Annotated in this window: 111 protein-coding genes (2 of these 111 running past the window's edge); 53 read left to right on the top strand and 58 right to left on the bottom strand. The window is 63.0% G+C overall.

The window, feature by feature from the left end; genetic code table 11:
• The 3 genes in view from AC1RL5_RS13580 to AC1RL5_RS13570 are tightly spaced (at most 1 nt apart) and all read left to right on the top strand, a layout consistent with a single transcriptional unit that may run on beyond the window.
• Window positions 1-553: the 3' portion of an ABC transporter ATP-binding protein gene (locus AC1RL5_RS13580; protein ID WP_011058486.1), read on the top strand. 251 nt of this gene lie to the left of the window's left edge; the window shows 553 of its 804 coding nt (coding positions 252-804); the start codon falls outside the window, past its left edge; it ends in the stop codon at window positions 551-553.
• Between the two features lies 1 nt (window position 554).
• Window positions 555-1,493 carry an MlaD family protein gene (locus tag AC1RL5_RS13575; protein WP_011058485.1) on the top strand — a complete coding sequence of 313 codons (939 nt, stop codon included), beginning with the start codon at window positions 555-557 and terminating at the stop codon, window positions 1,491-1,493.
• A complete protein-coding gene (locus AC1RL5_RS13570; protein WP_072451954.1) occupies window positions 1,490-2,119 on the top strand; it encodes an ABC-type transport auxiliary lipoprotein family protein in 630 nt (209 codons plus the stop codon). Before AC1RL5_RS13575 ends, AC1RL5_RS13570 begins: the two co-directional genes overlap by 4 nt.
• Window positions 2,120-2,191: 72 nt before the next feature.
• On the opposite strand, the gene AC1RL5_RS13565 is transcribed toward AC1RL5_RS13570, so the two are convergent.
• From AC1RL5_RS13565 to AC1RL5_RS13545, 5 genes are all read right to left on the bottom strand, one after another.
• On the bottom strand, window positions 2,192-3,421 hold the full coding sequence (locus AC1RL5_RS13565; RefSeq protein WP_019095624.1) for a nucleoside recognition domain-containing protein: 1,230 nt from the start codon (window positions 3,419-3,421) through the stop codon (window positions 2,192-2,194).
• Between the two features lie 176 nt (window positions 3,422-3,597).
• Window positions 3,598-4,929, bottom strand: a complete 1,332-nt coding sequence (gene gltP, locus AC1RL5_RS13560; RefSeq protein ID WP_011058482.1) for a glutamate/aspartate:proton symporter GltP — start codon at window positions 4,927-4,929, stop codon at window positions 3,598-3,600.
• A 745-nt stretch (window positions 4,930-5,674) separates the two neighbouring features.
• Window positions 5,675-6,142: an inhibitor of vertebrate lysozyme family protein gene (locus AC1RL5_RS13555; RefSeq protein WP_492589282.1), complete on the bottom strand. Its 468-nt coding sequence runs from the start codon at window positions 6,140-6,142 to the stop codon at window positions 5,675-5,677.
• A gap of 2 nt (window positions 6,143-6,144) precedes the next feature.
• Complete coding sequence (locus AC1RL5_RS13550) at window positions 6,145-6,309, bottom strand: DUF1328 domain-containing protein (RefSeq protein ID WP_003170804.1); 165 nt, start codon at window positions 6,307-6,309, stop codon at window positions 6,145-6,147.
• A gap of 81 nt (window positions 6,310-6,390) precedes the next feature.
• A complete protein-coding gene (locus AC1RL5_RS13545) occupies window positions 6,391-6,675 on the bottom strand; it encodes a hypothetical protein (protein WP_015633659.1) in 285 nt (94 codons plus the stop codon).
• A gap of 441 nt (window positions 6,676-7,116) precedes the next feature.
• Here AC1RL5_RS13545 and algB point away from each other — a divergent pair, with 441 nt between their 5' ends.
• Together algB and AC1RL5_RS13535 are read left to right on the top strand one after the other, a co-directional pair.
• Window positions 7,117-8,463, top strand: a complete 1,347-nt coding sequence (gene algB, locus AC1RL5_RS13540) for a sigma-54-dependent response regulator transcription factor AlgB (RefSeq protein ID WP_011058479.1) — start codon at window positions 7,117-7,119, stop codon at window positions 8,461-8,463.
• Window positions 8,464-8,473: 10 nt separating this feature from the next.
• Window positions 8,474-10,258: a KinB sensor domain-containing domain gene (locus AC1RL5_RS13535; RefSeq protein ID WP_492589283.1), complete on the top strand. Its 1,785-nt coding sequence runs from the start codon at window positions 8,474-8,476 to the stop codon at window positions 10,256-10,258.
• Window positions 10,259-10,262: 4 nt separating this feature from the next.
• Here the strand turns inward: AC1RL5_RS13535 and AC1RL5_RS13530 are convergent, their stop codons facing one another.
• From AC1RL5_RS13530 to AC1RL5_RS13500, 7 genes are all read right to left on the bottom strand, one after another.
• Window positions 10,263-11,882: an EAL domain-containing protein gene (locus AC1RL5_RS13530; protein WP_145713543.1), complete on the bottom strand. Its 1,620-nt coding sequence runs from the start codon at window positions 11,880-11,882 to the stop codon at window positions 10,263-10,265.
• A gap of 76 nt (window positions 11,883-11,958) precedes the next feature.
• Window positions 11,959-12,738: an N-acetylmuramoyl-L-alanine amidase gene (locus tag AC1RL5_RS13525; RefSeq protein ID WP_011058476.1), complete on the bottom strand. Its 780-nt coding sequence runs from the start codon at window positions 12,736-12,738 to the stop codon at window positions 11,959-11,961.
• Window positions 12,739-12,839: 101 nt separating this feature from the next.
• A complete protein-coding gene (locus AC1RL5_RS13520; RefSeq protein WP_492589284.1) occupies window positions 12,840-15,023 on the bottom strand; it encodes a GGDEF domain-containing protein in 2,184 nt (727 codons plus the stop codon).
• Window positions 15,020-15,898, bottom strand: coding sequence for an endonuclease/exonuclease/phosphatase family protein (locus tag AC1RL5_RS13515; protein ID WP_011058474.1), 879 nt, complete (start codon window positions 15,896-15,898; stop codon window positions 15,020-15,022). Before AC1RL5_RS13515 ends, AC1RL5_RS13520 begins: the two co-directional genes overlap by 4 nt.
• Window positions 15,899-15,910: 12 nt before the next feature.
• The gene (locus AC1RL5_RS13510; RefSeq protein ID WP_047290219.1) at window positions 15,911-16,540 is read right to left on the bottom strand and encodes a thiol:disulfide interchange protein DsbA/DsbL; all 630 of its coding nucleotides are present in this window, start codon (window positions 16,538-16,540) and stop codon (window positions 15,911-15,913) included.
• Window positions 16,541-16,737: 197 nt separating this feature from the next.
• Window positions 16,738-17,343 (bottom strand): c-type cytochrome, encoded by a 606-nt coding sequence (locus AC1RL5_RS13505; RefSeq protein WP_011058472.1) that lies wholly within the window; start codon window positions 17,341-17,343, stop codon window positions 16,738-16,740.
• Between the two features lie 45 nt (window positions 17,344-17,388).
• Window positions 17,389-17,679, bottom strand: a complete 291-nt coding sequence (locus AC1RL5_RS13500; protein ID WP_015633654.1) for a c-type cytochrome — start codon at window positions 17,677-17,679, stop codon at window positions 17,389-17,391.
• A 191-nt stretch (window positions 17,680-17,870) separates the two neighbouring features.
• On the opposite strand from AC1RL5_RS13500, the gene yihA reads away from it, so the two are divergent.
• Complete coding sequence (gene yihA, locus AC1RL5_RS13495; RefSeq protein ID WP_011058471.1) at window positions 17,871-18,512, top strand: ribosome biogenesis GTP-binding protein YihA/YsxC; 642 nt, start codon at window positions 17,871-17,873, stop codon at window positions 18,510-18,512.
• 415 nt (window positions 18,513-18,927) lie between these two features.
• Here yihA and polA read toward each other — a convergent pair whose 3' ends face one another.
• Window positions 18,928-21,717 carry a DNA polymerase I gene (gene polA, locus AC1RL5_RS13490; protein ID WP_492589285.1) on the bottom strand — a complete coding sequence of 930 codons (2,790 nt, stop codon included), beginning with the start codon at window positions 21,715-21,717 and terminating at the stop codon, window positions 18,928-18,930.
• Between the two features lie 74 nt (window positions 21,718-21,791).
• Between polA and AC1RL5_RS13485 the strand changes: the two genes are divergently transcribed.
• A complete protein-coding gene (locus AC1RL5_RS13485; RefSeq protein ID WP_011058469.1) occupies window positions 21,792-22,079 on the top strand; it encodes a DUF2782 domain-containing protein in 288 nt (95 codons plus the stop codon).
• Window positions 22,080-22,144: 65 nt separating this feature from the next.
• Window positions 22,145-23,095, top strand: coding sequence for a homoserine kinase (locus tag AC1RL5_RS13480; protein WP_011058468.1), 951 nt, complete (start codon window positions 22,145-22,147; stop codon window positions 23,093-23,095).
• A 91-nt stretch (window positions 23,096-23,186) separates the two neighbouring features.
• Here the strand turns inward: AC1RL5_RS13480 and AC1RL5_RS13475 are convergent, their stop codons facing one another.
• Window positions 23,187-24,107, bottom strand: a complete 921-nt coding sequence (locus AC1RL5_RS13475) for a zinc ABC transporter substrate-binding protein (RefSeq protein WP_204378529.1) — start codon at window positions 24,105-24,107, stop codon at window positions 23,187-23,189.
• A 66-nt stretch (window positions 24,108-24,173) separates the two neighbouring features.
• On the opposite strand from AC1RL5_RS13475, the gene zur reads away from it, so the two are divergent.
• From zur to AC1RL5_RS13455, 4 genes are read left to right on the top strand one after another with little or no spacing between them, the layout of a single operon-like run.
• Window positions 24,174-24,656, top strand: coding sequence for a zinc uptake transcriptional repressor Zur (zur, locus tag AC1RL5_RS13470; protein ID WP_011058466.1), 483 nt, complete (start codon window positions 24,174-24,176; stop codon window positions 24,654-24,656).
• Window positions 24,656-25,441, top strand: coding sequence for a zinc ABC transporter ATP-binding protein ZnuC (znuC, locus tag AC1RL5_RS13465; RefSeq protein ID WP_011058465.1), 786 nt, complete (start codon window positions 24,656-24,658; stop codon window positions 25,439-25,441). Before zur ends, znuC begins: the two co-directional genes overlap by 1 nt.
• A complete protein-coding gene (gene znuB / locus AC1RL5_RS13460) occupies window positions 25,434-26,222 on the top strand; it encodes a zinc ABC transporter permease subunit ZnuB (RefSeq protein WP_011058464.1) in 789 nt (262 codons plus the stop codon). Before znuC ends, znuB begins: the two co-directional genes overlap by 8 nt.
• A 37-nt stretch (window positions 26,223-26,259) precedes the next feature.
• Window positions 26,260-26,979 carry a PA5502 family lipoprotein gene (locus AC1RL5_RS13455; RefSeq protein ID WP_019095618.1) on the top strand — a complete coding sequence of 240 codons (720 nt, stop codon included), beginning with the start codon at window positions 26,260-26,262 and terminating at the stop codon, window positions 26,977-26,979.
• 56 nt (window positions 26,980-27,035) lie between these two features.
• On the opposite strand, the gene katE is transcribed toward AC1RL5_RS13455, so the two are convergent.
• Complete coding sequence (gene katE, locus AC1RL5_RS13450) at window positions 27,036-29,228, bottom strand: catalase HPII (protein ID WP_258028896.1); 2,193 nt, start codon at window positions 29,226-29,228, stop codon at window positions 27,036-27,038.
• Between the two features lie 215 nt (window positions 29,229-29,443).
• Between katE and AC1RL5_RS13445 the strand changes: the two genes are divergently transcribed.
• The 3 genes from AC1RL5_RS13445 to AC1RL5_RS13435 are packed head-to-tail and all read left to right on the top strand — an operon-like array spanning window position 29,444 to window position 31,949.
• Window positions 29,444-30,451 (top strand): methionine ABC transporter ATP-binding protein, encoded by a 1,008-nt coding sequence (locus tag AC1RL5_RS13445; RefSeq protein ID WP_011058461.1) that lies wholly within the window; start codon window positions 29,444-29,446, stop codon window positions 30,449-30,451.
• Complete coding sequence (locus AC1RL5_RS13440; RefSeq protein WP_011058460.1) at window positions 30,451-31,116, top strand: methionine ABC transporter permease; 666 nt, start codon at window positions 30,451-30,453, stop codon at window positions 31,114-31,116. The genes AC1RL5_RS13445 and AC1RL5_RS13440 overlap by 1 nt, the downstream gene beginning before the upstream one ends.
• A 59-nt stretch (window positions 31,117-31,175) precedes the next feature.
• A complete protein-coding gene (locus AC1RL5_RS13435; protein ID WP_015633648.1) occupies window positions 31,176-31,949 on the top strand; it encodes a MetQ/NlpA family ABC transporter substrate-binding protein in 774 nt (257 codons plus the stop codon).
• Between the two features lie 199 nt (window positions 31,950-32,148).
• Here the strand turns inward: AC1RL5_RS13435 and AC1RL5_RS13430 are convergent, their stop codons facing one another.
• From AC1RL5_RS13430 to AC1RL5_RS13410, 5 genes are read right to left on the bottom strand one after another with little or no spacing between them, the layout of a single operon-like run.
• Complete coding sequence (locus tag AC1RL5_RS13430; protein WP_015633647.1) at window positions 32,149-32,784, bottom strand: SCO family protein; 636 nt, start codon at window positions 32,782-32,784, stop codon at window positions 32,149-32,151.
• Window positions 32,781-33,683 (bottom strand): heme o synthase, encoded by a 903-nt coding sequence (cyoE, locus tag AC1RL5_RS13425; protein WP_011058457.1) that lies wholly within the window; start codon window positions 33,681-33,683, stop codon window positions 32,781-32,783. The genes AC1RL5_RS13430 and cyoE overlap by 4 nt, the downstream gene beginning before the upstream one ends.
• Complete coding sequence (locus AC1RL5_RS13420) at window positions 33,671-34,750, bottom strand: COX15/CtaA family protein (protein WP_210457812.1); 1,080 nt, start codon at window positions 34,748-34,750, stop codon at window positions 33,671-33,673. The genes cyoE and AC1RL5_RS13420 overlap by 13 nt, the downstream gene beginning before the upstream one ends.
• Before the next feature lie 10 nt (window positions 34,751-34,760).
• The gene (locus AC1RL5_RS13415) at window positions 34,761-35,351 is read right to left on the bottom strand and encodes a PA_0111/PP_0108 family redox-active disulfide protein (RefSeq protein WP_015633644.1); all 591 of its coding nucleotides are present in this window, start codon (window positions 35,349-35,351) and stop codon (window positions 34,761-34,763) included.
• Window positions 35,317-36,057: an SURF1 family protein gene (locus AC1RL5_RS13410; RefSeq protein WP_492589286.1), complete on the bottom strand. Its 741-nt coding sequence runs from the start codon at window positions 36,055-36,057 to the stop codon at window positions 35,317-35,319. Before AC1RL5_RS13410 ends, AC1RL5_RS13415 begins: the two co-directional genes overlap by 35 nt.
• 70 nt (window positions 36,058-36,127) lie before the next feature.
• Between AC1RL5_RS13410 and AC1RL5_RS13405 the strand changes: the two genes are divergently transcribed.
• Entirely contained in the window at window positions 36,128-36,331 is a 204-nt protein-coding gene (locus AC1RL5_RS13405; protein WP_011058453.1) for a twin transmembrane helix small protein, read from the top strand.
• Window positions 36,332-36,337: 6 nt separating this feature from the next.
• Here AC1RL5_RS13405 and AC1RL5_RS13400 read toward each other — a convergent pair whose 3' ends face one another.
• The 4 genes from AC1RL5_RS13400 to coxB form a co-directional block, all read right to left on the bottom strand.
• Window positions 36,338-37,225 (bottom strand): cytochrome c oxidase subunit 3, encoded by an 888-nt coding sequence (locus tag AC1RL5_RS13400; protein WP_019095612.1) that lies wholly within the window; start codon window positions 37,223-37,225, stop codon window positions 36,338-36,340.
• 33 nt (window positions 37,226-37,258) lie between these two features.
• Window positions 37,259-37,816 carry a cytochrome c oxidase assembly protein gene (locus AC1RL5_RS13395; protein WP_011058451.1) on the bottom strand — a complete coding sequence of 186 codons (558 nt, stop codon included), beginning with the start codon at window positions 37,814-37,816 and terminating at the stop codon, window positions 37,259-37,261.
• A 99-nt stretch (window positions 37,817-37,915) separates the two neighbouring features.
• Window positions 37,916-39,511: a cytochrome c oxidase subunit I gene (gene ctaD / locus AC1RL5_RS13390; RefSeq protein ID WP_041114980.1), complete on the bottom strand. Its 1,596-nt coding sequence runs from the start codon at window positions 39,509-39,511 to the stop codon at window positions 37,916-37,918.
• Window positions 39,512-39,593: 82 nt separating this feature from the next.
• Window positions 39,594-40,721: a cytochrome c oxidase subunit II gene (gene coxB, locus AC1RL5_RS13385; RefSeq protein ID WP_011058449.1), complete on the bottom strand. Its 1,128-nt coding sequence runs from the start codon at window positions 40,719-40,721 to the stop codon at window positions 39,594-39,596.
• Window positions 40,722-41,094: 373 nt separating this feature from the next.
• Here coxB and AC1RL5_RS13380 point away from each other — a divergent pair, with 373 nt between their 5' ends.
• Window positions 41,095-41,745, top strand: coding sequence for a hypothetical protein (locus AC1RL5_RS13380; protein ID WP_015633641.1), 651 nt, complete (start codon window positions 41,095-41,097; stop codon window positions 41,743-41,745).
• 83 nt (window positions 41,746-41,828) lie between these two features.
• Here AC1RL5_RS13380 and AC1RL5_RS13375 read toward each other — a convergent pair whose 3' ends face one another.
• From AC1RL5_RS13375 to AC1RL5_RS13365, 3 genes are all read right to left on the bottom strand, one after another.
• Complete coding sequence (locus AC1RL5_RS13375) at window positions 41,829-43,364, bottom strand: SulP family inorganic anion transporter (protein WP_207239480.1); 1,536 nt, start codon at window positions 43,362-43,364, stop codon at window positions 41,829-41,831.
• A 91-nt stretch (window positions 43,365-43,455) separates the two neighbouring features.
• Window positions 43,456-44,190: a carbonic anhydrase gene (locus tag AC1RL5_RS13370; protein ID WP_011058446.1), complete on the bottom strand. Its 735-nt coding sequence runs from the start codon at window positions 44,188-44,190 to the stop codon at window positions 43,456-43,458.
• Window positions 44,191-44,433: 243 nt separating this feature from the next.
• Window positions 44,434-45,492, bottom strand: a complete 1,059-nt coding sequence (locus AC1RL5_RS13365; protein WP_011058445.1) for a PA0069 family radical SAM protein — start codon at window positions 45,490-45,492, stop codon at window positions 44,434-44,436.
• A 199-nt stretch (window positions 45,493-45,691) separates the two neighbouring features.
• On the opposite strand from AC1RL5_RS13365, the gene AC1RL5_RS13360 reads away from it, so the two are divergent.
• The gene (locus tag AC1RL5_RS13360) at window positions 45,692-46,048 is read left to right on the top strand and encodes a hypothetical protein (RefSeq protein ID WP_065364963.1); all 357 of its coding nucleotides are present in this window, start codon (window positions 45,692-45,694) and stop codon (window positions 46,046-46,048) included.
• Window positions 46,049-46,093: 45 nt separating this feature from the next.
• Here AC1RL5_RS13360 and AC1RL5_RS13355 read toward each other — a convergent pair whose 3' ends face one another.
• From AC1RL5_RS13355 to AC1RL5_RS13345, 3 genes are read right to left on the bottom strand one after another with little or no spacing between them, the layout of a single operon-like run.
• Window positions 46,094-47,398 carry a cytochrome c gene (locus tag AC1RL5_RS13355; protein WP_072451943.1) on the bottom strand — a complete coding sequence of 435 codons (1,305 nt, stop codon included), beginning with the start codon at window positions 47,396-47,398 and terminating at the stop codon, window positions 46,094-46,096.
• Window positions 47,399-47,410: 12 nt separating this feature from the next.
• Window positions 47,411-49,195 (bottom strand): GMC family oxidoreductase, encoded by a 1,785-nt coding sequence (locus AC1RL5_RS13350; RefSeq protein ID WP_019095987.1) that lies wholly within the window; start codon window positions 49,193-49,195, stop codon window positions 47,411-47,413.
• A 2-nt stretch (window positions 49,196-49,197) separates the two neighbouring features.
• Entirely contained in the window at window positions 49,198-49,953 is a 756-nt protein-coding gene (locus tag AC1RL5_RS13345) for a gluconate 2-dehydrogenase subunit 3 family protein (protein WP_072451942.1), read from the bottom strand.
• Between the two features lie 293 nt (window positions 49,954-50,246).
• On the opposite strand from AC1RL5_RS13345, the gene AC1RL5_RS13340 reads away from it, so the two are divergent.
• Window positions 50,247-50,906, top strand: coding sequence for a phosphatase domain-containing protein (locus AC1RL5_RS13340; protein WP_207239481.1), 660 nt, complete (start codon window positions 50,247-50,249; stop codon window positions 50,904-50,906).
• 119 nt (window positions 50,907-51,025) lie between these two features.
• Here AC1RL5_RS13340 and AC1RL5_RS13335 read toward each other — a convergent pair whose 3' ends face one another.
• Window positions 51,026-51,304 carry a YheV family putative zinc ribbon protein gene (locus AC1RL5_RS13335; protein ID WP_011058440.1) on the bottom strand — a complete coding sequence of 93 codons (279 nt, stop codon included), beginning with the start codon at window positions 51,302-51,304 and terminating at the stop codon, window positions 51,026-51,028.
• Window positions 51,301-53,379 (bottom strand): oligopeptidase A, encoded by a 2,079-nt coding sequence (gene prlC / locus AC1RL5_RS13330; RefSeq protein ID WP_019095604.1) that lies wholly within the window; start codon window positions 53,377-53,379, stop codon window positions 51,301-51,303. Before prlC ends, AC1RL5_RS13335 begins: the two co-directional genes overlap by 4 nt.
• 75 nt (window positions 53,380-53,454) lie before the next feature.
• On the opposite strand from prlC, the gene AC1RL5_RS13325 reads away from it, so the two are divergent.
• Both AC1RL5_RS13325 and AC1RL5_RS13320 read left to right on the top strand, forming a co-directional pair.
• Window positions 53,455-54,000 carry a gamma carbonic anhydrase family protein gene (locus tag AC1RL5_RS13325; RefSeq protein ID WP_011058438.1) on the top strand — a complete coding sequence of 182 codons (546 nt, stop codon included), beginning with the start codon at window positions 53,455-53,457 and terminating at the stop codon, window positions 53,998-54,000.
• A 28-nt stretch (window positions 54,001-54,028) separates the two neighbouring features.
• Window positions 54,029-54,679 carry an HAD family hydrolase gene (locus AC1RL5_RS13320; RefSeq protein WP_011058437.1) on the top strand — a complete coding sequence of 217 codons (651 nt, stop codon included), beginning with the start codon at window positions 54,029-54,031 and terminating at the stop codon, window positions 54,677-54,679.
• A 28-nt stretch (window positions 54,680-54,707) separates the two neighbouring features.
• Here the strand turns inward: AC1RL5_RS13320 and AC1RL5_RS13315 are convergent, their stop codons facing one another.
• Window positions 54,708-55,817, bottom strand: coding sequence for an aminopeptidase (locus tag AC1RL5_RS13315; RefSeq protein WP_103407967.1), 1,110 nt, complete (start codon window positions 55,815-55,817; stop codon window positions 54,708-54,710).
• A 59-nt stretch (window positions 55,818-55,876) separates the two neighbouring features.
• On the opposite strand from AC1RL5_RS13315, the gene AC1RL5_RS13310 reads away from it, so the two are divergent.
• Both AC1RL5_RS13310 and AC1RL5_RS13305 read left to right on the top strand, forming a co-directional pair.
• On the top strand, window positions 55,877-56,290 hold the full coding sequence (locus tag AC1RL5_RS13310; RefSeq protein WP_011058435.1) for a PA0061/PA0062 family lipoprotein: 414 nt from the start codon (window positions 55,877-55,879) through the stop codon (window positions 56,288-56,290).
• Between the two features lie 42 nt (window positions 56,291-56,332).
• The gene (locus tag AC1RL5_RS13305) at window positions 56,333-56,752 is read left to right on the top strand and encodes a PA0061/PA0062 family lipoprotein (RefSeq protein ID WP_011058434.1); all 420 of its coding nucleotides are present in this window, start codon (window positions 56,333-56,335) and stop codon (window positions 56,750-56,752) included.
• A gap of 6 nt (window positions 56,753-56,758) precedes the next feature.
• Here AC1RL5_RS13305 and AC1RL5_RS13300 read toward each other — a convergent pair whose 3' ends face one another.
• A complete protein-coding gene (locus tag AC1RL5_RS13300; protein ID WP_011058433.1) occupies window positions 56,759-56,992 on the bottom strand; it encodes a DUF1161 domain-containing protein in 234 nt (77 codons plus the stop codon).
• A gap of 156 nt (window positions 56,993-57,148) precedes the next feature.
• Window positions 57,149-57,580, bottom strand: coding sequence for an OsmC family protein (locus AC1RL5_RS13295; RefSeq protein ID WP_011058432.1), 432 nt, complete (start codon window positions 57,578-57,580; stop codon window positions 57,149-57,151).
• Between the two features lie 240 nt (window positions 57,581-57,820).
• Here AC1RL5_RS13295 and AC1RL5_RS13290 point away from each other — a divergent pair, with 240 nt between their 5' ends.
• A complete protein-coding gene (locus AC1RL5_RS13290; RefSeq protein WP_015633630.1) occupies window positions 57,821-58,822 on the top strand; it encodes an LLM class flavin-dependent oxidoreductase in 1,002 nt (333 codons plus the stop codon).
• A gap of 60 nt (window positions 58,823-58,882) precedes the next feature.
• Here AC1RL5_RS13290 and AC1RL5_RS13285 read toward each other — a convergent pair whose 3' ends face one another.
• Both AC1RL5_RS13285 and AC1RL5_RS13280 read right to left on the bottom strand, forming a co-directional pair.
• On the bottom strand, window positions 58,883-59,107 hold the full coding sequence (locus tag AC1RL5_RS13285) for a DUF1161 domain-containing protein (protein ID WP_011058430.1): 225 nt from the start codon (window positions 59,105-59,107) through the stop codon (window positions 58,883-58,885).
• A gap of 134 nt (window positions 59,108-59,241) precedes the next feature.
• Entirely contained in the window at window positions 59,242-59,457 is a 216-nt protein-coding gene (locus tag AC1RL5_RS13280) for a dodecin (protein ID WP_011058429.1), read from the bottom strand.
• A gap of 158 nt (window positions 59,458-59,615) precedes the next feature.
• On the opposite strand from AC1RL5_RS13280, the gene AC1RL5_RS13275 reads away from it, so the two are divergent.
• Entirely contained in the window at window positions 59,616-59,942 is a 327-nt protein-coding gene (locus AC1RL5_RS13275; protein ID WP_011058428.1) for an ElaB/YgaM/YqjD family protein, read from the top strand.
• Here the strand turns inward: AC1RL5_RS13275 and AC1RL5_RS13270 are convergent.
• On the bottom strand, window positions 59,939-60,832 hold the full coding sequence (locus AC1RL5_RS13270; protein ID WP_072451939.1) for a LysR family transcriptional regulator: 894 nt from the start codon (window positions 60,830-60,832) through the stop codon (window positions 59,939-59,941). The two genes, AC1RL5_RS13275 and AC1RL5_RS13270, sit on opposite strands and share 4 nt — an antisense overlap.
• Window positions 60,833-60,979: 147 nt before the next feature.
• Here AC1RL5_RS13270 and trpB point away from each other — a divergent pair, with 147 nt between their 5' ends.
• The 3 genes from trpB (at window position 60,980) to AC1RL5_RS13255 (ending at window position 63,577) form a co-directional block, all read left to right on the top strand.
• Window positions 60,980-62,200 (top strand): tryptophan synthase subunit beta, encoded by a 1,221-nt coding sequence (gene trpB, locus AC1RL5_RS13265; protein WP_072451938.1) that lies wholly within the window; start codon window positions 60,980-60,982, stop codon window positions 62,198-62,200.
• A complete protein-coding gene (gene trpA, locus AC1RL5_RS13260; protein WP_072451937.1) occupies window positions 62,200-63,012 on the top strand; it encodes a tryptophan synthase subunit alpha in 813 nt (270 codons plus the stop codon). Before trpB ends, trpA begins: the two co-directional genes overlap by 1 nt.
• 121 nt (window positions 63,013-63,133) lie before the next feature.
• Entirely contained in the window at window positions 63,134-63,577 is a 444-nt protein-coding gene (locus AC1RL5_RS13255) for an anti-virulence regulator CigR family protein (RefSeq protein WP_072451936.1), read from the top strand.
• Window positions 63,578-63,632: 55 nt separating this feature from the next.
• Here the strand turns inward: AC1RL5_RS13255 and AC1RL5_RS13250 are convergent, their stop codons facing one another.
• Window positions 63,633-63,959, bottom strand: a complete 327-nt coding sequence (locus AC1RL5_RS13250; RefSeq protein WP_011058423.1) for a DOPA 4,5-dioxygenase family protein — start codon at window positions 63,957-63,959, stop codon at window positions 63,633-63,635.
• Window positions 63,960-64,041: 82 nt separating this feature from the next.
• On the opposite strand from AC1RL5_RS13250, the gene AC1RL5_RS13245 reads away from it, so the two are divergent.
• The gene (locus tag AC1RL5_RS13245; protein WP_072451935.1) at window positions 64,042-64,707 is read left to right on the top strand and encodes an NAD(P)-dependent oxidoreductase; all 666 of its coding nucleotides are present in this window, start codon (window positions 64,042-64,044) and stop codon (window positions 64,705-64,707) included.
• On the opposite strand, the gene AC1RL5_RS13240 is transcribed toward AC1RL5_RS13245, so the two are convergent.
• Window positions 64,704-65,654: a choline sulfate utilization transcriptional regulator gene (locus tag AC1RL5_RS13240; RefSeq protein WP_103407965.1), complete on the bottom strand. Its 951-nt coding sequence runs from the start codon at window positions 65,652-65,654 to the stop codon at window positions 64,704-64,706. The genes AC1RL5_RS13245 and AC1RL5_RS13240 overlap by 4 nt on opposite strands.
• Before the next feature lie 114 nt (window positions 65,655-65,768).
• On the opposite strand from AC1RL5_RS13240, the gene betC reads away from it, so the two are divergent.
• From betC to AC1RL5_RS13225, 3 genes are all read left to right on the top strand, one after another.
• The gene (gene betC / locus AC1RL5_RS13235) at window positions 65,769-67,283 is read left to right on the top strand and encodes a choline-sulfatase (protein ID WP_492589288.1); all 1,515 of its coding nucleotides are present in this window, start codon (window positions 65,769-65,771) and stop codon (window positions 67,281-67,283) included.
• A 17-nt stretch (window positions 67,284-67,300) separates the two neighbouring features.
• On the top strand, window positions 67,301-68,218 hold the full coding sequence (choX, locus tag AC1RL5_RS13230) for a choline ABC transporter substrate-binding protein (protein WP_011058419.1): 918 nt from the start codon (window positions 67,301-67,303) through the stop codon (window positions 68,216-68,218).
• 100 nt (window positions 68,219-68,318) lie between these two features.
• Window positions 68,319-69,887 (top strand): SulP family inorganic anion transporter, encoded by a 1,569-nt coding sequence (locus AC1RL5_RS13225; RefSeq protein ID WP_103290872.1) that lies wholly within the window; start codon window positions 68,319-68,321, stop codon window positions 69,885-69,887.
• A gap of 115 nt (window positions 69,888-70,002) precedes the next feature.
• Here the strand turns inward: AC1RL5_RS13225 and aroE are convergent, their stop codons facing one another.
• Window positions 70,003-70,824: a shikimate dehydrogenase gene (gene aroE, locus AC1RL5_RS13220; RefSeq protein WP_093405792.1), complete on the bottom strand. Its 822-nt coding sequence runs from the start codon at window positions 70,822-70,824 to the stop codon at window positions 70,003-70,005.
• A 92-nt stretch (window positions 70,825-70,916) separates the two neighbouring features.
• A complete protein-coding gene (hemF, locus tag AC1RL5_RS13215; RefSeq protein ID WP_011058416.1) occupies window positions 70,917-71,834 on the bottom strand; it encodes an oxygen-dependent coproporphyrinogen oxidase in 918 nt (305 codons plus the stop codon).
• A gap of 167 nt (window positions 71,835-72,001) precedes the next feature.
• On the opposite strand from hemF, the gene AC1RL5_RS13210 reads away from it, so the two are divergent.
• On the top strand, window positions 72,002-72,979 hold the full coding sequence (locus AC1RL5_RS13210) for an NADPH:quinone reductase (RefSeq protein WP_011058415.1): 978 nt from the start codon (window positions 72,002-72,004) through the stop codon (window positions 72,977-72,979).
• A 64-nt stretch (window positions 72,980-73,043) separates the two neighbouring features.
• Here AC1RL5_RS13210 and tsaC read toward each other — a convergent pair whose 3' ends face one another.
• The 3 genes from tsaC to AC1RL5_RS13195 all read right to left on the bottom strand — a co-directional run bounded on the left by tsaC (window position 73,044) and on the right by AC1RL5_RS13195 (window position 75,860).
• Window positions 73,044-73,601, bottom strand: coding sequence for an L-threonylcarbamoyladenylate synthase type 1 TsaC (gene tsaC / locus AC1RL5_RS13205; RefSeq protein WP_011058414.1), 558 nt, complete (start codon window positions 73,599-73,601; stop codon window positions 73,044-73,046).
• 54 nt (window positions 73,602-73,655) lie between these two features.
• Window positions 73,656-74,762: a DNA-processing protein DprA gene (dprA, locus tag AC1RL5_RS13200; RefSeq protein WP_103290868.1), complete on the bottom strand. Its 1,107-nt coding sequence runs from the start codon at window positions 74,760-74,762 to the stop codon at window positions 73,656-73,658.
• An 87-nt stretch (window positions 74,763-74,849) separates the two neighbouring features.
• Entirely contained in the window at window positions 74,850-75,860 is a 1,011-nt protein-coding gene (locus AC1RL5_RS13195; protein WP_207239486.1) for a LysM peptidoglycan-binding domain-containing protein, read from the bottom strand.
• A 153-nt stretch (window positions 75,861-76,013) separates the two neighbouring features.
• Between AC1RL5_RS13195 and def the strand changes: the two genes are divergently transcribed.
• The 5 genes from def (at window position 76,014) to AC1RL5_RS13170 (ending at window position 80,700) form a co-directional block, all read left to right on the top strand.
• Window positions 76,014-76,520 carry a peptide deformylase gene (gene def, locus AC1RL5_RS13190; RefSeq protein ID WP_011058411.1) on the top strand — a complete coding sequence of 169 codons (507 nt, stop codon included), beginning with the start codon at window positions 76,014-76,016 and terminating at the stop codon, window positions 76,518-76,520.
• Window positions 76,521-76,589: 69 nt separating this feature from the next.
• The gene (gene fmt / locus AC1RL5_RS13185; protein ID WP_015633615.1) at window positions 76,590-77,549 is read left to right on the top strand and encodes a methionyl-tRNA formyltransferase; all 960 of its coding nucleotides are present in this window, start codon (window positions 76,590-76,592) and stop codon (window positions 77,547-77,549) included.
• On the top strand, window positions 77,546-78,871 hold the full coding sequence (gene rsmB / locus AC1RL5_RS13180) for a 16S rRNA (cytosine(967)-C(5))-methyltransferase RsmB (protein WP_072443358.1): 1,326 nt from the start codon (window positions 77,546-77,548) through the stop codon (window positions 78,869-78,871). Before fmt ends, rsmB begins: the two co-directional genes overlap by 4 nt.
• A 22-nt stretch (window positions 78,872-78,893) precedes the next feature.
• A complete protein-coding gene (gene trkA / locus AC1RL5_RS13175; RefSeq protein ID WP_011058408.1) occupies window positions 78,894-80,267 on the top strand; it encodes a Trk system potassium transporter TrkA in 1,374 nt (457 codons plus the stop codon).
• 115 nt (window positions 80,268-80,382) lie between these two features.
• Complete coding sequence (locus tag AC1RL5_RS13170) at window positions 80,383-80,700, top strand: tetratricopeptide repeat protein (RefSeq protein WP_011058407.1); 318 nt, start codon at window positions 80,383-80,385, stop codon at window positions 80,698-80,700.
• A gap of 169 nt (window positions 80,701-80,869) precedes the next feature.
• On the opposite strand, the gene AC1RL5_RS13165 is transcribed toward AC1RL5_RS13170, so the two are convergent.
• The 3 genes from AC1RL5_RS13165 to AC1RL5_RS13155 form a co-directional block, all read right to left on the bottom strand.
• Entirely contained in the window at window positions 80,870-81,109 is a 240-nt protein-coding gene (locus tag AC1RL5_RS13165; protein WP_011058406.1) for a PilZ domain-containing protein, read from the bottom strand.
• Between the two features lie 72 nt (window positions 81,110-81,181).
• Complete coding sequence (locus tag AC1RL5_RS13160; protein ID WP_011058405.1) at window positions 81,182-82,069, bottom strand: lysophospholipid acyltransferase; 888 nt, start codon at window positions 82,067-82,069, stop codon at window positions 81,182-81,184.
• 42 nt (window positions 82,070-82,111) lie between these two features.
• Window positions 82,112-82,675, bottom strand: a complete 564-nt coding sequence (locus tag AC1RL5_RS13155; RefSeq protein ID WP_072451928.1) for a DNA-3-methyladenine glycosylase I — start codon at window positions 82,673-82,675, stop codon at window positions 82,112-82,114.
• Window positions 82,676-82,756: 81 nt separating this feature from the next.
• Between AC1RL5_RS13155 and glyQ the strand changes: the two genes are divergently transcribed.
• From glyQ to AC1RL5_RS13135, 4 genes are all read left to right on the top strand, one after another.
• The gene (gene glyQ, locus AC1RL5_RS13150) at window positions 82,757-83,710 is read left to right on the top strand and encodes a glycine--tRNA ligase subunit alpha (RefSeq protein ID WP_003177094.1); all 954 of its coding nucleotides are present in this window, start codon (window positions 82,757-82,759) and stop codon (window positions 83,708-83,710) included.
• The gene (gene glyS, locus AC1RL5_RS13145; RefSeq protein WP_015633612.1) at window positions 83,707-85,761 is read left to right on the top strand and encodes a glycine--tRNA ligase subunit beta; all 2,055 of its coding nucleotides are present in this window, start codon (window positions 83,707-83,709) and stop codon (window positions 85,759-85,761) included. The genes glyQ and glyS overlap by 4 nt, the downstream gene beginning before the upstream one ends.
• A gap of 17 nt (window positions 85,762-85,778) precedes the next feature.
• Complete coding sequence (gene gmhB, locus AC1RL5_RS13140; protein ID WP_265577685.1) at window positions 85,779-86,312, top strand: D-glycero-beta-D-manno-heptose 1,7-bisphosphate 7-phosphatase; 534 nt, start codon at window positions 85,779-85,781, stop codon at window positions 86,310-86,312.
• An 83-nt stretch (window positions 86,313-86,395) separates the two neighbouring features.
• Entirely contained in the window at window positions 86,396-87,166 is a 771-nt protein-coding gene (locus AC1RL5_RS13135; RefSeq protein ID WP_041114926.1) for a lysophospholipid acyltransferase family protein, read from the top strand.
• A gap of 180 nt (window positions 87,167-87,346) precedes the next feature.
• Here the strand turns inward: AC1RL5_RS13135 and AC1RL5_RS13130 are convergent, their stop codons facing one another.
• The 3 genes from AC1RL5_RS13130 to AC1RL5_RS13120 all read right to left on the bottom strand — a co-directional run bounded on the left by AC1RL5_RS13130 (window position 87,347) and on the right by AC1RL5_RS13120 (window position 91,369).
• A complete protein-coding gene (locus tag AC1RL5_RS13130) occupies window positions 87,347-89,665 on the bottom strand; it encodes a CHASE2 domain-containing protein (RefSeq protein WP_492589290.1) in 2,319 nt (772 codons plus the stop codon).
• Between the two features lie 18 nt (window positions 89,666-89,683).
• Complete coding sequence (locus AC1RL5_RS13125; RefSeq protein WP_492589291.1) at window positions 89,684-90,682, bottom strand: FecR family protein; 999 nt, start codon at window positions 90,680-90,682, stop codon at window positions 89,684-89,686.
• 399 nt (window positions 90,683-91,081) lie between these two features.
• Window positions 91,082-91,369 (bottom strand): hypothetical protein, encoded by a 288-nt coding sequence (locus tag AC1RL5_RS13120; RefSeq protein ID WP_019095588.1) that lies wholly within the window; start codon window positions 91,367-91,369, stop codon window positions 91,082-91,084.
• 228 nt (window positions 91,370-91,597) lie between these two features.
• Between AC1RL5_RS13120 and AC1RL5_RS13115 the strand changes: the two genes are divergently transcribed.
• Window positions 91,598-92,326, top strand: coding sequence for a response regulator transcription factor (locus tag AC1RL5_RS13115; protein ID WP_011058398.1), 729 nt, complete (start codon window positions 91,598-91,600; stop codon window positions 92,324-92,326).
• A 27-nt stretch (window positions 92,327-92,353) separates the two neighbouring features.
• Here AC1RL5_RS13115 and AC1RL5_RS13110 read toward each other — a convergent pair whose 3' ends face one another.
• The 7 genes from AC1RL5_RS13110 to dnaA all read right to left on the bottom strand — a co-directional run bounded on the left by AC1RL5_RS13110 (window position 92,354) and on the right by dnaA (window position 100,400).
• A complete protein-coding gene (locus tag AC1RL5_RS13110) occupies window positions 92,354-92,674 on the bottom strand; it encodes an immunity protein Imm33 domain-containing protein (RefSeq protein WP_169892327.1) in 321 nt (106 codons plus the stop codon).
• Window positions 92,671-93,156, bottom strand: coding sequence for a DUF4265 domain-containing protein (locus AC1RL5_RS13105; protein ID WP_011058396.1), 486 nt, complete (start codon window positions 93,154-93,156; stop codon window positions 92,671-92,673). Before AC1RL5_RS13105 ends, AC1RL5_RS13110 begins: the two co-directional genes overlap by 4 nt.
• A 151-nt stretch (window positions 93,157-93,307) precedes the next feature.
• Window positions 93,308-93,832: a DUF4265 domain-containing protein gene (locus tag AC1RL5_RS13100; protein ID WP_072451924.1), complete on the bottom strand. Its 525-nt coding sequence runs from the start codon at window positions 93,830-93,832 to the stop codon at window positions 93,308-93,310.
• A 338-nt stretch (window positions 93,833-94,170) separates the two neighbouring features.
• On the bottom strand, window positions 94,171-96,588 hold the full coding sequence (gene gyrB, locus AC1RL5_RS13095; protein WP_011058394.1) for a DNA topoisomerase (ATP-hydrolyzing) subunit B: 2,418 nt from the start codon (window positions 96,586-96,588) through the stop codon (window positions 94,171-94,173).
• A gap of 4 nt (window positions 96,589-96,592) precedes the next feature.
• Window positions 96,593-97,696: a DNA replication/repair protein RecF gene (gene recF / locus AC1RL5_RS13090; protein ID WP_011058393.1), complete on the bottom strand. Its 1,104-nt coding sequence runs from the start codon at window positions 97,694-97,696 to the stop codon at window positions 96,593-96,595.
• 20 nt (window positions 97,697-97,716) lie between these two features.
• The gene (gene dnaN / locus AC1RL5_RS13085; RefSeq protein WP_011058392.1) at window positions 97,717-98,820 is read right to left on the bottom strand and encodes a DNA polymerase III subunit beta; all 1,104 of its coding nucleotides are present in this window, start codon (window positions 98,818-98,820) and stop codon (window positions 97,717-97,719) included.
• A 38-nt stretch (window positions 98,821-98,858) separates the two neighbouring features.
• Window positions 98,859-100,400, bottom strand: a complete 1,542-nt coding sequence (gene dnaA / locus AC1RL5_RS13080; RefSeq protein ID WP_072451923.1) for a chromosomal replication initiator protein DnaA — start codon at window positions 100,398-100,400, stop codon at window positions 98,859-98,861.
• Between the two features lie 566 nt (window positions 100,401-100,966).
• Here dnaA and rpmH point away from each other — a divergent pair.
• From rpmH to AC1RL5_RS13030, 10 genes are all read left to right on the top strand, one after another.
• The gene (gene rpmH / locus AC1RL5_RS13075) at window positions 100,967-101,101 is read left to right on the top strand and encodes a 50S ribosomal protein L34 (protein ID WP_003213577.1); all 135 of its coding nucleotides are present in this window, start codon (window positions 100,967-100,969) and stop codon (window positions 101,099-101,101) included.
• Window positions 101,102-101,117: 16 nt separating this feature from the next.
• A complete protein-coding gene (gene rnpA, locus AC1RL5_RS13070) occupies window positions 101,118-101,519 on the top strand; it encodes a ribonuclease P protein component (protein WP_026020269.1) in 402 nt (133 codons plus the stop codon).
• Window positions 101,512-101,757, top strand: coding sequence for a membrane protein insertion efficiency factor YidD (yidD, locus tag AC1RL5_RS13065; RefSeq protein WP_003213574.1), 246 nt, complete (start codon window positions 101,512-101,514; stop codon window positions 101,755-101,757). Before rnpA ends, yidD begins: the two co-directional genes overlap by 8 nt.
• A gap of 2 nt (window positions 101,758-101,759) precedes the next feature.
• A complete protein-coding gene (gene yidC / locus AC1RL5_RS13060) occupies window positions 101,760-103,460 on the top strand; it encodes a membrane protein insertase YidC (RefSeq protein WP_011064394.1) in 1,701 nt (566 codons plus the stop codon).
• 79 nt (window positions 103,461-103,539) lie between these two features.
• Complete coding sequence (gene mnmE, locus AC1RL5_RS13055) at window positions 103,540-104,910, top strand: tRNA uridine-5-carboxymethylaminomethyl(34) synthesis GTPase MnmE (RefSeq protein WP_093405774.1); 1,371 nt, start codon at window positions 103,540-103,542, stop codon at window positions 104,908-104,910.
• A 311-nt stretch (window positions 104,911-105,221) separates the two neighbouring features.
• Entirely contained in the window at window positions 105,222-106,634 is a 1,413-nt protein-coding gene (locus AC1RL5_RS13050) for an amino acid permease (RefSeq protein WP_103407645.1), read from the top strand.
• A 3-nt stretch (window positions 106,635-106,637) separates the two neighbouring features.
• Complete coding sequence (locus tag AC1RL5_RS13045; protein ID WP_015637576.1) at window positions 106,638-107,459, top strand: phytanoyl-CoA dioxygenase family protein; 822 nt, start codon at window positions 106,638-106,640, stop codon at window positions 107,457-107,459.
• 546 nt (window positions 107,460-108,005) lie between these two features.
• Complete coding sequence (gene mnmG, locus AC1RL5_RS13040) at window positions 108,006-109,898, top strand: tRNA uridine-5-carboxymethylaminomethyl(34) synthesis enzyme MnmG (protein WP_011064390.1); 1,893 nt, start codon at window positions 108,006-108,008, stop codon at window positions 109,896-109,898.
• A 5-nt stretch (window positions 109,899-109,903) separates the two neighbouring features.
• A complete protein-coding gene (gene rsmG / locus AC1RL5_RS13035; protein WP_015637574.1) occupies window positions 109,904-110,539 on the top strand; it encodes a 16S rRNA (guanine(527)-N(7))-methyltransferase RsmG in 636 nt (211 codons plus the stop codon).
• An 18-nt stretch (window positions 110,540-110,557) separates the two neighbouring features.
• Window positions 110,558-110,765, top strand: the 5' end (the start) of a protein-coding gene (locus tag AC1RL5_RS13030) for a ParA family protein (RefSeq protein WP_011064388.1). It continues 590 nt past the right edge of the window; the window shows 208 of its 798 coding nt (coding positions 1-208); the start codon lies at window positions 110,558-110,560; the stop codon falls past the right edge of the window.

Below are 110,765 nucleotides of genomic sequence, written 5' to 3'. Positions count from 1 at the left end.
TTCGCTGATCGAACGACGCTTCGGCGTACTGTTCCAGAAGGGCGCGCTGTTCACCTCGCTGACCGTGACCGAGAACGTCGCCCTGCCATTGATCGAGCATGCCGGCCTGTCCCGTGCCGATGCCGAACACCTGGCGGCGGTCAAGCTGGCCCTGGCCGGCCTGCCGCTATCGGCGGCCGACAAGTACCCGGCCTCGCTCTCTGGCGGGATGATCAAGCGCGCTGCCCTGGCTCGGGCGCTGGCCCTGGACCCGGACATCCTGTTTCTCGACGAACCCACCGCCGGCCTCGACCCGGTGGGCGCCGCCGCCTTTGACCAGTTGATCCTGACCCTGCGCGATGCCTTGGGGCTCAGTGTGTTCCTGGTCACCCACGACCTGGACACCCTCTACACCATCACCGACCGTGTGGCGGTGCTGGCGCAGAAAAAGGTACTGGTGGCGGATGCCATCGATATCGTCGCCGAGACCGACGACGAATGGATTCACCAATACTTCCATGGCCCTCGCGGCCGCGCGGCCTACCAGGCCGCTACACAGACCAACGAGGGATGACATGGAAACCCGAGCCCATCATGTACTGATCGGCCTGTTCACCGTGATCGTGGTGGCCGGCGCCTTGCTGTTCGGCCTGTGGCTAGCCAAGTCCAGCGTCGACAGCGCCTTCCAGGACTACCAGATCGTCTTCAACGAGGCGGTCAGTGGCCTGTCCAAGGGCAGCTCCGTGCAATACAGCGGGATCAAGGTCGGTGATGTGGTCAACCTGCGCCTGGACCCCAAGGACCCGCGCCGGGTGCTGGCACAGATCCGCCTGGGCAGCGAGACGCCGATCAAGGAGGACACCCAGGCCAAGCTGGCCCTGACCGGCATCACCGGCACCTCGATCATCCAGCTCAGCGGCGGCACGCCGCAAAGCCCGACCCTCAAGGGCAAGGACGGCGAACTGCCCACCATCATCGCCTCACCGTCGCCCATCGCCCGCCTGCTGAACAACAGCAACGACCTGATGACCGGGGTCAACCTGCTGCTGCACAACGCCAACCGCATGTTCTCCCCGGACAACGTGGCCCGGGTCAGCAGCACCCTGGACAACCTGCAGAAGACCTCCGCCAGCATCGCCGAGCAGCGCGACGACCTGCGCCAGCTGATGCAGCAACTGGGCTCCATCAGCAAGCAGACCGGCGCCATGCTGGAACAGACCACCGCGCTGATGCGCAATGCCAACGGCCTGCTCAACGACCAGGGCAAGCAGATGTTCGGCAGCGCCGAGCACGCCATGCGCTCCCTGGAGCAAAGCAGCGCCACCCTGAACAAACTGCTGAGCGACAACCAGGACTCGCTGAACAACGGCATGCAGGGCCTCAACGGCCTGGCGCCAGCGGTCCGCGAGCTGCGCGAGACCCTGAGCTCGCTGCGGGCCATCACCCGGCGCCTGGAAGCCAACCCCGGCGGTTACCTGCTGGGTAACGAGAAGAACAAGGAGTTCACGCCATGAAGCGTGCCTATCGCCTGCTTGCCCCCATGGGCCTGAGCGCCGCCCTGGCCCTGACCGGAGCCTGCTCGATACTGCCCAAGGGCGAGCCGCTGGACATCTATCGGCTGCCGGTGGGCCAGGCCGGCGCCACGGCGCCGAACCAGGCCCTGCCGTGGTCCTTGCAGTTGCTCAAGCCCCAGGCCGGGGATGCGCTGAACAGCGCACGGATCGCGGTGATTCCCCAGGGCAACCTGATCAGCAGCTACAAGGCCTCGCGCTGGAGCGACCCGGCACCGATCCTGCTGCGCAACCGCCTGCTGGACGGCTTCCAACGCGATGGCCGGGTCCAGCTATTGAGCACCGATGACAGCAACCTGCAGACCGACCTGGCCCTGGGCGGCGACCTGCAAGCCTTCCAGACCGAATACCAGGGCAACGCCGCCCAGGTGGTGATCCGCCTGGATGCGCGGCTGATTCGTGGCTATGACCAGAAGATCCTCGCCAGCCGGCGCTTCGAAGTGCGCCAAGCGCTGGCTGAAACCGGGGTGCCGGCGGTGGTCACAGGATTTGGCCAGGCCGGCGATGCGCTGACCCGGCAAGTGGTGGATTGGGCAGTGGGGCAGGGCAATCGGGCGCTGAAACATTGAAAGCCCTTTCGCCGGCAAGCCGGCTCCTACAGAGGGAGTAGGAGCCGGCTTGCCGGCGAAGGCTCGCTCAACTCATCCAAAGAACCAGTAGCAAACCGCAATCGCCGCCACCACACCGGCGAATTCCGCCAGCAAGGCACAGCCCACGGCGTGCCGCACCCGCTGGATGCCTACCGCGCCGAAGTACACCGCCAGCACATAGAAGGTGGTTTCGGTACTGCCCTGGATGGTGGCCGCCACCAGGGCCGGGAAGCTGTCCACGCCCTGGGTCTGCATGGTCTCGATGAGCATGGCCCGTGCCGCACTGCCCGAGAACGGCTTGACCAGGGCAGTGGGCAAGGCGTCGACGAAACGTGTGTCCCAACCGGCCCACTCCACCAGATGACGAATGCCGTCGAGGCCGAAATCCAGGGCCCCGGACGCCCGCAGCACGCCGATGGCGCAGAGCATCGCGACCAGGTATGGCAAGAGGCTCTTGGCGACGTCGAAGCCCTCCTTGGCGCCCTCGACAAAGGCCTCGTAGACCTTGACCTTGCGCAGCGCGCCGACCACCAGGAACAGCATGATCAGCCCAAACAGCGTGAGGTTGCCGAGAATCGACGACAGGGACGCCAGGGCCGTGGCCGACAGGGTGGCCAGCAAGGCCATGAAGGCGCCCAGGGCCAGGGCCCCGGGAACCAGGTAGGCCAGTACCACCGGGTCCCACAGGCGCAGGCGCTGCATCACCGCGACCGACAGCAGGCCCACCAGGGTCGAGGCGCTGGTGGCCAGGAGAATCGGCAGGAACACCAGGGTCGGGTCCGCCGCGCCTTGCTGGGCGCGGTACATGAAGATGGTCACCGGCAGCAGGGTCAGGGACGAGGCGTTGAGCACCAGGAACAGGATCTGCGCATTGCTGGCGGTGGTGGCGCTGGGGTTGAGCTCCTGCAGGGCGCGCATGGCCTTGAGGCCGATGGGCGTGGCGGCGTTGTCCAGGCCCAGGCCGTTGGCGGCGAAGTTCAGGGTGATCAGGCCCAGGGCCGGGTGCCCCGGCGGCACTTCCGGCATCAGGCGCTTGAACAGCGGCCCCAGGACCTTGGCCAGCCACTCGACGATTCCAGCCTTCTCGGCGATGCGCAGAAAACCCAGCCACAGGGTCAGGGTGCCGAACAGCAGGACCATGACCTCCACCGACAGCTTGGCCATGGCGAAGATGCTTTCCACCATGGCAGCGAAGATCCCTGCGTTGCCACCCACCAGCCACTGCGCCAGGGCCGACACGGTTGCCACGATAAAGAAGCCAAGCCACAGGCCATTGAGCATCGGTCATACCCCTCGAAAGATGCGGCGAATGATAGCGGGGCGGGCAGAAACGACAAACCCCGGATTAACCGGGGCCTGTCATCTGTTGGGGCTGGATTGCCGCTGAAGGCGGTCTTCAGGCAGGTGAAGGGCTTGGGGCCTCTTCGCTGGCAAGCCAGCTCCTACACAATAGGCGCTTAGCCTTTGGACGCTTCGCCTGCTGGCAGTTTTTCCTTGCTGCGCCAGTGCGGCAGGGAGTTCCAGTAGCGCTGGCCCTTGGCGTCGTCGTACATGCCTTCCCAACGGGAGATGACCAGTACCGCCAGGGCGTTGCCGATCACGTTCAAGGCGGTACGCGCCATGTCCATCACACGGTCGACACCAGCGATGAAGGCCAGGCCTTCCAGAGGAATGCCGACGCTGCCCAGGGTGGCCAGCAGGACCACGAAGGACACGCCCGGAACCCCGGCGATACCTTTGGAGGTGACCATCAGGGTCAGCACCAGCAGCAGTTGCTGGCTGATGGACAGGTCGATGCCGTACAGCTGGGCGATGAAGATCGCCGCGATGCTCTGGTACAGGGTCGAACCGTCGAGGTTGAACGAGTAGCCGGTCGGCACCACGAAGCTGCAGATGGCTTTCGGCGCGCCGTAGGCTTCCATCTTCTCGATCACCCGCGGCAGCACGGTTTCCGAGCTGGCGGTGGAGTAGGCCAGGACCAGCTCATCCTTGAAGATGCGCATCAGCTTGATCACCGAGAAGCCGAACAGGCGGGCGATCAGGCCGAGGATCACGAAAGCGAAGAAGGCGATGGCCACGTACACCAGGATCACCAGCTTGGCCAGCGGCAGCAGGGAGGCGAAACCGAAGTTGGCGACGGTCACCGCGATCAGTGCAAATACGCCGATAGGGGCGTAGTTCATGATCATGTGGGTGACTTTGAACATGCTTTCCGAAACGCCCTGGAACATCTTCACCAGCGGTTCGCGCAGGTCGGACTGCAGGCTCGACAGGCCCAGGCCGAACAGCACCGAGAAGAAGATGATCGGCAGCATCTCGCCGCGGGCCATGGCCGCGAAGATGTTCGATGGAATCAGGTTGAGGATGGTCTCGATGAACGCGTGTTCATGCTGCACCTCGGCCGCAGTGGCCTGGTACTTGGAGATGTCCACGGTGCCCAGGGTGCTCATGTCGATGCCTGCGCCCGGATGGAACAGGTTGGCCAGCAGCAGGCCGACGACGATGGCGATGGTGGTCACGATTTCGAAGTAGATGATGGTCTTGAGGCCGATGCGCCCCAGTTTCTTCGCGTCACCGACACCGGCGATGCCGACGATCAGCGAGGAAATGACGATCGGGATCACGATCATCTTGATCAAGCGGATAAAGATATCGCCCGCAGGCTGCAGGACGTTGCTGATCCACCAGGCCTTTTCAGCACTGAAATGATTGAGCAGCGCGCCAATCGCAATCCCCAGGACCAGACCGATGAGGATCTGCCAGGCGAGGCTTAATTTTGCCTTCTTCATATCATTACCCTTACTTCAGTTGGACTCGGGCTGATGCGCGAACTGGAACGCTCAATGGCGGAAAAGTTTGTGCATCGGCCCCCGTATAAGGTCATCCCGAACGAGCATTTACGGCTCTCTGCGGGCGAAAAAAGGCGCAACTATTCCGATGCTAGGGAGGCACGTCTAATGCCGTAAACGCCTACCCTATGCCGAATCGGCATGAGTTTTTCCAAACAAAACGAGCGTCCCAACCGGTTCGAATACGACATTTCGGCAGGCAAAAATGCCGTGAAACGGCCATTTCAGGCGGCGTGCAGGCTTGTCGGAGGGGTCAGGAAAAAGGCTAAAAAAGTTTAGGATTGCTCTGATTCGGGCGCCCGGAAACGCTGCGCAATTCGCACAAAGTTTCTCGATATACGGTCGCAGAGAAACACCAGGAAACGTTTGATCGGAGTCAAAGGAAGATTTTTTCCCGCGCGAGCACGGAAATTGTCAGACGGACGGCTCTAGCACAGGACTTTGCCATTCAAGCACGCCGCAAGCTCATCAGGTCGGTGGCCGACCTGGGAGCTTGCGCCGCCGCTCTTTCCTGACCCGGCCCTTGCGGAGGCACTCCCTGTACCCCTAGGTCACTCCGATCACTCGTGGATCAGAACATCCCGGCCCCTTGGTCATGCACTCGCCCTCCTCGGGTGGTGCAACAGCCGAAAGCGCCAGGGCGGCCCTTTCGTCTATCTGTTATGCAATATCGGCAATTTGCACATCAGTACCAGTTCGGGTCCTTGCGCAACTGCTCGTGGAGCAGCGCTTGCATGCCGTCATCGGGTTTGCCGAGGAACCGATAATTGGCGTGGCGGGTCGGTGACTTGTCCGCGGGCAAACCCGCCGGCACGTCCACCAGCATCGCGTAGGCATGCTTCTTGTCGAAACTGAAGGCCACGATCAAACGCTGGTACTGACAACTCTGGACGGTTTCGCACAGAGGGCCCACCAGATACTGATCGCCGTCTTCGGTCATGGCATTCATCTGTTGCGGCGCATCACCCGAGAGGTTCATCACCCACTCGGGCAGGCGCTCCTCCTTGTGCACGACCCCCTGCCAGGTTTCACGAAACTGCGGGTCCGACCCCAGCAGCTGATTGGCTCGTGCCTGGCCATCATTGGCCGCCGACGCCAGGGCGCTGGCGCCCAGCAGCAGCGCGGCAGTCAATGTCTTCAACGAGAGACTCATGGTCAGCCTCGGCCTCGACGGCCAAAGAAGAACGAAGCGATGAACATCACCAGGAACACCACAAAGAGAATCTTGGCGATACCCGTGGCGGTGCCCGCGATACCACCGAAGCCCAGGACCGCAGCGACAATGGCAATGATCAGGAATGTGATTGCCCAGCTCAGCATGATGATTCTCCTTACTCTTCTATTAGTGGTGCTGCCTATGGAGCCAGCCCGGCGCCGCCGATTGCGGGCCCGGCCTTGGTGCTAGAACACCCAGCGTTCCTGACGTGGCGCGTCCGCGACCGGCTGTGCCTGGTCGACGGCCATCAGTTGCATGGGGGCCTGGTCGTTGAGCTGGCTGCTCACCGAACTGAAATGGGTCTGGGTGAAGTGATGAACCGGCACGCGCGGCGCAGGTGCCTGGCTGTCCTGCCAGCGCTGGAACTGTTGCCCGGCGATCAGGGTGACCAGCAACGCCAGAACGGCGAAGAGGCCTTGCTGGAGATGCAGTGGCGCAATACGCAATTGGGCAAGACGTTGGCGATTCATCCTGAAACTCCTCCCACACTGGTGGTGATGTTGTTATGGAAGCCACGGCCGGCGCTTCTCGATGAGAGGGATATTGCAGGCTGCATGCCAGCTTTTTCTTTGAAATTAAATTCAATAAAATCAAATACTTAAATCAAATTACCAAAAGCATTCCACACGCATACTGCACGATGCCCCCATGCCGGCCGTGCGAAATGCACGATGCCCCGGGAAAACAGTGAGCGTTTTTTGATCACAGGGGGAACTTTGATGAATGGCCAATAGCCTGATACAGACCCACCCAGCAGCTACTCTGGGTAAAACATGCGTAATTTCAGCCTGTTAGCCGTTTCAGCCGGAGATATCTAACCTGCTGGCGCTGGAATGGATCAGAATCAACCTTGCAACTTGCCCGATTTTTCCGGGACTAAATAAAGATCATTCATTAAGGAGCCTCGGGAAATGGAGTCAGCGCCGGAGAATCAAGGCCGCATCCTTCTGGTGGATGACGAATCCGCAATCCTTCGCACCTTCCGCTACTGCCTGGAAGACGAGGGCTACACCGTGGCCACCGCCAACAGCGCGGCGCAGGCCGATGCTCTGCTGCAACGCCAGGTATTCGACCTGTGCTTCCTCGACCTGCGCCTGGGCGAAGACAACGGCCTCGACGTACTGGCACAAATGCGTACCCAGGCACCCTGGATGCGGGTGGTGATCGTCACCGCTCACTCTGCCGTGGACACCGCAGTAGATGCGATCCAGGCCGGCGCCGCAGACTACCTGGTCAAGCCCTGCAGCCCCGACCAGTTGCGCCTGGCCACCGCCAAGCAGTTGGAAGTACGCCAGCTCTCGGCACGCCTGGAAGCCCTCGAAGGTGAGGTGCGCAAGCCCAAGGACGGCCTGGACTCCCACAGCCCGGCAATGAAAGTGGTGCTGGAAACCGCGCGTCAGGTGGCCAGCACCGACGCCAACATCCTTATCCTCGGCGAGTCCGGCACCGGCAAGGGCGAGCTGGCGCGGGCCATTCACGGCTGGAGCAAACGCGCCAAGAAATCCTGTGTGACCATCAACTGCCCCTCGTTGACTGCGGAACTGATGGAGAGCGAACTCTTCGGCCACAGCCGCGGCGCCTTTACCGGGGCCAGCGAGAGCACCCTGGGCCGGGTCAACCAGGCCGATGGCGGAACCCTGTTCCTCGACGAGATCGGCGACTTCCCGTTGACCCTGCAACCCAAGCTGCTGCGCTTCATCCAGGACAAGGAATACGAGCGCGTCGGCGACCCGGTAACCCGCCGCGCCGATGTGCGCATCCTCGCCGCCACCAACCTCAACCTTGAAGACATGGTGCGCGACGGGCGTTTCCGCGAAGACCTGCTGTACCGGCTGAACGTCATCACCCTGCACCTGCCGCCCCTGCGCGAGCGCAGCGAAGATATCCTGACCCTGGCCGACCGCTTCCTCGCCCGCTTCGTCAAAGAGTATTCGCGCCCGGCCCGGGTCTTCAGTGATGAAGCCCGGGAAGCGCTGCTCAACTACCGCTGGCCGGGCAACATCCGCGAACTGCGCAACGTGGTGGAACGGGCGAGCATCATCTGCCCGCAGGAGCGGGTAGAAATCAGCCACTTGGGCATGGCCGAGCAACCCACCAACAACGCCCCGCGGATCGGCGCCGCCCTGAGCCTGGACGAGCTGGAAAAGGCCCACATCGGTGCGGTCCTGGCCACCAGCGACACCCTGGATCAAGCCGCCAAGACCCTGGGTATCGACGCGTCGACGCTGTACCGCAAACGCAAACAGTACAACCTGTGAGCAACACCCTATGAAGTTAGCGATGAAACTGCGCACCCGGCTGTTTCTGAGCATCTCGGCGCTGATCACCGTGGCCCTCTTGGGCCTGGTGCTCGGGCTGGTCAGCGTGATGCAGATGGCCAGCACCCAGGAATCGCTGATCCGCAACAACTTCATCACCCTGGACCTGGGCCTCAAGCTGCGCCAGACCCTGGGCGACCAGCTGATCATCATGCTCGGCAAGCAGCCGGACCGCGCCGCCCTGGAAACCTCCCGGCTGCACTATCTGGAACTGCTCGACGAAGGCATCGCCCATGATCGGCAGACCCAGGTACAAAGTGGCTTCCAGCAGGCCCGTAGCGACTACCTGAGCTTCTACCAGGCCTTCGAGCGCAACAGCACCGCAAGCGGGCTGCATGACAACAACGAGCTGACCGAGCGCTTCAACGCCTTGCGCGGCGGGCTGATCACCGAACACAAGCGCGCCCTGGACAACATCAGCCAGGTGGAGCAGCAGGCCCGCAACCGCGCATGGCTGGTGGCCGGCCTGCTGGGCCTGGTGGCCCTGGCGGTGCTGATCATCGGCTTCGTCACGGCCCATGCCATCGCCCGGCGCTTTGGCGGGCCGATCGAAGCCCTGGCCAAGGCTGCGGACAAGATTGGCGAAGGCAATTTCGACGTCACCCTGCCCATTTCGGCGGCGGCGGAGATGAACCTGCTGACCCGGCGCTTCGGTATCATGGCCGAGGCCCTGCGCCAGCATCAGGCAACCAATGTCGATGAGCTGCTGGCCGGCCAGCAACGCCTGCAGGCCGTGCTCGACAGTATTGACGACGGCTTGCTGATGATCGACCGCCAGGGCCGCCTGGAACACCTCAACCCCGTGGCCCAGCGCCAGCTGGGCTGGGACCAGGAGCGCCTCGGCCAGGGCCTGGGCAGTGCCCTGCAACGCCCGGAGCTGGATGAGCAGCTACAGCTGGTATTGCGCGGCGGCAACCTGGAGCGGGCGCCGGACGACCTGGATATCGAGGTCGACGGCGAGTCGCGCCTGCTGACCTACAGCCTGACCCCCGTCAGCCATACCCAGGGCCATATTCTCGGCGCCGTGATGGTGCTGCACGATGTCACCGAGCAACGGGCGTTCGAACGAGTGCGCAGTGAGTTCGTGCTGCGCGCTTCCCACGAACTGCGTACCCCGGTCACTGGCATGCACATGGCCTTCGGGCTGCTTCAGGAACGCCTGCACTTTCCCGAGGAGTCCCGGGAAACCGACCTGCTCAATACGGTCAACGAGGAAATGCAGCGCCTGATGCAGTTGATCAACGATCTGCTGAATTTTTCCCGCTATCAGAACGGCCTGCAGAAACTCACCCTCGCTCCCTGCCCCCTGGAAGAACTGCTGGTGCAGGCCCAGGGCCGCTTCAGCGAGCAGGCCCAACAGCAGGGCATCGACCTGCTGCTGGAGATCCAGGCGCCGTTGCCACGGCTGCATGCCGACCGCGCACAACTGGAGCGGGTGCTGGACAACCTGATCGACAACGCCTTGCGCCACACCGCCAGTGAGGGCCAGATCCGCCTGCAGGCGCGGCGCCATGGCGAGCGGGTGATCGTCAGCGTCGAAGACAATGGCGAGGGTATCGCCTATGGCCAGCAAGGGCGGATCTTCGAGCCTTTCGTCCAGGTGGGCCGCAAGAAGGGCGGTGCCGGCCTCGGGCTGGCGCTGTGCAAGGAGATCGTCCAGCTGCATGGCGGGCGCATGGGCGTGTACTCAAGGCCCGGGCAGGGCACCCAGTTCTATCTGGCCCTGCCGCTCTAGGGCTTCATGCTTCATCATCCAGGCGCCTGGCCACCAGCCGTCGGCCACGGGTAATCAGCTCAGTGAACTGCAAGGCACTCAGGGCATGGGCGAACAGCCAGCCCTGGCCGAAGCTCACGCCCTCGCTGCTGAGCAGCAGCGCCTGGTCCTCGAACTCGATGCCCTCGGCAATCACCTTGAGTTTCAATGCGTGGGCCATGCGAATGATGTGCGGCGCCACGCCGCTGCTGGCGGCATCGTGCCCCAGGGCATCGATGAACGCCTTGTCGATCTTCAGGCAATCCACCGGCAGGCTCTGCAGGTAGGCCAGGCTGCAATAGCCGGTGCCGAAATCGTCGATCAGCACCTGATGCCCGACATCGCGCAGGGCCTGCAGGTTGTTGCGCGCCACCACCACATCGATCAGCCCACGCTCGGTGACCTCGAAGGCGATCTGCCGGGCCGCTACCCGATGCGTGGCCAGCAACCGCGCCATGACCATGCCGATCCGCGGGACCATCACGTCGCAGGCCGCCAGGTTGACTGAGATGTACAGCTGGGGGTTGGCCCGTAGCACATGCCCCAGCTGCTCCAGCAGGCGCTGCAGGACGAAGTCGGTGATCTGGCGGATCTGCCCGGTGTTCTCCGCCAGCGGGATGAACAGGTCGGGGCTGGTCAGGGTGCCGTCCGGGCGGCGCCAGCGCAGCAGGGCCTCGGCCCCCACGCAGAGCCGGCTACTGAGATCGAAGATCGGCTGGTACAGCACCTGCAGTTCGCCGCGGCGCAGGGCCCCTTGCAGCTCCGCCCCCAGGGACTGGCGCTGGCGGACCAACTGATACACCAACCCACCGATGAACAGCGCCAGCACCAGGCTGGAGGGCAGCAACCACCACCAACCGTCGAGCACTTCGCCCTGCAGGCTGGCGCGGGGGGTGATCAGCACCAGTTGGTACTCGGGGTTGCGAGTGGGCATGCGATAGATCAGCAGGTCCGGGGTGACCTGCAAGGGCCCGTCGCGGCCCCCCCGCCAGGGCTGTGCGGGGGGCCAGGCACGGGCCGGGCCGAGCACCGGTATCGCCCGGGCACCATGATCCACCACCACCATCAGGCTGCCACCGGGAGGCAGGTCGACCACATCGGTCAGGTGCCCGCGGGAAGTGGCCACGCGAAAGTTGCCGCGACCCAGCATCAGGGCAGCAAGGTTCTCATTGGGCTGGGTCGAGGTGTTGAGCCAGTAGCTGTAGGTCGGCCCGCGGATATCCGGCGGCCTGGCCGCCGGCAGGAGGTTCTGCCGTGGCCAGTTGGAACAGGTATGGGTGGCGTCCCTGTAGGCCGCTTCATAAATGAAGCGATAGCTGTAGCTGACCTGCTGCAGAGCTGCGATGAGATCGGCGTTGCACTCGCGCAGCGGCTGCGCCTCCAGCACGTCGAGACCTTCGCGTAGTTGCCCGAACAACTGCTCCAGCCGCTCCAGGAAACGCTGCCCCTGGGCGTTCATCTGCTCGCTTTCCCGTTGCTGGACCTGGTGCATGGCCAGCCCGGCGCTGCCCAGCAGCAAAATCACCGCACTCAGCACAGCCGCCAGCATCGCCAGCGTCCAGGGGCGATGGAACCAGGTACGCAAGGGCTCGCGAGCGGCCGGCATCGTGGGAGATCCGAAGGATTACCAATGAGTTATAGCAACTGATTGGACAATCGGCCCCAACCGTCCGGCGGCGTCATTATTTTGTCTGGTTGAGCACCATCAGGATGGCCGCACTTTCTGCGTCCGGCGTGCCATCGAAACGCCCCGGCCGGTAGTGCATCTGGAACGCGGCCAGGACGTTACGGGTCGCCTTGTCCAGCTCGCCGGTCTGCGGCGTGGCGTAACCCAGCTGGGCCAGTTGCTGCTGGTACCAACCGATGCTCGGCGGGCTCACGGTAAAGAACGCCTGCTGGCGTGCCACTGCCTGGGCATCGGGCCACAGTCCCAGGCCGGCCTCGGCCAGGCGTTTCCAGGGAAACAACGGGCCCGGATCCAGCTTGCGCATGGGGGCGATATCGCTGTGGCCAATGATGTGGCGCGGCGAGATGTTGTTGCGCTTGCTGATGTCCTTGAGCAGCACGATCAGGTTCTGGATCTGCGCTTCGCTGTAGGGGTACCAGAGCCGCCCGCTGGGGCCATCGCGGAACCCCGGGTTGACGATCTCGATGCCAATGGAACTGGAGTTGAGCCAGGTCCGGCCCTGCCACTGGCTGTCGCCGGCATGCCAGGCACGGTATTGCTCGTCCACCAGCTTGTAGATGGTGGCGGACTTGTCATCGCCGATCAGGTAGTGGCTGCTGACCTGGCCATGGGTCAACAGGGCCAGGGAGCGCTCCAGCGATGCCGAGGTGTAGTGGACGATGATGAACTGGGCGCGCTGATCGTAATTGACCGACGGGTGGCTGGTGTCGATGCGCGGGCCACTGGCGCAGCCGGCGAGGATCAGCAGGGAGAGGGCAAGAGCAAGAAGTTTCATGGCAAAAGGCAGTACGCTGAAGACGATAATGCAACAGTGTAACGTACTGCCCTGGCGATCATGGGCAAAACAGCGCTTTCATTCAGCAAAGTGCTGGCTCCTCAACCAGCTTCCACCCGGTTACGGCCGGCATCCTTGGCCCGGTACAGCGCCTGATCGGCTCTTTTGATCACCAGATCGCTGCGATCACCGGCCTTGAACGCACTCAGCCCGACGGACACGGTGATGGTCACCGGCTCGCCCTTGAAATGGAACGGGCACGCCTCGATTGCCGCGCGCAGGGCTTCCACAATGCGCACGCCCACCGGCCAGGGGGTGTTGGGCAGCAGCAGAACAAACTCCTCGCCACCGAAACGTGCGATGAAATCGCTGCCTCGCAGGCGTTTGCGCAGTACGTTGGCGATGATCTTCAACACCTTGTCACCAGCCAGGTGACCGTAGTTGTCGTTGATCCGCTTGAAATGATCGAGATCGAGCATGGCCAGCAGCAGGCTGTTGCCATGTTGTTGCCATTGGCCGACTTCATGTTCCAGGCGTTCGCTCCAGGCTGCACGGTTGGGCAGGCCGGTGAGCGGATCGATCAGCGCCTTCTGCCGCTGCTCTTCCAGGTGCTCACGGTAGCCCTGGGCTTCCTGCTCCATGCTCGAAACCCGCTCCGCCAGGCTTTGCAGGCGGGCGGCCACTTCCCGTTCACGCTCGTCGCGCTGCTTCTGGTGGTGGTCCATGGTGCCCAGCAGGCCTTCCAGGTGGCTTTCCAGCACTTGCTTGAGGTCATCCAGGTCGGCGGCCTCCTGCACGCTGCTTTGCAGGCCGTCGACCTGTTCACGAATCTGGCTGTCCATGGCCCGTGCCGCCGAACTGCTGTCGGCATGGCCGTCGCTGGCCGCCTGCAGGTTGCTCTGGAAGGCCTCCAGGCGCTCGTTGAGCTGCTTGAGGTAGGTCTCGAACTCATGCTGGCCGGAGTCGGTGATGGCCAGCATCAACACCGCCAGATCGTCGAGGATCGGCAGCAATTCGTACCAGTTCAGCCCATGCTGCAGACGATCGCGCATGGCCTCGGCCTGTGGCCGGTGGCGCTCCGGCAGGCTCAGGTCGTCGAGCAGCCCCAGCAAGGTGTGCTCGATGTGCTTGGCCACCGAACTGTAGGAGGGCTCGGGCGAATCCGGCAGAGCGTAGAGCACATCGTGCTCCGACTGCTCCGGATCGATGGCGGCCAGGGCCTCGGCCATGACTGCCGGCAGGGGCAGGCTGTCCAGCAGCACTGCCGGGGAAACCGTCGGCAGGGGCAACAACTCGTCGGGATTGAGCGCGGCTTCGGCGACAGGCGCGGGTGGCGAATCGGAAGCGGCGACCACCCCGGGATCGACGGGCGCTTGTGGCTCCGCGACAGGCGAAATGGTTGCTTGAGGTTCGTCCTCGATAGCGGGTACAGGCTCGGCGGGCGCCTCCTGCACCAGTACCGGAGGCACGAACGCCACCACCGGGGCAGGAGCGGGCACTGCAGCAACCTCCGGCTCATCGCTGGCAACCAGCTGGGCAACCGGCTCAGGTTCGAGCTGCACTTGGGGCTGTGCCGGGGCGGGCGCGGCAGGTGCCGAAACCGCCTCAGGCGAGGCCTGGGTCGGCGTCTGATAGTGCTCGCGCGCGCCATCCTCCGGTGCCGGGGCTTCCTCGGCTTGCGGATGAGCCTGCGCCGCGGCGGCCGGGAGCGGCGGATTCGTCGCAACGGCTTCCTCCGCCGGGGCCGGCGTCTCGCTCGCCTCGCGGCTGCCGAACAGGCGCTGCAACAGGCTTGGGCGGTCGGGTTCGGCCGGGGTTTCCAGCTGGCTCAGGGCCTTGCCCTGCAGGCTGCTCAGTTCGCCGAGCAGCAAGGGAATTTCCCGCGCCTGGCCAACCCGGCCATCCAGTTGCTTGGCAAAGGCTTTCAGCGGACGGCTGACCTCCCGGGGCAGGGGCAGGGACTGCAACTGGCTGACCAGCGCCGTCAGCGCGCTGCTCATCTGCTCGACCCGGGTTTCCCGCCGCTGCTCGGAGTCCAGAACGGCTTTTTCCAGGCGCGGCAGCAGGGCTGCAAGCCCGGCGTCCATGTCGTCGGTGCGTACCACCTCGCGCATTTCCTTCATGCACTGGTCGACCGCGCGATCGGTGCCCTCCGCCGCCAGGGTGCTGCGTACCAGGCCACGACGCAGCAAGTCGAGACGGGCCGCCCATCGGCGTTCGAGCTTTTCCTGCTGTTCGATACTTTTGAGGTATTTCTCTTTCCAGCGATTGGCGTCGTCGCTCATTCATCGGTTCCGCGAGGGGCAGGACTCAACGCGGGCAATGCATCAGCCGTGAGCGAACCCGGCAGACGAATCTCTACCGCGACCGGCAGGTGATCGGATATGGGTTGGGCCAGGACCTCCACGCGCTCCAGGGTCAGGCTGGGGCTGAGCAGAATATGGTCCAGGCAACGTTGCGGACGCCAGCTGGGGAAGGTCGCCTGCAGTTGCGGCGCCAAGAGGCTGAGGTCCCTTAGAGGGGAATGCTCCAGCAGGTCGCTGGCGTGGGTGTTCATGTCCCCCATCAGCACCTGATGCTTGTAGCCGCCGATCAACTCGCGGATGTACGCCAGTTGCCGGGTTCGGGTGCGAGCACCGAGCGCCAGATGCATCATCACCACCACCAGTGCCTCGGGGCCCTCGCCAAAGCGCACGAGGATCGCGCCGCGCCCCTTGGGGCCAGGCAGCGGGTGGTCTTCGATGGCCCAGGGGCGCAGGCGGCTGAGCACGCCATTGCTGTGCTGAGCCAGGCGTCCCAGGTTGCGATTGAGCTGTTGGTACCAGTAGGGGAAGGCGCCCAGTTGGGCCAGGTGTTCCACCTGATTGACGTAGCCGGAGCGCAGGCTGCCGCCATCGGCCTCCTGCAGGGCCACCAGGTCGAAATCGCCAAGCAGGTTGCCGATTTTCTGCAGATTGTCGGCACGCCCATGATGGGGCAGCAGGTGCTGCCAACCACGAGTCAGGTAATGGCGATAACGTTCGGTGCTGATACCGACCTGGATATTGAAACTGAGCAAGCGCAGACGACTGTCTGCCGGCAGGCCGGACGACGCCAAATGGTGCTCGTTGACCTGCGGATCATGCAGGCCAACGATGCGTTCCGAGCTCCAGCGCGGCATGGCGGCGGGCGCTTACTTGGCTGCGCGCTCTTTGGCGATCAACTGGTCAGCCACGCTCAGCGCGCCTTCAGGACCACCGGCGGTGCCCAGGTCGAAACGATACTTGCCGTTGACCACCATGGTCGGTACGCCGGTGATCTGGTAGGCCTGGGCCTTTTTCTTGGCGTCTTCGACCTTGCCTTTGACGGCGAAGGAATTGTAAGTGCTCAGGAACTTGTCCTTGTCGACGCCTTCGCCAGCCAGGAACTCGGCCATCTCTTCAGGAGTAGCGAGTTTCTTGCCGCCATGGATGGCTTCGAATACGGCCTTGTGCACCTTGTGCTCGACACCCATGGCTTCAAGAGTGATGAACAGTTGGCCATGGACGTTCCAGATACCGCCGAACATGGCCGGGATACGGACGAAGTTGACGTCGGCAGGGAGTTTTTCAGCCCAGGGATTGATGGTCGGTTCGAAAGCGTAGCAGTGCGGGCAGCCATACCAGAACAGCTCAACCACTTCGATCTTGCCTGGCACGGCAACCGGAACGGCGCTGCTCAACTCGACATATTGTTTACCGGCTTCAAGCGGTTCGGCCGCTTGAGCGGTCACGCCAAACAGGCTGGCGGTGACGAGTGCGGCGCTGAGAATCAGATTACGCATGCTTTACTCCTGGACAATTTTGGCGCCTCGCTCGACCTGAATTCGGCCAGGTCTTGGCGGGCTTGAGTTCGCTAGTGTAGCGGCAGACGCCATAAAAAAGGGCGGCCTGAGCCACCCTTTATGCTTGCACCGTCAGATTAATCGATCATTAACGTTGCCGTGGCTTAGCACCTTGGGCAACGCTGATCGAGCCGGCCTCAGTGCAGGCCCTGAATATAGCTGGACACCGCTTCGATGTCTTTGTTGCTCAGCTTGCCAGCGATGCTGCGCATCACCAGGGTATCGCCGTCGTTGGTACGATTGCCTTCGCGGAAGTCGGTCAACTGCTTGGCCACGTACTGTGCGTGCTGGCCGCCCAGATGGGGGAAGCCGGCTGCTGCGTTACCCGCACCGTTTGGCGAGTGGCAACCGGTGCAGGCAGGCATGCCCTGGTCCAGCTTGCCGCCACGGAACAGTTCTTCACCACGGGCCACGACTTTAGGATCTGCTGCGCCGACGCTGCCTTTCTGGCTGGCGAAGTAGGCGGCTATGTCAGCCAGGTCCTGATCGCTCAGGTTGGTCAACAGGCCTGTCATCTCCAGCACCTGGCGCTTGCCGGACTTGATATCGTGCAACTGCTTGTTCAGGTACTTTTCCCCCTGACCCGCCAGCTTGGGAAAGTTTGGCGCCATGCTGTTCCCATCAGGGCCGTGGCAAGCACCACAGACTGCGGCTTTCGCCTGACCGGCAGCAGCGTCGCCTGCGGCATGGGCGACACCTGTGATGCCCAAGGTCAACAGCAGACTCACGAGTAATTTGTTCATCAGCTAATCCAACTACGGCTAAGGGTTAAGAGTTATGGACCGGGATCACTCGCTCATCCAATGGATGATGACTCGGTAATCCTCGGCACTGCAGTCCATGCACAAACCACGCGGCGGCATCGCCTTGAAACCCTGGGTCACGTGTTGCACCAGCGTCTCCATACCTTGCGCCAACCTCGGCGCCCAAGCTTCCTGGTCGCCCTTGCGGGGCGCCGTGGGTAGTTGGCCGGAATGACAAGCCCCACAAACACGGTTGTACACAGCTTCCGGATCCTGTGTAGCCTGAGCGCCGTAAAACGGCATCAAGACACCGGCAGCTAGCAGCCATTTCGTCATAAAACGACCTTTTCAGGGTTGAGAGCGTGGTGCGTTCTAATGCGCATTCAAGGTTTATCGCTCTCGTGAACTTCATCCTACGCTGGGACAAAGCGCACACAAAATCTGCGGCATTATATACTGGCGTTACTGAAACGGAAACGACACCGCTCGCCGCGTCCACTCTCGGCATCGCCCCAATCGGAAATCCCATGCAACTCAAGAACCCCATCCTCGGTCTGTGCCAACAGGCTACGTTCATGCTCAGCGCCGCCAAAGTCGATCAATGCCCTGACGATGAAGGCTTCGAAGTGGCCTTTGCCGGGCGCTCCAACGCCGGCAAATCCAGCGCCCTGAACACCCTGACCCACGCCAGCCTGGCACGCACCTCGAAAACTCCGGGTCGCACGCAGTTGTTGAACTTCTTCAAGCTAGACGACGATCGCCGTCTGGTCGACCTGCCGGGCTACGGTTACGCCAAAGTGCCAATCCCGCTCAAGCAACACTGGCAGCGTCACCTGGAAGCCTACCTGGGCAGCCGCGAGAGCCTTAAGGGCCTGATCCTGATGATGGATATCCGTCATCCCATGACCGACTTCGACCTGCTGATGCTGGACTGGGCGGTCGCCAGCGGCATGCCGATGCACATCCTGCTGACCAAGGCCGACAAACTGACCTACGGCGCGGCCAAGAACACCCTGCTCAAGGTGCAGTCGCAGATCCGCAAGGGCTGGGGCGAAGCCGTCACCATCCAACTGTTCTCGGCCCCCAAGCGCATGGGCCTGGAAGAGGCCTACACCGTGCTGGCGGGCTGGATGGAACTGGCCGACAAAGGCGCCGAAGCCGAGGCCTGAGAGACGTAGGGAAAATTGCCTGGGGGATGATCAGGCAAGGCAAAAGCGCGGTGCGAAAGCGGAGTTTACTGGCTGTAAATGAGCATTTCGCGCCGCGCTTTTAACGCAGCATGATCATTTCCCAGGCGGTTTTCAGGCAAAAAAAACCCCGGACTTCGTATGGGGAGGGGGAAGTTCGGGGTTCAAGTTCTAGACCGCTAGGGCGGGGTCCAGATATCTGCCAACACTTAACACAACATAGGAGCATCGAAGGGCTTCACCAGCCATTCAGTAACTCTGAGTGGGCGTTCACCTATTTAGTTCCGGCCGGTTGCAAAAACTATTGGCAATAATCGATGAAATTTTCGGTGCTAATAGCTCTTCGCTAGTTATTGCCGCGACACTATGCCGCGGCAAAAACACCTGAAAAGTGCCCTTAATGGGCCTCATCCCAGTTATTTCCCACCCCCACTTCCACCAATAACGGCACATCCAGGGTTGCGGCACCGCTCATGTGCCCGCGAATTTCCTCACGAACCTGGTCCACCAGGTCCTCGCGCACTTCCAGCACCAGTTCGTCGTGCACCTGGAGAATCACTCGGGCATCCAGCCCCGAGGACTCCAGCCAGTTGTCCACGGCCACCATGGCTTTCTTGATGATGTCTGCCGCGGTGCCCTGCATCGGCGCATTGATCGCGGTGCGTTCGGCGCCGGCGCGCTCCTGTGGCTTGTTGGAGTTGATCTCCGGCAGGTACAGGCGGCGACCGAAGATGGTCTCGACATAACCCTGGTCCGCGGCCTGGGCGCGGGTGCGGTCCATGTACTCGCGAACCCCCGGGTAACGCGCGAAGTAGGTGTCGATATAGGCCTTGGCCTGCTTGGTATCGACACCGATGTCCTTGCCCAGCTTCTGCGCGCCCATACCGTAGATCAGGCCGAAGTTGATGGCCTTGGCGCTGCGGCGCTGATCGGAAGTGACGTCCTTGAGCTCGACCTTGAACACCTCGGCCGCCGTGGCGGTGTGCACGTCCAGGTTGTTGCGGAAGGCGTTGAGCAAACCTTCGTCGCGGGACAGGTGCGCCATGATCCGCAACTCGATCTGCGAATAGTCCGCTGCCAGCAGCTTGTAGCCCGGCGGCGCGATGAAGGCCTGGCGAATGCGCCGGCCTTCAGCGGTACGTACCGGAATGTTCTGCAGGTTCGGATCGCTGGAGGACAGCCGGCCGGTGGACGCTACCGCCTGATGATAGGAGGTATGGATGCGCCCGGTACGCGGGTTGATCTGCTCCGGCAGGCGGTCGGTATAGGTGCTTTTCAGCTTGCTCATGGAACGGTACTGCATCAGCACCCGCGGCAGCGGATAGTCGTCTTCCGCCAGCTTGGCCAGCACCTCTTCAGCCGTGGATGGCTGGCCCTTGGCAGTCTTTTTCAGCACTGGCAGGCCGAGCTTGTCGTAGAGGATGCTGCCCAGCTGCTTGGGCGAGCCCAGGTTGAACTCCTCGCCGGCGATCTTGAAGGCTTCGCGCTCCAGGGCGACCATCTTGTCCCCCAGTTCGATGCTCTGCACTCCCAGGAGCTTGTCGTCCACCAGTGCTCCCTGGCGCTCGATGCGCGCCAGGACCGGCACCAAAGGCATTTCGATATCGGTGAGCACGCTGGCCAGGCTCGGTATCGCGGACAGCTTGTCGAACAGGGCCTGGTGCAGGCGCAGGGTCACATCGGCATCTTCCGCGGCGTAGGGGCCGGCCTGCTCAAGGGGAATCTGGTCGAAGGTCAACTGCTTGGCACCCTTGCCGGCGATGTCCTGGAAACTCACAGTGCTGTGGTCCAGGTACTTCTGCGCCAGGCTGTCCATGTCATGGCGGGTGGCGGTGGAGTTGAGCACGTAGGATTCGAGCATGGTATCGAAGGCCACGCCGCGCATGGTGATGCCATTGGCCTGGTCGCCGCCGATGGCGCAGTTGGCCAGGATGTTCATGTCGAACTTGGCGTGCTGGCCGACCTTGAGCAGCTTGGGATCTTCCAGCAAGGGCTTGAGGGCCAGCAGTACGCTGTCGCGATCCAGCTGTGCCGGCGCGCCCATGTAGGAGTGGGTCAGGGGAACATAGGCCGCTTCGCCGGCCTTGACCGAGAAGGACAGGCCCACCAGTTGCGCCTGCTGCGCATCGATCCCGGTGGTTTCGGTATCGAAGGCAATCAGCTTGGCGCCCTTGAGCTTCTCCAGCCAGGCATCGAAACGCTCCTGCTCGAGGATGGTTTCGTACTGCAGCTCCAGCGGAGCTTGCTCCACAACCTGCGGCGGCACGGCGGCGGGTGTCGCCTCAGCGCCGCTGAGCTCGACACGCTTGGCATCGCGCTGCAACTCGTCGAGCCAGCTCTTGAACTCCAGCAGGCTGTAGAGCTCCACCAGCTTCTCGCGGTCCGGCTCGCCCAGGTGCAGGTCGTCGAGCCCGACTTCCAGCGGCACGTCGACCTTGATGGTCGCCAACTGATAGGAGAGGAAGGCCATTTCCTTGTGTTCTTCAAGCTTGGCCGGCAAGGTCTTGGCCCCGCGGATCGGCAGGGTCGGTACGATATCGAGCTGTTCGTACAGCTCCTTCAACCCGCCATTGACCCCGACCAGCAGGCCGGAAGCGGTCTTCGGACCAATGCCCGGCACCCCGGGAATGTTGTCGGAAGAGTCGCCCATCAGCGCCAGGTAATCGATGATCTGCTCGGGAGCGACGCCGAATTTCTCCTTCACGCCTTCCACATCCATGCTGCTACCGGACATGGTGTTGACCAGGGTAATGTGCCCGTCCACCAGCTGTGCCATGTCCTTGTCGCCAGTGGAAATCACCACCGGGCGGTCCGCCGCCGCGCTGCTGCGGGCCAGGGTGCCGATCACGTCATCGGCCTCGACCCCTTCCACGCACAACAGGGGGAAACCCAGGGCGATCACGCTGGCGTGCAACGGCTCGATCTGCACCCGCATGTCGTCGGGCATGCTCGGACGGTTGGCCTTGTATTCGGCATACATGTCATCGCGGAAGGTCCCGCCCTTGGCATCGAAGACCACGGCGAACGGGCTGTCCGGGTACTGCTTGCGCAGGCTCTTGAGCATGTTCAACACGCCCTTGACCGCGCCGGTAGGCAGGCCTTTGGAGGTGGTCAGCGGTGGCAGCGCGTGGAACGCGCGGTACAGATATGAAGAACCGTCCACCAGGACGAGGGGGGCTTGGCTCATGAGCGGGATCAACCTTTTCGGCGGGTCCGGCGCTAGAATAGCGGGACCGTTGACGACAAAGGGACAAGGTTATCATGCGCACACTAAATCGCTTGCTGCTGACCGGCTTGATTGCAATCGCTCCATTGGCCGCGATCGCCGCAGAAGATGCGCCATCAGCGGACCCGGAAGTAACCATTCGCACGGAAGGCGACAAGACCATCCAGGAATACCGGCAAAATGGCTTCCTGTATGCCATCAAGATCACGCCAAAGGGCGGCAAACCCTACTTCCTGGTGCGTGCCGATGGCTCGGACGGCAACTTCATCCGTTCGGATCAGCCGGATATGCTGATCCCTTCGTGGAAAATCTTTGAGTGGTAAACCACTCCGACTTCAACTCAATGGCGCTGGCTGGATAGCAGCGCCCGTACTGGCAGTTTTTAACCATGTCTGTGTTCACCCCCCTGGCTCGGCCCGAGCTGGAAACCTTTCTCGCCCCGTATGGGCTCGGCCGCCTGCTTGATTTCCAGGGGATCGCCGCTGGTAGCGAAAACACCAACTTCTTCATCAGCCTGGAACAGGGCGAGTTCGTCCTGACCCTGGTGGAACGTGGCCCGGTCCAGGAAATGCCGTTCTTCATTGAACTGCTGGACGTGCTGCACCAGGCCAACCTGCCAGTGCCCTATGCCCTGCGCACCACCGACGGCGTCGCCCTGCGCGAACTGGCGGGCAAGCCGGCGCTGCTGCAACCGCGGCTGGCGGGCAAGCACATCAAGCAGGCCAACGCCCAGCACTGTGCCCAGGTCGGTGAGCTGCTCGGCCACCTGCACGTGGCCACCAAGGACCACATGATCAAGCGCAAGACCGATCGCGGCCTGGACTGGATGCAGGAAGAGGGCAGGCAACTGCTGTCGCACCTGGCCCCCACGGCCCAGGATCTGCTGCAACGGGCCCTGGATGAAATCGCCGCTCAGAAGGTGAAGATCCTCGCCCTGCCCCGGGCCAACATCCACGCCGATCTGTTTCGCGACAATGCCATGTTCGAAGGCACCCACCTGACCGGCCTGATCGACTTCTACAACGCCTGTTCGGGACCCATGCTCTACGACGTGGCGATCGCCCTGAATGACTGGTGCTCCGACGATGAAGGCGTACTCGACGGCCAACGGGCCCGAGCCCTGCTGGGCGCCTACGCGGCGCTGCGCCCGTTCACTGCGGCAGAGGCCGAACTCTGGCCGACCCTGCTGCGGGTAGCCTGCGTGCGCTTCTGGCTATCGCGGCTGATCGCCGCCGAGAGCTTCGCCGGGCAGGACGTGCTGATTCACGATCCGATGGAGTTCCAGCAGCGCCTGGCGCAACGGCAACAGGTCAGCATCGCGCTGCCGTTCGCCCTGTAAAACGCTTCGCGGGCAAGCCCGCTCCTACAGAGATGCGCCCAACCTGTAGGAGCGGGCTTGCCCGCCAAAGCCCTCGCGCAACAATCCCCGCTTAAAGCTGCTCCAGGCAGCCCGCCAGATCATTCCCCAACTTCTCCAGCACCTGCTCATAGCCTTGAGCGGTTGCCGGCGTGTAACCGCCCAACGCATCCAGCTCCGCCAGTTTCACCGGCAGGCCGGCCACCAGGGTTTCCGCCAGGCGCGGGCGCAGGGGCGGCTCGCTGAACACACAGGTCTTGCCCACCTGCTGCAAGCGCGCGCGCATGGCGGCGACGTGCTGGGCCCCCGGCTGGACTTCCGCCGCCACGCTGAACACCCCGGCGTGCTTGAGGCCGTAGGCGTCCTCGAAGTAGTCGAAGGCCTCGTGGAACACGAAGTAAGGCTTGCCGGCGATCCCCGCCAGGCGGGTTTTCAAGCGGGCATCCATAGCATCCAGACGCTCGCTGAACGCCTTCAGGTTGTTCTGGTAGCGGGCGGCATTGGCCGGGTCGGCGGCACTCAGGTCAGCGGCCATGCGGGTGGCGATCACCCGGGCATTGACCGGCGACAGCCAGAGGTGCGCGTCCAGAGTGCCAGGACGATGATCATGGTCATGTTCGTCGGCATCTTCAGCGTGGGAGTGACTATCTTCGGCAAAGTGCCGGAGTTTCATGCCCGGCAGGTCCTGTACCGCCACCGAGGGCAGGCTACGGCCCTTCAGCACCCGCGGCAGGAAGCCTTCCATGTCCGGGCCGATCCAGTACAGCAGGTCTACGCTCTGCACCTTGCGCACGTCCGAAGGGCGCAGCGCGTAGTTGTGCGGGGAAGCTCCGGGCGGCAGCAGCACCTCGGGAACCGCCACGCCATCCTGCACGGCGGCGGCAATCAGTTGCAGCGGCTTGATGCTGGCCAGCACCCGCACTTCGGCCTGGGCCGAGCCGATCGCGAACAGGCTGAAGGTAAAAGCGACAAAAAGGCGAAAAAGTCTGGGCACGATGGACACTCGAGGAGGCGAGAACGGGTAACATAATAACGTCTCTCACAAACCTCGTCGCCGCTCATGCCTAAAACACCCCTTGCCAGCCGTCCACACGACCACTCTCACTGCGTGCACAGCGCACTGTCTGAGGCCGACGCCCTGTGCGCACGGCAAGGCCTGCGCCTGACCGCCCTGCGCCGGCGGGTGCTGGAGCTGGTGTGGCAAAGCCACAAGCCCCTGGGGGCCTACGACATCCTGGCCGTGCTCAGCGAGCAGGACGGCCGTCGCGCCGCCCCGCCAACGGTTTACCGGGCGCTGGATTTCCTCCTGGAAAACGGCCTGGTGCACCGCATCGCCTCGCTCAATGCCTTTGTCGGCTGCAACCACCCCGAGCACGCGCACCAGGGCCAGTTCCTGATCTGCCGCGAATGCCACGCCGCCATCGAGCTGGAACAGAAATCCATCAGCGACGCCATCATCAGCAGCGCCCGCGACGTCGGCTTCGTGGTCGAGGGCCAGACCGTCGAAGTGGTCGGGCTCTGCTCGGGCTGCCAGGGGGCTTGATGAGCAATGCGTTGATCCGCCTCGAGCAGGTCGGGGTGACCTTTGCCGGGCAGAACGTGCTGGAGAACATCCAGCTCAGCGTCGAACCCGGCCAGATCGTCACCCTGATCGGCCCCAATGGCGCCGGCAAGACCACGCTGGTGCGCGCCGTGCTCGGCCTGCTCAAACCCGACACCGGCAGTGTCTGGCGCAAGCCCAAACTGCGGGTGGGCTACATGCCGCAGAAGCTTCATGTCGACCCGACCTTGCCGCTGTCGGTGCTGCGCTTTCTGCGCCTGGTGCCGGGAGTGGACCGTACCCGGGCGCTGGCAGCGCTCAAGGAAGTAGGTGCCGAGCAGGTGATCGACAGCCCGGTGCAGAGCATCTCCGGTGGCGAGATGCAGCGCGTGCTGCTGGCCCGGGCGCTGCTGCGCGAGCCGGAGCTGCTGGTACTCGATGAACCGGTGCAAGGCGTCGATGTGGCCGGCCAGGCCGAGCTCTACAGCCTGATTACCCGCCTGCGCGACCGTCACGGCTGCGGCGTGCTGATGGTCTCCCACGACCTGCACCTGGTGATGAGCACCACCGATCAGGTGGTCTGCCTGAATCGCCACGTCTGCTGCTCCGGCCACCCCGAGCAGGTCAGCGGCGACCCGGCCTTCGTCGAGCTGTTCGGCAAGAACGCACCGAGCCTGGCGATCTACCACCACCATCACGACCATGCCCACGACCTGCATGGTTCGGTCGTCACCCAGCCCGCTTCGGGCCACGCCCATGTCCATGGAGAAAACTGCAAGCATGGCTGATTTTCTGCTCTACGCCCTGCTCGCAGGCCTGGCCCTGGCGGTGGTTGCCGGCCCCTTGGGGTCCTTCGTGGTTTGGCGTCGCATGGCCTATTTCGGCGACACCCTGTCCCACGCCGCGCTGCTCGGCGTGGCCCTGGGCTTTCTGCTGGATGTCAGCCCGGCGGTAGCGGTCACGGTCGGCTGCCTGCTGCTGGCGGTGCTGCTGGTGACCCTGCAACAGCGCCAACCCCTGGCTTCCGACACGCTGCTGGGGATTCTTGCACCCAGCACCCTGTCTCTGGGCCTGGTGGTACTAAGCTTCATGCATGAAGTGCGAATCGACCTGATGGCCTACCTGTTCGGTGACCTGCTGGCGATCAGCCCGGGCGACCTGGCGTGGATTCTCGGCGGTAGCGCGGCGGTGCTGTTGCTGCTGGTGGCGTTGTGGCGCCCCTTGCTGGCGATCACCGTGCACGAGGAACTGGCCAGGGTCGAAGGCCTGCCTGTGGCCTCGCTGCGCCTGGCGCTGATGCTGCTGATCGCCGTGGTGATTGCCGTGGCCATGAAGATTGTCGGGGTGTTGCTGATCACCTCGCTGCTGATCATCCCGGCCGCTGCGGCACAGCGTCACGCCCGCTCGCCGGAGCAGATGGCCCTGGGCGCCAGCCTGCTGGGCATGCTCGCGGTGTGCGGCGGGCTGGCGCTGTCCTGGTTCAAGGACACACCGGCCGGGCCGTCGATCGTGGTCACCGCCGCCACACTGTTTCTGCTGAGTTTTGTTCTGCCCCGTCGAGGGGTGTAGACTTGCTCGCTTTTTGCGCAATTAGAGAGTCGCAGGAATGAAGCCGTTCGCCTCCCGTTATCTGCTCCTTGTCGCATTTTCCCTGCTACTGGGAGCCTGCCAAAGCACGCCACCAGCGGCCACCGAGGTCCCTGATGCACGGGCCACGGCCATCGCGCAGCTGGAACAAAACATCGCCAGCAGCGAACTGGCCACCGCGGAAGATCAACTCAGCGCCTTGCAGGCGCAGACGCCCGACGACCCGCAACTGGTGCAGTACCAGCGGCAGTTGGCCGAAGCCTATCTGCAGCGCAGCCAGATCGTCCTGCAGAAGGGCGATGTGAACGCCGCAGCCACGGCCCTGAGCCGTGCCCGGGCACTGATGCCCAAGGCTCCGGCGCTGACCGGTGGGGTCAACAATGCCATTGCCCACGCCCGCAAGGCGGAGCTGGACAAGGCCGAAGCCGCCCTGAAGGCCGCCGAAGCGCGCCCTGCGGCCAAGCTGATCGATCCGACCGCCGAGAGCACCACCGTCGCCTTGAACGTCACTGATATCCGCAAGCTGCGGCATCAACTCGATGCCCTGGCCGCCGATGTGGTGAATTACCAGTGCGACGTGAGCATCCAGGTACCACGCACCGAGGATTACCCCTGGCTGTCGACCCTGCTCGGCAAGCGGGTGAAGAAGCTCGACCCGGACTTTGAACAGAAGATCAATCGGCAAATCGTGCGCCATGTACCGGCGCAGATGGTGCTGACTCCGCGCAAGGCGCAGTAAAGCCTTCGCCGGCAAGCCGGCTCCTACACGGAGCAGGCTTGTCGGGGAAAGTGTGTTCAGGCCGGGATTGCCTTGGCCTTTTCCTCTCGGCTCCAGACCCGATGCTGAGCGATGGCGGCAATGAATGCCTTCAGCGCCTTGGCATCGCCCCCCACGATCAAGCCTTCATCCGCCTCCAGCCGCAGGCTGTGCAACAGCTCCCGGGCATCGCCGTGCAGGGCAATCGCCTTGAGGTGCTTGTACGCCTCCAGCAAGTAATGCAGGGCCACGCCATTGCCGCTCAAGGCCTTGATCGACTGCGCACCTCCGGGCACGAACACCGCATCGAAGGCCACCGATGGCAAGCCCTCCATGGACGCATCCACCGGCAGGCTCTTGCCGTCCGCCGTGGTGACCGGCGCCGAGGTCGGCCCCAGTAGCTTGGCGTGTGCCCCTTCGGCCTTGAGAGCCTTCTTCAGCGCATCGATCGCCGCACCATCGACGCCGTTGGCCGCCAGAATCGCCACCTTCCGGGTCTTGATATTGCCCGGCAACAGGTTCGCCTGGCTCAGGGCCGGCGAGCGCGAGAGCGAAGTCTTGCGCTCCGCCACCGTGGCTTTCTTCGGCGCCGCCAGCCCGAGGTTCTCGGCCACTCGCGCGGCCAGTTGCAGGTCGATGTTGGCCAGAATCTCGTTGACCTGGCGTTCGCGGATCCATTCACGTTCAACCTTGCCCAGCTCAAAGCTGTAGGCGGCGATGATGTGCTCCTGCTCGTGCTTGCTCATGCTCTTGTAGAACAGCCGCGCCTGGGAGAAATGGTCGTTGAACGATTCGCTGCGCTGGCGGATCTTGTGCGCATCGATACGCTCGTTGTAACTCTCGAAGCCGCCATCCTCGGCCGCCGGTGGGGTTTCCCGGGGCCAGCCGCCGTCGATGGAATTGGGCTCATAGGAGGCCCGGCCCTTGTCCAGGGTGATGCGGTGCATGGCGTCGCGCTGGCTGTTGTGGAAGGGCGCCAGCGGCCGATTGATCGGCAATTCGTGGAAGTTCGGCCCACCCAGGCGGCTGATCTGGGTATCGGTGTAGGAAAACAGCCGTCCTTGCAACAGCGGGTCGTTGGAGAAGTCGATCCCGGGCACTATGTGCCCCGGGCAGAAGGCGACCTGCTCGGTCTCGGCAAAATAGTTGTCCGGGTTGCGGTTCAGCACCATCTTGCCCAGGGGCGTGATCGGCACCAGCTCCTCGGGAATCAGCTTGGTCGGGTCGAGGATGTCGAAATCAAAGTTGTGCTCGTCTTCCTCGGCGATGATCTGTACGCCGAACTCCCACTCCGGGTAATCCCCGGCTTCGATCGATTCCCACAGGTCGCGGCGATGGAAGTCGGTGTCCTTGCCCGCCAGCTTCTGCGCCTCATCCCAGACCAGCGAACAGGTACCCACCGTCGGCCGCCAGTGGAACTTGACGAAGCTCGACCGGCCCTGGGCGTTGATCAGGCGAAAGGTATGCACGCCAAAGCCCTGCATGGCCCGCAGACTTTTCGGAATGGCCCGGTCTGACATGGCCCAGATCACCATGTGCGCCGATTCCGGCTGCAGCGAGACAAAGTCCCAGAAGGTGTCATGGGCCGAGCCGCCGGTGGGTATTTCGTTGTGGGGTTCGGGTTTCACGGCGTGTACGAAATCGGGGAACTTGATCGCGTCCTGAATGAAGAACACCGGCATGTTGTTGCCCACCAGGTCGAAGTTGCCTTCGTCAGTGAAGAACTTCACCGCAAAGCCGCGCACGTCACGCACGGTGTCGCCAGAGCCTCTTGGCCCCTGGACCGTGGAAAAACGTACGAACACTGGTGTTTTCTTCCCCGGATCACGCAGGAAACCGGCCTTGGTCAATGCCGAATGGTTGTCATAGCTCTGGAAGTAACCATGGGCACCCACCCCTCGGGCATGCACGATGCGCTCGGGAATCCGCTCATGGTCGAAGTGGGTGATCTTCTCCCGCATGATGAAGTCTTCCAGCAGCGAAGGCCCACGAGCACCGGCTTTGAGGGTGTTCTGGTTGTCGGCGATCTTCACCCCCTGGTTGGTCCGCAGGGCCTGCCCGGTGGCGTCGGAGCGGAACGTCTCCAGGCTCTTGAGCTTGCTGTTGCTGTTGCCGCGGTCCAGGGTGTCGGTCCCGGCCATCTGGCTTTTTGGGGTATCGGGCTTCTTCGTGCTCATCAGGCAAAACTCCTCGTTGGCGAAATCCCTGGCGTGCCGGGGCTTCGTGGGCAAAGGCCTCCAGGCACGGCACCTGGCGGCTTTCGAGTGACTTAACTAGTGACTGACGAGAAGGTGCGAGCGTTCCTTTTTTATGACCTTTGATCGCGTTATCGCCAAATGGCAGGATGATTGCGAAATAAATGCTAAGAACCTCTATACGGACAGGCTAAAATGCGCGCCCGGCTAACCGCTGATCCTTTTCTAACGCGCCCCACAAGGTTCGCTACGTGATCGAGTTTCAAAACGTCCATAAAACCTACCGGGTCGCCGGTAAGGATATTCCCGCCCTGCACCCGACCAGCCTTCGGGTCGAGAATGGCCAGGTGTTCGGCCTGATCGGCCACTCCGGTGCGGGTAAAAGTACTCTGCTGCGCCTGATCAACCGCCTGGAAAACCCCAGTGGCGGCACCATCGTCGTCGACGACGAAGACGTCACCGCCCTGGACGCCAGTGGCCTGCGCCGCTTCCGCCAGCAGGTCGGCATGATCTTCCAGCACTTCAACCTGCTGTCGTCCAAGACCGTGGCCGACAACGTCGCCCTGCCCCTGACCCTGGCCGGCGAGCTGTCGCGCAGCGACATCGACCGCCGGGTGGCCGAGCTGCTGGACCGGGTCGGCCTGGCCGACCACGCGAAGAAATACCCGGCGCAGCTGTCCGGCGGCCAGAAGCAGCGCGTCGGCATCGCCCGCGCCCTGGCCACCAAGCCGAAGATCCTGCTGTGCGACGAGGCCACCAGTGCCCTGGACCCGCAGACCACTGCCTCGGTCCTGCAACTGCTGGCCGAGATCAACCGCGAGCTGAACCTGACCATCGTCCTGATCACCCACGAGATGGACGTGATCCGTCGCGTCTGTGACCAGGTGGCGGTGATGGACGCCGGCGTGATCGTCGAACAGGGCCCGGTGGCCGACGTGTTCCTGCACCCCAAGCACCCGACCACCCGGCGCTTCGTCCAGGAAGACGAGCAGATCGACGAGAACGAGCAGCGCGACGACTTCGCCCACGTACCGGGGCGCATCGTGCGCCTGACCTTCCAGGGCGATTCCACCTACGCGCCGCTGCTGGGCACCGTGGCCCGGGAGACCGGGGTCGACTACAGCATCCTCGCCGGACGCATCGACCGCATCAAGGACACCCCTTACGGGCAACTGACCCTGGCCATCACCGGCGGTGACATGGAAGCGGCCTTCGCCCGCTTCACCGCGGCCGATGTCCACATGGAGGTGCTGCGCTGATGGATACCTTCTTCGCCAACATCGACTGGCTGGAAATCTGGCTGGCCACCGGCGACACCCTGATGATGCTCGGCGGCTCGCTGCTGTTCACCGTACTGCTGGGCCTGCCCCTGGGCGTGCTGCTGTTCCTCTGCAGCCCGCGCCAACTGCTGGAGCAGAAGTCGCTGTATGCGCTGCTGTCGCTGGTGGTCAACATCCTGCGTTCACTGCCGTTCATCATTCTGCTGATCGTGATGATTCCCTTCACCGTACTGATCACCGGCACATCGCTGGGGGTTGCCGGGGCCATTCCACCGCTGGTGGTCGGCGCCACGCCGTTCTTTGCCCGGCTGGTGGAAACCGCCCTGCGCGAAGTGGATCGCGGCATCATCGAGGCCACCCAGTCCATGGGTGCCAGCACCCGGCAGATCATTACCAATGCCTTGCTCCCGGAAGCCCGCCCGGGCATCTTTGCCGCTATCACCGTGACTGCCATTACCCTGGTGTCCTACACCGCCATGGCCGGCGTGGTGGGGGCCGGTGGCCTGGGCGACCTGGCGATCCGCTTCGGCTACCAGCGCTTCCAGACCGATGTGATGGTGGTGACCGTGGTGTTGCTGCTGGTGCTGGTCCAGGTTCTGCAAACCGTCGGCGACAAGCTGGTGGTGCACTTTTCCCGCAAATAAAATTGCCGGCCCAGGCCGGCAGGCGCCCGGGGTCGGGCGACTTACAAGGAGCTTGTTGGATGAAAAAACTACTCGTCGCTTTCGCAGCCGTTGCCGCGTTCTCCGCGCACGCCGCCGAAACCCTGACCGTGGCCGCCACACCAGTGCCCCACGCCGAGATCCTGGAGTTCGTCAAACCGGCCCTGGCCAAGGAAGGCGTGGACCTGAAGGTCAAGGTCTTCACCGACTACGTGCAGCCCAACGTGCAAGTCGCCGAAAAGCGCCTGGACGCCAACTTCTTCCAGCACCAGCCCTACCTGGATGAGTTCAACAAGGCCAAGGGCACCAAGCTGGTGAACGTTGCCGGTGTTCACGTCGAGCCCCTGGGTGCCTATTCCAGCAAGTACAAGCAGCTCTCCGAACTGCCGGGCGGCGCCACCGTGGTGATCCCCAACGACGCCACCAACGGCGGCCGCGCGCTGTTGCTGCTGGACAAGGCCGGCCTGATCAAGCTCAAGGATTCCAACAACATCCTGGCCACCATCAAGGACATCACCGAGAACCCCAAGGACCTGAAGTTCCGTGAACTGGAAGCCGCCACCATCCCGCGCGTGCTGACCCAGGTCGACCTGGCGCTGATCAACACCAACTATGCCCTGGAAGCCAAGCTGGATCCTTCCAAGGACGCCCTGGTGATCGAAGGCAAGGATTCGCCTTACGTGAACATCCTGGTGGCCCGTCCTGACGACAAGGATTCGGACGCCATGAAGAAGCTGGTCGCGGCCCTGCACAGCCCTGAAGTGAAGCAGTTCATTCTCGAGAAGTACAAAGGCGCCATCGTGCCGGCGTTCTGATCGGTTGCAGAAACACAAACGGGGCGCCTTGGGGCGCCCCGTTTCGTTGTAGCCGCTGCCGAAGGCCGGGATAAGGCGCCCAGCGCCTTCCGAGGGCCTCAGGAGCGCGTCCTCTTCGAGGCCGATCGCAGCCTGCGGCAGCGGCTACAGGGTTCGGCGGTTCGGCGGTTCGGCGGTTCGGCGGTTCGAGCATGTAGCGTTATTTGCGCTGCAGCATCACCGGCAGTTGGGCCACCAGCTTCTGGTTGTTCAGCGGAGCACGGATGAAACCGCGCTGGGTACCGTCCGGGCCGATCACCGCCAGGTTGCCGCTGTGGTCCACGGTGTAGTTGGGCTTGCTGGTATCGGCCGGGATGAAGGGAATGCTCACGGCGTTGGCGAGCTTCTGCAGGTCTTCCACCGAGGAGGCGGTCAGGCCCTTGAAGTCCTTGTCGAAGTAGCCCAGGTACTGCTTGAGCTGCTGCGGGGTATCACGGTTGGGGTCGACGCTGACCAGGACCACCTGCAGCTTGTCCACCGCTTCCTTGGGCAGCTCGCTCTTGATCTGCCGCAACTGCGCCAGGGTGGTGGGGCAGATGTCCGGGCAGAAGGTGTAGCCGAAGAACAGCAGCGACCATTTGCCCTTCAGCTCGTCGATCACCACTGGCTGGCCGTCCTGGTCGACCATCTTCACCGCAGGCAGGGTACGGCTTTGCGGCAGCAGGATGATGCCCGCATCGATCAGTGCAGTGGGGTCGCCCTGACCCTTGCCGGACAGTACTTTGTTGACGGTAAGCCCCAGCACCAGGGCCACCAGGGCAACGAGAATAAAGACGGTTTTCTGAGTTCGAGTCATAGGTTCAACAATAGGTAGTGGTCTACGAGCAGGGCGATGAACAGCAGGAACAAGTAATAAATAGAGTACTTGAAGGTGTTGATCGCCGCGTGCGGCCGAGTGCCACGGTACAGCACCCAGGCCCATTGCAGGAAGCGCCCGCCCAGGGCCAGGGCACACACCAGGTACAACACGCCACTCATGTGGATGACATAGGGCAGCAGGCTCACCGCCAGCAGGGCAAAGGTGTAGAGCAGGATGTGCACCTTGGTGTAGTGCTCGCCATGGGTCACCGGCAGCATCGGGATATCGGCCTTGGCGTACTCCTCTTTGCGGTGGATGGCCAGGGCCCAGAAGTGCGGCGGGGTCCAGGCGAAGATGATCAGCACCAGCAGCAGCGGTTCGGCGCTCATGTGCCCGGTGGCGGCGACCCAGCCCAGCAACGGTGGAGCCGCGCCGGCCAGCCCGCCGATCACGATGTTCTGCGGCGTCGCACGTTTCAGAAACCCGGTGTAGACCACCGCATAGCCCAGCAGCGAGGCCAGGGTCAGCCAGGCCGTGAGTGGATTGGTGAAGGTCAGCAGCAGCGCCTGCCCGGCTAGCGCCAGGAGCAGGGCAAAGGCCAGCGCCGCTCGTGGCGATACCCGGCCTTCGGCCAGGGGCCGCTTGTGGGTCCGGGCCATCAGCGCGTCGATGCGCCGATCCACCACATGGTTCACCGCCGCCGCGCCACCCGCGCACAGGGCAATGCCCAGGTTGCCGAACACCAGCACCGTCCACGGAACCCCGGCGCGGGTGGCGAGGAACATGCCCACCAGGGAGGTGATCAGCATCAGCACCACCACCTTGGGTTTGGTCAGCTCCAGGTAATCGCGCCAGATGGCCTGGGGATGCTGACGTTCGCTGATCAGAGTCGCCATGGCATCTCTCCTTTGATGGTGATGGGACCCGCCATCTGTTTACGCGGGCTGAGCCGCCAGCCCAGGGGCAGGCGATCCCGGGCCCGTACCAGGCTGGTACGGGCGTGGTAGTTGACCAGCACCAGGGTCAGCAGCAGCGCCGCCCCCCCGGCGTTGTGGGCCACGGCCACCGGCAGTGGCAAATGAAAGAACACGTTGCTCAGGCCCAGGCTGACCTGCGCCCCCAGCGCCACCAGCACCAGCCCGGCCAGGCGGGTCATGCCGGTCTGCCGCAGCTGCCAGGCCAGGCCCAGCAAGACCAGGGTCACCAGCACCGCGCCGACCCGGTGGGTCATGTGGATGGCGGTGCGGGCATCACTGTCCAGTTGCCCGCCCAGGTAGTTGGGGCCGATGTGCTGGGTCAGGTGGAAGCCGTTGGCGAAATCCATGTTCGGCCACCACTGGCCATGGCAGGTGGGCAGGTCGATACAGGCTACCGCCGCGTAGTTGGAACTGACCCAGCCGCCCAGGGCGATCTGCCCGATCACCAGCACCAGCCCGGCGGTGGCCCAGTGCTGCAAGCGCCGCGGCACGATCAGCGCCGGCAATACCCCGGACAGGCGCAAGGTCAGCAGGAACAACAGGCTCAGGGTGGCGAAACCGCCCAGCAGGTGCGCGGTGACCACTTGCGGCCAGAGCTTGAGGGTCACCGTCCACATGCCGAAGGCCGCCTGGGCGAACACCACTGCCAGGAGGAACAGCGGCAGCTTCAGGGGCTGCCCCGGATGCCGGCGATGGGTCCAGGCCCGGGCCGCCAGGAGCACGATCAGCAGCCCCAGGGTGCCGGCGAAGTATCGGTGGATCATCTCGTTCCAGCCCTTGTGGGCCTCCACCGGGGTATCGGGAAAATGCAGCTCGGCATGGGCCAACTGGGCTTCGCCTTTCGGCACGCTGATAAAGCCGTAGCAGCCGGGCCAGTCCGGGCAGCCGAGGCCGGCATGGGTCAGCCGGGTGTAGGCGCCCAGCAGCACCACGATCAGGGCCAGCAAGGTGGCAAACAACGCGAGGCGAAATCCAGGTTTGGCCATGACGATGCCCTTATCCGATGTTCGACAGTTTCAGCAGGTGGCGCAGGTCGTTGAGCAGGTCCTTGCCCTTGACCCGGGCGTCATAGCGCAGCACCAGGTTGCTGTGGGGGTCGACGATCCACAGCTGCGGCGCCTCCTTGTCGTTGGCGCCCTTGGTGAAGGTCGCCAGGTCCAGGGGGTAGCGTTGCAGTTGCGGGTATTCACGCTGCAGCTTGGCTTCGTATTCGGCGCTCAGGGGCCGGGCGCTGGCCAGGGCATGGCTGGCCCGCGAGGCATCACGGCCCAGGGCGATCTGGATCTGCCGCGCCAGGTACACCAGTTGCTGGCAATCCACTGCGCACTCCCCGGGCGCGGTGACCAGAACCTGCCAGCGATCCTCCTCGGCCTGCACGCCGATCTGGGCGCGGGTCTGGCCATTGCCGATCAGCTCGCCGTGATAGCTGCGGCTTTCCGGTACCCAGAACTGCAGCTTGTACATGCCGGTGGCAAGGATCATCGGGCCGATCACCATCAGCAGGATCAGCACCAGTTGCCAGCGGCCGCGCCGCCGGTTGGGCGCCTGGGCGTCAGAGATGTTGGGTGGATTCATGGCCGTTCCCATGGCGTTTCTCCCGAGTGTTGTGCCAGCCGAAATAGAGATAGAGAGCGAACAGCGCCAGGGCCATGGCGAACCACTGCACCGCATAGGCCTGGTGTTTTTCCGGGCCCATGGCGACCACCGGCCATTCGGTCAGGTAGGCCCCCGGGCCCGACTCCAGGCGCACTTCATGGTCGAAACCGCTGCGGCCCAGCTCGGCCCAGAGCGCTTGTGGAGCCACGGCGGTAATCAGCCGCGGCCAGCTCGCGCCGCTGGGGTCGGCGTGCAGCTGGAATGCCGCGCCCGGCGAAACGTAGACCCAGGCATCCAGGCTCAGGCTCTGCTGCGGGGTGCTGAATACGGGAGGCGTGCGCCGGTCGGGCCAGGGCAGCCAGCCGCGGTTGACCAGCAGCCAGCGACCGCTGGCCTGGTCGAGGAAGGGTTGCAGCAGCTCGACCCCGACCTTGCCGTCATGCAGGCGGTTATCCAGCAACAGGCTGTGGTCGGCATCGAAATGACCGTGCAGGCGTACCCGGCGAAAAGCCGGATCCTCGCTGGCCAACAGCTCGAACAGGGCCACCGGCTGCGCCGCACGGCGCTCGGCGTAGCTGGCCAGCAACTGGCGCTTCTGCTCGCCCCGACCCAGTTGCCAGAAGCCCAGGGCAACCAGCACCGGCAGCAGCAAAAGCACCACCAGGGTCGGCCCGATGCCCGGCCGGAAGCCCTTCATGGCTGGCCTGCAAGGCTGAGAAATCCACTCGCTATACTGCTGTACATCGCGTTTCCCCCGGAGTCCCACCATGCTCAAAGCAGCCATCGTCCTGATGCTGATTGCCACGGTTGTCAGCCTGTTCAGCGGCCTGTTCTTTCTGGTCAAGGACGACAGTTCATCCAAGCGCCTGGTGACCTCACTGAGCATTCGGGTCGCGCTGGCCGTGGTCACCGTCGGCTTGATCGCCTGGGGTTTCTTCAGCGGCCAGCTGGTCTCCCACGCGCCCTGGTAGGGCGCCTCAGAGCACGTAGACGAAAACGAACAGGCCGATCCAGACCACGTCGACGAAGTGCCAGTACCAGCTGGCGGCCTCGAAGCCGAACTGGTGCTCGGCGTCGAAATGCCCGCGCATGATGCGCATCAGCATCACGAACAGGATCAGGGTGCCAATGGTCACGTGGGCACCGTGGAAACCGGTGAGCATGAAGAAGGTGGCGCCGTAGATCCCCGAACCCAGGGTCAGCCCCAGCTCGTGGTAGGCATGGATGTATTCCTCGGCCTGAAAGCCCAGGAAGGCGCAACCCAGCAGCACCGTCAGCGCCAGCCAGATCTTCAGCGCGCCGCGATGGCCTTTCTTCAAGGCGTGGTGGGCGATGGTCACGGTGACGCTGGAACTCACCAGCAGGATGGTGTTGAGCAGCGGCAGGCCCCAGGGGCTGATGGTGCCCTTGGGCGGCGGAAAGAGTTTCGGGTCGGGGTTGTTGAGCAGCGGCCAGACGAACTCGAAGTTCGGCCACAGCATGTGGGCGATGCCCTTGTGCCCCTCACCGCCGAGCCAGGGCCCGGACATGTGCCGCACATAGAACAGTGCGCCGAAGAAGGCCATGAAGAACATCACTTCGGAAAAGATAAACCAGCTCATGCCCCAGCGGAACGAGCGATCGAGCTGGGCGCTGTAGAGCCCGGCGCGGCTTTCCTTGACCACCGCACCAAACCAGCCGAACAGCATGTAGGCCAGCAGCAGGCCGCCGACGAAAAAGATCAGCGGGCCGTGGGATTCCGGTCGCGCCGCCTTGAGGTCGTTGAACCAGGTGCCCAGGCCCACCACGGTGACGAACATGCCCACCGTTGCGATGATCGGCCACTTGCTCTGGGCGGGAACGTAATAGTGCTCATGAGTCGCCATGGGTTGTTCTCCTTATCGGGCACGCTAGATCGTCTAGCCACCGTTCTTGGCGGCAACCGCCACCGGTGGATGACGCGCGGTGATATCGAACAGCGTGTAAGCCAGCGTCAGGTGCTTCACATCCTTGGGCATGTCACGGTCAACGATGAAACGCACCGGCATCTCGATCTTCTCGCCCGGCTGCAGCACCTGCTGGGTAAAGCAGAAGCACTCGGTCTTGTGGAAATACATGGCCGCGCTGCTGGGGGAGATGCTCGGGATCGCCTGGGCGCTCATCGGGTGGTCGCTGGGGTTGCGGGCGATGAAGATCATCTCGTTCACCGCCCCCGGATGGACCACGATGTCATCGGACTTGGGATAGAAATCCCAGACCATGTCGATGGCGTTGGTGGACAGGAACTGCACCCGCACCTGGCGCGATACATCCACCTGCTGCCCCTGGTCCGCGTACTGCCCACCGGTCTTGCCGTTGATCCCCAGGGCCTTGCACATCACGTCGTAGATCGGCACCAGGGCAAAACCGAAGACGAACATCGCCACCACCACCAGCAACAGGCGGGTCACCAGTTTCTTCAGCGTTACCTCGGCCATCTCAACGTCCTCCCAAGCCTGTAGGAGCCGGCTTGCCGGCGAAGCGGGCACCATACTCTGGCGCCTTCGCGAGCGAGCTCGCTCCTACAGCACAGATGTTCATTTCACTTCCGGCGGGGTGACAAAGGTGTGGTATGGCGCCGGCGAGGGAATGCTCCACTCCAGGCCTTCGGCACCTTCCCAGGGTTTGGCCGGAGCCGGTTTGCCGCCGCGGATGCACTTGATGACGATGAACAGGAAGAAGATCTGCGTCGCACCGAAAGTGAAGGCACCGATGGAGGACACCATGTTGAAGTCGGCGAACTGCAGGTTGTAGTCCGGAATCCGCCGCGGCATGCCCGCCAGCCCCACGAAGTGCATGGGGAAGAACGCCATGTTCATGCCGACGAAGGACAGCCAGAAGTGCAGCTTGCCCAGGGTCTCGTCGTACATGTGCCCGGTCCACTTGGGCAGCCAGTAGTAGGCCGAGGCGAAGATCCCGAAGATCGCCCCCGGCACCAGTACGTAGTGGAAGTGCGCCACCACGAAGTAGGTGTCCTGGTACTGGAAGTCCGCCGGGGCAATGGCCAGCATCAGCCCGGAGAAACCGCCGATGGTGAACAGGATGACGAAGGCCACCGCGAACAGCATCGGTGTCTCGAATGTCAGCGAGCCCTGCCACATGGTACTCACCCAGTTGAACACCTTGACCCCGGTGGGCACGGCGATCAGCAGGGTGGCGTACATGAAGAACAGCTCGCCCACCAGCGGGATGCCCACCACGAACATGTGGTGCGCCCAGACGATGAACGACAGGAAGGCGATCGCCCCGGTGGCATAGACCATCGAGGTGTAGCCGAACAGTGGCTTGCGGCTGAAGGTGGGGATGATCGAGCTGACCGCGCCGAAGGCCGGCAGGATCATGATGTACACCTCGGGGTGGCCGAAGAACCAGAACACGTGCTGGAACAACACCGGGTCACCGCCGCCGGCTGCACTGAAGAAGCTGGTGCCGAAATGGATGTCCATCAGCATCATGGTCACCACCCCGGCCAGTACCGGCATCACTGCAATCAGCAGGAAGGCGGTGATCAGCCAGGTCCAGACGAACAGGGGCATCTTCATCAGGGTCATGCCCGGGGCTCGCAGGTTGAGGATGGTGGCGATCACGTTGATCGCGCCCATGATCGAGCTGACGCCCATCAGGTGGATGGCGAAGATGAAGAAGGTCACGCTTTCCGGGGCGTAGGTGGTGGACAGGGGGGCATAGAAGGTCCAGCCGAAGTTCGGCCCGCCGCCGGGCATGAACAGGGTAGAGATCAGCAACAGGAAGGCCGCCGGCAGCAGCCAGAAGCTGAAGTTGTTCATCCGCGGCAGGGCCATGTCCGGCGCGCCGATCATCAACGGGATCATCCAGTTGGCCAGGCCGACGAAGGCCGGCATCACCGCACCGAAGACCATCACCAGGCCATGCATGGTGGTCATCTGGTTGAAGAACGCCGGCTCGACGATCTGCAGCCCGGGCTGGAACAGTTCGGCACGGATCACCATGGCGAACGAGCCGCCCAGCAGGAACATGCAGAAGCTGAACCACAGGTACAGGGTGCCGATGTCCTTGTGGTTGGTGGTCAGTACCCAGCGCATCAGGCCCTTGGCCGGGCCATGGGCGTGGTCATCATGGCCGGCGTGGCCGTGGTCATCGATCACAGCACTCATGTCCTGTCTCCTGCGAGCGAATGGACTGGATGATCGGCGGCGAAACGCCGCGACCGATTGCGCACATACCCCATGAGCCGGCTCATTTGCTTTCCGCCTGCTTCAGCGCCAGGACTTCCTTGGGCGTCACCATGTCGCCCTTGTTGTTGCCCCAGGCGTTGCGTTCGTAGGTGACGACGGCGGCGATGTCGACTTCCGACAGCTGCTTGCCGAAGGCGGCCATGGCGGTGCCCGGCTTGCCGTGGAACACCAGGCTCAGGTGAGCCTCCTTGGGACCGGTAGCGATCTTCGAGCCCTTGAGGGCCGGGAACATCGGCGGCAGGCCCTGGCCTTCCGCCTGGTGACAGGCAACGCAGGTGGTGTGGTAGATCTTGTCACCGCGGGCCACCAGCTCGTCGAGGGTCCATTCCTTGCTGGTCAGCTCCTTGAGCTTGGCCGCCTCGGCCTTGCGCTCGCCCATCCAGGTGTCGTAGTCGGCCTGGCTCTTGACCTCCACCACGATCGGCATGAAGCCGTGGTCCTTGCCGCACAGCTCGGCGCACTGGCCACGGTAGATGCCGGGCTTGTCGACCCGGGTCCAGGCTTCGTTGACGAAGCCGGGGATGGCATCGCGCTTGACCGCGAAGGCCGGCACCCACCAGGAGTGGATGACGTCGGCGGCGGTCACCAGAAAGCGCACCTTGGCGCCCACCGGCAGTACCAGCGGCTGGTCGACCTCCAGCAGGTAGTGCTCGCCCTTGGTGCTCTGGTTGTGGATCTGGTCGGCGGGGGTGGCCAGGTTGCTGAAGAACTCCACGTCCTGGCCGAGATATTTGTAGTGCCACTTCCACTGGTAGCCGGTGATCTGGATATCCACGTCCGGCTCGCTGGTGTCGTACATCTTGATCAGCGTCGCCGTGGCAGGCACGGCCATGGCCACCAGGATCAGGAAGGGAATGATGGTCCAGAGGATTTCCACCGTGGTGCTTTCGTGGAATTTGGCCGGGACCTGGCCGACGGAACGGCGGTGAACGATCATCGACCAGAACATCGCACCGAAGACGATGACGCCGATCACCACACAGATCCAGAAGATGGTCATGTGCAGGTCGAATACCGCGTGGCTTATCTCGGTCGCCCCAGGCGTCATATTCACGGTCCAGGCGGCTTGCGCCTGGCTGAATACCGACCACAACAGGAGGCCCATCCAGACATGTGGATGTCGCATCATTGCGGGTTCCCCTTATCGTTCTTGTTATCCCGCCGGCTTAACACCTGCGGCAAGGGAGCGGCTGCCTAGACTACGAACTTAAACCGGCCGAGCCTTCGCTGCATTTGCAGTCGGGCGTCATCAGCTAACTTCATACAAGGGCGAGTATAGACAGCGACTCCCACCTCGCAACGCGAGGGCGTAAATCAGCTGAAACACTAATAAGGAGGTTTGCAGGCCACGGCGGGAAAGGGATCGAGTGCCCTGGATGGCGAAACGATATAACCGTGGTGACTAAGCATGAAATAATTATGACAAATGCGTCTTAAGCGCTTTTGTAAGCAGGCTAACTTATGTTCTCCCTATTCAATTGCCCTTGTTCCCTGGAGTTTTCATGAACACCGCCGCATTGCGCGAGCAGATCAAACTGGCCCAGCAGCACGAAGCCAGTACCGGCCTCCTGACCCGTCAGTTGGAGAGCCAATTGCCTCACCTGCACCCCGCCATCCAGCTGCCCGAAGTCGACGCCAAGGGCGTCATGACCCGTTTTGTCAGCGCCTATATCGACCAGGTTCCAGACCTTCTGGACGCCGCCAACTCTGTAGCCCGGGAAGCCGGCATCGAGTCGCAGATCAAGCCGGTGCTGAAGATCGCCGAGCAATTCTTCCTCCAGCCGCCGGCCATCATGGATGGCCACGTCGGCCTCGACGGCCTGCTGGATGAAGCCTATCTGGCCCACCGTCTGGTGGAAGAGGTCAACGACCTGTACATCAAGCATTTCGGCCGTCCGCTGATCCCCCTGGACATGACTGTCGCCAACCTCATCGCCCACCAACTGATCGGCGAAACCTTCGCCAACCAGTTGGACGAAGCGGTGCACCACGCCGTCGACGCCATGCTCGACGAAGAAAGCTTCGCCCTGGAGTCGGTGGAAGCCTACCGCGAGAAACTCAGCAGCCCGGACACCGAGGCCGCCTGGAAACGCTGGCCTTGCCTGTCACGCCAACTGGGCGTGGAACTGGAACTCGACCAGCCCGCCGCCTGACCCATTCCTCGCCAGCAAGGCTCGCAGCGAGCCTTGTGGCGAAGGGCCTGGCTCACCCAAGCCCCTCCCGCCCACCCGGCGATTCAACCTCTCGCCGCAGCCGCCCCCACGCCGCTGGTGGTGGTCAACCGGCCCTCCAGGCGCCGCTTCAAGCCCCGCGTTTCGATCATCAGCCGCGAGCCCTTGGCACTGTTGGCCCGATTCCAGTCTTCCAGCAACTCCAGGCACGCATGGTCGATATAACTGAGGTTGCTGAGGGGCACATGCACAGTGGTGACCGGGGGAATCGTCGCCAGCACCCGAGTCAGGGCCGGCACCTTGAGAAAGGTCGCAGCGCCGACCAGACGCAACTCCATCTCGCCTTCCTCTGCCAGGTCGATCAGGCTGATCTTCAAGCGCGACGCCTTGAACGCCAGCTTGGCCAGGGTCAGGGCAAAGCCGATCAGTACCCCGGTCAGCAGGTCGCTGAAGACAATCGCCAGGGCCGTCACCGCGTAAGTCAGCATCGGCATGCGCCCGTAGCGCCCCAGGCCGCGAAAGACCTTGAGGTCCACCAGCTTGAAGCCGGTGTAGACCAGCACCCCCGCCAGGCTCGCCACCGGAATGCTCTGCAGCACGCTGGACAGCACCAGCACGAAACCCAGCAGCCACAGGCCATGGAAAATCGTCGAATAACGGGTCTGGGCCCCGGCCTGGACATTGGCCGAGCTGCGCACGATGACACCGGTCATGGGCAGGGCACCCAGCAGACCGCAGAGCATGTTGCCCACGCCCTGGGCCGACAGTTCACGGTCGAAGTCCGAGCGCTGGCCGCTGTGCATGCGATCCACCGCGGCGGCGGAGAGCAGGGTTTCGGCACTGGCGATAAAGGCCACGGCGAAGGCGGCGATCAGCAGGTTGGGGTCCGCCAGGTTGAGCAGGTCGGCGGGGCGCAGCCAGTCGATGGCCTCGGCCAGGTTGGCCGGCACCTCGACGCGCTTCACCGGCAGCGCCAGCAGCAGGCTGGCCAGGGTCGCCAGCCCGACACCGAGCAGGGCACCGGGGATGAACCGCAGCGCCTGGGGCCGCCACTTGTCCCAGCCCCACATCACCGCGATAGTCGCCAACCCCAGCAAGCCAGCCTGCCACCCCAGGCTCGGCAAGGCCTGCGCCAGAGCCTGGGGAAAGCCCACAAGGTTATCCAGGCCCGAGGCCTGGGGCGCGGCATCGAGCATCACATGCACCTGGGACAGCACGATCAGCACGCCGATGCCCGCCAGCATGCCGTAGACCACCGCTGGCGCCGTGACCCGGAACCAGCAACCCAGGCGCAGGCGCCCGGCCAGCAATTGCAGCAGCCCGGCCAGCAGCAGGATCGGCCCGAGCATGGTCACCCCATGCTGGCGCACCAGCTCGAACACCAGCACCGCCAGCCCGGCCGCCGGCCCGCTGACCTGCAAGGGCGAGCCCGCCAGCCAGCCCACCACCAGGCCACCGATGATCCCGGTGATCAGGCCCTTGGCCGGCGGCAGGCCCGAGGCAATGGCGATCCCCATGCACAGGGGCAGGGCCACCAGAAACACCACCACCGAAGCCAGCAGCTCCCGTGGCAGGACACTTTTCAACTGTGCTGCACGCATGACAGTTCTCCCGACTTTTCTTCAGGCGTGGCAAAGCCGGGCCGCCAGATGGCAGCCCTGGCTACAACCACTCAGGGGGATTGAGGTGGGATCAGAAACGCGCTTTGGGCGTCGCTACCGGGATCGGGTGGCTGCCATCCAGAGGCAGGAAACACCCCTTGTCGGCGTCGTAGGCCTTGATCGAGCTGGTCTCGATGTCATAGACCCAGCCATGGATGAACAACTGGCCGTTGGCCATGCGCGAGGCCACGGAAGGATGGGTGCGCAGGTGCTGCAGTTGAGCAATGACGTTCTCTTCGGTCAGCACATGCATGCTGGAGGATTCGTCGGCGCAATCGCAGTTCTCGTGGACCATGGTCCGCGCCACTTCGGCGTGGCGCAGCCAGGCCTTGACCGTGGGCATTTTCTCCAGGCTCTGCGGGTTGAGTACCGCGCGCATGGCGCCGCAATCCGAGTGCCCGCAGACGATGATGTGATGCACCCCCAGGGCCAGCACCGCGTACTCGATCGCCGTGGAAACACCACCGTTCATCTGCCCGTAGGGCGGCACCACGTTGCCCACGTTGCGGGTCACGAACAGATCGCCCGGGGAGCTTTGGGTGATCAGCTCGGGAACGATGCGCGAGTCGGCGCAGGCAATGAACATCGCCCGCGGCCGCTGAGCGGTGGCGAGTTTCTTGAACAGCTCTTCCTGCTGCGGGAAGACTTCATGATGAAAATGCAAAAAGCCGTCAACGATGTGCTGCAGCGCTGCATCGGCGGTCTCGGCGACTTCTGTGGGTGCCGGAGCCGACGCAGCCAACGGCTGTTTATCCTTGTCACTCATGATTCATCCTCTCTGTCGGATTTGGTGAATTTTCCAGAAATATCCGGCACGACGCCAGCCATCGATAAAAAAACCACCGACCCGCTGGCGGCGACCCATAGGTCACTCGATGAACAAGGTAGCCATGAATACTTAACTCAAACTGAACGGAAGGCTCTAGAACGCCACTATGAGCGATGGCAAAAGGCGACCAGAGTACCTGGGGAACGCTGCGCCCACTACTCAACGATAGGCCAATGCCGCTCACAACAACGACATCTGCCCGCCCGGCGGACAGAAGGCTGAACAGTCGAGATCGAAACCCTCGCGACGGTTGAGCCCCAGACGCTTGAGCGCCTTGGCAAAACGCTGGGCCAGCAGGTCGGCGAAGGGCCCTTCACCGCGCATGCGGGCACCAAAACGGCTGTCGTAGAGCTCACCGCCACGGCTCTGGCGGATCAGGCTGAGCACATGGGCCGCCCTTTGCGGGTAATGCGCCGCCAGCCACTCCTCGAACAGCGGCGCCACTTCCAGGGGCAGGCGCAGCATCATGTAGGCCGCGCTCTGCGCCCCCGCGGCATGGGCCTCGCTGAGCAGGCTTTCCAGCTCGCTGTCGTTGATCATCGGAATCATCGGCGAACACAGCACGCCCACCGGGATGCCCGCCCCGCGCATCACCCGGATGGCCCGCAAGCGCGCCTTGGGCGCCGCCGCCCGGGGCTCGAGAATGCGCTTCAACTCATCGTCCAAAGTGGTCAGGCTGATCATCACCGCCACCAGGCGCTGGCGCGCCAGCTCGCTCAGCAGGTCCAGGTCCCGGAGGATCAACGAGCCCTTGGTGACGATGGTCACCGGGTGTCGATAGCGCAGCAGCACCTCCAGGGTGCGCCGGGTCAGCTGCTGTTCGCGCTCGATGGGCTGGTAGGGATCGGTATTGGACCCCAGGTTGATCGGTGCGCAGCGATAGCCGGGCTTGGACAGTTGCTGCTCCAGCAAGGCCGCGGTGTTGCTCTTGGCGATCAGCTTGGTTTCGAAATCCAGCCCCGGGGACAGGTCCCAATAGGCGTGGCTGGGTCGCGCGTAGCAATAGATGCAACCGTGCTCGCAACCGCGATAGGGGTTGATGGAGCGGTCGAAGGGCAGGTCCGGCGAACTGTTGCGGGTGATGATCGACTTGGCCGTTTCAAAGCGCACCTCGGTGCCCTGGGTCAACGGCACTTCCTGGTACCAGCCATCATCCTCGGCCACCGAACGATTGGGCGCAAAACGGTTGTGCGGATTGCTCGCGGTACCGCGACCACGGGGAGGCAGGGGGTTGAACATGGAAGCACTCCATAACTGTATGCACATACAGTAATGGAGCCGGATTTACCTGACCAGCACCGTCGGACCGAAACCCACCCCTGCCAGCGGACGTTCCCCAGTGCGACACAAGGCGTCCCGCATCCTTGGCCGACAAGCCGGCTACTGCGGGCGTGTGGCGTTAGGGTATAAGGCAGGCTCAAAGAACAGGAGCACAAGCATGCCCAGGACACCCGGCACGCTGGAAAAGATTTTCTACGCCGCAGAGGCCTACCTCCCCAGCTACGAACAAGGTGCCGACCTGATCATTGTCAGGGCCCCCGACGGGCAGTTGTGGGGAGTAGCCTGCGAATTCGAGCTGTGTACCCAGGACATCGAAAAGGCCACTGTGAACGGCCAGCAACCCTTCGATGAAGCGGACCCGAAGTTCGCCGAGGTGCGCTGGAGCCCCTGCCACGACGGCATCGGCCTGCTCCCCGCAAGCTGGCAAGACCTGATGACCGCCGGGCTGGCGGACTGCATCGCCGGCTATCAACTGGAAAGCCGCCTGGGCATCCAGCGCTTCACCCAGGGTTGAACGGCCATCCCGGGCCGGCGCCCGCAGCGAGCGCCGGCCTTGGGGCTAGTGGCTGGTGACCTGCCCCAGATCGTCGTTGGAGGTGCTCTGCAAGTCGCCGTTGCGCAGCGCCGCCACATCCCCGGGCTTCACCGCCGATGCCTGGTTGCCCCAGCTGCTGCGGATGAAGTTGACCACATCGGCCACCTCCTGATCCGACAGGCGCCAGGCGAAGGCCGGCATGGTGAAGGTCGACGGCGCGCTGTGGGTCGCCGGCAAGGTGCCGCCCTTGAGCACGATATGGATCAGCGAGGTGGCATCCGCCGATTGCAGCACGGGGTTGCCCGCCAGCGCCGGAAACACCCGGGTGTAGCCGTGGCCGTCGGTGCGGTGGCAGGCCGCGCAGTTGTCGATGTACACCGCCGCGCCCGGCTTGCTGTCGTCACCGTTCCACAGGGCCTGGGCCACTTGCTTGTCGTACTGGTGCGGCTGGTCCTTGGGGTCATTGGCCGGCAGGGACTTGAGATAGCGGGCAATCGCCGTCAGGTCGGCGTCGGTCATGTACTGCATGCTGTGGACCACCACATCGCTCATGCCGCCGAACACCGCGCTGCGATCACTGCGACCGGTCTTGAGGAACTGCACCAGTTGCTCTTCGCTCCAACTGCCCAGGCCATCCTTGTGATCGCCACGCAGGCTCTTGGCGATCCAGCCCTCCAGCGGCGCGCTGCCAGACAGGAAGTCGCTGCCATCGCTGGCGCTCAGGGCCTTCTCCTGCATGGTCAGGGCCCGTGGCGTGTGGCAGGCGCCGCAGTGGCCCAGGCCTTCCACCAGGTAGGCACCGCGGCTGATCACCGGATCGCTGCCAGCCGCAGGTGCCGGGGTCTCCACGCTCGGGGCGAACATCCAGCGCCAGATGGACAACGGCCAGCGCATGCTCAGGGGCCAGGGAATGTCACTGTCCTGGTTGTCCCGGGCCACCGGTGTCACGCCCTTCATGAAGTAGGCATACAACGCTTGCATGTCGGCGTCGCTGACTCGGGCGTAGGAAGGAAACGGCATGGCCGGGTACAGGGTGCTGCCGCCCTTGGCCACGCCATGGCGCACGGCTTTGTCGAAGTCCTCGAAGCTGTAGTCGCCGATGCCGGTCTTGTCCGGGGTGATGTTGGTGGAATAGATCACGCCGATGGGGGTCTCCATCGGCAGCCCGCCGGCGAACGGCTTGCCGTCCTTGGCGGTATGGCAGGCCACGCAGTCACCGGCGCGGGCCAGGTATTCGCCCTGTTGCACCAGGGCTTGCTGATCCGCTTCGGCAGCATTGGCGGCTGCGCTGCCCAGCAGCGCCAGGGTGGCGATAACGAGTGCTTTCATGGTCATCGCTCCTTATGCCTGAACCAGCGGGCCGGGGTTTTTCAGGTACTGCTCGCGGATCGCCCGGGCCGACCAGTAGGTCAACGCTGCCACCAGGCCGGTAGGGTTGTAGCCCAGGCCTTGAGGGAAGGCCGAAGCCCCGGGCACGAAGACGTTGTGCACGTCCCAGCTTTGCAGGTAGCGGTTCAGGGCGCTGGTCCTGGGGTCGGTGCCCATGATCGCGCCGCCGTTCAAGTGGGTGGTCTGGTAGGACGCAGTGTTGAAGTGCTCACCGACCTTCTTGCCCAGCAAGGCAATGGCCTTGGGGTTCATCGCCTCGGCGATCTTGCCCATTTTCTCCACCATGAAGCGGTTCATCTTGATGTCGTTTTCCTGCCAGTCGAAGGTCATCCGCAGCAGGGGCAAGCCGTAGGCATCGCGGTACACCGGGTCCAGATCCAGGTAGTTGCCACGGTAGGACTGATGCGCTCCGTGGGCGTCCATGGAGACCTGATGGGTGTAGTAGTCGGCGGTGGCTTTCTTCCAGGCACTGCCCCAGGCCGGGGTACCCGGCGGGTTGGAGGTGCCGGCGATGGGCCGGCTGCCGGCCTGGTTGACCCACATCGGCGAGCCGCCGACAAAGCCGTGGGGGCCGTGGTCGAAGTTGTCGGCGTTGAAGTCGTCCACCGCCACGCCGTTGCCGCCGGCGCCGATGAAGTTGTTGGTGTGCACGTCCTTGTCGAAGTAGGCCTTGATGGTGGCCATGTTCTGGTAGGCGAAGTTCTTGCCCACCACGCCTTCGCCGGTAATCGGGTCGTAGGGCTTGCCGATGCCCGACAGCAACATCAGGCGCACGTTGTGGAACTGGAAGGCGCCGAGGATCACCAGGTCCGCCGGCTGCTCGATCTCGCGGCCCTGGCCATCGACGTAGGTGACGCCGGTGGCGCGGGTCTTGCTGCTATCGAGGTTGACCCTGAGCACGTGGGAGTTGGGCCGCAGCTCGAAGTTCGGCAGCGGCTTGAGGGCCGGCAGGATGTTCACGTTGGGCGAGGCCTTGGAGTACATGTAGCAGACGTAGCCGCTGCAGAAGCCGCAAAAGTTGCACGGCCCCATCTGTGCGCCATAGGGGTTGGTGTAAGGCCCCGAGGTATTGGCCGACGGCAGGTTGTAGGGCTTGTAGCCCACCTCATTGGCCGCTTTCTGAAACAGCTGTGCGGAATAGGTGTTCTTCTGCGATTCCAGCGGGAAGTGGTCCGAGCGATCCGGCGCATAAGGGTTGCCGCCCTTGCCGTCGCCCACCAGTTGGCCCTTCACGGTCCAGGCCTGGCCCGAAGTGCCGAAGACCTTTTCCGCGTAGTCGAAGAACGGCTCCAGCTCTTCATAGCTGACGCCGAAGTCCTGGATGGTCATGTCCTTGGGGATGAAGTTCTTACCGTAACGTTCTTCGTAGTGGCTGCGCATGCGCAGCTCGATGGGGTCGACCCGAAAGTGCACCCCGGACCAGTGCAGGCCGGCACCGCCCACGCCATTGCCCGGCAGAAAGGCCCCCAGTTGCCGGTTGGGCAGGGCCACGTCGTTGACGCTGTGGCGGATGGTCACCGTCTCTTTGGAAATGTCCTGGAAGAGTTTCTTGCGCACGCTGTAGGTGAGTTCGTCGATCACCTGGGGATAGTTGCCATCCGGGTAGGTGTCCTGCATCGGCCCGCGTTCCAGCGCCAGCACATTGAGCCCGGCCTCGGTCAGTTCCTTGGCCATGATCGCGCCGGTCCAGCCGAAACCGACGATCACTGCGTCGACCTTCTTCATCACTGTTGCCATGCTCAAGCCCTCTCGCCGCGAATCGATACAGCCGGGAAGGGGTATTGCTCGTTGCGTTCCACCCAATCCATGAAATCGGCGCGAGCGCCGGGAAAGCCGATCAGGGTCCAGCCCACCAGGCCTTTATTGCCACCGTGGATCGGATCGCTGAAGAAGCCTTCCTTGGTGTTCTGCAACAGCAGATTGAAGAAAAGCTTGGCCGGGACCGCGTCGAACTGCGGGGTTCCGGCCTCCAGTTGCTTGAGCAAGTCGTCTCGGGTAGCGCTGTCTTGTGCAGCAAATGTTTGCCCCTTGAGCTCTTTGCACCACGCATCCGTGGCGGCAATGCCCAGGCGATAGATGTCCTTGGGCACCAGTTTGCTCTGCCAGCCCATCTCCGGTGCGGCGTCGGCCTTGAACGGGCCTTGCATGTACCACAGGGCGCCAGCGGCGTAGGGGGTATTCATCTGCCGGTCGATGTATTCCGGCACGCCGGCTTCCAGGGCGCCCGGGCCCATTTCGTCGGCCGGGATCAGGCGTTCCACCGCGGCCTTGATGAAGGCCCACTCCTCGGCGGTGAAGTAGCCCGGCTCATAGCCCTGGCCGCTGCCGGCGGGCTGCTTGCCCGGCGTGGCCGGTGTGGCAGCAATGGCCGTTTCAGGTGCAGCCGCCAGCAGGGAGCCGCCCAGGCCGGTGCTGGCGACGGTGACCACAGGGATCAAGGTCAGGGATTTACGCAAAAACTCACGCCGCGGGTTGTCTCGATCTTGATCAGACATGGGTGCACCTCATCAGGCATTGATGGATTGGTCAGCCGCGTCATGGCGCGACTTTGTGTTTTGGCAACGCAAAAGGCCGGGAAGACCCGGTTTTATGAACACATCAGCAAACTTTAGTTACAAATGGTAGCAGGCTAAGCATCCAAATGAATCGTTTCAGGCGGAAAAAAAGACCAGAAACCGCCGGAAAAAGCGGATCAGCTTCACGATTCTTTGACAGGGGGCTCACGGGGCTTTGACCCCGGCAAATCGATACTGCGCGGCATTGAATCCCCTCATCGGTGATCCCGCGCATGTCGAGCATTCGTTTCATCCCGGCCCTTTGCCTGTCGTTGCTGGCGCTGCTGGCCGGGCCCCAGGTACAAGCCGCCGAGGCCCCCTCCCGCCGCCCGGACCAATGGGCGCAGCCAGTGGAAAAGCAGTACAACCTGTACCAGATGTCCCCGACCCTGTATCGCAGCGCCCTGCCGGACAAAGGCGCGGTGCCGCTGCTGCAGCAGCTCAAGGTGGCAACGGTGATCAACTTCCTGCCGGAATCCGACGCCAGCTGGCTGTCGGCACCAGGCATCAACCAGGTGCAGTTGCCTTATCGCACCAACCATGTGGACGACGCCGATGTGCTCAAGGCCCTGCGCGCGATCCAGAGCGCCGAAGCCCAGGGCCCGGTGCTGATGCACTGCAAGCATGGTTCGGACCGCACCGGCCTGATGTCGGCCATGTACCGGGTGGTGATCCAGGGTTGGAGCAAAGAAGAAGCGCTGAATGAAATGACCCAGGGTGGGTACGGCGACAGTTCCCACTTCAAGGATGGCATTCGCTACATGATGCAGGCCGATGTCGACAAACTGCGCACCGCCCTGGCCAATGGCGATTGCAGCACCAGCGTATTCGCCACCTGTTCGGTGAAGAGCTGGTTCGAGACGGTGAGCGCGACCAGGCCGCTGAGCAACTGAGCGCCACACCCTGTGTAGGAGCGAGCCTGCTTGCGAAAACCCAGGGATCGAAAGAAGGGGGGCGAATCGCTTCGCCGGCAAGCCGGCTCCCGGAGGGGAGCCGGCTTTTTACTGCGGGGTCAGTCAGTCTTTTTCTTCAACTTGGGGTTGGGGAAAAACTGCACCGATTGCACCTTGATGTCCGCCACCTTGGGCGTCGCGCTGTTGACCCGGGTCCCGAGTTCCTTGGGCACCGACAGCCCCTGTTCGTTGAGGGTGTCGGAGTAGCCACAGGCCACACACTCGCGATGAGGCACATCGTCCTCACTCCACATCATCAGCTTGTCCTGCTCACTGCACGCCGGGCATACCGCCCCGGCGATAAAGCGTTTCTTGGTCTTCACGGGTGCGTCACTCATGCTGCCGCGTCCTCGCTGAGGCCGCTGTGGCGCAAGAGTGCGTCAATCGACGGCGCGCGTCCGCGGAAATCGACGAACAGCACCATAGGCTCCTGGGAGCCGCCACGGGCCAGGATCGCCTCGCGGAACGCACGCCCGGTGGCCGAATTGAGCACACCCTCTTCCTCGAACCTGGAGAAGGCGTCGGCCGACAGCACTTCCGCCCACTTGTAGCTGTAGTACCCCGCGGCGTAACCGCCGGCGAAGATGTGCGCGAAGCTGTTGGGGAAGCGGTTGTAGGCCGGCGGGCGCATCACCGAGACTTCGTCGCGCACGGTTTCCAGCACTTGCAGCACGCTGCGGCCGTCGCCGTGGGTGGCGTGCAGTTCGAAGTCGAACAGGGAAAATTCCAGCTGGCGCACCATCATCAGCCCGGACTGGAAGTTCTTCGCCGCCAGCATCTTCTGCAGCAGGTCCTGGGGCAGCGGTTCGCCGCTTTCATAGTGGCCGGAGATCAGGGCCAGGCCTTCCGGCTCCCAGCACCAGTTTTCCATGAACTGGCTCGGCAGCTCGACGGCGTCCCAGGCCACGCCGTTGATCCCGGACACTCCGGCGTGCTCGACCCGGGTCAGCAGGTGGTGCAGGCCGTGGCCGAATTCGTGGAACAGGGTGGTGACTTCATCGTGGGTCAGCAAGGCCGGCTTGCCGCTGACCGCCGGGGTGAAGTTGCACACCAGGTTGGCTACCGGGCTTTGCAATACCCCGTCCAGCGTGCGACGGCGATCGCGGGCACCGTCCATCCAGGCACCGCCGCGCTTGTTGGCGCGGGCATAGAGGTCGAAGAAGAAGCGGCCGACGTGCTGGCCGTTTTCCTTGATCTCGAACAGGCGCACGTCCGGGTGCCAGGTATCGAAACCTTTCTGCTCGGCGATCTCGATGCCGTACAGGCGCTGGACAATGGCGAACAGCCCGCTCAGCACCTTGTCGATGGGGAAATAGGCGCGCAGAGCTTCCTGGGAAACGCTGTAGCGCTGCTCACGCAGCTTCTCGCCGTAGAAACCGCTGTCCCAGCTTTGCAGGTCGGGGCAACCCTGTTCGGCGGCGTAGGCCTTGAGCTGCTCCAGGTCCTGGGCGGCAAACGGCTTGCTGCGCTTGGCCAGGTCCCGCAGGAAACTCAGCACCTGGTCGCTGGACTCGGCCATCTTGGTGGCCAGGCTCAACTCGGAGAAGCTGGCGAAACCCAGGAGCTTGGCCAACTCCTGACGCAGGTCGAGGATTTCTTCCATCACCGGACCGTTGTCGTTCTGACCGGCGTTAGGGCCCTGGTCCGACGCGCGGGTGCTGTAGGCGGCATAGACTTCTTCGCGCAGGGCACGGTCCTGGGCGTAGGTCATCACTGCGTAGTAGCTGGGGAATTCCAGGGTGATCAGCCAGCCTTCCAGGTCCTTGGCCTGGGCGGCGGCAGCCATTTGCGCCTTGGCCGAGTCGGTCAGGCCGGCCAGGGCGGCTTCGTCGGTGATGTGCTTGGTCCAGGCCTGGGTGGCATCCAGCAGCTGGTTGGAGAACCGGCTGCCCAGCTCGGAAAGCTTGCTCTGCACCTCGGCATAACGCTTTTGCTGCTCGGGCGGCAGGTCGATGCCCGACAGGCGGAAGTCCCGCAGGGAGTGTTCGAGGATAGTCTTCTGCGCCACGTCGAAACCGGCGGCTTCCGGGCTCTTGGCCAGGGCGTCAAAGGCCTGGAACAGCTCGCGGTTCTGGCCCATTTCCGTGGAATAGGCGCTCAGGGCCGGCAGGCAGGCCTCGTAGGCTTCACGCAGTTCGGCGCTGTTGCACACTGCGTTGAGGTGGCTGACCGGGCTCCAGGCAGCGCCCAGGCGATCATTGAGCTCGTCCATGGCCAGCACCAGGCCAGCCCAGGTCGGCTGGGTGGCTTGGGTCTTGAGGATGTCAGCGATGGCGGCGCGGTTGTCAGCCAGGATCTGTTCGATGGCCGGTTGCACATGCTCGGCGCGGATCGCCGAGAACGGCGGCAGGTCGTAGGGCTGCAGAAGAGGGTTGTTCACACTCACGGTGGGCACCTTGGCTGGAAGAAACATTGAGCCATCTTAATTACAATCGACGCCCACCGCAGCTATAGCCCCCATTAATAAATCTCAGAGAGGCATTCGCACTTGGCCATTCGCAGCTACCAGAACCACACCCCGAACCTGGGCGAGCGGGCCTTTGTCGACCACTCGGCGGTGGTCATCGGCGACGTGGAAATCGGCGCCGACAGCTCGGTCTGGCCGCTGACCGTGATCCGCGGCGACATGCACCGCATCCGCATCGGCGCGCGCACCAGCGTGCAGGACGCCAGCGTGCTGCACATCACCCACGCCGGCCCGTTCAACCCCGACGGCTTCCCGCTGCTGATCGGCGACGACGTGACCATCGCCCACAAGGTCATGCTCCACGGTTGCAGCATCGGCAACCGGGTGCTGATCGGCATGGGCAGCATTGTCATGGATGGCGCGGTGGTGGAGGACGATGTGATAGTCGGCGCCGGCAGCCTGGTGCCACCGGGCAAGCGCCTGGAAAGCGGCTTTCTCTATGTAGGTAGCCCGGTGAAGCAGGCGCGCCCGCTGACCGACAAGGAACGCGCCTTCTTCACCTACAGCGCCGCCAACTACGTGAAGCTCAAGGACCTGCACCTGGCCGAAGGCTACGACCGGCCCTGACCCCCCCTTGCACAGCCCAGGAATCCCCATGCATTACCAAACCGTACTGTTCGACCTCGACGGCACCCTCACCGACCCTCGCGAGGGCATCACCCGTTCGATCCAGTTCGCCCTGGGCAAACTGGGCATCGACGAGCCGGACCTGAGCAAACTGGAGCACTTCATCGGCCCGCCGCTGTTGCAGGCCTTCATGCAGTTCTACGGCTTCGACGAGGCCCGGGCCTGGGAAGCGGTGAACTTCTATCGCGAACGCTTCAAGGTCACCGGCCTGTATGAAAACCGCGTCTTCGATGGCGTCACGCCGCTGCTGGAAACCCTCGGCGGGCAAGGGCGGCAACTGTACATCGCAACCTCCAAGCCCTGGGTCTTCGCCCGGGAGATCGCCCGTCACTTCGACTTCGCCAAGCACTTCAAGGTGATCTACGGCAGCGAACTGGACGGCACCCGCACCGACAAGGTGGAGCTGATCGCCCATCTGCTGGAGCAGGAGCAACTCGACCCTGCCAGCACATTGATGATCGGCGACCGTAAGCACGACCTGATCGGCGCCAGGCGCAACGGGCTGGATGCGGCGGCGGTGGGTTATGGCTTTGGCAGCCATGAGGAATTGACTGCCGAAGCCCCGGCCTATCACTTCCAGACCCTGGGCGAGCTGCACCAGGCGTTTTTGCCGCGCTAGGGCAGAGGCTTCGCCGGCAAGCCGGCTGCTACAGGCCCGAAGCAGGAGCCGGCGCCAGGGCGACGGTGTCCTGCAACCGGATCAGGGCCGCCTTGCGCTCCTCGGCCGGCAAACGTCCCAGCGTCTCCACGGCGGCGAAGAATGCCGGCCAGTCCCCCTTCACCTGCCTGAACAAGGCGGCAAACGCCGGCACCCATTGGTCATACAGGCCGAAGGGCAGCAGCCGGGCGTTGTTCAGCGGGGCGTTGACCCAGGCGTCATAGCGTTTGGAACCGGCCCACTGACTGTCGCGCAACTGCCGATACTCGCTGCGCATGCGCTCGAACTCTGCGGCCTTGCGCTGGCGCATCTGCTCGGCGGGCAAGGGCAGGGCATATAGCTGCTCCAGGCGCTTGCGGGTATCGAGCACCAGCTGGGTGAACTGGTCACGCTGGCGCAACTCGCCGTCGCTCAATGGCGCCAGCCCGCGATAGGCGCGCCACTGGCGGGTGCCTTCCTGCTCGACGAAGGTGGCGTAGGACTCGTTGAACTCGGTGTCGTCCTTCACATAGAAGCGCTGGTGCGCCAGCTCGTGGAAGATCAGGGTCGCCAGGCGCTCGTCGCCCCAGTGCATCATCGAACTGATGATCGGGTCGTCGAACCAGCCCAGGGTGGAATACGCCTCGACCCCGCCGATCGCCACGTCCATGCCCTTCAACTGCTGCAACGCCGCCTCGCCCCGGGCCGCGCCCTGGCTGTAATAGCCACGGTAAGCCACGCAACCGGCAATGGGAAAGCAGTGGGTTTGCGGGTTCAGGGAAAACTCCGGGGTGGCGAACACGTTCCACACCACATAGGGCCGCCCGATGTCGACGTACAGCCGATAGCTGCGGTTGTCCGGCAGGTGCAGGTGCTCGCTGGCAAAGCGGCGTGCCTGCTGCGACTGGGCCAGATGGGCACGCAGGCTCGCATCGCGGCTCGGGTCGGCGACGACTTGCGCCACCGGCACACGGGCTCGCAGCAGCTGCAATTGGCCACTGGCCAGTTGGCTGTAATAACCGATGCTGCTGCAACCGTTGAGCAGCAAAAGCATCAGTGCCGGAAACAAAAACCGTAAAAGAGGATCAAGTAACCCATGGCTTGAACACGGCCTAGTCAAATCGAATCATCCACAGAGAGTCTGTCCGCAAGACTATCTCGCCAGCCTGGAGTTTCGCCATGCGCGTGTTGCTGTTGACCACCGGCCTGCTGACCCTCGGCGGTTGCGCCGGCCTGCCCGACCCCGACCCGGCCCAGGCCTGGGTCGACCTGGCTCCGCCCCGGGACACCCACCTGCAGGCATTGGAGGTGGACGCCAAGAACATAGATGATCCGCGCTATTTCCAGGTCCAGCCCGGCAGCCATGAACTGACCCTGCGCTACCAGTTCGCCGTGCAACCGAGCAACATCGGGCCAGACGCCGAGCCGCTGTGGCGCGATTGCCAGCTGAACGTGAAATTCAAGGATTTCGGTGCCGGCCAGCGCTACCAGGTACAGGCCGGGAACATCGGTTTCCACCCCTGGGCCAGGCTCTACGACGAGCAGCACACCCTGCTCGACAAAGCCCGGCCGGCAGGCTGCCAGCGCAGTTGAACGGCGCTATGCTGAGGGCCTCTCGCTCACTCGGCCCCAGTCATGCGTCCATTTCTACTGTTTCTCGCCCTTGGCACCCTCAGCGCCTGCACTACGCCCCTGCCGGGCGTCGATCCGCAACAGGCCTGGATCGACCTGGCCACCCCGACGCCCGGGGGCAAGCTGGTCATGGCCGAACGCCTGGACAACCAGCGCCTGGACGACGGGCGCTTCTTCCAAGTCAGCCCCGGCAGCCACGAATTGATGGTGCGCTTCGATTTCGAAGTGTTCGCCGGCGGCATGGGCATGAACAACGATCCCCAGGAGCGCCTGTGTTACCTGAGCCTGCGCTACGACCATTTCCAGGCCGGCCAGCGCTATCGCCTGGAGGCGCGCAACCTGGGGTTCACCCCCAGCGCACGGCTGTACAACGCCCAGCGCGAAATAGTCGCCGAGGAGCGCATGATCAACTGCGTGCCCTGAGTCGGGTCAGCGATCGTTCTTCTGATAGATGATCTTCCTGGTGCCGTTTTCACAGCTGCCGACCACCATGTTGTTGTCGTGGACTTCATCGTTGGTGACGATTTCCAGGGTGTAGGAAGGTACGCCCTGGGCCTGGATCTTGGCTTCGATCTCGGCCTTGAGTTCCTCGCAGGGCTTGGGCGCGGCCAGGGCCGATGTGGCCAGCGCACAACTAACAACCGCCAAGGCAAAACGTTTCATGATCTAAAGCTCCCTTGCTGCGGTGCACACGGGGGTGCGCTGAAGCCGCAGTCGCGTATTCGACCACAGGTGCTTGTCCGCCGCACAGGCGCATTCGCTGGCATGCCCGCTCCTACGGACCGGTGCAGGAGCCGGCTTGCCGGCCAAGCAGTTGCCTCAACTCAGCAGCGTCGCATCCAGGCTGATCTTGGCGTTGAGCACCTTGGACACCGGGCACCCTTCCTTGGCCTTCTTGCTCAGCTCATCGAACTGCTGCTGGCTGGCACCGGGGATCTTCGCCTTGAGGATCAGGTGCACCGCGGTAATGGCAAAGCCGCCATCGACCTGGTCCAGGGTCACTTCTGCCTGGGTGTCGATGCTGTCCGCCTTGAGCCCGGCCTCACCAAGGATCATGGAAAAGGCCATGGAGAAACAGCCCGCGTGGGCCGCGCCAATCAGTTCCTCCGGGTTGGTGCCCTTGCCGCCTTCGAAACGCGCCTTGAAGCCGTAGGGCGCCTCACGCAACACGCCGGTTTCGGTCGAGATCGAGCCAATGCCGGTTTTCAGGTCACCTTCCCAATGCGCCGAGGCTTTCTTTTTGATGCTCATCGCTTTCTCCTCAAGAACCGGTGCGAAAGTTCGCACCCTGATGTTTTTTGTTGCCTAAGGGTTCTGAGGATAGATCCGATGGCAAAGTTCAGCCGTTGTCGCCGATGCCCGTTTACCCGACAAATTCACTCAGGCTATTGAAACTCGGGTATATGCCCACATTGCATAGATCTGACTTACAGACTTCGGCAGGTTTTGGCTCATGACAAAAGCCTGCGCACCCCAAGGAGAAGCAGGCTTATGAAACCGCTGTCCGCTGTTAAATACTCGACCCTCGACCTGGTGCCCGTGCGTGAAAACGGCAGCCCGGGGCAGTCCCTGCGCAACTCCCTGGACCTGGCGCAGCATGTGGAGAAGCTCGGTTACACGCGCTTCTGGGTCGCCGAGCACCACAACATGGACGGTATCGCCAGTTCCGCTACCTCGGTGCTGATCGGCTACCTGGCGGGCGGTACTTCGACCATTCGTGTCGGTTCCGGCGGGGTCATGCTGCCCAACCACGCGCCCCTGGTGATCGCCGAACAGTTCGGCACCCTGGAAAGCCTGTACCCGGGGCGCATCGACCTGGGACTGGGCCGCGCCCCGGGTTCCGACCAGATGACCGCCCGCGCCCTGCGCCGGGAACGTTCCGGCAGCGCCGACGATTTCCCTGAGGACGTGGCCGAACTGATGGCCTACCTGGGCCCGCGTACCCCCGAACAACGGGTGATCGCCATGCCGGGCACCGGCACCAACGTGCCGGTATGGCTGCTGGGCTCCAGCCTGTTCAGTGCACAACTGGCCGGGGAACGGGGCTTGCCTTACGCCTTCGCCTCGCATTTCGCACCGCGCTACCTGCACGAGGCGATTCGCGTCTACCGCAACCACTTCAAGCCTTCGGCGGTGCTCGACAAGCCCTATGTGATGCTTGGCGTGCCGCTGGTGGCAGCCGACACCGACGAACAGGCCGATTACCTGGCGACTTCGGTGTACCAGCGCATCCTGGCGCTGATGCGTGGCCAGAGCCTGGTCCAGCGCAAACCGGTACAAAGCATGGACGGCCTGTGGCTACCCCATGAGAAGGAAGCGGTCGCCAGCTTCCTCGGCCTGGCGATGGTCGGCAGCCCGGCGAAAATCCGCGCCAAGCTGCAGGTGCTGATCGAGCAGACCGGAGCCGATGAGCTGATCTTCACCTGCGATCTGTACGAACACGCCGATCGGCTGCACTCCTACGAGCTGCTGTCACAGGTAATGAAAGGCTGAAACGACAGGCATGAAAAAGCCGACGTTCTGCGTCGGCTTTTTTTTGACCATCCACAAGGCTCAACCGCGCTTGTAGACAATTTCCTTGGTACCGGCTTCGCAGGAGCCGACTACCTTGCCATCCGCCGCCGCGCCCTTGTCCACCACTTCCAGCGAATAGTGCGTGGCGCCGTTGGCGTCGATCTTGGCGGCAATCTCGCTCTTGAGTTCTTCGCACGGCTTGCCAGCGGCAAGGGCTGTTCCCGCAAGACTCAACAAAGCAGCAGCTAATACTAGTTTTTTCATCGGTCACATTCCCTGGTCGGATCAAAAGAGGCGGCATTGACGCCTGCCTGACAGAGGCTCAAGACACATGTAGCGCTTTGCCATTTCCTATGGCACTCGGCCAGCGCACAAGTTCCAGAGCCTAGCTCAAGCCTTCAACTATTGGCAATTCGGAAGCCCACCTTGAGCGTGACTTGAAAATGCGCCGCTTTGCCGTCCTTGATATGGCCCCGGGTTTCGGTTACTTCGAACCATTCCAGGTGCTTGATGCTCTTGTGCGCTTCCGCCAGCGCGTTGTTGATCGCATCTTCGATGCTGTTCGGCGACGAACCCACCAGTTCGACTTTCTTGTAAGTGTGATGATCAGTCATGGCGCTCTCCTTTTTAGCTGTGAATTACAGCCTAGCAGTGATTTTTCTTATTACTTGTGGCGCCTGCGCCCAAGGCTAAGTTCAGATTTTCTGCACTTTCCCAACACGCCGCAGTCGGAACCTACACAGCCCATTCACCACCCTGCAGGAGAGCCGACATGGCCAACACCTCGTTACGCAAAGCCTCACTGGAAAGTATGGAAGCCGAGATCTCCAGCCTGCTCAAATCGCTGGAAAGCCTGAAGGACGATGCGTCCGACGAGTCGCGCAAGACCCTCAAGGCGCTCAAGAGCAATGCCGAAAGCGCGCTGAAGCATTCGCGCAGCCTGCTCAGCGATGCCTATGAAGAAGTCAAAGTGAAAACCCGTGAAACCGGGATCGCGACCCGCGACTATGCCCAGGAACACCCCTGGACCACCGCCGGGGTTGCCGTGGGTGCCATCGGCCTGCTGGCCGCCTATCTGCTGTGCAAGCGCGGCGACTAAAGCTGCTGGCGCAGTTCGTTTTCCAGCCACTGCGCCAATTGCCGGGCGCGCCCATCCGAGGCGCGCTTGGGTAACCACAGCGCCAGTTGCCCCGGGGTGTCGGAAAAACCCCAGGGCGCAACCAACCTGCCCGCCAGCAAGTCCTCGGCCACCAGCGGCTGCGGGGCAATTGCCACCCCCAGGCCCGCCACGGCCGCCTCCAGCAAATAATACAGATGCTCGAAACCCTGCCCGTACTTCAACGTTTCGGGATTCAGGTCGTTGCGCCGCGCCCAACTGGGCCAGGCCTGGGGGCGGGAAGTAGTGTGCAGCAGGGCCTCGCTGGCCAGGACGCCAGCCGGCGCCTGCCGCAGGCGTGGATAACCGGCGTAGCGCGGGCTGAGCACCGGGCCGATGCGTTCGCTGGCCAGTTCATAGACCTGCATGTCCGCCGGCCAGGGCGGCTCGGCAAAGACCAGCAAGGCATCCAGGCCCGGGCGCCGGGGGTCGAGGTCGCCTTCACCGGCCGAAAGGTGCAGGCGCAGGTCCGGCAGGTCGGCGTTCAGGCGCCCCAGGCGCGGGATCAGCCAGCGCGCCAGCAGGCTTCCGGAACAGCCCAGGACAAAGGGCGCATCGGCGCTGCCCTGGGTCAGCTCGGCGCAGACATCCCGCAGGCGCTCGAAGGCCTCGCTGCTGGCATCGCGCAGGCGAATGCCGGCATCTGTGAGTTTAAGGCCACGGCCTTCCTTGACGAAAAGGCTCAGCCCCAGGTGTTCTTCAAGCACCTTCAACTGCCGGCTGACCGCGCCGTGGGTGACGTGCAGCTGTTCGGCCGCCTGGCTGACGCTATTGAGCCGGGCAGTGGCTTCGAAGGCCCGCAGGGCATTCAGGGGAGGCAGGTCGCGGCTCATTTTATCTGTGAGTTTTCCTGACAGGTTGCGGCGATCTTATCGGTTTTCAGCATCGGATGTCAGGGGTAGAGTGGGCTCCATTGTGTTTCTACGAAGCGGTCTTTCCACCAGGCCTTCTTTCTCCAAACTTCCCCCGGGAGCGCTGCAATGACCCAGTCCCAATTACGCAATGGCCCTGACGACAACGGCCTGTTCGGCGCATTCGGCGGCCGTTACGTGGCCGAAACCCTGATGCCGCTGATCCTCGACCTGGCCCGCGAATACGAAAAGGCCAAGGAGGATCCCGAATTCCTCAAGGAGCTGGCCTACTTCCAGCGCGATTACGTGGGCCGCCCCAGCCCGCTGTACTTCGCCGAACGCCTGACCGAGCACTGCGGCGGCGCCAGGATCTACCTCAAGCGTGAAGAGCTGAACCACACCGGCGCGCACAAGATCAACAACTGCATCGGCCAGATCCTGCTGGCGCGGCGCATGGGCAAGAAGCGCATCATCGCCGAGACCGGCGCCGGCATGCATGGCGTGGCCACCGCCACCGTGGCCGCGCGTTTTGGCCTGGATTGCGTGATCTACATGGGCACCACCGACATCGAGCGCCAACAGGCCAACGTATTTCGCATGAAGCTGCTGGGCGCCGAAGTGATCCCGGTGGTGGCCGGCACCGGCACCCTGAAGGACGCGATGAACGAAGCCCTGCGTGACTGGGTGACCAACGTCGACAGCACCTTCTACCTGATCGGCACCGTCGCCGGCCCGCACCCGTACCCGGCCATGGTCCGCGACTTCCAGGCGGTCATCGGTAAGGAGACCCGCGAGCAGATGCAAGCCCAGGAAGGCCGCCTGCCGGACAGCCTGGTGGCGTGCATCGGTGGCGGTTCCAACGCCATGGGCCTGTTCCACCCGTTCCTTGACGACAAGAGCGTCGAGATCATCGGCGTAGAAGCCGCCGGCTACGGCATCGAGACCGGCAAGCACGCCGCCAGCCTCAACGGCGGCGTACCCGGCGTACTGCACGGCAACCGCACCTTCCTGCTGCAGGACGACGATGGCCAGATCATCGACGCCCACTCGATTTCCGCCGGCCTCGACTACCCCGGCATCGGCCCGGAACACGCCTGGTTGCACGATATCGGCCGCGTCGAATACACCTCGGTGACCGACGACGAAGCCCTGGCCGCGTTCCACCAGTGCTGCCGCCTGGAAGGCATCATCCCGGCTCTGGAAAGCGCCCATGCCCTGGCCGAAGTCTTCAAGCGCGCACCGAACCTGCCCAAGGATCACCTGATGGTGGTCAACCTCTCGGGCCGTGGCGACAAAGACATGCAAACCGTGATGCACCACATGCAACAGTCCCAGCAGGAGAAACACTGATGAGCCGCCTGCAAACCCGTTTTGCCGAGCTGAAGGAAGCAAACCGCGCCGCCCTGGTGACCTTCGTCACCGCCGGCGACCCGAACTACGACACCTCCCTGGCGATCCTCAAGGGCCTGCCCGCAGCGGGCGCCGACGTGATCGAACTGGGCATGCCCTTCACCGACCCGATGGCCGACGGCCCGGCGATCCAGCTGGCCAACATCCGTGCCCTGGGGGCCAAGCAAAACCTGGCGAAAACCCTGCAGATGGTTCGCGAGTTCCGCGAAGGCAACAGCGACACCCCGCTGGTGCTCATGGGCTACTTCAACCCGATCCACCACTACGGCGTGCCGCGCTTCATCGCCGACGCCAAGGCCGCCGGTGTCGATGGCCTGATCGTGGTGGACATGCCGCCGGAACATAACAGCGAACTGTGCGACCCGGCCCAGACCGCCGGCATCGATTTCATCCGCCTGACCACACCGACCACCGACGACGCCCGCCTGCCCAAGGTGCTCAACGGCAGCTCCGGTTTCGTCTACTACGTTTCCGTGGCCGGGGTCACCGGTGCCGGTGCCGCCACCCTGGAACACGTGGAAGAAGCCGTGGCCCGCCTGCGTCGCCACACCGACCTGCCCATCAGCATCGGTTTCGGCATCCGTACTCCGGAGCAGGCAGCCGCCATCGCTCGCCTGGCGGACGGCGTGGTAGTGGGCTCGGCGCTCATCGACCACATCGCCAGCGCCGAGTCTTCCGAGCAAGCGGTGGATGGGGTGCTGAGCCTGTGTGCGGCGCTGTCCGAGGGCGTACGTAAGGCCCGCGTCAGCTGAGGGTAAAGTTCCTGATACAGAGGAATTAGCGCCTCGAGACACAGACTAAACAGCAAGACCCGGGGGTTCGCGACCAAGGTGGCGAACCCCTTTTTGCTGTGTGTGTTGCGAGGAATACCTGATGAAAATGCCCAAACGTCTGATTGCCGGTGCCGCGGTGCTGATGCTCTGCGCCAGCCCGTTGCTGCAGGTCATGGCCGACGAGCGCGGCGGCTATGATCGTGGCGGGCCACAGCAGGGCCATCGGGACAACCGTGGCAACGAGCACCGTGGCCCGGGGGATGATCGCCGCGGCGGCCCGCCACGGGATTTCGGCCCGGTGCGCCAGACCATCCGCGACAACCACGGCTACTTCGTCCGGGGCGCGCCGCCACCTCCCGGCATCCACCTAGTGCGCGGCCAGCCACTGCCGCGCGGCTACTACGGCGAACGCCTGGAGCCCCGGGCCCTGTCGCGCCTGCCGGTGTACCCGGGGTACGAATGGCGACGCATGGGGGGCGACATCGTGCTGATCGCCGTGGGCACCGGCATCGTCTACGAGATCCTCGACGGCGTGCTCTACTGACCTCACCCGACCGGCCGGCCCCTGCAGGAGCCGGCTTGCCGGCGGTCCGTCGCCCTCAGAACCCCCTCAGGTCCAGTGGCCGCATAGCCCCCATCCAGATCGCATGGTCGGTGTGGTCCAGCAGGTCATCGCCGGTATCCGGATGCAGGAACACCACCAGCCCCTGGCGATTGAGGGCCAGCCACGGCACCACCTGGGCAAACACCTCGGGGCCGAACGCCAACTGGCAGCTCCAGTCCGGATGCGGCCCCACCGGCCGCTCGTGGACCCTGCCCATTTTCAGTTCGAACAGCTGCGCCGCCCGCTCGCACAAGGCCCGGGCCTGGTCGATGGTGCTGGCGTCAAAGTAGACATGGGCGTGGTAGCCCTTGATCCGTTGCATGCAAACCCTCGCAATCAAGACGAACCCTCAAGGCTCGCCACAGGTCACAACCGGTACCTGTGGAAAATAAGGAAGCCAGGCCATGAAAAATGCCGAAACTCCGGTGGTCAAACTGGTGCTCTATGGTGCCATGAGCAGCCTGGGCAGTGCGTTGATGGCAGAGAGCCTGAGGCGCCAGCATGAGGTGATCGCCATTCTCGACGACCTCACCGCGCTGGCCCCGCGCCCAGGCCTGCGCGCCAAGGGCGGCGACCTGTTCGACCCGGACCGGGTCAAGCAGAGCGTAGCCGGTAGCTCGGCGGTGATCTGCCTGCTGGATGCCCCCGATCTGCCCGGCAGCACCACGCCCGGCCAGGCCCCCGACCCGGTGAATCAGGTACGGGCGGTGGATGCCCTGATCGAAGGCATGCAGGGCGCCGGCATCCGTCGGCTGATGCTGGTGGGGGAGTTCAGCGTTCTCGACAACCCGCCCTCCAGCACCAGCCTGCCTCACCATGCCGCGCAGGAAATCCTCGATGCACTGCGCAGCAGCGCGCTGGACTGGACCCTGATCAACGCGCCGCGGGGCGTGGCCGGGCTGGGTATCGAGCATTTCAACCAGGTTGGCGACAGCCTCGAACCGGGACTTGCCGAGCCGCTGCGACGGCTCAACGGCGTGGCAATCGGCATCAGCGACGAGCTGCGCCTGAATCTGCACCTGCGCGAGCATGTGAGTTTCATCGCCACCCAACCCCAGGCCACCACCTAGCGGGCAATGGACGGCAGCGCCAGCCCCTTGAGGCTCTGGGCGCTGCCGGCCTGCTCGCTCATCAGCCAGTCGACGAAACGCTGGATCAGCGGGCCGCGGCGCTTGCGCTGGGGCAGCACCACGTAATAGCCGTAGGCGGACAGCGCGCGCTCGGCGATGGGCCTGCACAGCAGGCCCTGCTCCAGCAGGTCATCCACCAGGTGACGCCAGCCGATGGCCACGCCCTGGCCGCCGATGGCCGCCTGGATCAGCAGGGTGTAATTGTCGAAGCGCAATTGCCCTGGGGCCGGCGCACCCGCAAGGCCCAGCTCGCGAAATACCCCGCTCCAGTCGAACCAGTGGTTGCTGCCTTCGCCCCGCAGGTGCAGCAGCGGCAGGTCCAGCAGGGAAGGGGCGGGCAGCGGCGCAACGCGGTCCTTGAGCAGCAGCGGGCTGCACACCGGAAACACTTCTTCGCTGAACAGCCAGTGGCTTTCCCCCTGCCTGAAGCGCCCGTCGCCGAACAGCACCGCCACGTCGATATCGCTGCGCAGCATGCTGTGGCTGCGCTCGCTGGTGACCAGGCTCACATCCACCTGGGGGTTGGCCTCATGAAAGCGATGCAGGCGGGGCATCAGCCAATAGGCGGCGAAAGCGAAATCCGTGGCCACCTGCAGCACCTCATGCTGATGCTGCTGGCTGAGGGCGCTGAGGCCGGCATCGATGCTCTGCAGGCCGGCCTGGACCTGATCCAGCAACAAGGCTGCAGACTCGGTCAGCTCTATGCCCCGGTAGATGCGGTCGAACAGGCGCACCCCCAGCTGTTCCTCCAGGCGCTTGATCTGCTGACTGATAGCCGGCTGGGTGGTGCCCAGTTCCACCGCCGCGGCGGTGAAGCTGCGCAGGCGCGCGGCTGCTTCGAACACCCGGAGCAGGTCCAGGGACAGGTCGCCAAGGGCTTCATACATAAGCTGTGCTTATCCTAGTCATTGCTGTACAGGGGCTTTACCACCAACGGCATGGGATCCATGCTCGATTGCAGCACTTTCGCATAACCATCGACTATGGAATGCCGCGAATCCATGAAGCGCAAGAACATTCTTTTCATCATGGCCGATCAGATGGCCGCACCCTTGCTGCCGTTCTACGGACCCTCGCCGATCAAGCTGCCTCACCTCAGCCGGCTGGCCGCCCAGGGCGTGGTCTTCGACGCCGCCTACTGCAACAGCCCCTTGTGCGCACCCTCGCGCTTCACTTTGGTCAGCGGCCAGTTGCCCAGCCGGATCGGCGCCTACGACAACGCCGCGGACTTCCCCGCCGACGTGCCTACCTACGCCCACTACCTGCGGCGCCTGGGCTACCGCACTGCGCTCTCGGGCAAGATGCACTTCTGCGGCCCGGACCAGTTGCACGGTTATGAAGAGCGCCTGACCAGCGATATCTACCCCGCCGACTATGGCTGGGCGGTGAACTGGGACCAGCCCGATGTGCGCCCCAGCTGGTACCACAATATGTCCTCGGTACTGCAGGCCGGCCCCTGTGTACGCACCAACCAGCTGGATTTCGACGAGGAGGTGGTGTTCAAGGCCCAGCAATACCTGTTCGACCATGTGCGCGAGGCCGGCGACCAGCCGTTCTGCCTCACCGTCTCCATGACCCACCCCCACGATCCGTACACCATTCCCAGGGCCTTCTGGGACCTGTACCGCGACGACCAGATTCCACTGCCGCAGACCCCGCCCCAAAGCGAGCTGGATCCGCATTCCCAGCGCCTGCTCAAGGTCTACGACCTGTGGGACAAGCCCTTGCCTGTGGATAAGATCCGCGACGCGCGCCGCGCCTACTTCGGCGCCTGCAGTTACATCGACAGCAACGTCGGCAAGCTGCTGCAGACCCTGGAAGACACCGGGCTGGCGGACGACACGCTGATCGTGTTTTCCGGCGACCACGGCGACATGCTCGGCGAGCGCGGCCTCTGGTACAAAATGCACTGGTTTGAAATGGCCGCCCGGGTACCGCTGCTGATCTGTGCACCGGGGCAGTTCACTGCCGGCCGGGTCAGCGCCGCTGTCTCCACCGCCGACCTGCTGCCGACCCTGGTGGAGCTGGCCGGCGGCCGGGTCGATCCCGACCTGCCGCTGGATGGCCGTTCCCTGGTCCCGCACTTGCAAGGGCAGGGCGGGCACGACGAGGTGTTCGGCGAATACATGGCCGAAGGCACCATCGGCCCGCTGATGATGATTCGCCGCGGTGCCTACAAGTTCATCTACAGCGAAGACGACCCCTGCCTACTCTTCGACCTGCACCACGACCCGCAAGAGCGCTTCGACCTTGGCCAGTCGCCCGAGCATCGGCCGCTGTTCGCCGCGTTCCTGGCAGAGGCCCGGGCCAAGTGGGACATTCCGCGCATTCACCAACAGGTCCTGGCCAGCCAGCGCCGCCGCCGGCTGGTGGCCGAGGCGCTGAGCCGGGGCAAACTCAAGAGCTGGGACCACCAGCCGCTGGTAGACGCCAGCCAGCAGTACATGCGCAACCACATCGACCTCGATGACCTGGAGCGCAAGGCCCGTTATCCACAACCCTGCCAAAACCAATAAAACGTAAGGGGAAAAGCATGCAAAGGTTATCCACAGCACTGACGCTCGGGCTTCTGGCCCTGGGCAGCGCATCCGCTTGGGCCGACTCGTGCGAGACCGTGAAGATGGCCGACCCGGGGTGGAGCGATATCGCCGCCACCAATGCCATCACCGGCTTCCTGCTCGACGGCATGGGCTACAAGGCGAAGATCGACACCCTGGCCGTGCCCATCACCTTCGGTGGTCTGAAGGATGGCCGGGTGGATGTATTCCTGGGTAACTGGATGCCGGCGCAGCAAGGCTTCCATGACAAGTTCGTGGCCAATGGCGACGTCACCCAGCTGGCCAAGAACCTGGAAGGGACCGAATTCACGCTGGCGGTGCCGGACTATGTGTGGGAGGCCGGAGTGCATGATTTTGCCGACCTGGACAAGTTCGCCGACAAGTTCGACAAAAAGCTCTACGGCATCGGCTCCGGCGCGCCGGCCAACCTGTCGCTGCAGGAAATCATCAAGAGCAACCAGTTCAACCTGGGCCAGTGGAAGCTGATCGAGTCCAGTGAACAGGCAATGCTCGCCGAAGTGTCCCGGGCCACGAAAAAGCAGCGCTTCATCACCTTCCTCGGCTGGACCCCACACCCGATGAACGTGCAGTTGAAGATGCGCTACCTGACCGGCGGCGAGAAGTACTTCGGCGCCAGCGGCAGCGTCTACACCCTGACCCGCAAGGGTTATGCACAGGCTTGCCCGAACGTCGGCAAACTGCTGGGCAACCTGCGGTTCACCCAGGAGATGGAGAACAGCATCATGGCCGCGGTGGTCAACAGCAAACTCAGCAACACCGAGGCCGCCAAGGCCTGGATCAAGGCCCACCCGGCAGTGCTGGAGCAATGGCTGGAGGGAGTGCGGACCATTGATGACAAAGAGGCCCTGGCAGCGGTGAAGAGCAGGTTGTAGCCCGAGGTGCGCCGGCCATTCGCCGGCAAGCCGGCTCCTACACCCAAAGCCTGGCAATGCTTTACCCTGGCCCACCGAATCAACCCACCCGTGAGGAACCATGGCCTGGCCCGACCGCCAATCTCTCCTGCCTTTGCTGAGCTGGCTGCCGCGCCAGACCCGGGCCAGCGTCGGCCGTGACCTGCTGGTGGGCCTGAGCGGCGCGATCCTCGCTCTGCCGCAATCCATCGCCTATGCCCTGATCGCCGGCCTGCCCCCGGAGTACGGGCTGTACGCGGCCATAGTCCCGGTGCTGATCGCCTGCCTGTGGGGTTCATCGTGGCACCTGATCTGCGGCCCCACGGCGGCGATTTCCATCGTTCTCTATGCCAGCGTCAGCCCCCTGGCAGTGCCGGCCTCCGAGGACTACATCACCCTGATCCTGCTCCTGACGCTGTTGGCCGGGGTCTTCCAGTGGCTGCTGGGAATGCTGCGCTTCGGCGCCCTGGTGAACTTCGTCTCGCACTCGGTGGTGCTGGGCTTCACCCTCGGCGCGGCGGTGGTCATCGCCCTGGGCCAATTGCCCAACCTGCTGGGGCTGGAACTGCCGAACCAGGCCACCGCCCTCAACAGCCTCAGCCAGTTGCTGCAGCACCTGGGCGAGGTGGACCGGCCTTCGCTGCTGCTGGGGCTGGGCACCCTGGCGCTGGGGGTCGCCTTCAAGCTGCTGGCGCCGCGCTGGCCCGGACTGCTGCTGAGCCTGGTGTTCAGTGCCCTGGTGGTGTGGCTGCTGCCGGGGGTGTTTGGCCATGTGCAACTGGTCAGCGCCTTCACCGGCCGGCTGCCGCCGTTGAGCCCGCTGCCCCTGGACCTGGAACTGATCCTGCGGTTGCTGCCCAGCGCAGTGGCGGTGGGCATGCTCGGGCTGGTCACCAGCCTGTCGATTGCCCGCTCGCTGTCAGCACGTTCGGAACAGTTGCTGGACGCCAACCAGGAAGTCCGCGCCCAGGGCCTGTCGAACATGGTCGGGGCGTTTTTCTCCGGCTACCTGTCCTCGGGCTCCTTCACCCGCTCCGGGTTGAGCTACGAGGCCGGCGCCTGCTCGCCCCTGGCCGGGGTGTTCTCGGCGCTGTGGGTGGCGCTGTTCGCCGTGGCCGGCGCCGGGCTGATCGCCCATATCCCGATCCCGGCCATGGCCGGCAGCATCCTGCTGATCTGCTGGGGGCTGGTGGACCATCGGGGCATTCGCGCGCTGTTCCGGGTCAGCCGCGCCGAGTTCGTGGTGATGAGCCTGACCTGCGTCGCCACCCTGCTCCTGGAGTTGCAGACCGCGATCTATGCCGGGGTCCTGGCGTCGCTGTTCTTCTACCTCAAGCGCACTTCGCAACCGCGGGTGCAGCAGTCCAGCGAAGGCGATGAAGACATCCTGCGGGTCGGCGGTTCGATTTTCTTCGGCGCCAGCCATTACCTGCAGGTGCGCATGCAGCGCTGCCACGCGCCCAGGCTGGTGATCGACGCACGGCAGATCAACTTCATCGACTATTCAGGGGTGGAGATGCTGCACCAGGAAGCACGCCGCCTCAGGCGCCAGGAGCGCAGCCTGATCCTGCGCCGGGCACGGCAGGCGGTGAAAGAAGAGTTGATCAAGCTCGAAGGCCCGGAACGCTGCCCGATCCACTTCGAAGACTGAACCCGCAGGTGCCTTGCCCACGCCCGACGTAGTAGCCGGCTTGCCGGCGAAGAGGCCCTTAAGCCTGGCCCAGCCTTGAAGCCGCCTTCGCTGGCAAGCCAGCTCCTACGGGGGGTTACTGCGCCAGCTGGCGACGCAGTTCAGCCAGCACCGGGGCGCTGTCAGGGCGCACGCCGCGCCACAGGTAGAAGGCTTCCGCCGCTTGCTCGGCCAGCATGCCCAGGCCATCCAGCACCAGGGCCGCGCCCTGTTCACTGGCCCAGCGGCAGAACGGTGTCGGCTCCTTGGCGTACATCATGTCGTAGCACACGGTCTTGCCCGCCTCGATCAGGCTGCCGGCAATCGGCGGCAGCTCGCCCGAAAGGCTGGCGGAGGTGGCATTGATGATCAGGTCCACCGACTCCTGCAGCCAGTCGAAGCCGCTGGCCGATACCGGCCCCAGGTCGGCGAACAACTCCGCCAGCAGCTCAGCCTTTTCCACGGTGCGATTGGCGATTACCAAGGCCTCCGGCTGCTCGGCCAGCAACGGCTCCAGGGCACCACGGACCGCGCCGCCAGCCCCCAGCACAAGGATGCGCTTGCCCTTGAGGCTGACCCCGGCGTTCACCTTCAGGTCGCGCACCAGCCCGGCGCCGTCGGTGTTGTCCCCCAGCAGGCGGCCGTCGGCCTGCTTGCTCAGGGTATTCACCGCGCCGGCGCGCTGGGCCCGTTCGGTCAGGCTGTCGCACAGGCGATAGGCCTCTTCCTTGAACGGCACCGTGACATTGGCCCCACGCCCGTGGGCGAAGAAACTGCGAGCGGTGCCGGTGAAGTCGTCCAGGGGCGCCAGCAGGGTGTTGTACTCCAGCTGCTGGCCAGTCTGCTGGGCGAACAGCCGATGGATCAGCGGCGACTTGCTGTGGCCGATCGGGTTACCAAAGACAACGTACTGATCCATCTCTCATCCCATTTGCTCAACACAGGGGTAGGAACCGCATCCGCCTGAAGGCCTTTTCGCCGGCAAGCCGGCTTCTACACAGTGGGTGCGGTTTAGTTGCTGGCTGCCAGCCAGTCGCGATCCTGCAGGAAGTATTCGGTCAGGCGCGCTTCTTCGCTGCCCGGCTCGGCCTTCCAGTCATAGCCCCAGCGCACTTGTGGCGGCAGCGACATGAGGATCGACTCGGTGCGCCCGCCCGATTGCAGGCCGAACAGGGTGCCACGGTCGTAGACCAGGTTGAACTCCACGTAGCGGCCCCGGCGGAATTCCTGGAATTCCCGCTGCTGCGCGGTGTAGGCCGCGGCCTTGCGGCGCTGGACGATGGGCAGGTAGGCCTCGATGTAAGCGTCGCCAATGGCGCGCATGAAGGCGAAACTGGTGTCGAAGTCCCATTCGTTCAGATCGTCGAAGAACAGGCCGCCGATGCCCCGCGGTTCATTGCGGTGCTTGATGTGGAAATAGCTGTCGCACCAGGCCTTGTAGCGTGGATAGACGTCGGCACCGAAGGGCGCGCAGGCCCGCTCGGCAACCCGGTGCCAGTGCACGCAGTCATCGATGTTGCCGTAGTAGGGGGTCAGGTCGAAACCGCCGCCGAACCACCAGACCGGCTCTTCGCCTTCCTTCTCGGCGATGAAGAACCGCACGTTGGCGTGGGAAGTCGGCACATGGGGGTTGTGCGGGTGGATCACCAGGGACACGCCCAGGGCCTCGAAGCCACGGCCGGCCAGCTCGGGCCGGTGGGCACTGGCCGATGGCGGCAGGCCGCTGCCGAATACATGGGAGAAGTTCACCCCACCCTTTTCGATCACTGCACCGTCGCCGATCACCCGGGTACGCCCGCCACCACCGGCAGGCCGGGTCCAGGCGTCCTCGATGAAGCGTGCGCCACCGTCTTCGGTTTCCAGTGCAGCGCAAATGCGGTCTTGCAGGTCGAGCAGGTAGGCTTTCACGGCCTCGGTGCGGGTAGTCATGGCATCACCTTGAATCGGGCAAAGCTACGCGGCGCTAGGGATGGAGCACGGGCCGGCGCAAATGGGCGCGTAGCATAACACCGCGCCGGGGCGCTCCGCAGTTGACGAAGGTCAAGCAGAGGAGTCCGATAGAGCACTTTCACGACACGTCCGAGGAGAGAATGCAGATGGCCAAACGTATCCAGTTCCGCGCCCATGGCGGCCCCGAAGTGCTCGAATATGTGGATTACCAACCGGCGGAACCGGGCCCGCAACAGGTTCGCGTCAGCAACAAGGCCATCGGCCTGAACTTCATCGACACCTATTTCCGCAGCGGTCTCTACGCACCGCCCGCCCTGCCTTCGGGCCTGGGGGCCGAAGGCGCGGGCGTGGTCGAGGCCGTAGGCAGTGCCGTGACCCGTTTCAAGGTCGGCGACCGCGTGGCTTACGGCAGCGGCCCACTGGGGGCCTACAGCGATGTGCATGTGCTGCCCGAAGCCAACCTGGTGCGCCTGCCGGACGCCATCAGCTTCGAACAGGCCGCCGGGGTCATGCTCAAGGGCCTGACCGTGCAGTACCTGCTGCGCCAGACCTATGAACTCCAGGGCGGCGAAACCGTGCTGTTCCACGCCGCTGCCGGCGGTGTCGGCTCCCTGGCCTGCCAGTGGGCCAAGGCCCTCGGGGTAAAGCTGATCGGCACCGTCAGCTCGCCGGAAAAGGCCGCCATCGCCAAGGCTCTGGGCGCCTGGGAAACCATCGACTACAGCCATGAAGACGTGGCCCGGCGAGTGCTGGAACTGACCGGCGGGAAGAAGTGCCCGGTGGTCTACGACGGCGTGGGCAAGGACACCTGGCTGACCTCCCTGGATTGCCTGGCCCCACGCGGGCTGATGGTCAGCTTCGGCAACGCCTCTGGCGCAGTGGACGGGGTCAACCTGGGGATTCTCTCGGCCAAGGGCTCGCTGTACGTGACTCGGCCGACCCTGGCCAGCTACGCCAACAATGCCGAGAACCTGCAGCGCATGGCCGACGACCTGTTCGGCATGATTGCCAGCGGCAAGCTGAAGATCGAGATTGGCCAGCGCTTCGCCCTGGTGGATGCGGCCAAGGCCCATATCGAACTGTCGGCGCGACGCACGACTGGCTCGACTGTGCTGCTGCCTTGAACGCCTTCGCCGGCAAGCCGGTTCCTACCGAGTATCGTAGGAGCCGGCTTGCCGGCGAAAGGCTTCAGGAAGGCCGAACTACCTTGCCGGTAGCCAGGTCACGGATCAGGCTCGGGTTCTTGCGCCCGCCCAGGCTGCCACTGAGGACCAGATCCAGTTGCCCACGGAAATATTGCTCGATGCGCAGCCGCGTGCGCGCCGCCGGGCGCCCCTGGGGGTTGGCCGAGGTGGAAATCAGCGGGCCCACCAGGGAACACAGTTCACGCACCAGCGGATGGTCGCTGACCCGCAGCGCCACCGTGTCATGGACCCCGGTGACCCACTCGGGCAACAGGTTCTGATGGGGCACCAGCCAGGTATTGGGCCCCGGCCAGGTGCTGGACATGCGATCGATCCAGGTGTCAGGGAAGTCCTCGAAGAGGAAATCGAACTGATGGATGTTGTCAGCGATCAGGATCAGGCCCTTGTCCACCGACCGTGACTTGATCGCCAGCAGGCGATCCACCGCCTCTTCATTCCACGGATCGCACCCCAGGCCCCAGACCGCTTCGGTTGGATAGGCAATCACCGCCCCTGCGCGAATCTCTCGTGCGGCTTGCTGCACACGCCAACTGCTGACCATTGCCGACTCTCCAGATAAAAGCTGTGCGCAGTTTACCGATCCTGCTTATAAAACCTAGCTCAGACGCGCATACCAACGCCCATTTTCATGGACCGCACGGCCTTCGATCTCCAGCTCGGTCAGGGCCGCCAGCACCCGGGGCAGGGGCCAGCCGCTGGCGCTGGCCAAGGCTTCGCTGCTGTGGGGCGCCGCATGCAGCAAGGCCAGCAACGGGTGGGTACAGGCCGCTGTCGGCAGCGAGGCGCTGGGCGGCAGGTTCTGCCAGCCGGCCAGGGTCTCCAGGATGTGCTGCACGCTTTCCACCAGCACCGCGCCGTCGCGGATCAACTGGTGGCAGCCCCGGGCACCGGGGTGGTGGATAGAACCGGGGATGGCATACACCTCGCGGCCTTGCTCCGCCGCCAGCCGCGCGGTAATCAGCGAACCGCTGGCGACGCTGGCCTCCACCACCAGCACGCCCAGGGCCAGGCCACTGATGATTCGATTGCGCCGGGGGAAGTGTTCCGCACGCGCCGGGGTATCCAGAGGGAACTCGGAAACCACCGCACTGCCCTGGTCGATCATGGCCCTGGCCAGGGCCCGGTGCCGCTGTGGATAAAAATTTTCCAGGCCAGTGCCCAGCACGCCCACGGTGCGCCCGCCAACATCCAGGGCCGCCTGATGGGCAGCGCCATCGACGCCCAGGGCCAGACCGCTGGTGATGACAAAACCGGCACGGGCCAAGCTGCGGGAAAAGGCCCCGGCGGTGTCCAGCCCCGGTCGCGATGCGCGACGGCTGCCCACCATCGCCAACTGCGGCCGTTCGAGAATCGAGGGGTCGCCGGCCACGAACAGCAGCGGTGGCGCATCCTCGAGTTGCGCCAGCAAGGGCGGGTAGCCGGGCTGGTCCCACATCAGCAAATGCTGGGCCTGGCTATCTATCCAGGCCAATGCGCGACGGGCGCCGTCGCGCACCTGGGGGCTGCGCCGGGCCTCGCTGCAGGCCGGCGGCAGGTCCAGGGAACGCCAGGCACTGGCCGGGGCACTGAGTGCTTTAGAAGCGCAACCGAATGCCTGAAGCAGGCGCTGAAAACGCATCGGCCCGAGTTCGGGCAGGACGTGCAAGCGCAATCGAGCTTCCAGTTCTGCCGGGGAAATGCTGCCACTCATCGAGTTCGACATGGATCATCCTTGATCGTCAGGGCTCCAGCCTGAGCTGGAACAAGCTGTGGATAACTCTGTTGGTAACTTGTTGAGGAAAGATCTCCCTCAGGGGTTGCGGACCTTGTCCAGCACCGCCAGCGAACGCGTGGCCTTGAGTACCAATCCGTAGCTGAGCCTGTCGTAGCTGCGGAACACCATCAGCCAGCCGGCCGCCTCGTCGGGGATTTTCAGCGGCTCGCCGGTTTGCCGGTCGCGCACGGTTTCACCGGTCTTGATCACCGCCAGTACGTTGCCCTCCAGCAGGCCGTCGCGGCGCCCGCGGTTGAGGGTCACCACATCCAGGGCGCCGATCTGGGTGACCCCTCGGGGCACGTCGATGATCAGCCCTTCCACCGGCCGTTGCGGGGCACTGGGGCTGAAGGAGCCCGGCAACCCCGAGGTATCGGCGGCCAGCAAGCGATCACCCAGGCGCACTTCCTGGTTGCTGCTCTGCAAGGCGAGGGTGGCCAGGTCACCTTCGCTCGCCACCACCCGGGCGCTGCCAATGGCGTCGGCGTTGACCCCCAGCAGTTCCTGGCTCAGGGGGTCGCGGTAGATCTTGCCCTGGCGGAACAACTCATAGACCGGCTGCTCAGGGTCCAGCCGGCCACGGGCGAAAAGCCGGTCGCCCATGCCACCCAGCACCCGCTCGCCCTCGCCGGCCACGATATACGGCGCCTGCTCCAGGGCCCCGGGCTGATCGACGATGCGGTTGTCCAGCAAGAAGCTGCTGATCGCTTGCAGGGGGATGCTCGGAATCGGGGCAGGGGGCAGGCGCCGGGCCTGGGGCGCGAGCTTGACCGTCGGCGGCACCGCTGGTCGCTCCAGCTGCAGGCGTGGCGGGCCGTCATTGCGCACCAGTTGCAGGCGGTCACCAGGGAAGATCTGCCCGGCGAAGCCCGCCGGCCAGAGCTCGCGCCATTGCCAGGGCTGCTGCAGATACAGGCTGGCGACGCCCCACAAGGTATCGCCCGGCTGCACCCGATAGTGCTGTGGATAACTGTCCCGCAGTTGCACCTGGGCCTGGCCGATGGCGGTCCAGCCCGCCAGCAGCAGGGCGAACAGTGATTTCCTCATGGGCTGAATCCCTTTATTATGTGCGTTCGCGTGAAACGCCAGAGCCTGCACGGCTCGCTCCATCCCAGAGCACGTTTTGCACCGGCGGCCCAGGTCCAGAACCTGCGCGGACGCCGACTCCGCCCTTACTTCACACGTGTAGCAATTACGCTTATGGCCATTTTAAACATCCTCGAATTCCCTGATCCGCGCCTGCGCACTATCGCCAAACCAGTGGCCGTAGTGGACGACGAAGTGCGTCAGTTGGTCGACGACATGTTTGAAACAATGTATGAGGCCCCAGGCATCGGTCTGGCGGCGACCCAGGTCAACGTGCACAAACGCGTGGTGGTCATGGACCTGTCCGAAGACCGCAGCGAACCACGGGTGTTCATCAACCCCGAGTTCGAAGCCCTGACCGACGAGATGGACCAGTACCAGGAAGGCTGCCTTTCGGTACCGGGCTTCTACGAAAACGTCGACCGCCCGCAACGGGTCAAGATCAAGGCCCTGGACCGCGACGGCCAGCCCTACGAACTGATCGCCGAAGGTTTGCTCGCCGTGTGCATCCAGCACGAATGCGACCACCTGAACGGCAAGTTGTTCGTCGACTACCTGTCCACGCTCAAGCGTGACCGGATCAAGAAGAAGCTGGAAAAGCAGCATCGCCAGCAGGCTTGATGACCGTCTTGCAAAGGCTTGCTACGGCAAGCCTTTTTCTTTTCCGCATGTTTAACATCGAGAATTCCCATGACTGAGCCACTGCGCATCGTCTTTGCCGGCACCCCCGAATTCGCCGCCGAACACCTCAAGGCCCTGCTCGACAGCCCTTACCAGATCGTTGCGGTCTACACCCAGCCGGACCGTCCGGCGGGGCGCGGGCAGAAGCTGATGCCCAGTCCGGTCAAGCAGCTTGCTCTGGAAAACGACATCCCCGTGCTGCAACCGCCGACCTTGCGCAATGCCGAGGCTCAAGCCGAACTGGCAGCGCTCAAGCCGGACCTGATGGTGGTGGTGGCCTACGGCCTGATCCTGCCCCAGGCGGTGCTGGATATTCCGCGCCTGGGTTGCATCAACAGCCACGCTTCGCTGTTGCCACGCTGGCGCGGTGCCGCGCCGATCCAGCGTGCGGTGCAAGCCGGTGACGCGCAAAGCGGGGTGACCGTGATGCGCATGGAAGCCGGCCTGGATACCGGGCCGATGCTGCTCAAGGTCAGCACCCCGATCAGCGCCGAAGATACCGGCGGCAGCCTGCACGACCGCCTGGCCGAGATGGGCCCGCCCGCAGTGCTGCAAGCCATCGAAGGCCTGGCCGCCGGCACCCTGGAAGGCGAAGTCCAGGACGACAGCCTGGCCACTTACGCCCACAAGCTGAACAAGGACGAGGCGCGCATCGACTGGAGCCGCCCGGCCGTGGAACTGGAGCGCCTGGTGCGGGCCTTCAACCCCTGGCCGATCTGCCACAGCAGCTTGAATGGCGAAGCGCTGAAAGTGCTGGCCGCCACCCTGGCCGAAGGCAAGGGCGCGCCGGGGGAAATCCTCGGCGCCAGCAAGGACGGCCTGATCGTTGCCTGCGGTGAGCAGGCGCTGTGCCTGACCCGCCTGCAACTGCCCGGGGGCAAGGCGCTGAACTTCAGCGACCTGTTCAACAGCCGCCGCGAGAAATTCGCCATCGGCACCCTGCTCGGCCCAGCAGCGGAGGCCCAATGAACCCGCGCCTGGCCGCCGCCAAGGCGCTGACTGCCGTGCTCAACGGCAAGGCCTCGCTCAACAGCTCGCTGCCGATCCAGCTGGACAAGGTCGAGGCCCGTGATCGCGGCTTCACCCAGGACCTGGCCTTCGGCACCGCACGCTGGCAGCCGCGGCTGTCGGCGCTGGCGGCCAAGCTGCTGCAGAAGCCGTTCAAGGCAGCCGACGCCGATGTCGAAGCATTGCTGCTGGTGGGCCTCTATCAGTTGCTCTACACCCGGGTTCCGGCCCACGCCGCCATCGGTGAAACCGTGGGCTGCGCCGACAAGCTGAAAAAGCCCTGGGCCAAGGCTCTGCTCAATGCCGTGCTGCGCCGTGCCCAACGCGAAAGCGAAACGCTGCTGGCCGAGTTGGAGCACGACCCGGTGGTGCGCACCGCGCACCCGCGCTGGTTGCAGAAATCCCTCAAGGCGTTCTGGCCCGAGCAGTGGGAGGCCATTTGCGCCGCCAACAACGCCCACCCGCCGATGATCCTGCGGGTCAACCGCCGGCATCACTCCCGCGATGCCTACCTGAAGCTGTTGAGCGAAGCGGGAGTTGCGGCCAAGGCTTGCGTCTATAGCCAGGACGGCATCGTCCTCGACGAAGCCTTGGATGTACGCAGCCTGCCGGGCTTTGCCGAAGGCTGGATCAGTGTGCAGGACGAGGCCGCGCAACTGGCCGCCGAGCTGCTGGAACTGGCGCCGGGGCAACGGGTGCTGGACGCCTGCTGCGCCCCGGGCGGCAAGACCTGCCACATCCTCGAAGTGCAACCGGCCCTGGCCGGCGTGGTAGCGGTGGACCTGGAGGCCAAGCGCCTGGTGCGGGTAAGGGAAAACCTCGACCGCCTGGGGCTCGACGCCCAATTGATCGCCGCCGATGGCCGCGACACCCAGGCCTGGTGGGACGGCAAGCCGTTCCAGCGGATCCTGCTGGACGCTCCCTGCTCGGCCACCGGGGTGATCCGCCGCCATCCGGATATCAAGCTGACCCGCCAGCCCGAAGACATCGCCGCCCTGGCGCAACTGCAAGGCGAACTGCTGGATGCCATGTGGCAGGCCCTGGAAGTGGGCGGCATCCTGCTCTACGCCACCTGCTCGACCCTGCCCACCGAGAACACCGAGGTCATCGAGGCCTTCCTGGCCCGCACCCCGGGTGCTCGTGAATTGGACATCGGCGGCCAACTGGGGCAGCCTGCGGCCGGCCTCAAGCAGCCCCACGGGCGCCAGTTGCTGGCGCAAGAAGGCGGCCACGACGGCTTCTACTACGCCAAGCTGATCAAGATTGCCGCCGCACGCGGTTAAACGGTTTTAAGGGAGTGACTGGATGAAGATCATCATCCTCGGCGCCGGGCAAGTGGGTGGCACGCTGGCGGAACACCTGGCCAGCGAAGCCAACGATATCACCGTGGTCGACACCGACGGCGAACGCCTGCGCGACCTCGGCGACCGCCTGGACATCCGCACCGTGCAGGGCCGCGCCTCGTTCCCGACGGTGCTGCGCCAGGCCGGCGCCGACGACGCCGACATGCTGGTGGCGGTAACCAACAGCGACGAGACCAACATGGTCGCCTGCCAGGTGGCCCACACCCTGTTCCACACCCCGACCAAGATCGCCCGGGTGCGCGAAGCCGCCTACCTGACCCGCGCCGGGCTGTTCGACAACGATGCGATTCCGGTGGACGTGCTGATCAGCCCCGAGCAGGTGGTGACCAACTACATCAAGCGCCTGATCGAGCACCCCGGTGCGCTGCAGGTGATCGACTTCGCCGAAGGCAAGGCGCAACTGGTGGCGGTCAAGGCCTACTACGGTGGCCCGCTGGTGGGCCAGCAACTGCGCCAGCTGCGCGAGCACATGCCCAACGTCGACACCCGGGTGGCGGCGATCTTCCGTCGCGACCGGCCGATCATGCCCAAGGGCGATACAGTGATCGAGGCCGACGACGAAGTGTTCTTCATCGCCGCCAAGGCCCACATCCGTGCGGTGATGAGCGAGATGCGCCGCCTGGAGGAATCCTACAAGCGCATCGTCATCGCCGGTGGCGGGCAGATCGGCGAGCGTCTGGCCGAGGCCATCGAAAGCCGCTACCAGGTGAAGATCATCGAGATGAACCCGGCCCGCTGCCGCTACCTCTCCGACACCCTGGACAGCACCGTGGTGCTGCAGGGCAGCGCCTCGGACCGCGACCTGCTGCTGGAAGAGAACATCGCCGACGCCGATATCTTCCTGGCCCTGACCAACGACGACGAAGCCAACATCATGTCCTCGCTGCTGGCCAAGCGCCTGGGAGCGAAGAAGGTGATGACCATCATCAACAACCCGGCCTACGTCGACCTGATCCAGGGTGGCGACATCGACATCGCCATCAGCCCGCAGCTGGCCACCATCGGCACGCTGCTGGCCCACGTGCGCCGTGGCGATATCGTCAGCGTGCACTCCCTGCGCCGGGGCGCGGCGGAAGCCATCGAGGCCATCGCCCACGGCGACGCCAAGTCGAGCAAGGTGATCGGCCGTGCCATCGAGAACATCGGCCTGCCGCCGGGCACCACCATCGGCGCGATCATTCGCGACGAAGAAGTACTGATCGCCCACGACGACACGGTGATCGAAGCCGGCGACCATGTGATCCTGTTCCTTGTGGATAAAAAACACATCCGCGACGTGGAGAAACTGTTCCACGTCGGCCTGAGCTTCTTCTGATCAACAACTCTGTAGCCGCTGCCGAAGGCTGCGATCGACTGCGCAGCAGGCGCTGCCCTTGCGAAGGCCCTGCGGGCCTGATCGCAGGCTACACGAGCCCACAGGAGTGACAACGATGCTTGAATCCCTGGAAAAAATGCTCGCCAAGGGTGTGGATAACGCCCTGCTGCGCTTTGGCCTGGGCAAGGGTTACCTGGATCAGGGCGATTTCGCCAAGGCCGCCGAGCACCTGCAACGTTGCGTGGCCTTCGACCCCAAGTATTCCGCAGCGTGGAAGTTGCTGGGCAAGGCCTGCCAGGGGCAGGGCGACCTGCCGGCAGCGCGCCAGGCCTGGGAACAGGGCCTGGAAGCGGCCCGGGGCCACGGCGACAAGCAGGCGGAAAAGGAAATGACGGTGTTCCTGAAAAAACTCGACCGCCAGTCTCAAGGCTGACCCCACCCCTCCTCGGTAGCCGCAGTTGCAGGCTGCGAACGAGCTGGGCGGCACTCCGATGCACTGCTCGCTAGCTGAAGACCCGCACAGGCTCGACAAGAGAGCGCCAAGCAAGGCCCTTCGGTCCTTTTCGCAGCCTCGCGGGCTCGGCAGCGGCTACGGGGCTATTTCACAGGTAGCGCAGGGCGATCCCTTCCGCGTCCACTTGCACCACTTCCATGCGCACCCGCGGCGCCGTCACCGGCAGGCCCTGGACCTGGCCGTAGACCACCGCGCCCTTGGGCAGTCTTGCCAGGGCCGGGCTCTGTACATAGACGCCGCTGGCGGACAGGTTGCGGGTCTGCCCCAGGCATTCGCCGATGCTTTCGTGGGAAATCTTGATGCGGAACGACTTGCGATGATCGGACATCTTCTGCGCCCTTGTTCGGTGTGCTGTGGATAACTCCCGGTGCGGGGTTATCCACAGATCGTGCCAGCTCCCTCAGTACCAGCGCGCCTCGCCAGGCGGGCGCTTCTTGAAGCGTTTCATGCTCCACATGTACTGGCTTGGATAGGCCCCCACATAACGCTCGACCACCTTGCTCATGGCCGCGCAGGAGGTTTCGGTATCAGTGCTGTACATGTCTTCCGGCGCCGCTTCGAGGATCACCTTGTAGCCCGAGCCGTCGGGCAGGCGCAGGGCATGGAGGAACACGCCGACCGCCTTGCCGCCGGCCAGCATGTTCGGCACGAACTTGCTGGTCAGGGCCTGGGTGGCGAAGAAGGGCACGAAGATCCCGGCGGACTCGGCCGGTTCCGGGTCGGCGGGGATGCCCACTGCCCCCCCTTTGCGCACTTCCTTGATGACGCTGAGGATGCCTTCCTTGGTGGAAGCCGCCACGCGGTTGCCCAGTTGCACCCGCTGCTTGCGCAGCAGTTCGTCAACCGCCTTGAGCTTGGGCGGACGGTAGAAAATGATCGGTTTGCACTGGCTGCAATAGAAGTGGTTGAGCACTTCCCAGTTGCCCAGGTGGCTGGTAATGCCAACCACGCCCTTGCCCGAGGCCAGGGCGTCCTTGAGTACTTCCAGGCCCTCGACTTCACGCACCAGGGCAATGGAACGCTCGGCCGGCCAGATCCAGGCGCAAGCGCTTTCGGTCAGGGACTTGCCGATGTCCTTCAGGCTCTGGCCCACCAGGCGCTCGCGTTCCGCCGGGTCCATCTGTGGAAAACACTTGGCCAGGTTGATACGCACCACCTCGCGGGAACGATTGGGCGTCTTCCACATGATCCAGCCGATGGCTGCGCCGACCGCCTGCACCGCGCGCCAGGGCAGCAGGGCAAACAACCGCAGAGCACCCACCAGCAGGGCGCCTTTGAACTTATCCACAAATGACTCCTGATCTTGGTCATGAAGCGTGTCGCCAGCCGGCTATTCTAACCACGCATCGGCCAGGATGGCGTACCGATCACAGTCCAGGGTGTGGTCCATGACCATCCCCGAGGCCTGCATCAGCGCATAACAGATGGTCGGGCCGACGAAAGTGAAGCCGGCCTTGCGCAAGCCGCGGCTCATGGCTTCGGCCTCCGGCGTCACCGCCGGCACTTCGCTGCGGTCCTTGAAATGGTTGATCTTCGGCACGCCACCGACGAAGGCCCAGAGAAAGGCCACCGGGTCTTCCAGCTCCAGCCAGGCCTGGGCGTTGCGCCGCGCGGCGTTGAGCTTGAGGCGGTTGCGGATGATGCCCGGGTCCTGCATCAGGTCGTCGATCTCGGCATCGCTCATCTGCGCCACGCGCTGCACATCGAAGCCGAACAGCACCTGGCGATAGTGCTCGCGCTTCTTCAGCACGGTGATCCATGACAGCCCGGCCTGGAACCCTTCGAGCAATAACAACTCGAACAAGCGCTGCCCATCGCGCAGCGGCACGCCCCACTCCTGATCGTGATAAGCCATGTACAGCGGATCTTCGGAACACCAAAAGCAGCGTGGCATAAGGCTCCAGTGGGCGTGCGCAGGACTGAATCGGGTATACTCCCGCTCCTTAAATCGCAGCCCAAGTAACAGGTGAATTTCGTGAGCCAGCCTACGCCAGCCGTGCGTACCTTCCAAGACTTGATCCTCGCCCTCCAGCAGTACTGGGCCGAGCAAGGTTGTGTGGTACTTCAGCCCTACGATATGGAAGTAGGCGCCGGCACTTTCCACACCGCTACCTTCCTGCGGGCCATCGGCCCGGAAACCTGGAACGCCGCTTATGTGCAGCCCAGTCGTCGCCCGACTGACGGCCGCTACGGCGAAAACCCCAACCGCCTGCAGCACTACTATCAGTTCCAGGTGGTCTTGAAGCCCAACCCGGAGAACTTCCAGGAGCTGTACCTGGGTTCCCTGAAGCACGTGGGCCTGGACCCGCTGGTGCACGACATCCGCTTCGTCGAGGACAACTGGGAATCGCCGACCCTGGGCGCCTGGGGCCTGGGCTGGGAAGTCTGGCTCAACGGCATGGAAGTGACTCAGTTCACCTACTTCCAGCAAGCCGGTGGCATCGAGTGCTACCCGGTGACCGGTGAAATCACCTATGGCCTGGAACGCCTGGCCATGTACCTGCAGGGCGTGGATTCGGTATACGACCTGGTGTGGGCCGACGGCCCGTTCGGCAAGGTCACCTATGGCGATGTGTTCCACCAGAACGAAGTGGAGCAGTCGACCTACAACTTCGAACACGCCAACGTCGAGAAGCTGTTCGAACTGTTCGATTTCTACGAAAGCGAAGCCAAGCGCCTGATCGAGCTGGATCAGCCACTGCCGCTGCCGAGCTATGAAATGGTCCTCAAGGCCTCGCACACCTTCAACCTGCTGGATGCACGCCGGGCCATCTCGGTCACCGCACGCCAGCAGTACATCCTGCGTGTGCGCACCCTGGCGCGTTCCGTTGCGCAAGCCTACCTGCTGGCCCGTGCCAAACTGGGCTTCCCGATGGCAACCCCGGACCTGCGTGATGAAGTGTTGGCTAAGTTGGAGGCGGCACAATGAGTGCGCAAGATTTTCTGGTTGAACTGGGCACTGAAGAACTGCCACCCAAAGCCCTGAACACCCTGGCCGAAGCCTTTCTGGCCGGCATCGAAAAAGGCCTGCAGAGCGCCGGCCTGAGCTTCCAGGCCAAGCACGTATACGCCGCGCCACGGCGCCTGGCGGTGCTGATCACCCAACTGGCCACCCAGCAGCCGGATCGCAGCATCAACCTCGACGGCCCGCCACGCCAGGCAGCCTTCGATGCTGAAGGCAACCCGACCCAGGCGGCCCTGGGCTTTGCCAAGAAGTGCGGCGTCGAACTCAGCGAGATCGACCAGAGCGGCCCGAAACTGCGCTACAGCCAGAGCATCAAGGGCAAGCCGACCGCCAGCCTGCTGCCGACCATCGTCGAAGATTCGCTGAACGACCTGCCGATTCCCAAGCGCATGCGCTGGGCCGCGCGCAAGGAAGAGTTCGTGCGCCCGACTCAATGGCTGGTGATGCTGCTGGGCGATGAGGTCATCGACTGCACCATCCTCGCCCAGAAGGCCGGTCGCGACTCCCGCGGCCACCGCTTCCACCACCCGCAAAGCGTGCGCATCACCGCGCCGGCCAACTACCTGGCCGACCTGCGTGCCGCCTACGTGCTGGCCGACGCCAACGAGCGTCGCGAGCTGATCAGCAAGCGCACCGCGGAACTGGCGACCCTGCAGGAAGGCACGGCGATCGTCCCGGCGGACCTGCTGGACGAAGTGACTGCCCTGGTCGAATGGCCGGTGCCACTGGTGTGCTCGTTCGAGGAGCGCTTCCTCGAAGTGCCCCAGGAAGCCCTGATCACCACCATGCAGGACAACCAGAAGTACTTCTGCCTGCTGGACGTGGACGGCAAGCTGCTGCCGCGCTTCATCACCGTGGCCAACATCGAGAGCAAGGACCCGCGCCAGATCATCGAGGGCAACGAGAAAGTCGTGCGCCCACGCCTGACCGACGCCGAGTTCTTCTTCAAGCAGGACAAGAAGCAGAAGCTCGAAGACTTCAACCTGCGCCTGCAGAACGTGGTCTTCCAGGAAAAACTCGGCAGCGTCTACGACAAGGCCGAGCGGATCTCCAAGCTGGCCGCCTTCATTGCCCCGCGCATCGGCGGCGACGCCCAGCGCGCCGCACGCGCCGGCCTGCTGTCCAAGTGCGACCTGGCCACCGAGATGGTCGGCGAGTTCCCGGAGATGCAAGGTATCGCCGGCTACTACTACGCCCTCAATGACGGCGAGCCGGAAGATGTCGCCCTGGCCCTGAACGAGCAGTACATGCCACGTGGCGCCGGCGCCGAGCTGCCCAGCACCGTGACCGGTGCCGCCGTGGCCATCGCCGACAAGCTGGACACCCTGGTGGGGATCTTCGGCATCGGCATGCTGCCCACCGGCAGCAAGGACCCCTACGCCCTGCGTCGCGCGGCACTGGGCGTGCTGCGGATCCTGATCGAGAAGAAGTTCGACCTCGACCTGAACGACGCCGTGGCCTTCGCCGTCAGCGCCTTCGGCAGCAAGGTCAAGGCCGCCGGCCTGGCCGACCAGGTGCTGGAGTTCATCTTCGACCGCCTGCGTGCCCGTTACGAAGACGAAGGCGTGGATGTGGCCACCTACCTCTCGGTGCGTGCCCTGAAGCCGGGTTCGGCCCTGGACTTCGACCAGCGCGTGCAAGCCGTGCAGGCCTTCCGCAAGCTGCCGGAAGCCGCCGCCCTGGCTGCGGTGAACAAGCGCGTGTCGAACCTGCTGAGCAAGATCGAAGGCAATGTGCCGACCACCATCGAAGCCAAGTACTTCGACAACGCCAACGAGTTCTCCCTGTACTCGGCGATCCAGCAAGCGGACCAGGCTGTACAGCCCATGGCCGCTGCCCGCCAGTACAGCGAGACCCTGGCCCGCCTGGCCGCCCTGCGCGAGCCGGTGGACGCCTTCTTCGAGGCGGTGATGGTCAATGCCGAGGACGCCAATGTACGGGCCAACCGCTACGCGCTGCTGGCGCGGCTGCGGGGCCTGTTCCTGGGCGTGGCCGACATTTCGGTACTGAGCTGATCAGGTAGGGAACTGCTGTGAAACTGCTGATACTCGATCGTGACGGCGTGATCAATCACGACTCCGATGCCTACATCAAATCGGTGCGGGAGTGGATTCCGCTCCCCGGCGCGATCGAAGCCATTGCGCAGTTGAGCAAGGCCGGCTGGACGGTGGCGATCGCCACCAACCAGTCCGGCATCGCTCGCGGCTACTACGACCTGGCCACCCTCGATGCCATGCACGCGCGCCTGCGCGAACTGGTGGCGGAGCAGGGCGGCGAAGTCGGGCTGATCGTCTACTGCCCCCATGGGCCCGACGAAGGGTGCGCCTGCCGCAAACCGAAACCGGGCATGCTGCGAACCATTGCCGAGCATTACCAGGCAGAACTGACAGGTCTATGGTTTGTCGGTGACAGTCTCGGTGACCTGGAAGCCGCAAAAGCCGTCGACTCTCAGCCAGTATTGGTAAAGACCGGGAAAGGCGAAAAGACTCTGGGGAAAACCCTGCCGGTAGGCACCTTGATTTTTGACGACCTGGCGGCCGTTGCCGCTGAACTTATCCACAATTAGGCCCCTTCTGGCATCCTGACCAAGGACTGTTCGGGAGAGCGCTTTTTAACAGGCGGGCAATGCCCGCAATGGTAAATGCCGCTATGTCGATCCTGCAGGCCATCAGAACCTTTTTCTTTTACCTGCTACTGGGCACCAGTTCCTTGCTGTGGTGCTCCCTGAGCTTTTTTATCGCGCCGTTCCTCCCATTCAAGGCGCGCTATCGCTTTATCAACGTCTACTGGTGTCGCTGCGCGCTGTGGCTGACCAAGGTATTCCTCAATATCCGCGTGGAAGTGAAGGGCGCGGAAAACGTCCCCGAGCGGCCTTGCGTGATCGTTTCCAATCACCAGAGCACCTGGGAAACCTTCTTTCTCTCGGCCTACTTCGAGCCCCTGAGCCAGGTGCTCAAGCGCGAGCTGCTGTATGTGCCGTTTTTCGGCTGGGCCATGGCCATGCTGCGGCCCATCGCCATTGACCGGGACAACCCCAAGGCTGCCCTCAAGCAGGTGGCGAGCAAGGGCGACGAGTTGCTCAAGGACAATGTCTGGGTACTGATCTTCCCTGAAGGCACCCGCGTGCCTTACGGCCAGATCGGCAAGTTTTCCCGCAGCGGCAGCGCCCTGGCGGTGAATGCCGACCTGCCGGTGCTGCCGGTGGCCCACAACGCGGGCAAGTTCTGGCCGAAGACCGGCTGGGCCAAGCGCCCCGGCACCATCACCGTGACCATCGGCGCGCCGATGTATGCCGAAGGCAGCGGCCCGCGGGCCATCGCCGAGCTCAATGACCGGGTGGCGGCCTGGAATGAACAGGCTCAACGGGATATGGGCTCATTGCCACCATTGGCCACTTCTACGGATAAGGTTGCTGTATGAGCTTCTGTGGATAACCTGTGTACGACTTTTCCTACAAGGCTTGAAATCGAATTATAAATCACTGATTTATATATATATTTCCCAAGCTCATAAAATGTGGAAAAACGTGCATAAGTTTTTCAGCAGACAAAAAAACCGGCCTTGGAGCCGGTTTTTTTCACCTGGGATATTCCCGGCCCTTCATTCCTCCAGCAAAGGCAGTTCGAGGATGAAGCAAGAGCCCCGACCCACCACGCTCTGGCAACTGATACGGCCCTGATGCCGGTCCACCACCGCCTTGACCATGGACAAACCCAGGCCCAGGCCATCAATGCCCTTGGCCGAAGCAAAGCGCTGGTACTGGCCGAACAGCTGGGGCAGATCCGCGGCATCGATACCCCGGCCTTCATCGGTGATCTCGCAGCGCAGCCAGCCTGGGGTACAACTGACCCGAACACTCACCCTGGACTCCACCGGGCTGTACTTGATGGCGTTTTCCAGCAGGTTGAACAGCGCCCGGGTCAGTAGCGACTGGTCCGCCAGCACCAGGCCTTCGGCCTCGTCGTCCAGGTCATGCTCCAGGTGAATGTCCTTCAACTGGGCTAGGGTCGTGGCCTGATCGAAGGCGTCCAGGACCAGCATGGCGAACATGCTCGGTTCGAACTGGTAGGCCTCCGACTCGGCCTTGGCCAACTGCACGAAGGCCTCGGTCAGAGCCAAGGCCCGGCGTACCTGCTGTTCGATCTGGCCGTACACCTGCCGGGGCGTCGCCGGCTGATGGCGCTGCACATCCAGCAAGGCCAGGATCGCCGAATGGGGCGCGCGCAGATCATGGGACAGAAAGCGCAACAGCACGCTGCGTTGCTGTTCGGCGTCGCGCTCGACGCTGAGGTCGGTGAGGCTCAGCAGCCAGCCAATGGCGGTATCGCTGTCCACCGGCAGCAGCGGCGCCAGTTCCATGCGCAGGCTGCGCTGCTGAACATCACGGAACTCCACCGCCGGCAGTTGTTCCAGCCGGGGGTACAAGGCCGGTTCCGTCAGGCCCGGGTAACCCAGGGCGGCCAACTGGGCAATCAGCCCTTCACCCACCAGGGAATGGGCAAACACTTCCCGTGCATTGCGGTTGGCCAGCAGGATCTTGCCGTCGGGGTCGCTGATCAGGGTCGCCACCGGCAGGTACTCCAGGCCATCGGCGATAAAACGCCGGGTGTCCCGGGTGCGGCTCAGGGCCTGCTCCAGAGCGACGATCTGCCCCTGCAGCACATCCCCGGCCGGGGCCTGGCTGCGCCGGCGTTCCGGCAACACCTTGGGCTCGCTGTCCAGGCGCGCCAGTTCCCAGCCGAAGTAGGCCAGGATCACGCTCAGCCGGCGCCAGTTCCAGATCAGGTAGGCCAGCAGCATGCCCAGCAGGCTGGCCACCGGCGACCACCAGTAGCCCAGCCGCAGCATCAATACCGAGCCCGCCAGGCCCAGCCCCATGCAACCCAGGGTTATCCACAGCGCGTGGCGCGGCCGCCACAGCAACAGGCCCAGCAACACAGCGGTCAGGGCCATGGACAGCAGCATCCCCGACCACTGGCCCAGGGCAACCACGCTGCGATGCTGGAGCAGGCCGTTGAGCAGGTTGGCCTGGATCTCCACCCCCGGGGTGGTGCCCTGGCTGCCGGATTGCGGGGTCACGTAGCGGTCCCCCAGCCCCGGGGCCGTGGAGCCCACCAGGATCAGCCGGTCGCGCAGCAGCTCCGGCGGCACTTCGCCCCGCAGCACGCTGACATAGGGCACGCTGGGAAAGCCGGCGTCGGCGCTGATAAAGGGAATGCGCACCGGGTTGGACCGCAGCCACCCCTGGGCCACGCGAGGTTCACCGGGCCCGGGCATATGGGGAAATGCCGGCTCGGCTTCGGTCAGTTGGTACAGCAGCCATGTCAGTTGCGCCCGGGGAGCCAGCATCGGGCCTTCGCGCAGGTACACGCTGCGCACCGTGCCATCGGCATCCGCTTCGGCATTGATATGGCCCAGGCCGCGGGCGCAATTGCGCAGCAGCGGCACCGGCGGGATTTCCTCAATGTCCTGGCCATAGCGGGCAACGCCCTGGCGCAGCACCGGCAGGAACACATTGCCGGCCCGGCACAGGGCGGCAGCCAGGCGGGTGTCGTTTTCCACCGTGCTGCCGGGTTCACTGAGGATCACATCGAACAGCACCCCTTTGGCCTCGGCCGCGCTCAGCCGGTCCAGCAGTTGGCCATGCATGGCCCGCGGCCAGGGCCAGCGCCCCAGTTGCTGCAAGCTGTAGTCGTCGATGGTCACCAGCAGGATGCGCGGGTCCACCGGTAGCGGGGTGAAGCGCCGCAGGTTGTCGTAGAACAGATTGTTCAGGGCCAGGCCGTGGCTCAGGGACAACACCGCAGTCAGCGGCAGAAGAATCAGGCTGACCCACAGCCACTCCCGCACCAGCCCGCGGAACAGGCGCTGAGCCTGGGTCGGTTCACGGCCTTCGGCCCGACGGCGCCACACGCTCATGGACGGCCCACCGGAGCGTTATTCAACACGGGTGGTCCTGGGGTAATAAAAGATGTCATAGACCCCGGTTTCGCCTTCCAGGCCGTGCTCATCGAACGCCGAAAGACGCACGTGATAAAAAAATGCCTGCAAGCCGGTGAAGTTGACCTGCGGGGTGCTGGAGAACTGCTCCTGCTTGATGTTCAGGAAGTCCTTGTCGGTGGCGACCTGGGCCCGGTAGCGGCTGGCACCGGGCAAAGGTTGCAGGATCAGTTGCCAGACGGGCAGGGCACCGGTCTGCCCAGACTGCCCCAGCAGCCTCGGCGCGGCCAGCAGTTCCACCGGCTTGAGCTCGCCCTGTTTCTGGATCCGCAGCCCCTGGCGCGCCATGACCTGGACTTCACCCGGCACCGGGCCTGCCGGTTTATCCACAGGGCGCTGACGCGTACGCCGCGGTCCCGGCTGCGGCGCGTCCTCTTCGCGATTCACTGCCACCTGGCCATTGAGCACCTCCACCAGGGATTGCTGATCGTCATTGCGTACCCGGAAGTGAGTACCGCGAACCCCCAGCACGCCCACCGGCGTAACGATCTGGAAACGGTCGTGATCACTGGTGCGCTTGATCACGTAGGACTCGATCTGGCCCTGCTCCAGCACAACCTGAGGGATGGCGTACCGGTTATTGAGTTGCAGGGTGACCTGGGAACTGGAAGGCAGCACCACCCGCGAACCGTCTCCCAGGGACAGGCTGACGAAGGCCGACGGCGAGGTCCTGACCCCTTCCTTCTCATCGATGCTCATGCCTTCCTGCAGGAGCACCTCGCGTCCCTTGGCGTCCAGTTTCCAGGCTTCGCCGGTCAGGTGTTCCACCGTCGCCGGCAGGGGCTGACCACGGCACTGCTGGTTGTCATCGATATAGGGCAGCCGTGGCGCAGCCGCCTGTGCCGCACACAACGGCAGAATCAACCCGGCCAACAGCAGGGCGACACGCGCGACCTGAGGCCGGCCGGTGGACGGAAAAGGGCAGAGGTCATTCATGGATGTGCTTAGAGCCTTTGGGAAAACCGCGGCGAAATCCTACGCACCATACCTGAGGCAGATCGTTGGCAGAAAGCCGGACGCTGCGGGATGTCGCCCAAAGACAGGAACCCGGTCGGGCGAGGGCGGAAACAGGACAGGGCGAGAAGAAAGTGACACGTCCCTGTGTCGGAACCGGAGCGACAGGTCGCCCGGCCCAAAGTCCTGAGGAGGCACTCCCTGTATTCCCCTTCAACGACGCACGCGCGCGCGCGTTGTCCCGCCAGCCTGGCGGTTGACACTCCCTGTGTCGGAGCACTTCCAGGTGCCCCCGTGTGCCACTCAGCGGGAAGCAATGTAACGCTGGCCGCAAAGCTGCGACGGATTTGCAATATTTGTTCAGAATCATTGCCGCGGCCTCTAGAACACCCAGCGCGGGGCCGGTGGCTGCAGGTTCGTGGGTAGCGCTGTCCGACCGATCACGGGCTCGGCGTCCAGGGTCAGGTTGGAGTCACTGCCGGCGGGCAGGGCAAACGCCGGGTATTGCCCGATGCCGGAGGGCTGACAGCAGCCCGCTGTGGACGCTGGCACGGTACAGGCACTGATTCCCAGATAAGCCGCCAGCATCAAACTGAGAAGACGCACCGGATCATCGCCGCTGAATATTCTGACAAGCGCGACCTGGCCTTTCCTGAGCAGGTTCCCCATGGTTCTTTTCCTTGTTTGTACGAGCCGGTATCGTGCTGCTCAATAGCCCGACGGCCCGTGCTCCGGGCGCCTTACCGGCTATTTGATATCAGCGTACCGAGGGACCCGGGGCTCAAGAGCAATTCGCCACAATTGTTCAGATTCAGGCCAGGTGCCTAAACTTCCCCTCAGTCCGAGCCCGGCAGCCACGGCCCCGGGCGCTCTTGGAACCATAAGGAACTGCCTCGCATGCGTGTCGCGATACTGGATGACGAACCTGCGGAACTGGCGCGGGTGGAACAGACACTGCGAGAGATTCCCGGCCCCGGCGAACAGCCCTGGACCTTGCACAGCTTCGAGCGCGGAGAAGACCTGCTGCGCCAGTTGCGCCGGGAAACCTTCGACCTGCTGATCCTCGACTGGCAAGTGCCGGACCTCAGCGGCCTGTCCCTGTTGCGCTGGACCCGGGAACACATGGATTCGCCGCCCGCGGCCATCATGCTCACCAGCCGCGATGCCGAGAGCGATATCGTCCAGGCCCTGAACACCGGTGCCGACGACTACCTGAGCAAGCCGTTTCGCCCCAACGAACTCAAGGCCCGGGTCAACGCGGTACTGCGCCGCCATGGCTTGCAGCGCAACCACAGCGAAGAAGTGCAGAGTTTCAACGACCTGAGCTTCGATGATGCGGAACTGACCGTCACCCGCGCCGGCGCTCCCATCAGCCTTACCGAGCGCGAGTACCGCCTGGCCCGCTGCCTGTTCGCCAACCTGGGCCGGCCGCTGTCCCGGGAGTACCTGTACGAACGGTTCTGGACCCATGAGGAAATCGTTTCCTCACGGCCCCTGGATACCCACATCTACCGCTTGCGCAACAAACTCGGGCTGACCGCGGATCGCGGCTGGCAGCTGTTGACGATCTACGGCTATGGCTACCGCCTGGAAAGTGTCGCGTCGCCTGAAGAACAGGGCAGCTGACTGCTTGCCTTCAAAAGCGGCTTGATATCATTCCGGGTCCCGCCAGACATCTTCATAGCCGGCGCGGTCGATGATGAAACGCGTCCCGCTCGGCAGGTACAGGTAATCGATCACCTCCGGCAACAGCTCGAGCAGATGCTCGGCACACAGAGGCTGGTAGAAATCCACCGCAGTGGAATGTTCGCCGCAGTGGATAAACCAACTGACCGTGCCGTTTTCCGGCAACTCGACCCGGGTGCCATAGATGGGCGATTGCGCAAGGGAGCCTATGGCCAGAGCAATCATCGGCTCCGGGGCCTGGGGAGCAAGGTCGTAGCGTTCACAGATAAGCTGCTGTCTTTCGTTCATAGGGCCAGCCACCAATCGAGCAGGGTCTCGTCATCGGTGTCATCGAGGTTTTTATAGATGTTGGCGTAGTACCACTCGCTGCCCGTGGTCTCGCGAAAGCGGTTGAAGAACAGGGCGATGTTGTCCATGCCGCTTCGCGCCGGCACCGACAATGTCAGATTGCCCTTGTAGCGCCCGTCGAGCATGCCACCCAATTCGCTCGCCACATCCGCCGCCAGGGCCATGATGTGTTCTTCAGGGATGTGATCCGAATAGATATGGATGCAGAAGTTGCCGCCACGCTTGAGCACCACGGCGGGGGCCTGCGGATCCTTGATCGAAATGATGTCGCCCTTGGCCAGGTTCAGCGCCAGCCCTGGAGAATAGAGAATCTCGTAACTGTCCTCATCAATGCGCCGGACATGCAGCGGCTCATAGACCGGGCCACGGCTATTCTGCCCCGCAACAACCCGAATCGATATTTCCTGGTTTTCATCATCCATAACCCATTTCCGTGCGATTGCTGTTTCTACAAAGGGTGAAATGAGCCGAACCGGCTCAGCCGCGTAGCGGGGTCAACTGATCGATAAACACATCTCGAACGCGCCTGTTCGATGGCCGGAGCGTCTCGCAGCTCAGGTGCCAGCACAGCACCTAGTGATCCCGCCAGGTGACGCACTCAAGTGAGGCCAGTGAAGAGCACTCGCTCAGGCGCGCAGGCTCAATGGCCTCGTGCTGTAAACAGGCATCTTCATAGGCGACATGTTGGTCGTCGGAGATGGAGGCCAGGTATTGGTCGATTGCGCAAAAACTGACCTCGGGCGCGATATCCACAGTGAACAGCGACAGGCCCCGGGTAACCGTGCACCGGGCGCCAAGGCTGCGCAGGTGCTGCACAATCCCCGAGCGCTCTGACTCGCGCTCGGCAAAAACCCGCAGCGTCGAGTGCCCGGATTGCCGCACCACGACAGTCGCGATCCGCTCATGGGCCTCAGCGCGAGTCAGCACCCAGTCCCCCTTGCTAACGCCATAGAGATAGTAGGGCGTGTTATCCAACTGGTAGACATCCGCCCCCCGTTGAATGCCCCAAATCGACTCATACTCCACCGGTGGATAACCGTCGGCGTCGACGGTGAGCTTGAAAATGATCTTGTGAAACTGTGCTGTCGAGGTATCCATTCCATCTCACCGAGGCGCCGCCATGGGCCTCATGAACTGCACGTAAAAGAAGTTTTCCTCGAAGGAAAATATGACCTCTGCGCTGTGATAAGGCTGGGCACTGGAATGAACCAGTCCCATAGCGCCTTTGACGCTACCTGATCAAACAGTACGACTTGCTGTTTGTCGTCAGCACTCAGGCCACAGTCCACGGCATTGAAACGCCAGGCGATGGGGTAGGGTACTTCATCGAATAGGTGGCTGTTTGTACCTGCCAAGATCAACGTCCTTATTTACTCCATCCAATAAAAAGGCCAACGCTAAGCGTCGGCCTTTTTATTTCCAGCTGTGCCCCCGGATCAGAAGTCCAGGTTGGACACCGCCAGGGCGTTGCTTTCGATGAAGTCGCGACGAGGCTCGACCGCATCACCCATCAGGGTGTTGAAGATCTGGTCGGCGCCGATGGCGTCTTCGATGGTCACTTTAAGCATGCGGCGCATGCTTGGGTCCATGGTGGTTTCCCACAGCTGGTCAGGGTTCATCTCGCCCAGACCTTTGTATCGCTGGATGGTGTGGCGCTTGGTGCTTTCCGCCATCAGCCAGTCCAGGGCCTCCTTGAACTCGGTGACGGCTTTCTTGCGTTCGCCGCGCTGAACATACGCGCCTTCGTCCAGCAGGGTGCTCAGTTGAGCACCGAGGGAGACGACGGTCTTGTAGTCGTTGCTGCCGAAGAAGTCGCGGTTGAAGGTGACGTAGTTGGACAGGCCGTGGGAGATCAGCTCGACCTCTGGCAGCCACACATTGCGTTCACGGTCTTCGCGCAGGCTGGCCTTGTAGACCAGGCCGGACTTCTCGGAAGTGCGCAGGCGGGCGTCGTACTTGGCCAGCCAATCCTGCATGGCGGCGTGGTCGGACAGTTGCTCCATGGTCACGGCCGGCAGGTAGATGAAGTGCTCGGTCAGCTCCTGCGGGTACAGGCGCGACAGGCGCTTGAGGGTCTTCATCACCATGCGGAAGTCGTTGACCAGGCGCTCCAGCGCCTCGCCGGAGATCCCCGGGGCTTCTTCGTTCAAGTGCAGGCTGGCATCTTCCAGAGCCGACTGGGTCATGTAGTCTTCCATGGCGTCGTCGTCTTTGATGTATTGCTCTTGCTTGCCTTTCTTGACCTTGTACAGCGGCGGCTGGGCGATGTAGATGTAGCCGCGCTCGATCAGCTCCGGCAACTGACGGAAGAAGAAGGTCAGCAGCAGGGTACGGATGTGCGAACCGTCAACGTCAGCATCGGTCATGATGATGATGTTGTGATAACGCAGCTTGTCGATGTTGTACTCTTCACGGCCGATGCCGCAGCCCAGCGCGGTGATCAGGGTGCCCACCTCTTGCGAGGAGATCATCTTGTCGAAGCGTGCCTTCTCGACGTTGAGGATCTTGCCCTTGAGCGGCAGGATCGCCTGGGTCTTGCGGTTGCGGCCCTGCTTGGCGGAACCGCCAGCAGAGTCACCTTCCACCAGGTAGAGTTCGGACAGGGCCGGATCCTTTTCCTGGCAGTCCGCCAGTTTGCCCGGCAGGCCGGCGATATCCAGCGCGCCTTTGCGGCGAGTCATTTCACGGGCTTTACGCGCCGCTTCACGAGCGCGGGCAGCGTCGATCATCTTGCCCACCACCAACTTGGCTTCGTTGGGGTTTTCCAGCAGGAAGTCGGAGAAGTACTTGCCCATTTCCTGTTCGACCGCGGTCTTCACTTCGGAAGAAACCAGCTTGTCCTTGGTCTGGGAGCTGAACTTCGGATCCGGCACCTTCACCGAGATGATCGCGGTCAGGCCTTCACGAGCATCGTCACCAGTGGTGGCGACCTTGTGTTTCTTGGCCAGGCCTTCCTGCTCGATGTAGTTGTTCAGGTTACGGGTCAGGGCCGAACGGAAGCCCACCAGGTGGGTACCGCCGTCGCGCTGAGGAATGTTGTTGGTGAAGCACAACAGGTTCTCGTTGAAGCTGTCGTTCCACTGCAAGGCGATTTCCACGCCGATGCCGTCTTCACGCTGGATGTTGAAGTGGAACACCTGGTTGACCGCAGTCTTGTTGGTGTTCAGGTATTCAACGAATGCCCGCAGGCCGCCTTCGTACTTGAACAGCTCTTCCTTGCCGCTGCGCTCGTCCTTGAGGACGATGCCGACACCGGAGTTGAGGAAGGACAGTTCACGGATCCGCTTGGCCAGGACGTCCCAGCTGAAGTGGATGTTCTTGAAGGTTTCAGCCGAAGGCTTGAAGTGGATCTGGGTACCGGTGGTTTCGCTGTCGCCAACGATCTTCATCCGCTCTTGCGGAACACCGTGGACATAGGTCTGTTCCCAGATCTTGCCGCTACGGCGCACGGTGAGGATCAGCTCCTCGGACAGGGCGTTCACTACCGATACACCTACGCCGTGCAGACCGCCGGAGACCTTGTAGGAGTTATCGTCGAACTTACCGCCGGCGTGGAGCACGGTCATGATGACCTCTGCCGCCGAAACGCCTTCTTCTTTATGCACATCTACCGGGATGCCGCGACCGTTGTCGCGCACGGTGATGGATTCATCCGGGTGGATGATGATGCTGATGTCGTCGCAATGGCCGGCCAGCGCTTCGTCGATGGAGTTATCGACCACCTCGAACACCATGTGGTGCAGACCGCTGCCGTCATCGGTGTCGCCAATGTACATACCGGGACGTTTGCGTACGGCATCCAAACCTTTCAGCACCTTGATGCTGGTCGAGTCGTACGTATTTTCTTCGCTCATGCCTTCACTCCCGATGGTCGTGGGTCTGGGTGATACGGCCTTGTTCCACGTGGAACAAAGCGACTGGCGTTTCCGTCTGCCAGCCTTCCCTCAATAATTCGTGGTCTACACAGGTGATAAACACCTGGCAGCGTAAGTCTTCCAACAAGCGACAAAGTGCGCGGCGATGCTGCTCGTCCAGCTCGGACGGCAAGTCATCCACCAGATAAATACACTGACCGCGGCGAGCCTGGCTCACCAGGTGCCCCTGGGCAATGCGCAAGGCACAGACCACCAGCTTCTGCTGGCCACGGGACAAGATGTCCGCGGCGTTGTGTCCGCCTAAGCGCAGACGCAAATCAGCACGTTGTGGGCCGGCCTGGGTATGACCCATTTGCTGGTCACGGTGGAGGGCGGTCGCGAGCACTTCACTGAGCTCCCGGTCCTTGTCCCAACCACGGTAATAGCTAAGCGTCAGGCCCTCGAGCTGCAACAGTTCGCCCAAGGTCCGCTCAAAGACTGGTTTCAAGGCTTTGATATAAGCGCGGCGGTATTCATCGATTTCAGCGCTGGCCTGACACAGTTCCCGGTCCCAGGCCGCTTGCGAAGCGGCGTCAAGTGTACCATGCCGCAGCCATGAGTTCCGCTGCCGCAGGGCCTTCTGCAAGCGCTGCCAGGTGGACATGAAGCGTGGTTCCACATGGAACACTCCCCAATCCAGGAACTGCCGACGGATCTTCGGTGCCCCCTCCAGCAGGCGAAAGCTGTCCGGGTTGATCAACTGCAGCGGCAGGATCTCGGCCAACTGCGCCGCGCTGCGGGCATTCTGACCGTCGATGCGGATCTGGAATTCCCCCTGGCGATCACGGGATATCCCCAGGCTGCTATGGCCGCCCTGGGCCAACTCCACCTGGCCGAACACCGTGCAGGCCAGCTGCTCGTACTGGATCACCGGCAACAGGCGGGCACTGCGGAACGAGCGGGCAAGCCCCAGCAGGTGGATGGCTTCCAGCACGCTGGTCTTGCCACTGCCGTTGGCGCCGTAGAGAAGGTTGATGCGGGGGGAGGGGGAGAAGGTCACCGGGTGCAGATTGCGCACCGCGGTGACCGAGACGCGACTGAGGGACATCTAGCTTCTGCTGAGCATGATTACAGGCGCATCGGCATGACAACGTAAGCCGAGTCGTCGTTGTCGGATTCCTGCACCAGCGCACTGCTGTTGGAATCGGACAGGATCAGGCGAACCTGTTCGGTGGTCATCACGCCCAGCACGTCCAGCAGGTAGCTGACGTTGAAGCCGATTTCCAGGGAACCGCCGTTGTATTCCACGCCCACTTCTTCTTCCGCTTCTTCCTGCTCCGGGTTGTTGGCCTGGATCTTCAGCTGACCATTGGCCAGTTGCAGACGGATGCCGCGGTACTTCTCGTTGGACAGGATCGCGGTACGGCTGAAGGCTTCGCGCAGCGCCTGGCGATCACCCAGTACCAGCTTGTCACCGCCTTTGGGCAGCACGCGCTCGTAATCCGGGAACTTGCCGTCCACCAGCTTGGAGGTGAAGGTGAATTCGCCGGTGGTGGCACGGATGTGGTGCTGACCCAGGACAATGCTGACGTTGCCATCGGGCTCGGTGAGCAGGCGCGCCAGTTCCAGGATGCCTTTGCGCGGCACGATCACCTGGTGGCGATCCGGCTGGCCGATGTCCGCCTGCATCGAGCACATGGCCAGACGGTGACCGTCGGTGGCCACGGCGCGGATGATCCCGGCGGACACTTCCAGCAGCATGCCATTGAGGTAGTAGCGCACATCCTGCTGGGCCATGGCGAAGCTGGTGCGTTCGATCAGGCGGCGCAGTCGGCTCTGCTCCAGCTGGCAGGTCAGCGAGCCCGGGCCTTCTTCCACAGTCGGGAAGTCGTTGGCCGGCAGGGTCGACAGGGTGAAGCGGCTACGCCCGGCCTTCACCACCAGCTTCTGCTCGTCGACCTTGATATCGATCAGGGCATCGTTGGGCAGGCTCTTGCAGATGTCCATCAGCTTGCGCGCGGGAACGGTGATTTCCCCCGGCTCGGCTGGCTCTTCAAGTTGCACACGACCGACCAGCTCGACTTCCAGGTCGGTACCGGTCAGCGACAGTTGCTGGCCTTCGACAACCAGCAGCACGTTGGAAAGCACCGGCAAGGTCTGGCGGCGTTCGACGACGCCGGCGACCAGTTGCAGGGGTTTCAACAGGGCTTCGCGTTGAATGGTGAAATGCATGGTCTAGTCCCTTGCCTTAATAAGCTGCGTTGGAGTCATCAAGTGGTCAGAGTACGCAGCAGGTTCTTGTAGTCCTCGCGGATGTCCGCGTCGGATTCCTTAAGTTCATTGATCTTGCGGCAGGCGTGCAGAACCGTGGTGTGGTCGCGACCGCCGAACACATCGCCGATTTCCGGCAGGCTGTGGTTGGTCAGTTCCTTGGACAGGGCCATGGCCACCTGACGCGGGCGGGCCACCGAACGGGAACGCCGCTTGGACAGCAGATCGGAAATCTTGATCTTGTAGTACTCGGCGACGGTGCGCTGGATGTTATCCACAGACACCAGCTTGTCCTGCAGCGCCAGCAGGTCCTTCAAGGATTCGCGAATCAGCTCGATGGTGATATCGCGGCCCATGAAGTGCGAGTGGGCGATGACCCGTTTTAGGGCACCTTCCAGTTCACGGACGTTGGAGCGAATGCGCTGGGCAATGAAGAACGCTGCATCATGAGGCAGCTCGACCTTGGCCTGGTCGGCCTTCTTCATCAGGATCGCCACCCGGGTTTCCAGCTCAGGCGGTTCGACGGCCACCGTCAGGCCCCAGCCGAAGCGCGACTTGAGGCGCTCTTCCAGGCCTTCGATCTCCTTCGGGTAGCGGTCGCTGGTGAGAATCACCTGCTGGCCGCCTTCGAGGAGGGCGTTGAAGGTGTGGAAAAACTCTTCCTGGGAACGCTCCTTGCGGGCGAAGAATTGAATGTCATCGATCAGCAGCGCATCGACCGAACGGTAGAAACGCTTGAATTCGTTGATGGCGTTGAGCTGCAACGCCTTGACCATGTCCGCCACGAATCGCTCGGAATGCAGGTACACGACCTTGGCATTCGGGTTCTTCTTTAATAGGTGGTTACCCACAGCGTGCATCAAGTGGGTCTTACCCAGGCCGACGCCACCATAAAGGAACAGCGGGTTGTAGCCATGCTTGGGGTTGTCCGCCACCTGCCAGGCCGCCGCGCGGGCCAGCTGGTTGGATTTACCCTCGACGAAATTCTCAAAGGTGAAAGTGCGGTTCAGGTAGCTGGTGTGCTTGAGCGCGCCCTCTACCTGGACGGTACGCTGTTCGGCGCGTACCGGTGCCTGCTGCGAGCTGGCGCCCGCCATCGGGTCGAAGCTGTCACGAGAGGGTTCTTCGCTGACTTCGGCAGCCTTCTGTGCGGCGGCTTTCTTGGCCGGGGCAGAAGTGTGTGCCGGAGTGGGCGCGGGAGCAGCCGCCGGGGCAGCATTGGCTGCTGCGGCTTGCAGCGCTTGCGAAGCGGCAGCGGCCAGTGGCGCGTTAGGTGCGGCGCGAGGCGCCGAACTGCGTTTGCTGCCTATTAATAAGGAAAGAACCGGTGCCATGCCGTTGCCGTGTTCATCCAGCAGCTCGAGCACACGCCCCAGGTACTTTTCATTGACCCAATCGAGAACAAAACGATTCGGTGCGTATACACGCAACTCGTCGCCTTCGGCTTCGACCTGTAGCGGACGGATCCAAGTGTTGAATTGCTGGGCAGGCAGCTCATCACGCAGAAGCTCCACGCACTGCTGCCAAAGTTCCACTGACACGGATATCCCCTAAGTTGAAAGCCGGTGAGGCAAAAACAAGCGGCCATTGTAGCGATCAGCCGCCCACTTATCCACATGTAGCGTGTCCTCAGGACACTAAGAATCAACGCCTTACCCCGAATAAACACGACCAGCGGTATGTGCATAAGCTCTGTGGATAACCCCACTTGAGGCCATTGCACAACTCGGGGCGAAACTCTGTGGATAACTCGCCTGTGGATAACCGACCGTTCCACACACAGGTTTTCCGATGGCGCAGCACAGGCAGGACACCGTTTCTCAACCGTGTTGTCATTCTCTGTACAGTACGGACTAGAAGGGCTTGAGTCAGTTATCCACAGATGAGGACGTCCCTAGTCTTTATAAGCTTTACAGAAAAGCTTTAAATACTTTCCTTCTTTATTTTTATATCTAGCCGACCCTGGCTCACAACCCCGTACCCGGACATACATAGATAAAGGAAAAGCTGGTTGGAAATTGACCTAGAGGCTTGCTTTCTCTAGAATCGCCGATCTCTTAAAACGGGGGCCATTCCGGCCCGTTGTGGACGAACCAGGTAACACGACATGAAACGTACTTTCCAACCAAGCACTATCAAACGCGCTCGTACCCACGGTTTCCGTGCTCGCATGGCTACCAAGAACGGTCGTGCCGTCCTGTCGCGTCGTCGCGCCAAAGGTCGTGCGCGTCTGGCAGTTTGATAATCCGGCACTGGAGGTGAGTCAGGACTTCAGTCGGGAAAAGCGTCTGCTTACTCCCCGGCACTTCAAGGCGGTCTTTGACTCCCCTACCGGCAAGGTTCCGGGGAAAAATCTCCTGCTCCTTGCGCGCAACAACGATCTTGATCATCCCCGTCTGGGGCTCGTGATCGGGAAAAAGAGCGTAAAACTCTCCGTTGAGCGCAATCGCCTCAAGCGTCTGATGCGCGAATCGTTTCGTCTCCACCAGGACTCACTGGTCGGATGGGATATCGTTATCGTCGCGCGCAAAGGTTTGGGCGATGTAGAAAACCCCGAATTGATTCAGCATTTCGGCAAACTCTGGAAACGCCTGGCACGCAACAAGCCGGTACCAGCAGCCAACTCCGAAACTGTAGGGGTAGACAGTCCCGATGCGTAAACTGGCACTCGTTCCGATCCAGTTTTACCGCTATGCCATTAGTCCTCTGATGGCCAATCACTGTCGTTTCTACCCCAGTTGTTCCTGCTACGCGTTGGAAGCCATCGAAAATCATGGCCTTCTGCGCGGTGGCTGGCTGACCTTTCGTCGTTTAGGTCGCTGTCATCCGTGGAATCCCGGTGGTTATGACCCGGTTCCACCTATCCCTACCTCCCGTTCTTCTTCGATGGCCGAGTAATCATGGATATCAAACGCACGATCCTGATCGTCGCCCTGGCAATCGTGTCCTATGTCATGGTTCTTAAATGGAACCAGGATTATGGCCAAGCTGCCCTGCCGACTCAGAATGTTGCTTCCAGCACGACCGCCCCGGGCTTGCCGGATGCGCCAACAGGCACTTCCGCTGCCAACGACGACATTCCGCGCGCGGCAAGCGACACCACCGCACCCGCTGAAGCGCCTGTAGCGGCAAGCAAAGATCTCATTCAGATCAAAACGGATGTGCTCGACCTGGCTGTCGATCCACAAGGTGGGGATATCGCGCAACTGCGTTTGCCACTGTATCCACGTCGTCAGGACCACCCGGAAATCCCGTTCCAGCTGTTCGATAACGGCAACGAGCGGACTTATCTGGCACAAAGTGGCCTGATTGGCAGCAACGGCCCGGACGCAAGCCCGGCCGGTCGCCCGATCTACTCGGCCGAGAAGAAAAGTTATCAACTGGCTGACGGTCAGGACCAATTGGTGGTCGACCTTAAGTTCAGCAAGGACGGCGTCAACTACATCAAGCGCTTCACCCTGAAGCGTGGCCTGTATGACATCACCGTTTCCTACCTGATCGACAACGAAAGCGCGCAGCCCTGGACCGGTGCGATGTTCGCCCAGCTCAAGCGCGACGCCAGTTCCGATCCATCCTCCAGCACCGCCACCGGCACCGCGACTTACCTGGGCGCCGCCCTGTGGACAAGTTCCGAGCCGTACAAAAAAGTGTCCATGAAAGACATGGACAAGGTGAACGAGGACAAATCCAAGGCACCCATCACTGAAAATGTTCAGGGTGGTTGGGTTGCCTGGCTGCAGCACTACTTCGTAACCGCCTGGATTCCGCCAAAAGGCGAGAACAACCAGGTTCTGGCGCGTAAAGACAGCAAAGGCAACTACATCATCGGCTACACCGGCCCTTCGATGACCGTTGCTCCGGGTGCCAAGGCTGAAACCAGTGCCATTCTGTATGCCGGCCCGAAAAGCCAGGCCGTGCTGAAAGAGTTGTCCCCAGGCCTGGAACTGACCGTGGACTACGGCTTCCTGTGGTTCATTGCCCAGCCGATCTTCTGGCTGCTGCAACATATCCACAGCCTGGTGGGTAACTGGGGCTGGTCGATCATCTTCCTGACCATGCTGATCAAGGGGATCTTCTTCCCACTGTCGGCTGCCAGCTACAAGTCCATGGCACGCATGCGTGCAGTGGCTCCGAAACTGGCCGCGCTGAAGGAAAAATTCGGCGACGATCGTCAGAAAATGTCCCAGGCGATGATGGAGCTGTACAAGAAAGAGAAGATCAATCCGCTGGGCGGCTGCTTGCCGATCCTGGTGCAGATGCCGGTCTTCCTGTCCCTGTACTGGGTACTCCTGGAAAGTGTGGAAATGCGCCAGGCACCGTTCATGCTGTGGATTACCGACCTGTCGATCAAGGATCCGTTCTTCATCCTGCCGATCATCATGGGCGCCACCATGTTCATCCAGCAGCAGCTGAACCCGACGCCTCCGGATCCGATGCAGGCCAAGGTGATGAAAATGATGCCGATCATCTTCACCTTCTTCTTCCTGTGGTTCCCGGCGGGTCTGGTGCTGTACTGGGTAGTGAACAACTGCCTGTCGATCGCTCAACAGTGGTACATCACTCGTAAGATCGAAGCGGCTACCAAGAAAGCAGCTGCCTGACCTACGCTGTGGATAACCACACAAGACGCCCCCTAGTGGGGCGTTTTGCTATCTGTCACTTTTGTCTGGATGTCGGGTTATGAATGTCCCTCGTGAAACCATCGCTGCCATTGCTACCGCCCAGGGCCGCGGCGGCGTGGGTATCGTACGGATTTCCGGGCCCCTGGCGGGCGCGGCAGCCAAAGCCATCAGCGGCCGTGAGCTGAAGCCGCGGTTTGCCCATTACGGGCCGTTTCTCAGTGAGCAAGAAGAAGTCCTGGATGAGGGCATTGCCCTGTATTTCCCCGGGCCGAACTCCTTCACCGGCGAAGACGTGCTGGAACTGCAGGGCCACGGCGGCCCGATTGTTCTCGACATGCTGCTGCAGCGCTGCCTGGAACTGGGCTGCCGCCTGGCTCGGCCGGGGGAATTCAGCGAGCGTGCGTTCCTCAACGACAAACTGGACCTGGCCCAGGCCGAAGCCATTGCCGACCTGATCGAGGCCAGTTCGGCACAGGCTGCGCGCAATGCCCTGCGTTCGTTGCAAGGGGCGTTCTCCCAACGTGTGCATAACTTGACCGAGCAACTGATCGCCCTGCGGATCTATGTCGAAGCGGCGATCGATTTTCCCGAGGAAGAAATCGACTTCCTTGCCGATGGCCATGTGCTGAGCATGCTCGATGCAGTGCGTGACGAGTTATCCACAGTACTGCGTGAAGCCGGGCAGGGCGCCTTGCTGCGCGATGGCATGACCGTGGTGATCGCCGGGCGCCCAAATGCCGGCAAATCCAGCCTGCTCAACGCCCTGGCCGGGCGCGAGGCTGCCATCGTCACCGATATCGCCGGCACCACCCGGGACATCCTGCGCGAACATATCCACATCGACGGCATGCCGTTGCACGTGGTGGACACCGCAGGGCTGCGGGACACCGAGGACCAGGTGGAAAAGATCGGTGTCGAACGGGCCCTCAAGGCCATCAGCGAGGCCGACCGGGTGTTGCTGGTGGTGGACGCCACCGCGGTGGAAGCAGCGGACCCCTTCGCCCTGTGGCCGGAGTTTCTCGAACAGCGACCAGACCCGGCCAAGGTCACGCTGATTCGCAACAAGGCCGATCTGACCGGTGAACCCATTGCCCTGGAAACCTGTGACGATGGCCATGTCACCATCAGCCTCAGTGCCATGGCCGCGGGCAGCGGGCTGGAACTGCTGCGGGACCACCTGAAAGCCTGCATGGGCTATGAACAGACATCCGAAAGCAGCTTCAGTGCGCGCCGCCGGCACTTGGAGGCATTGCGCTACGCCAGTGCCGCCCTGGAACATGGCCGGGCACAGTTGACCCTGGCAGGTGCCGGCGAACTGCTGGCCGAGGACTTGCGCCAGGCCCAGCAATCGCTGGGGGAAATCACCGGGGCCTTCAGTTCCGATGACCTGCTGGGGCGGATCTTCTCCAGCTTCTGCATCGGCAAGTAATCATCCTTCCGAGCAAGCGCCTGTGGACAACTCCCTCTGGGATACCATCTGCGGGCGTTACCTTTATCCCCCATCCCAGCCCGCTGCGACATTGAGTAACATCGCCTGCCTGAAAATCACCGCTTTATCCCCCAGTTAATCAGCCGATAGCCGTCATATCGCAGAAGTTCGCGTAAACGCCGACTTGGTTCCCTATTTGCATCCCTTTTTTGTACAGGTTTATACATCTCGGGAAATCCCCCGGCATGCGTCGCCTGGGCCGACGGTTGGAAGCCGGCTGGTCTTCATGAACCTGCATTCAAGGAGCTGAAATGGCTGACGCGGGCACTGTTCTACAGCGTGGCCTGAGCACCCGGCACATCCGCTTCATCGCCCTGGGCTCTGCCATCGGCACAGGCTTGTTCTACGGTTCGGCGGCCGCCATTCAACGGGCGGGGCCTTCGGTCCTGCTGGCCTATCTGATTGGCGGCGCAGCCATCTACCTGACCATGCGCGCCCTGGGAGAGATGGCAGTCAGGACTCCTGTTTCAGGCTCTTTCGGACATTACGCCAGCAGTTATCTGGGACGTTTTGCGGGGTTTCTCACCGGCTGGAGCTACGCCTTTTCCATGCTCATGGTGTGCCTGGCTGACGTCACCGCATTTGGCGTCTACATGGGCCTGTGGTTTCCCGATACTCCCCGCTGGATCTGGGTGCTGAGCATTGTCCTGGGCATTGGCGCCTTGAACCTGTGCAGCGTAAAGGTGTTCGGCGAGCTGGAGTTCTGGCTGTCGCTGCTCAAGGTTGGCGCCATTGTGGCCATGATCGTCGGCGGCTTTACCCTGCTGTTCTTCGGCATCCAGCTTGGGGAGGAACAAAGCCGGGGAGGACTGGCCAATCTCTGGGAATACGGCGGCTTTTTCCCTAATGGCGTGGAGGGCATGATCGCCTCCTTCACCATCGTCATGTTCGCCTTTGGTGGAATCGAAGTCATCGGCATCACCGCCGGCGAGGCCAAGGACCCGCAGCGCATGATCCCCAAGGCCATCAACTCGGTACCGCTGCGGATCCTGATCTTCTACGTACTGACCTTGCTGATTCTGTTGACCCTGGCGCCCTGGTCGAGCATCGGTAGCCATGGCAGCCCGTTCGTGCAGATCTTCAGCAGCCTGGGGATCAGTTCGGCGGCCACGGCGCTGAATATCGTAGTGATTTCCGCCGTGGTCTCGGCCATCAACAGCGATATCTTCAGTGCCGGGCGAATGATGTATGGCATGGCGGCGATCGGGCAGGCGCCGGCAGTGTTCGCCAGGACCTCCCGCTTCGGCGTGCCCTGGATGACGGTATTGGTCATGTCGGTGGCGTTGCTGCTGGGGGTGCTGCTCAACTACTGGATCCCGCAGGAACTGTTCCTGATCTTTGCCTCACTGGTGACCTTTTCCGTGGTCTGGGTCTGGCTGATGATCCTGCTGTCACAAATGGCCATGCGTCGTGGCATGAGTGCCAGGGAAATCCACGAACTGAAGTTCCCGGTGCCCCTGGGCACTGCGGGTCAGGCCTGTGCCGTGGTTTTCATGTTGTTCATCTTCGGTGTGCTGGGCGCATTTGCCGATACGCGCCTGGCTCTGTATGTGGGGCTGGCCTGGTTGGTGCTGCTGTCGCTGGCCTATTGGATATGGATCAAACCGGATACCACCGGCTCGGCCGCCGCCGAGCCCGGTATCGGAACTCAGGAAAAGGGATAACCCATGGGATCGTTCGAGTTGCCACCTACAACCATTGAAGCCTTTCAGCGCGATGGCGCTGTGTGCATTCGCCAACTGTTCAGCAGCGATGAAGTCGGCCTGCTGGAGCGGGGGATCGAGCACAACCTGGCGTTTCCCAGCGAACGGGCCAAGGTCGCCAGCCGTCCGGACGACCCTGGCTGGTTCTTCGAGGACTTCTGCAACTGGCAAGAGAACCCGGCCTATCGGCAGTTCATCTTCCAGAGCCGGGTTGGCCATGTGGCTGCGCAACTGATGGGCAGCGACCAGGCTCGCCTGTATCACGACCACCTGCTGGTCAAGGAACCCAATACCCGGCAACGCACGCCCTGGCACCAGGACCAGCCGTACTACAACGTCGAAGGCCGGCAGAACTGCAGCATGTGGATGCCGGTGGACCCGGTGGCCCGGGAATCGACCCTGGAGTTCATTGCCGGCTCGCACCTGGGGCCCTGGCTGATGCCGCGAACCTTTCTCGACAACCAGGCCAGGTGGTTCCCCGAGGGCAGCCTGGCTGATCTTCCGGACATCGAGGCCGATCGTTCAGCATGGAACATTCTGGGCTGGGAACTGCAGCCCGGCGACGCAGTGTTTTTCCACATGCTGACCCTGCATGGGGCCGGCGGTGTAGGCGGAAATAGACGGCGGCGGGCGTTTTCCCTGCGTTTTCTCGGAGAAGACATGCGCCATGCCCCGAGACCATGGCGAACCTCACCGGAGTTCCCCGGCCTGGTCGAACAGTTGGCCGCCGGCGCCGCTCTGGAGCATGAGCTGTTTCCACGCTTGTGGCCTCGCGACCTGGCCTGAACGGTCATTTATCCACCGGCAGGTCGCGCTCGCGGCCTGTCTTTTCGCCTTATCCAGCTTCCATTTTCGTTCTTTGCCCTGGGCGAAGGGGGAGAGCTGTGGGCGTCTATCAGCGGAAAGCAGTTTTTTCTGTGGATTAAGCCCTGTGAATAACTGCCCTTCAGCTCAGTTGATAACCGGGCTCCAAAACTGAGGAAAACCACCTCTGTGGATAACCACCCCATTCATCCACAGGCTTAAACCGGTTATCCAAGGGCCTCATTGCCACCTAACCACAGACTTTAAAATCTCTGTACACATTGTAAATAAAGGGATACAGAGATCTATCCACAGATAGGGTGCTGTATAAGAATAAACATAAAAACAAGGTTTTAATAAATCTCTCTCTTTTAATTTCTATTGTCCGCCAGTCATCCACAGCTGGTTAAATTTTGTGCAAAGGGTTCTTTAGAAAGGTCGAAGTCCCTATACTTGCCGCCTTGGTCCAAAAACCAACCCGACAACTACTCCTAATTACTCCTACTTGAAGCAGGCACGAGGTGCGTGGTGGATTTCCCTTCCCGTTTTGAAGTGATCGTCATCGGCGGCGGTCATGCCGGTACCGAGGCAGCACTTGCATCAGCACGCATGGGGGCAAAAACCCTGTTGCTGACGCATAACGTGGAAACCCTCGGTGCCATGAGCTGCAATCCCGCGATCGGCGGCATTGGCAAGAGCCACCTGGTCAAGGAAATCGATGCCCTGGGCGGCGCGATGGCCATGGCTACAGATAAGGGCGGCATCCAGTTTCGCGTGTTGAACAGCCGCAAAGGCCCAGCCGTGCGCGCTACCCGCGCCCAGGCCGACCGCATTCTGTATAAGGCAGCTGTTCGCGAGATTCTGGAAAACCAGCCCAACCTGTGGATATTTCAACAGGCAGCTGACGACCTGATCGTTGAACAGGATCAGGTCCGTGGTGTTGTGACCCAGATGGGCCTGCGTTTCTTCGCCGAATCCGTGGTGTTGACCACCGGTACCTTCCTCGGCGGACTTATCCACATCGGTATGCAGAACTACTCCGGCGGTCGTGCTGGTGATCCGCCCTCGATTGCCCTGGCGCAACGACTTCGGGAACTGCCTCTGCGTGTCGGCCGCCTGAAAACCGGCACACCGCCGCGTATTGATGGCCGTTCTGTGGATTTCTCGGTAATGACCGAGCAACCCGGCGATACCCCGATTCCCGTGATGTCGTTCCTGGGGTCGAAAGAGCAGCATCCACCGCAAGTCAGTTGCTGGATTACCCACACCAACGCCCGCACCCACGAAATCATTGCTTCGAACCTCGACCGTTCGCCGATGTATTCCGGGGTGATCGAAGGCATTGGCCCGCGTTACTGCCCGTCGATCGAAGACAAGATCCATCGCTTTGCCGACAAGGAAAGCCACCAGGTCTTCATCGAGCCCGAAGGCCTGACTACCCACGAGCTGTACCCGAACGGGATATCCACCTCCCTGCCATTCGACGTGCAACTGCAGATCGTGCAGTCGATTCGCGGCATGGAAAACGCCCATATCGTGCGCCCGGGCTATGCCATCGAGTACGACTACTTCGACCCGCGGGACTTGAAGTACAGCCTGGAAACCAAAGTCATCGGTGGCCTGTTCTTCGCAGGCCAGATCAATGGCACCACCGGCTATGAAGAAGCCGGTGCCCAAGGTTTGCTGGCCGGGGCCAACGCGGCACTGCGTGCTCAGGGCAAAGACAGCTGGTGCCCGCGTCGCGACGAGGCCTATATCGGGGTACTGGTGGATGACCTGATTACCCTGGGCACCCAGGAACCGTACCGGATGTTCACGTCCCGGGCGGAATACCGCTTGATCCTGCGTGAAGACAACGCCGACCTGCGTCTGACCGAAAAAGGTCGTGAACTGGGGCTGGTGGATGACGTGCGCTGGGCCGCTTTCTGCAAGAAACGCGAAGGCATTGCCCAGGAAGAACAACGTTTGAAGTCCACCTGGGTTCGTCCGGGTACCGAGCAGGGTGATGCCATTGCACAAAAATTCGGCACGCCGCTGACCCACGAATACAACCTGCTGAACCTGCTGAGCCGTCCGGAAATCGACTACGCTGGTCTGGTCGAAGTGACCGGGCAGGGCGCTGAAGATCCGCAGGTCGCCGAACAGGTCGAGATCAAGACCAAGTACGCCGGCTACATCGATCGCCAGCAGGACGAAATTGCTCGCCTGCGCGCCAGTGAAGACACCAAATTGCCTGTGGATATCGATTACAGCGGTATTTCCGGCCTGTCGAAGGAAATCCAGAGCAAGCTCGGCGCGACCCGCCCGGAAACCCTGGGCCAGGCCTCGCGGATTCCCGGTGTGACCCCGGCAGCGATCTCCCTGTTGATGATTCACTTGAAAAAACGCGGCGCGGGCCGTCAGTTGGAGCAAAGCGCTTGAGTTCTATGGTCACCCCACAACACGCGGATGAGTTATCCACAGGCGCTCGCCAGCTCGGCGTCGAGCTGAGCCCGACCCAGCACCAATTGCTGCTGGGTTACCTGGCCCTGTTGATCAAGTGGAACAAGGCCTACAACCTCACTGCGGTGCGCGATCCCGATGAAATGGTCTCCCGCCATCTGCTCGATAGCCTGAGCGTGATGTCGTTCATCGAAAACGGCCGCTGGCTGGACGTCGGCAGCGGTGGCGGCATGCCCGGCATCCCGCTGGCGATCCTGTTTCCCGAGTCGCAAGTCACCTGTCTGGACAGCAACGGCAAGAAAACCCGCTTCCTGACCCAGGTCAAACTCGAACTCAAGCTCGAAAACCTGCAAGTTATCCACAGTCGGGTCGAAGCCTTCACCCCTGAGCAGCCTTTCAACGGGATCATTTCCCGGGCGTTCAGCAGCATGGAGAACTTCACCAGCTGGACCCGCCACCTGGGCGACCGCGATACACGCTGGCTGGCAATGAAGGGCGTCCATCCCTCGGATGAGCTGTTAGCATTGCCGGCAGACTTCCACCTCGATAGCGAACACGCCTTGGCCGTACCCGGTTGCCAAGGCCAACGCCATCTGCTGATACTGCGCCGCACGGCATGATTGGGAACACAAGCAAGAATGGCTAAGGTATTCGCGATAGCGAACCAGAAAGGTGGCGTGGGCAAGACCACCACCTGCATCAACCTCGCAGCATCCCTGGTAGCGACCAAGCGCCGGGTGCTGTTGATCGATCTTGATCCACAGGGCAACGCCACCATGGGTAGCGGTGTGGATAAACACGGTTTGGAAAACTCGGTCTATGACCTGCTGATCGGTGAGTGCGACC

The organism is Pseudomonas sp. GW822-FHT06D10 (assembly GCF_058799535.1).
This window is presented reverse-complemented; position numbering and strand designations above follow the sequence as displayed.

Bases quoted from the DNA above. Each gene is read 5' to 3' on its own strand.
- AC1RL5_RS13575 (WP_011058485.1), top strand. From the start codon at position 555: ATGGAAACCCGAGCCCATCATGTACTGATCGGCCTGTTCACCGTGATC.
- AC1RL5_RS13570 (WP_072451954.1), top strand. From the start codon at position 1,490: ATGAAGCGTGCCTATCGCCTGCTTGCCCCCATGGGCCTGAGCGCCGCC.
- AC1RL5_RS13565 (WP_019095624.1), bottom strand. From the start codon at position 3,421: ATGCTCAATGGCCTGTGGCTTGGCTTCTTTATCGTGGCAACCGTGTCG.
- gltP (WP_011058482.1), bottom strand. From the start codon at position 4,929: ATGAAGAAGGCAAAATTAAGCCTCGCCTGGCAGATCCTCATCGGTCTG.
- AC1RL5_RS13555 (WP_492589282.1), bottom strand. From the start codon at position 6,142: ATGAGTCTCTCGTTGAAGACATTGACTGCCGCGCTGCTGCTGGGCGCC.
- AC1RL5_RS13550 (WP_003170804.1), bottom strand. From the start codon at position 6,309: ATGCTGAGCTGGGCAATCACATTCCTGATCATTGCCATTGTCGCTGCG.
- AC1RL5_RS13545 (WP_015633659.1), bottom strand. From the start codon at position 6,675: ATGAATCGCCAACGTCTTGCCCAATTGCGTATTGCGCCACTGCATCTC.
- algB (WP_011058479.1), top strand. From the start codon at position 7,117: ATGGAGTCAGCGCCGGAGAATCAAGGCCGCATCCTTCTGGTGGATGAC.
- AC1RL5_RS13535 (WP_492589283.1), top strand. From the start codon at position 8,474: ATGAAGTTAGCGATGAAACTGCGCACCCGGCTGTTTCTGAGCATCTCG.
- AC1RL5_RS13530 (WP_145713543.1), bottom strand. From the start codon at position 11,882: ATGCCGGCCGCTCGCGAGCCCTTGCGTACCTGGTTCCATCGCCCCTGG.
- AC1RL5_RS13525 (WP_011058476.1), bottom strand. From the start codon at position 12,738: ATGAAACTTCTTGCTCTTGCCCTCTCCCTGCTGATCCTCGCCGGCTGC.
- AC1RL5_RS13520 (WP_492589284.1), bottom strand. From the start codon at position 15,023: ATGAGCGACGACGCCAATCGCTGGAAAGAGAAATACCTCAAAAGTATC.
- AC1RL5_RS13515 (WP_011058474.1), bottom strand. From the start codon at position 15,898: ATGCCGCGCTGGAGCTCGGAACGCATCGTTGGCCTGCATGATCCGCAG.
- AC1RL5_RS13510 (WP_047290219.1), bottom strand. From the start codon at position 16,540: ATGCGTAATCTGATTCTCAGCGCCGCACTCGTCACCGCCAGCCTGTTT.
- AC1RL5_RS13505 (WP_011058472.1), bottom strand. From the start codon at position 17,343: ATGAACAAATTACTCGTGAGTCTGCTGTTGACCTTGGGCATCACAGGT.
- AC1RL5_RS13500 (WP_015633654.1), bottom strand. From the start codon at position 17,679: ATGACGAAATGGCTGCTAGCTGCCGGTGTCTTGATGCCGTTTTACGGC.
- yihA (WP_011058471.1), top strand. From the start codon at position 17,871: ATGCAACTCAAGAACCCCATCCTCGGTCTGTGCCAACAGGCTACGTTC.
- polA (WP_492589285.1), bottom strand. From the start codon at position 21,717: ATGAGCCAAGCCCCCCTCGTCCTGGTGGACGGTTCTTCATATCTGTAC.
- AC1RL5_RS13485 (WP_011058469.1), top strand. From the start codon at position 21,792: ATGCGCACACTAAATCGCTTGCTGCTGACCGGCTTGATTGCAATCGCT.
- AC1RL5_RS13480 (WP_011058468.1), top strand. From the start codon at position 22,145: ATGTCTGTGTTCACCCCCCTGGCTCGGCCCGAGCTGGAAACCTTTCTC.
- zur (WP_011058466.1), top strand. From the start codon at position 24,174: ATGCCTAAAACACCCCTTGCCAGCCGTCCACACGACCACTCTCACTGC.
- znuC (WP_011058465.1), top strand. From the start codon at position 24,656: ATGAGCAATGCGTTGATCCGCCTCGAGCAGGTCGGGGTGACCTTTGCC.
- znuB (WP_011058464.1), top strand. From the start codon at position 25,434: ATGGCTGATTTTCTGCTCTACGCCCTGCTCGCAGGCCTGGCCCTGGCG.
- AC1RL5_RS13455 (WP_019095618.1), top strand. From the start codon at position 26,260: ATGAAGCCGTTCGCCTCCCGTTATCTGCTCCTTGTCGCATTTTCCCTG.
- AC1RL5_RS13440 (WP_011058460.1), top strand. From the start codon at position 30,451: ATGGATACCTTCTTCGCCAACATCGACTGGCTGGAAATCTGGCTGGCC.
- AC1RL5_RS13435 (WP_015633648.1), top strand. From the start codon at position 31,176: ATGAAAAAACTACTCGTCGCTTTCGCAGCCGTTGCCGCGTTCTCCGCG.
- AC1RL5_RS13430 (WP_015633647.1), bottom strand. From the start codon at position 32,784: ATGACTCGAACTCAGAAAACCGTCTTTATTCTCGTTGCCCTGGTGGCC.
- cyoE (WP_011058457.1), bottom strand. From the start codon at position 33,683: ATGGCGACTCTGATCAGCGAACGTCAGCATCCCCAGGCCATCTGGCGC.
- AC1RL5_RS13420 (WP_210457812.1), bottom strand. From the start codon at position 34,750: ATGGCCAAACCTGGATTTCGCCTCGCGTTGTTTGCCACCTTGCTGGCC.
- AC1RL5_RS13415 (WP_015633644.1), bottom strand. From the start codon at position 35,351: ATGGGAACGGCCATGAATCCACCCAACATCTCTGACGCCCAGGCGCCC.
- AC1RL5_RS13410 (WP_492589286.1), bottom strand. From the start codon at position 36,057: ATGAAGGGCTTCCGGCCGGGCATCGGGCCGACCCTGGTGGTGCTTTTG.
- AC1RL5_RS13405 (WP_011058453.1), top strand. From the start codon at position 36,128: ATGCTCAAAGCAGCCATCGTCCTGATGCTGATTGCCACGGTTGTCAGC.
- AC1RL5_RS13400 (WP_019095612.1), bottom strand. From the start codon at position 37,225: ATGGCGACTCATGAGCACTATTACGTTCCCGCCCAGAGCAAGTGGCCG.
- AC1RL5_RS13395 (WP_011058451.1), bottom strand. From the start codon at position 37,816: ATGGCCGAGGTAACGCTGAAGAAACTGGTGACCCGCCTGTTGCTGGTG.
- ctaD (WP_041114980.1), bottom strand. From the start codon at position 39,511: ATGAGTGCTGTGATCGATGACCACGGCCACGCCGGCCATGATGACCAC.
- coxB (WP_011058449.1), bottom strand. From the start codon at position 40,721: ATGATGCGACATCCACATGTCTGGATGGGCCTCCTGTTGTGGTCGGTA.
- AC1RL5_RS13380 (WP_015633641.1), top strand. From the start codon at position 41,095: ATGAACACCGCCGCATTGCGCGAGCAGATCAAACTGGCCCAGCAGCAC.
- AC1RL5_RS13375 (WP_207239480.1), bottom strand. From the start codon at position 43,364: ATGCGTGCAGCACAGTTGAAAAGTGTCCTGCCACGGGAGCTGCTGGCT.
- AC1RL5_RS13370 (WP_011058446.1), bottom strand. From the start codon at position 44,190: ATGAGTGACAAGGATAAACAGCCGTTGGCTGCGTCGGCTCCGGCACCC.
- AC1RL5_RS13365 (WP_011058445.1), bottom strand. From the start codon at position 45,492: ATGTTCAACCCCCTGCCTCCCCGTGGTCGCGGTACCGCGAGCAATCCG.
- AC1RL5_RS13360 (WP_065364963.1), top strand. From the start codon at position 45,692: ATGCCCAGGACACCCGGCACGCTGGAAAAGATTTTCTACGCCGCAGAG.
- AC1RL5_RS13355 (WP_072451943.1), bottom strand. From the start codon at position 47,398: ATGAAAGCACTCGTTATCGCCACCCTGGCGCTGCTGGGCAGCGCAGCC.
- AC1RL5_RS13350 (WP_019095987.1), bottom strand. From the start codon at position 49,195: ATGGCAACAGTGATGAAGAAGGTCGACGCAGTGATCGTCGGTTTCGGC.
- AC1RL5_RS13345 (WP_072451942.1), bottom strand. From the start codon at position 49,953: ATGTCTGATCAAGATCGAGACAACCCGCGGCGTGAGTTTTTGCGTAAA.
- AC1RL5_RS13340 (WP_207239481.1), top strand. From the start codon at position 50,247: ATGTCGAGCATTCGTTTCATCCCGGCCCTTTGCCTGTCGTTGCTGGCG.
- AC1RL5_RS13335 (WP_011058440.1), bottom strand. From the start codon at position 51,304: ATGAGTGACGCACCCGTGAAGACCAAGAAACGCTTTATCGCCGGGGCG.
- prlC (WP_019095604.1), bottom strand. From the start codon at position 53,379: ATGTTTCTTCCAGCCAAGGTGCCCACCGTGAGTGTGAACAACCCTCTT.
- AC1RL5_RS13320 (WP_011058437.1), top strand. From the start codon at position 54,029: ATGCATTACCAAACCGTACTGTTCGACCTCGACGGCACCCTCACCGAC.
- AC1RL5_RS13310 (WP_011058435.1), top strand. From the start codon at position 55,877: ATGCGCGTGTTGCTGTTGACCACCGGCCTGCTGACCCTCGGCGGTTGC.
- AC1RL5_RS13305 (WP_011058434.1), top strand. From the start codon at position 56,333: ATGCGTCCATTTCTACTGTTTCTCGCCCTTGGCACCCTCAGCGCCTGC.
- AC1RL5_RS13300 (WP_011058433.1), bottom strand. From the start codon at position 56,992: ATGAAACGTTTTGCCTTGGCGGTTGTTAGTTGTGCGCTGGCCACATCG.
- AC1RL5_RS13295 (WP_011058432.1), bottom strand. From the start codon at position 57,580: ATGAGCATCAAAAAGAAAGCCTCGGCGCATTGGGAAGGTGACCTGAAA.
- AC1RL5_RS13290 (WP_015633630.1), top strand. From the start codon at position 57,821: ATGAAACCGCTGTCCGCTGTTAAATACTCGACCCTCGACCTGGTGCCC.
- AC1RL5_RS13285 (WP_011058430.1), bottom strand. From the start codon at position 59,107: ATGAAAAAACTAGTATTAGCTGCTGCTTTGTTGAGTCTTGCGGGAACA.
- AC1RL5_RS13280 (WP_011058429.1), bottom strand. From the start codon at position 59,457: ATGACTGATCATCACACTTACAAGAAAGTCGAACTGGTGGGTTCGTCG.
- AC1RL5_RS13275 (WP_011058428.1), top strand. From the start codon at position 59,616: ATGGCCAACACCTCGTTACGCAAAGCCTCACTGGAAAGTATGGAAGCC.
- AC1RL5_RS13270 (WP_072451939.1), bottom strand. From the start codon at position 60,832: ATGAGCCGCGACCTGCCTCCCCTGAATGCCCTGCGGGCCTTCGAAGCC.
- trpB (WP_072451938.1), top strand. From the start codon at position 60,980: ATGACCCAGTCCCAATTACGCAATGGCCCTGACGACAACGGCCTGTTC.
- trpA (WP_072451937.1), top strand. From the start codon at position 62,200: ATGAGCCGCCTGCAAACCCGTTTTGCCGAGCTGAAGGAAGCAAACCGC.
- AC1RL5_RS13255 (WP_072451936.1), top strand. From the start codon at position 63,134: ATGAAAATGCCCAAACGTCTGATTGCCGGTGCCGCGGTGCTGATGCTC.
- AC1RL5_RS13250 (WP_011058423.1), bottom strand. From the start codon at position 63,959: ATGCAACGGATCAAGGGCTACCACGCCCATGTCTACTTTGACGCCAGC.
- AC1RL5_RS13245 (WP_072451935.1), top strand. From the start codon at position 64,042: ATGAAAAATGCCGAAACTCCGGTGGTCAAACTGGTGCTCTATGGTGCC.
- AC1RL5_RS13240 (WP_103407965.1), bottom strand. From the start codon at position 65,654: ATGTATGAAGCCCTTGGCGACCTGTCCCTGGACCTGCTCCGGGTGTTC.
- betC (WP_492589288.1), top strand. From the start codon at position 65,769: ATGAAGCGCAAGAACATTCTTTTCATCATGGCCGATCAGATGGCCGCA.
- choX (WP_011058419.1), top strand. From the start codon at position 67,301: ATGCAAAGGTTATCCACAGCACTGACGCTCGGGCTTCTGGCCCTGGGC.
- AC1RL5_RS13225 (WP_103290872.1), top strand. From the start codon at position 68,319: ATGGCCTGGCCCGACCGCCAATCTCTCCTGCCTTTGCTGAGCTGGCTG.
- aroE (WP_093405792.1), bottom strand. From the start codon at position 70,824: ATGGATCAGTACGTTGTCTTTGGTAACCCGATCGGCCACAGCAAGTCG.
- hemF (WP_011058416.1), bottom strand. From the start codon at position 71,834: ATGACTACCCGCACCGAGGCCGTGAAAGCCTACCTGCTCGACCTGCAA.
- AC1RL5_RS13210 (WP_011058415.1), top strand. From the start codon at position 72,002: ATGGCCAAACGTATCCAGTTCCGCGCCCATGGCGGCCCCGAAGTGCTC.
- tsaC (WP_011058414.1), bottom strand. From the start codon at position 73,601: ATGGTCAGCAGTTGGCGTGTGCAGCAAGCCGCACGAGAGATTCGCGCA.
- dprA (WP_103290868.1), bottom strand. From the start codon at position 74,762: ATGTCGAACTCGATGAGTGGCAGCATTTCCCCGGCAGAACTGGAAGCT.
- AC1RL5_RS13195 (WP_207239486.1), bottom strand. From the start codon at position 75,860: ATGAGGAAATCACTGTTCGCCCTGCTGCTGGCGGGCTGGACCGCCATC.
- def (WP_011058411.1), top strand. From the start codon at position 76,014: ATGGCCATTTTAAACATCCTCGAATTCCCTGATCCGCGCCTGCGCACT.
- fmt (WP_015633615.1), top strand. From the start codon at position 76,590: ATGACTGAGCCACTGCGCATCGTCTTTGCCGGCACCCCCGAATTCGCC.
- rsmB (WP_072443358.1), top strand. From the start codon at position 77,546: ATGAACCCGCGCCTGGCCGCCGCCAAGGCGCTGACTGCCGTGCTCAAC.
- trkA (WP_011058408.1), top strand. From the start codon at position 78,894: ATGAAGATCATCATCCTCGGCGCCGGGCAAGTGGGTGGCACGCTGGCG.
- AC1RL5_RS13170 (WP_011058407.1), top strand. From the start codon at position 80,383: ATGCTTGAATCCCTGGAAAAAATGCTCGCCAAGGGTGTGGATAACGCC.
- AC1RL5_RS13165 (WP_011058406.1), bottom strand. From the start codon at position 81,109: ATGTCCGATCATCGCAAGTCGTTCCGCATCAAGATTTCCCACGAAAGC.
- AC1RL5_RS13155 (WP_072451928.1), bottom strand. From the start codon at position 82,675: ATGCCACGCTGCTTTTGGTGTTCCGAAGATCCGCTGTACATGGCTTAT.
- glyS (WP_015633612.1), top strand. From the start codon at position 83,707: ATGAGTGCGCAAGATTTTCTGGTTGAACTGGGCACTGAAGAACTGCCA.
- AC1RL5_RS13135 (WP_041114926.1), top strand. From the start codon at position 86,396: ATGTCGATCCTGCAGGCCATCAGAACCTTTTTCTTTTACCTGCTACTG.
- AC1RL5_RS13130 (WP_492589290.1), bottom strand. From the start codon at position 89,665: ATGAGCGTGTGGCGCCGTCGGGCCGAAGGCCGTGAACCGACCCAGGCT.
- AC1RL5_RS13125 (WP_492589291.1), bottom strand. From the start codon at position 90,682: ATGAATGACCTCTGCCCTTTTCCGTCCACCGGCCGGCCTCAGGTCGCG.
- AC1RL5_RS13120 (WP_019095588.1), bottom strand. From the start codon at position 91,369: ATGGGGAACCTGCTCAGGAAAGGCCAGGTCGCGCTTGTCAGAATATTC.
- AC1RL5_RS13115 (WP_011058398.1), top strand. From the start codon at position 91,598: ATGCGTGTCGCGATACTGGATGACGAACCTGCGGAACTGGCGCGGGTG.
- AC1RL5_RS13110 (WP_169892327.1), bottom strand. From the start codon at position 92,674: ATGAACGAAAGACAGCAGCTTATCTGTGAACGCTACGACCTTGCTCCC.
- AC1RL5_RS13105 (WP_011058396.1), bottom strand. From the start codon at position 93,156: ATGGATGATGAAAACCAGGAAATATCGATTCGGGTTGTTGCGGGGCAG.
- AC1RL5_RS13100 (WP_072451924.1), bottom strand. From the start codon at position 93,832: ATGGATACCTCGACAGCACAGTTTCACAAGATCATTTTCAAGCTCACC.
- gyrB (WP_011058394.1), bottom strand. From the start codon at position 96,588: ATGAGCGAAGAAAATACGTACGACTCGACCAGCATCAAGGTGCTGAAA.
- recF (WP_011058393.1), bottom strand. From the start codon at position 97,696: ATGTCCCTCAGTCGCGTCTCGGTCACCGCGGTGCGCAATCTGCACCCG.
- dnaN (WP_011058392.1), bottom strand. From the start codon at position 98,820: ATGCATTTCACCATTCAACGCGAAGCCCTGTTGAAACCCCTGCAACTG.
- rpmH (WP_003213577.1), top strand. From the start codon at position 100,967: ATGAAACGTACTTTCCAACCAAGCACTATCAAACGCGCTCGTACCCAC.
- yidD (WP_003213574.1), top strand. From the start codon at position 101,512: ATGCGTAAACTGGCACTCGTTCCGATCCAGTTTTACCGCTATGCCATT.
- yidC (WP_011064394.1), top strand. From the start codon at position 101,760: ATGGATATCAAACGCACGATCCTGATCGTCGCCCTGGCAATCGTGTCC.
- mnmE (WP_093405774.1), top strand. From the start codon at position 103,540: ATGAATGTCCCTCGTGAAACCATCGCTGCCATTGCTACCGCCCAGGGC.
- AC1RL5_RS13050 (WP_103407645.1), top strand. From the start codon at position 105,222: ATGGCTGACGCGGGCACTGTTCTACAGCGTGGCCTGAGCACCCGGCAC.
- AC1RL5_RS13045 (WP_015637576.1), top strand. From the start codon at position 106,638: ATGGGATCGTTCGAGTTGCCACCTACAACCATTGAAGCCTTTCAGCGC.
- rsmG (WP_015637574.1), top strand. From the start codon at position 109,904: ATGGTCACCCCACAACACGCGGATGAGTTATCCACAGGCGCTCGCCAG.